Below are 91,678 nucleotides of genomic sequence, written 5' to 3'. Positions count from 1 at the left end.
AGTGGTTTAAGTCGCACGCCTGGAAAGCGTGTTTAGGGTAATACCCTAACGGGGGTTCGAATCCCCCCCTCTCCGCCAGAATCGACAAAAACTGCCCTGGCGGTTTTTTTATTGCTCCGGCCCGACCGGCGCAAACAAGCAAGACACCTCCGGAGAGGTGGATGAGTGGTTTAAGTCGCACGCCTGGAAAGCGTGTTTAGGGTAATACCCTAACGGGGGTTCGAATCCCCCCCTCTCCGCCAAAGCAAGCAAAAAAGCCCTGACTGCATAGTCAGGGCTTTTTCGCGTCCGGCATGCCTCAATCCAGCGCCTGGAAATCCTCGGTTCGCTCCGCCCAGGCGAAAATGGCGCTCAATTCCGGCGGCGGCGCGGTCAGCTTGCGCAGCGTCAGGTCTATCCAGGAGCCGCTGACTTCGTGACGCGCGGCCAGGCGGCCGTCCTCCTTGTAAATCTCGTGGCGGATGCAAAAGCGCTTGCCGTCCTGGCTCAGGCCGGCGATGGCCAGGCGCACGTGAATGCGCTCGCTCAGCCGCAGTTCCTTGAAATACTCGGTCCACTCCTTGAAAATGACCGGGCCGAACCCCAGCGCCTGAAATTGTTCAAAGCCAAAGCCTTGGCCGCGCAGCCATTCTATGCGGGCATGGGTACAGAAATCGGCGTAGGCGGTATGGCGGACGTGCTGGTTAGCGTCGCAGTCGGACCAGCGCACTTCCAGCGGATGGCAAAACGGTTCCAAACCAATCTCCTCGGGCGGCAGCGGTTAGCGTGAAGGCGGGGCGGTTCATGATCTTGGCATTGCCCGCGCGCGGGGGTCAAGCGCTTTGCCGCAAGCCTGCTTGGGCTCAAGCGGCGACGCGGAAAGCCGGCCGCTTGTTCTATGCGGCCCCGCGCATCGAGAAACCGCGCGATCCGCTTGAATGGCGCGCCCACGCCGCGTCGCCGTCCCGCGGCGTCGCACGGTTCCGAAGTCGGTTCCAGCCGCAGGCGAGGCGCCTTCATGCGCGGTTTGTAGTGTAAAGTTGTCGATATTAAGCATTGGCGCGCGCGGCGTTTGTCCATCTCCGGCTCGCGGCTTCTCGGCGGGAGGGTTCAGATGCAAGCGTGGTTTCGACGAGCCCTGTGCGCGGGCCTGCTGGCCGTTGCGGCGCAGGCGGCCGATGCGGCTCCGGCCCTGCTCATCGCCGTGGAGGACGATTGGCCGCCGTATTCGGCGCGCGGCGCCGACGGCGCCGCGCAGGGGCTGGCGCCGCAACTGGCGCGCGAGGCGTTCCGCCGCCGGGGCGTCGAGGTCCGCTTTGTGCTGGTGCCGTTTGCGCGCTGCCTGATGCTGGCGCGCGTCGGCCGCGCCGACGGCTGCCTCAGCGCCACCATTACCGATGATAATCGCGAGCAATTCTGGTGGCATCAAACGCCGATGTTCACCGAAGAACTGGCCATCTTCGCGCTCGCCGCCGGCGGAGCCGGGTTGGGCCTGCGCGATTTGGCCGGCCGCAGGGTGGGCATCACCCAGGATTACACCTATCCCAGCGTTTTCATGCGCGATCCCAAGATCGTCAAATCGGTGGCTCACTCGGATGAGGACCTGATTCGCATGCTGTTGGCCCGGCGCGTGGACTATGTGTTGATGAACGCGCGCCCCGGACAATTGCGCATCCGCGGCAACCCGTTCGCGGCCGGGCGGGTCCGGCAGGCGGGGCGGATCAGCCAGGATGGTTTCTGGCTGGCCTTCTCCAAGGCGCGGCCCAAGGGCAGGGCGTACGCGGACCAGTTCGAGGCCGGCCTGCGCGCCATGCGCGGCGACGGCAGTTACGAGCGCATGCTTCGCCGCTTTCAGCCTGCGCCGTCGGCGAAATGAGGGCGGCGCGGCGGGCAAGCCGGAGGCCGGCCGCGGCGGCGTCCACGCCGCGCATTTGATTCGCATTCACAACTCTTCACATCGTTTTCCCGCGAATTTACCCGCAATTTACAAAAACGCCGATTTTTAAAAAACACCCTTCACAAGCGGCTGTTTTAATAAGGCACTGCTAAGCCATCCCTAATAAGGCACGGCCCGCGCCTCGCGGGACCGTCCGCGTCTTTGTCGACAAGGCTGCTTGCTTGCGCCCTGGGTTTGCCCGCCATTCCCGAATACCCGCTCATATGGAGAAATAATAATGCGCTATCCGTCGCGGCAGCTATTGTCGCTTGCCCTGCTATTGTCTACGCCGGTCTGGCTGGCCGCTTGCGGCTCGCCGCAGCAAAAGGCCGCCGCCGTCCCGCAAGTCACCGTGGAAACCGCCGCGCCCGGCGATGTGCCGATGACCATGGAACTGGTGGGCGAAACCGCCGGTTACCGCGATATCGAGGTGCGCGCCCGCGTGGGGGGCATTCTGCTCAAGCGCACTTATGTGGAAGGCCAGCCGGTGAAGCAGGGACAGACGTTGTTCCAGATCGACCCCGCGCCGTATCAGGCGCAGCTGGAACAGGCCAAGGGCGCGCAGGCGGTGCAGTTGGCCGCGCTGCAAAAAGCCGACGCCGATCTGACGCGCATCCGCCCGCTGTACCAGGAGCAGGCGGTGTCCAAAATGGATTACGACAACGCGGTGGCGGCGCTGAACTCCGTCAAGGCGGCCAAGCAGTCCGCCGACGCCAAGGTCAAGGAAGCCCAGCTCAATCTGGACTACACCCGCGTCACCGCGCCGATTCCGGGCCTGACCAGCAAGCAGGTGCAATCCGAAGGCAGCCTGATCCGCGTGGACGCCGCCGAGCCGCTGACCACCATTTCCCAGCTCAATCCCATCTACGTCAATTTCTCCATTTCCGAGCAGGACAGCCTCAATTACGAACACAGCCTGTCCACCGGCAAAGTGAGCGCGGAAGACGGCAGCCGCCATCCGGTGCGGATCCGTCTGGCGGACGGCCGCGTCTTTCCGCAAAGCGGCAAGCTGGATTTCCGCGACAACCGCGTGGATCCCAAGACCGGCACCATCAGCGCGCGCGCGCAATTTCCCAATGAAGACGAGCGTCTGCTGCCCGGGCAATTCGTGCGCGTGATGCTGGATCTGGGCGTGCGCAAGAACGTGCTGACCGTGCCGGAACAGGCCGTTGTCCAGGCCCAGGCGGACAATCAGCTGATGGTGGTGGGCGCGGACAACAAGGTGCAGGCCAGAATGGTCAAGCTGGGCGCTCAGGTGGGCGGCCGGGTGGTGATCGAATCCGGCCTCAAGGCTGGAGAGAAGGTGATTGTGGACGGCCTGATGCAGGCCCGCCCCGGCGCCGTGGTCAAGCCGGTGGCCGCCGCGCCGGCCAAGGCGTGAGGAGCTAGCCATGTTTTCGCGTTTCTTCATCAACCGCCCCATTTTCGCCAGCGTACTGTCCATCGTCATCGTGCTGGCCGGCCTGGCGGCGATGCGCGCGCTGCCGGTGGAGCAGTACCCGCAGATCGTTCCAGCCGTGGTGTCGGTGTCGGCCAACTATCCGGGCGCCACGCCGGAAACCATCGCCCAGACCGTGGCCGCGCCCTTGGAGCAGCAGCTCAACGGCGTGGAAAACATGCTTTACATGCAATCCAGCGCCGCCTCCAACGGCCAGCTCAGCCTCAATGTCTATTTCGCCGTGGGCACGGATCCGGACCAGGCCACCATCGACGTCAACAACCGGGTGCAGGCGGCGATGAAGCAACTGCCGGACGAGGTGCAGCGCCAGGGCGTCACCGTGCGCAAGAAGTCCACCTCGGTGCTCAGCGTGATCTCCATCGGCTCGCCCACCGGCCAGTACGACCGCAACTATCTGTCCAATTTCGCCCTGCTCAATGTGATGGATGAGCTCAAGCGCATTCCCGGCGTGGGCGACGTGGCGATGATGGGCGGCACCGACTACGCGATGCGGCTGTGGCTGCGGCCGGACCGCATGGCCCAGCTGGGCCTGACCCCGTCCGACGTGGCCAAGGCGGTGCGCGAGCAGAACGCCCAGTTCGCCGCCGGCAAGATCGGCGCCCAGCCCACCAGCGCGCCCATCAGCTTCACCTACACCGTCAACGCCAAGGGCCGGCTCAGCGAACCCAAGGAGTTTGAGAACATCATCGTGCGCTCGATGCCGGACGGCTCCAAGATCCGCGTCAAGGATGTGGCGCGAGTGGAGATGGGCGGCAACGACTACGATGTGATCGGCACCCGCAACGGCAAGCCCAGCGTGGGCATCACCACCTATCTGCAACCCAGCGCCAACGCGCTCAAGGTGTCCGCCGCCATCGCCGCCAAGATGGAGGAGCTCAAGGTCCGCTTCCCGGCCGGCGTGGACTACACCATTCCCTTCGACACCACCAAATTCGTCAAAGTCTCCATCGACGGCGTGGTGGAAACCCTGCTGGAAGCCACCGTGCTGGTGTTTCTGGTGGTGTATTTGTTCCTGCAGAATTTCCGCGCCACGCTGATTCCCTGCATCGCGGTGCCGGTGTCGCTGGTCGGCACCTTCGCCGGCATGCTGCTCTTGGGCTTCTCCATCAATCTGCTGACCCTGTTCGGCATGGTGCTGGCCATCGGCATCGTGGTGGACGACGCCATCGTGGTGCTGGAAAACGTCGAACGCATCATGAGCGAACGCCGCTGCGGCGCCAAGGAAGCCGCGGTGCTGGCGATGGGCGAGGTGTCCGGCGCGCTGGTGGCCATCGTGCTGGTCTTGTGCGCGGTCTTCCTGCCGGTGGCCTTCATGGGCGGCATGACCGGGGTGATGTACAAGCAGTTCGCCGTCACCATCGCCATGTCGGTGATCATTTCCGGCATTGTCGCGCTGACGCTGACCCCGGCCTTGTGCGCCTTGCTGCTCAAGCCCGGCCATCACCAGCCGCCGCGCTTTTTCCAGTGGTTCAACCGCGCTTTCGAACGCCTGACCGGCCGCTACGTGCTGGGCGTGTTGTTTCTCAACCGCCGTGTCGGCGTCGCCTTCGGCCTGATCGCCGTCGTGCTGGCCGCCACCGTCGGCCTGTATCAGAAAGTGCCGGGCTCGCTGGTGCCCAATGAGGACATGGGCACGCTGTTCGCCAGCACCGCCTTGCCGGACGCGGCGGCGCTGACCCGCACCACCAAGGCCACGGCGGAGTTCGACCGGCTGATGATGGCCAACCCCAATGTGGAAAGCGTCACCACCTTCACCGGCTTCGACATCCTGTCCGGCTCCAAGCAGACCAACCGCGGCACCAGCTTCGTCACCCTCAAGGATTGGGACCAGCGCAAGGCCAAGGGCGAGGATTCCTTCTCCGTGGCCGCCGAGTTCAACCGCCTGGGCCGCACCGTGCAAGCCGGCGTGATGAGCGCCTTCAACCCGGCGCCCATCATCGGCATGTCCACCACCGGCGGCCTGGAAGCCTATCTGCAGGACCGCGGCGACCAGGGCGCGCAAAAGCTCAGCCAGGCGGCGGAGAAACTGCTGGCCGCGGCGCGGCAGCGTCCGGAGTTCGCCAGCGTGGCCACCACTTTCCGCGCCAATGTGCCGCAGAAATACCTGGACCTGGACCGTGAAAAGACCAAGGCGCTGGGCGTGGACATCAACCAGGTGTTCGACACCCTGCAAGCCACCTTTGGCCAGCTCTACGTCAACGACTTCAACAAGTTCGGCCGCACCTACAAGGTGCAGCTGCAGTCCGAGGCGGATTTCCGCGCACGCCCGGAGGACATCGCCAATATCTATGTGCGCTCCAACGAGGGCGTGATGGTGCCGCTGTCCAGCCTGGTGGAGGTCAAATCCAGCTACGGGCCGGAACTGGTGGACCGCTTCAACATCTTCAACGCCGCCAAGATCCTGGCCCAGCCTGCGCCCGGCATCAGCTCCGGCCAGGCGATCCAGGCGCTGGAAGAGGTGACCCGGCAAGTATTGGGCAACGATTACGCGCTGGCCTGGAGCGGCAGCGCCTATCAGGAGAAGCTGGCCGGCGGCACCGCCGCCACCGCTTTCTTGTTCGGCATCCTGATGGTGTTCCTGATCCTGGCGGCGCAATACGAGCGCTGGAGCCTGCCGCTGGCGGTGGTGACCTCGGTGCCTTTCGCGCTGTTCGGCGCCTTGCTCGCCGCCGTCATCGGCCAGCAGGACAATAACGTCTACTTCCAGATCGGCGTGGTCACCCTGGTGGGTTTGGCCGCCAAGAACGCGATTCTGATCGTGGAGTTCGCCGTCCAGCAGCGTCAGCAGGGCCTGCCGCTGATGGACGCCGCGCTGGAAGCGGCGCGGCTGCGTTTCCGCCCCATCGTGATGACCTCGCTGGCCTTCATCCTGGGGTGCGTGCCGCTGGTGATTTCCAGCGGCGCGGGCTCCGCCAGCCGCCGCGCGCTGGGCACCCCGGTGGTGGGCGGCATGCTGGCCGCCACCTTTATCGCCACTTTCTTCGTGCCGCTGTTTTTCCGGCTGATCATGCAGGCGTCGGAGCGGCGCAAAAAGCCGGTTGCGGCGGAGGAGGCCGACCATGTTTAAATGCGCGCTGATTCCCTCATTGGCGGCGCTGGCGCTGACCGCTTGCGCGGTCGGCCCCGACTACAGCCGCCCCAAACTGGAGCTGCCGGACAGCGCCCAGACCCAGAGCCCGGCCATCGCCATGGACTGGTGGAAGCAGTTCAACGACCCGGTGCTGGATCAGCTGATCGCCGAGGCCCTGGAACACAACCAGGACCTGGCCGCCGCCGCCGCCCGCGTCGACGAAGCCGCCGCCCAGGCCGGCATCGCCCGCGCCCAGTTGCTGCCGGCGCTGAACGCCAACGCCGGCTACCAGCGCGGCCGCACCTCGACCGCGACGACGACTCCGGGCGCGCCGCTGGTCAGCGACGCGCGCAACGCCAAGCTCACCGCGTCCTGGGAACTGGACCTGTGGGGCAAGCTGCGCCGCGGCAACGAGGCGGCGCGCGCCGACTTCGCCGCCAGCCGCTTCGCCCGCGACAGCTCCACGCTGGCGATCGCCGCGCAGACCGCGCAAACCTATTTCCAGCTGCGCGCCTACGACGCCCAGCTGGACATCGCCAAGCGCACGCTGCAAAGCCGCGAGGAGTCGCTGAAGCTGCAGACCAAGCGCTTCAAGGGCGGCCTGATCTCCGAGCTGGACCAGCAGCAGGCCGAGGCCGAAGCGGCCTCCGCCCGCGCCAAGGTGCCGCAGATCGCCAGCGCGCTGGAACAGACCGAAAGCGCGCTGGGCGTGCTGCTCGGCCACTCGCCCAAGCAGCTGGTGGCCGGCGGCATCCACCGCGGCCAAAGCCTGGACGCGCTGTCCGCGCCGCCGGAAGTGCCGGCCGGCCTGTCCTCCAGCCTGCTGGAGCGGCGGCCGGACATCGCCGCCAGCGAGCAGCAGTTGATCGCGGCCAACGCCCGCATCGGCGTGGCGCGCGCGGCCTACTTCCCCAGCATCAGCCTGAGCGGGGCGCTGGGTTCGCAAAGCCTGTCGCTGGACACCCTGTTCACCGGCCCGACGCGGACCTGGAGCTTTGTCGGCAACCTGGCGGCGCCGGTGTTCAACTTCGGCCAGACCGGCTACGCGGTGGACGCGGCCAGCGCGCGGCAGAAGCAGGCGCTGGCGCAGTATCAGAAGACGGTGCAGAGCGCGTTCAAGGACGCGCTGGACGCCTTGTCCGGCTACGGAGCGGCGCGGGAGATCCAGGCGGCGCAGACCACGCAGTTCCAGGCCTTGAACAAATCGCTGCGGCTGGCCAATCTGCGTTACGACAACGGCTACGCCAGCTATCTGGACGTGCTGGACGCGCAGCGCAACAGCTTCCAGGCGGAACTGGGCCTGGTCAGCGCCAAGCTGGACCAGCTGAATGCGGTGGTGGGCCTGTACAAGGCGCTGGGCGGCGGCTGGGAAGCCCCGGCCAGGTCCTGATCCGCAACGTGCAAAGACAAACCCCGCCTTGGCGGGGTTTTTTCATGCTTGGCCTGGGCGCTGGCCGGCGGTCTTGAGTGAATTAAAAACAACATTGGCATATCTGTCAGTGGTGATGTCCGGACCCGCTGCTTACCATGCGCTGCGTTTCGACGTCCCACCCCGCGCGAGGAGCCATGGGCACCATCACTCACTCAGACACCCTATATCCGCACTTGTTGACCATGGCCGGGCGCGAGCGCCTGGTGGATGAAGCCTATCAAGTGCACGACGCCGTTTTCAGCGGCATGGACCGGGCGGCCTTCCGCAAGATGGTGTTGCCGGAGTCCGAGCACAGCAGCATCCTGCTGCATCGCGGCGAACACGGTCAGGCGGTGGGCTATTGCGCCGTCCACCTGTTCCAGCGCCGCGCGGCGGGGCGCGAAGTCAAGGTTTTGCGCGGGCAGGCGGGGCTGCTCAAAGACTACCGCGGCCGCAACAGCAATATGCCTTTCCTGGCCGGCTGCATGTTGCGCTACTGGCTGCGCAGCCCGTGGCGGCCCATGTATTTCCTGGGCGCGATGATCCATCCGTCCAGCTTCATCCAGATGCACAAGTACGCCGCCGGCATGTGGCCCAGCCCGGAGCGGGGCATGGAGCAGCCGCTGGCGCGGCTGGCGGCGGAGTTGTGCGGCAGTTTCGGCATGGCGGCGCCCGCGGCGGAGCGCCCCTTTGTGGTGAAGCTGGGCATTTTGACCCGGGACAGCCAGACCGACCGCCAATTCTGGCTGCAGCACCCGCGCCCGGCGGCGCGCTATTTTGTCGAGCACAACCCGGACTACCATGAGGGCCACGGCTTGCTGGCCATGGCCGAGCTGTCGCCGACGGCCATTCTGAACGGCGTGTGGCGTTATCTGCGAGACAGGCGGCGCGCGGCCGCGGAGCGGTCGAGGCTCTAGGCCGGCTTGCTTTTGCCGCCGCCGGCATTGAGCGCGACGGCGGCCAGAATCAGCGCCTTGAACGCCTCCGCGTCCACTTCCTCGCCCTCGCGGATATCGATCGCCCGCCTGGCCTTGCCGCCTAGGCTGGCGTTGAACAATTGGGCCGGGTCCGGTAGCGCCGCGCCTTTGATGAAGGTCAGTTTAACGACGGAAGTGTAAGACTCGCCGGTGCAGAGGATGCCCCGCAAAGACCAGACCGGGGTGCCCATCCATTTCCATTCTTCGATCACGTCCGGGGCGGCTTCCCGGATCAGCCGCCGCATCCGCGCCAAGGCCGCGCCGCGCCAGTCGCCGAGTTCGGCGATTCTGCGGTCTATCAGGACGGAGGCCGGCGCGCGCTCGGCCGTGGAGGAGGGCTTCATGCCGGGCTCAGATCCGGACGCCGACAATCACGTGGGAGGCCTTGAAGAAGGCGACGATGGCTTTGCCGACGGCCAGGCCAAGGTCGTCCGCGCTCTCCTGGGTGACGATGGCCACCAGGGCGTCGCCGCCGTTGAGACGGATTTCGACCTCGGCATTGACCGCGCCCGGACGCAGCGCGGACACCCGGCCTTCCAGGCGGTTGCGGGTGGAGAGCTTGATGCCGGCTTCGGGATTGGCCAGGATCACCCAGGGGGCCTTGATGATGGCCAGCGCGTCGCAGCCCACGGTCAGGCCCAGGTTGGCGGTGCTGCGCTGGGTGATGACGGCGGTGATCACCTCGCCGCCCGGCAGGGTGAGGTCGATCTCGTCGTTGACCGCTCCGGGATGGATGGCGGTGACTTTGCCGGCGAACTGATTACGGGCGCTGGTGAGCATCGGATGTCCTTGATGTCGGATGGGTGGGGGCGTCATTGGCGATGTGCGGACAGTATATGCGGAAGCGGGCGGCGCGTTGGCAGCTATTTCGGCCTAAGGTTCGTTCAAGGTCTCGCCTGGGCCCGCAAGACCGCGAACGGCCCCTGCTCAGCGTCTATCGCCGGCCGGCGGCGTCCGCGAGCGCGAACTCAAGCGCGGCTTCGACATGAATCCGGGTGGTGTCGAACACCGGCACCGGCACGTCGGCCTGGCTCAACAGCAGCGGAAGCTCGGTGCAGCCGAAGACGATGCCTTCGGCGCCGCGTGCTATCAACTGCCGGATCACCTCCAGATAAGCGGCCTTGGTGGCCGGCGACGCCACGCCGCGGCCCAGCTCGTCGCGCAGGGTGCGCTGAATGAAATCGCGGGTGTGCTGAGCCTCCGGGATCAAGGTCTCAATGCCGTTTTGCCGCATCTTGTCCCGGAAAAACGGCAGCTCCATGGTGAATTGAGTGCCGAGCAGGCCGATGGTCCGCAGCCGCTGCTTGGCGACTTCCCGCGCCGTAGCGGCGGCGATATGGATGATGGGGAGGCCCGCTGCCGTTTCCAGGCTCTCGGCCACGACGTGCGCGGTATTGGCGCACAGCACGATGGCCTCGGCCCCGGCGGCTTTCAAATGCAGGCAGCCTTTGAGCAACAGCGCATGGGTGTGCTCCCAGTCGTTCCAGCCGCGTTGCTGGATATCGTTGAAATTCAGCGAGTAGACGACGCACTCGGCAAAATTGAGGCCGCCCAGTTCCGCGTTGACTCCTTCGTTCAGATAGCGATAGTAATCCAGCGTCGATACCCAACTGATGCCGCCCAGCAGGCCGAGTTTTTTCATATTGGCTCGTTTCGTAATTGGGAATGCGGAGTGAGGTCCTTTATGCCGCAGCACAGCCCATGATGCGCTTTGGCACCGATGAGCCTTGGGGGCACGCGATGCCTACTTAGCGAGTTTCAATCGACGATGAACAGCTTGGCCCCGGTTTCGGTATGGGACAGATGCGGCTCGGCGTCGTCGGCCACCTGGTAGCTGAGGCCGGGCTTCAGGGTGAAGCTGCGGCCGTCCGCCAGCGTGGTATGCAGCTCCCCCTCCAGACACAGCAGGATGTGGCCTTTGACGCACCAGTGGTCGGCGCGGTAGCCCGGCGTGTATTCCACCATGCGGACGCGGATGTCGCCGAAATGGCGGGTGCGCCAATAGGCGCAGCCGGTTTCGCCGGCATGCTGGGTGGGCTCCAGCGCGGACCAATCGCTGATTCCAAACGGGAGGTCGGATATATTCATGGGCGGCTCCTCTGCAAGGGCTCTAAGAACGTGTTTACGATCTCGCGAGCAAGAGCGAGACAAGGCGAAAACCGCTGAGAAAGCGGAATGTACGCGTGGTACATGAGCATTTCGAAGCGGGCACTCATCGCACAATGTCTCTACCGATGCGCAGCAGATCGTAAACAGCTTCTAAGCGTTTGACCATTGTCGCTCATGCCGCCCAGGCGGCGATAGCGCTTTCACGGTTGGGCCAATCGCGCATGCGCCAGCTCCGCCAGCTTGTCCAGCCGCATGCCGGTTTCCTCGCGTCGGCCGGCCTGGACCAACTGTTCAATTTCCGCGCACAACTGCGCCACCGGCGCTTGTCCCGCCATGGCGAAAGCCCCCTTGGTGGCGTGCAATTGCTGCATCAACACTTGCTGGTCCATCCGTTCCAGCGCCTGCCGCATCAGCTGGATGGAGTGGTCCAGCGCGCTCAATAGTTCTGCGCGCCGGGCGGCGGGCAAGGGCGCGGCGGGGCCGGCTGGCGGGCGAACGCTGGCCGGGCGCAGCGCCAGGTGTTTGCGGATCACGCCGTCCAGCTCCTCCAGGGTAAAGGGCTTGAGCATGAGCTCGTCTATGCCGGCCTGCGCGCAGAGCGGCAGTTCAGTGTTGCCGGCCTGCGCGGTGATGGCGACGATGGGCGCGGAGAAGCCGTTGTCGCGCAGGGCCTGGGCCAGACTGTAGCCGCTGATGTCCGGCATGCTCAGATCAGTCAGCACCAAGGCGTAATCCTGGCGGGTGGCCAGCGCCAAGGCGGCGGCCCCGTTGGCGGCGATGTCCGCCTGGTGGCCCAGTTCGCGGAGCTGGTCCTGGATCAGCGCCCTGATCGCCGGATGGTCGTCCACCACCAGGATGCGGGCCGCAGCCGCGGCCGGGACCGACGGGGCGGCTAGCGGCTTGGTCAGGGGTGCGGCGGCGCAGGGCGGCAAGGGCAGGGTGACGACGAAGGTGCTGCCCACTCCGGGGGTGGAGGTGAATTCGATGGTTCCCGCCTGCAACTCCGCCAACTTCTTGCATAGCGACAGGCCCAGGCCGGTGCCGCCGAAGCGGCGGGTGATGGAAGCGTCCGCCTGGGAGAATTCGGTGAACACCTGGTCGTGGTATTCGGCGGGGATGCCCACGCCGCTGTCGCTCACGCCGATGATCACCGGCGAGTCGGCGCGGCCGTCGTCATGCAGATAGATCTCCAGCTGCACCTCGCCGCTTATGGTGAATTTGATGGCGTTGCCGAGCAGGTTCAGCATGATTTGCCGGACGCGGCCCGGGTCGCCCAGATAAGCCGGCGCCAATTGCGCGTCTATCATGCAGGAGAATTCCAGGCCCTTGGCGCGGGCCAGCGGCTCCATGCTGGCCGTGGCCTCATGGCCGAGCGCGGCCAGATCGAAGGGGATGCTTTCCACGCTCATCAGCCCAGCCTCCACCTTGGACAGGTCCAGGATGTCGTTGATGATGGCCAGCAAGGCCTGGGACGAATGATTGGCTACCGCCAGGCGCTGTTGTTGCGGCGCGGCCAGCCGGGCGCGGCCGAGCAAATCCAGGCTGCTGACGATGGCGTGCAGCGGGGTGCGGATTTCATGGCTGACCATGGCCAGGAAGGACGACTTCGCCTGGCTGGCCGCTTCCGCGGTTTGGCGCGCGCTTTCCAGCTGGCGCTCCAGCGCCTTGCGCGCGGTGATGTCCACCACATTGCACAGCAGAACCCGGATGCCCTGGTAGCGCGTGGCTATCGTGGTGCTGTGCAGCTCCATGGCGTTGCCATCGGCCAGCGTAAACCGGATGTCCCGGTGGCAAGGCGTGGTGCCGAGCGGGGACGCGGTCTGGTGGGTGTCCAGCAATTGCAGGTGCAGCGGTGGGCGGGTGATGGAACCCCGTCGCGCCCACTGCCGCATCACTTCGTTTTCCAGCAGCACGGCGCCGTCGGCGATGGACAACAGCGTCAGGCCGGAGGGCGCGGTGTCCACCATGATGCGGTTCAGGTTCTCGCTTTCGAAAATGCGCTGGGCGCTGCTGAAGGCGGGTTTGAAGATCTTGCGATCCAGCAACAGAGTGAAGGTCCATAAGCAAGCCAAGGCAAGCAGTAGCGTGCTGAGATCAATGATCAGCGGCAGCCTTAGGTCTTTCAGCAAACCATACCAGGGGAATACCTGGATATGGTTCCAGTCCAGGGTGGGCAGGTGGGCGCGCAGGATGAACAGGCCGTCGCGGTACTGGAGATCAGACACCGCGTCGTTGATTGCGGGCAACTTCATGGCGCGGAGCCTTGCGATTAGCTTCGAGCCTTGCTGTGCTTGCTGGCCAAAGCTGATGTGAAGCGGCCCCATTGGACTGGCGAGCAAGGTGGTTTCATCGCGGAGGTCCGGCCGCCAGGTATTCAGCAAAGTGTCGATGCGGATATCTCTGACGAATACGGCGACAGGCGCGCCGCCAACCACGGCGACTTGCGCCAAGCGGATAGCGGGGCGGCGGGTTAACGGCGCGGCGGCGGCCAGCCAGGCTGACTGACGGCCGGCTTGGCCGTCGGCGGCCGTTGGATGGGGCATATTGGTGAAAGCCCTTTGCCAGAGTGTTTCTTTGCTGCCTAGCTGGGCTGGCTCCTCAGAGGAGAAGCTGGGGGAGATAATCGCCAGAAACCGCTGGTCCGGGCTATACAGATAAACGGTTACCGATTTCCTCAATTCACAATCGCCGCTGCACATCGCGCTGGTGACATGTTCTGTCAGAGCCAGATAGGGCTCGAAACGGGGGGCCGGGTAGGGGGTGGAGAGCTTGCCCAAGACCATTGTCGTAGGATGGGCTGGGGAGGCTTGCAGCCAAGCTTCACCGTTGTGCGAGGTGAATTGGCGCAGCAGCGCCGGGCTGGCTTTGGGCAGCGTCTTCCACGCCGCCTCGGCCTGGCTGACCTGATGGTGAAGATCGATTGCATGCCCTCGTAGCAGTACCTTCAGTGCTGTATTTTCTGCATCAAACATTCGGTGTCGGTCCGCCAGCATTTCCTTGCCGGCTAGCCAGAGCGACAACATGGTTAGGAGCAGCAGGATCAGCGACATGGCGACAGCCCCGCCAAACAAAGTGACGCGCTGGATGCGCCGCAAGCGGCTGAGCGGCTGGCTTTGAGGGGAGGGCGAGCTTGTGGTGAGCATGCGGTTTTCGGTGGGAGGTTTGGCTAGGTTGTTGACCATTTTCAGGATATTTGCTTAGCTATAAAAGTAGGTTATCTAGAAAAAATTATTTAGATTTCGTGAGAGCGACATGGTGACAGCGGAAATAAAAGTCTTCTTGGTGGATGACCATCCTTCGGTGCTCAGTGGCTTGGAGCACGCCTTGCAAGGACAGCGCTCCATCCAGGTGGCGGGTAAGGCCAATAGCGCCACCGCTCTGTGGGACATGCTGGCCAGCCAGCCTTGCGACGTGCTGGTGTCCGATTACTCCATGCCGGGCTGCGAGTCTAGCGACGGCGTGGCCATGTTCGAGCGCTTGCGCCGCCTATACCCGGAACTGGGCATCGTGGTGCTCACCATGATGGACAACGCGCTGGTGGTGCGCTCGCTGCGCGGCCTGGGCATTCACTGCATCCTGAGCAAATCGGACGCCACCGAACACCTGCTGCCGGCCTTGTACGCCGCCAGAGCCAAAACGCCGTACTTCTCACCTGCGGTGGAGCGCCTGCTGGAGGCCGACCACCTGGCCCAGCCCGCCGCCAAGCGCACGCTGACCGCGCGTGAAGCCGAAGTGGTGCGGCTCTTCGTCGCCGGCCTGACGGTGAACGACATCGCGGCCAAACTCAAGCGTAGCAAGCAAACCATCAGCACCCAGAAAGCCAGCGCCATGCGCAAACTGGGCGCGGAGCGCGACGCGGACCTGCTGCTGCTGCTCAAGTCCTAATACCTTCCTTTTCTCCCGGCGGCCCTTTCTTGGTGCCGCTCCCCCGCCGCGGGTTCCCGCGCATCCTGCGTGTCTGCTAACGCATAGGCCGGCCAGTATAGTCGTTTTAACGTGTGTTCCCCGCCGCGCGGCGTGCATTTCGTACTGGTCAAATATCCCCCCGCACCGAGCATGGCTAAGCTGCCGGATTGGATTTTGCCTGGGTCTGAAAGACGGCAGGCAGGCGAGCATGGCGCTTATATTGAACTGGGGGCACTGTTGATGGCGGGTGGCGTTTCAAAGTCTGGCGTGCGCATGGGCACGTTTAAAAAAATACTGGCCTTGTTGGCCGCCGTTTTGCTGGCGCTGAGCTTATGGGAAGTGGCGCAGCGATACTTCATCCTCAGCCCCTCGTATCAAACCGGCAAAACCCCGCAAGATTACGGGGTGACTTACCAGGAAACCTGGCTGCCGGTTGCCAAGGCGGAGGGCGGCGGCCTGGTGCATGCGTGGTGGCTGCCGGCCGAATCGCCCGCCGCGCCGGCGGTGCTGTTTCTGCACGGCAACGACAGCACCTTGCACACCGATATCGATTTGATTCTCAGCCTGCGCCGGCTGGGCCTGGCGGTGATGGCGATCGATTACCGCGGCTATGGCGGCGGCGCATGGTTCTTGCCATCCGAGCGTTCGGTCTACGCCGACGCCAGGGCCGCCTGGCAAGCGTTCAAGAAGCTGTCGCCGGAGGCGTCCAAGCATCTGGTGTACGGCCACTCCCTGGGCGGTGCCATCGCCATGGACATGGCCGCGGTGTCGCTGGGTGTGGACGGGGTGATTATCGACGGCGGTTTCTTGTCCGTCGCGGACATCGCCAAATCCTATATCGCCCCATGGTTGCCGTTTGACGCGCTGATCCGCCATAACTTCTCCTCCTATTCCAAATTGCCGGCCATTGCCGCGCCGAAACTATTCATCCATTGCTCCGGCGACGAAGTGGTACCGATGGCATTGGGTGAACGCCTTTATCAACTCAGTCCGCAGCCTAAATTCAAGTTGTTTATGCGGGGTGGTGATCATGATGCTTGTTATCGACGCGGTCGGTTTTTATGGGCGGAATCTATAAGATTTATGGTTGAAAATGATTGATTTTTTATTGTTTTTATTGGTGGGTGATGTCGTTTTCTTGTGTGGGTTTTAATGGGGTGCAATGGTGTTTTGGTGGATTGGGTTTGGGGGGGTGTGTTTGCTATTCTGAGCTGGTTTCGTACTGGTCATATGTTTTTATTGGTAATGTGTGATTACAATATGGTTTCCTAGTAACGGTTTTATTAATTTGGTGAACTGAGATGAGAGCAACTGTAAAATTAATTTTCTTAACTGGTGTGTTGTATTTTGGAGGGGTAACTGGCGCTTCTGGTGGTGCATTAGTTAATGGCCAGTTTAGCGTGAAAGGTTCTATTAAGCCAGTGGCGTGTAAGGTGGTGTTTGCAGCGGGAGGGGAATTTGACTATGAAGTAATTGATAGCCGAGCTGTGGCAGCGAGTACAAGTAAAGCTTACGTCACTACTCATAGTAAGAAGCAGCCATTTTCCATAGATTGTGGCAGTGCTACGAGAGTAAGCGTTAAATTTGTTGATGGTCAATCTTCAACTGTAAATTCTGTTCTCAATCCAGAGAGATTCAGCAGGGGTGAGTGTTTTGGGTTGGGGAAGACATCTAAGGGAGAAAATTTCGGATATCATCGTTTTACCTTGGTGGATGAATCGTTAAAGGTTTTTAATGAAAAAGATGGTGTGGTAGATGGTGTAAAGTATGGAGTGTCTGATGATGGAAAGAGTGGTTGGGGGGGTGAAAGGGATGGTGGCAGCAGTTATGTGAGTCAGAAATTATATTATACCCCACTGGACAAGAACAATGTTCCTGTTTCTTTTAAGAAATTTCAAGGCGCCATTAACAATACTATTTCGATTGATAAAAATTTGAAGATTGGCGATCAAGAAGATTTTTTTGGTTTGGTAACTATGGAGTTGAATTATATTTAATGGATGTGCTTGACTTTATGTTGAAGATTGTTTGAAGGGTGTGGGTTTGTATTTGGCGCCTGTTGCGCTAAATGTTTATGATCCCTCCTCATTAAGAGGAGGGATCTTGATTTTTGGGTGATTGCTATGCTTGTGAATGTAATGGGTTGGGGGGGGGTTCTGTTTTTTGGGATGTTAATGTCGATTGGTGCCAAGGCTGATGGGATGCTGCCAGAGACAACAATAGTGTCACTGAATGAAGCGGATGGAAGTGGCTCGATGTTGTTGAAAAACACGGAAGACCGACCGCTGCTCTTGTATTCAAAGATTGAAAACCTGTCGGAGGATGGCGATGAGGAAGCGCTGGTGATGCTAACGCCGCCGGTGACGAGGGTAGAGGCGGGTAAGTCCCAGCAGGTGCGTTTTATGTTGCTAAATAAGCACTCATTGCAAACTCAGCGTCTGAAGCGGGTGGTTTTTGAAGGCATTCCGCAGAAATCGGGGAGTGGTAGTTTGAAGGTGAGGGTTGCAGTTCGCCAAGTTTTGCCATTGCTGATCCACCCCAAGGGTTTGCCGGTAAATCGTGAGCCATGGAAATTGTTGAAGTGGTCCTTGAGCGATGGGCAACTGACATTGGCTAATGACAGCCCTTATGTGGTGCGGATGGCGCAAGTGGTGAATCTTCAGCCGCAGGGTACTGTAGTGCAGCTGGGGCGCAGTTATGTGTTGCCGGGGCAAACGCTGTCGTTCCCGGTTACGGATACCGAGGTCGAGGCAGTCAGGTTGTACCCGGCTACTCTGTACGGCTTTAGCGTGGACAGCTATGACGCGCCCTTGACGACCAAGGCCGGCTAAATGGCGGTTGGACAAGAACCCCTGGTGCAAAACAGGTGTGGAGAGGCGTGGGCTAATGTCCGGCTGCCGGCAAGATCCTGGAAACGCCGGCCGCTGGCGGCGGCCCTGCTGTTAGCGCTGGGCACGACGCTGGCGCTGGACGTTGAAGCGGCGGATGAGGCGATGTTCGACGCCGATGTCTTGCGCGCGCGCGGCCTGGACCCGGCCTTGGCCGAGTACTTTCGCGGCAAGCCGCGCTTTGCCGAGGGGCGTCAGCAAGTGAGCTTGTCGCTCAATGGCGAGGCGTTGGGCGAGGTGGAGGTGGAGTTCGACGCGCAAGGCCAGCTGTGCTTTAGCCCTGCATTGTTGGAGCGAGCGCGGCTGCAAGGTCCGCCGCCGGATGAGGCGGAGGGCGTCTCGGTGGCGCCGGGCTGTTACGACTTTGTCGGCGCTTGGCCGCGGACCCAGGTACAGCTAAACCCCAATCTGAACCGGGTGGCTTTGTTGGTGCCCACCGCGGCCATCCTGCCGCAGCCGCAAGAAGAGATCCAGCTGGAAAGCGGCGGCGTCGGCGGCATGCTGAACTACGACCTCAGCGCGAGCAGCTATCAGGGCCTGGGCGGCGGCAGCCGCAGCTTGTCGCTGGACACCGAGGCCGGCGTCAACGTCGGCGACTGGATTGTGCGCAGCCGCCAGTTCTACTACGCCAATAACGGCCAGGGGCAGTTCAGCGATCTGGGCGCTTACGCCCAACGCTCCTTCGTCTCCCAGCGCGCGCGCCTGCAGCTGGGGGTGATCAATGTCGACAGTCCGCTGTTTGCCGCCGGTCAGTTGCTGGGCGCGCAATGGACGCCGGAGAGCGGCCTGGAGCAGGGCGGCCCCGGCGCGCGGGTGGAGGGCATCGCCAATAGCGTGGCGCGGGTGGAAGTGCGGCAGGCGGGGGTGTTGATCCATGTCGCGCAAGTGCCGGCGGGGCCGTTCTCTTTTGACCATATCCGCCTCAACAACCGCCATGTCGATCTGGAAGTGACGGTGGTGGAAAGCGATGGCGGCGAGCGGCGCTTCACCGTGCCGGCGGCAAGCCTGGGCTTGGATGCGGCCGCGCCGCTGGGCTATTCGCTGGCCATGGGCCGTTTGCGCGACTATGCCGACGACGGCGAGGCCCCCTTGCTGTTGACCGGCTCCGGCAGTTGGGCGCTGGGACAACGGGCGCAAGGGACGCTGGGTGCGCTCGGCACGCCGCAATACCAGGCCCTGGGCCTGGGGGTGGATGTTGGCCTGAGCGCCGACACCAGCTTGAGTGCGCGCGGCGTGAGTTCCCATGCGCGGGAAGAGGGCGTGTTCGGCCATCAATCCAACTGGGCGATGAGCACGCGGATGAGCGAGGCGCTGAGCGCGTCCTTGTCGGCCTCGTTTCAATCCGAGGGCTACCGCGATCTGGGCGAGGCGACGACGGCTTATGGCCGAGAACAGGCCGGCGAAGCGCGCAAGCGCCGCACCCGTGCCCAGTATTCCGCCTCCCTGGGCTGGAGCCATCAGCGCGCCGGCAGCTTCCGGCTGTCCTATTCCACCAGTCATAGCTTTGACGGGCATGTCAGCAGCCGTTGGCTGGGCAGCTGGGGCCGCTCCTTCAAGCGGATGTCGCTGAATCTGAACGTGGAGAACGGCCGCAACTCCTTTGACGGCCGTCGCTATCAAGCCTGGTATCTGAATCTGAGCCTGCCGCTGGAAAAACGCCGCATCAACAGCACCGTGCGCAGCAGCGGCGGCGACACCAGCCTGAATACCTCGGTCAGTGAAACCGTCAACGAGTATTGGGGCTATCAGCTGAGCGCGGAACAGAGCCGCCGCGGCACTGGGGTGAGCGCCAATGTCAACGTGCAACCGCGTTACGTCAGCGCCCGGCTGGGCATGGGACAGAACTATGCCGGCCGCCATTTTTCCGCCGGGCTGAGCGGCGGCCTGGTGTTCCACCGCGACGGCGTTACCGCGTCACCGGCGCAGATCCAGGACAGTTTCGGCGTGTTGTCCACCGGCAAGGTGTCCGGGGTGCGGGTCAACACGCCGGGCGGCGCGGTGTGGACTGACGCCGGCGGCCGCGCGGTGATCCCCAACTTGACGGCTTACGACGTCAGCCGCTTGGAAGTGGACGTGAAGAGCTTGCCGCGCACGGTGGAGCTGAAAAACGGCTACAAGGAGCTGAAAGTCAGCCGCGGCGCGGTGCGTCATGTCGAATTCGACGTGTTCCAGACCCGCCGTGTGCTGCTGGAGGTCAAGGACGGCATGGGCCAGCCGCTGAGCGCCGGCGGGTCGGTGCTGACGGCGGACAATCGTTTCGTCACCAGCGTGGTGGAAGGCGGCAAGGTCTTCCTCGACAATGCCGAGCCGGGGCAGGCGCTAACCGTGACCACGGCCAACGGCAACCGTTGTCAGCTGGATTTCGCGCTGCCGGAAACGGTGGACGAGCAGGTGTTTTACGAGCAGCTGGACGCGGTTTGCCGGGCGGAAGAGTGAGAGAGGAGCAAGGAATGAAGTCGATGATTAAGCGGGCAACGGTCGGTCTGGCCGGCCTGCTCTTGTGCCAGGCCGTGTTGGCCGACAACTGCGTGATGCGCTTGAGCGGAGAGCAACTGGATTATGGCGTGTTGAACAAGGGCCCGTCTGAGCGGTCCCAAGCCGGGATGCTGGCCTTGGGCAAGCGGCGGATGACGTTGAGCATCCAATGCGAGGCGCCAAGCGCCATCCGGCTGCGGCTGGAGGCGGAGCCGGCCGCCAAGGGCATGGCGCTGTGGAACGGCAAGGGCCATTACCGGATGAGCATGGGCGCGGCGCAACTGGACGGCCAGCCGGTGCTGCTGGCCGCCGTGCGCACCGAGCAGGCGGCGCTGGAGCCTGCCGCGGCGGAGGTGGCCGTGGACGCCGAACATAGAATATGGGCGGTGGCGGACGGCAAGCCGGCGCGCGGCAAGCTGTTCTCCGCGCAAATCTGGGTGGACGCGCAGGTGGCGGCCGATGCGCTGCGCGCTCGCGATGTGGAGCATTTGAACAGCGGCGGGCGCTTGCTGCTGGAAGACGCCGGCTAAGGGTTGGAAGGACTCGCCGTATCCTCGGCGAGATTTCGCAGTTAAACCACCTACGATTGAGGCACTACATGAACATCTTGCTATTGTCGGCATTCCCCGCCGAATCCGCCCACCTGTCGCAACAGCTGTCCGCGACCTGGTCGCCGGACCCCATGCTCGGCGCCTTGTCCTGTCGCAGCCTTAGACACAATCTCCACCAGCTTTACCTGGCGGAAACCGGCGTGGGCACGGAAGACGCCGCCTTGACCACGCTGGCGGTGCTGCAGCAGCGCGAGATTGACCTGGTCTTGTTTTTGGGGACCTCGGGCGCGGTGGGGGATGGCTGGGAGATCGGCGATGTCGTCGCCGGCAGCAAGGTCGTGCAGATGGATCTTTACGGCATCGACAAGATCCTGAAAGGCACGCCGTTTGAATCCTGCCTGTTTAACAGCAATACGCATGCTCAGCTGGAAACGGAATGGGATGCTGCCCCCTATTGGTTGGCGAAGCTGACAGCCCTGCCTGGGGTGAAGCCGGGGCTGATCTTCAGCAGCAACCAGTTCCCGGTGCCCGCCGACAAGTTTCCCGCGATGCTGGAGCTGGGCCGCGGCGTGATTGAGATGGAGTCCTCCGGCGTGATGCGCGCCGCCCGCCGGCTAGGCTCCACGCCGGTGCTGGTGCTGCGGGCGGTCAGCAATATCATTGACGGCCAAGGGCGGGATAAGGGCACGCCCGAGCATGGCATTGCATTGTGTGCGGAGCGGCTGTCCGCCGCGGTGCTGAAGCTGCTGTCCGCCATTTGAATCCTTCCAAGAACCTGTTCAAAGTCCTGCTTTGGCTCGCCGGGCTTTGAACAGGCTCTTTAAAACACCCCATTCCGCTTCCCGTCTGTCCAGGCGGTCTTTGGCTTGACGCTCCGCCCCCGTCTCAGTACTCTTTGCCTCGCGCTGCGCCAAATAACGCCGCGCCGGGCAGGCAAGCCTATTAATTCCATTGTTCGCAGACCAGCAGAGTCCGCCAGGACCCCGTACGTCTGTTGCCACGCACTTGCATCTGAGCAGGGCGTGGCAGGGAGCTCCTCTGGAGCTGCCGGTCTTAACAATGGAACCGGTCTTGCCACCTTGTCACGCTCCTGCTCGTATCCGAGCAGGCTTCCAAAGCTGACTTGGAGACTGCAATGACTCCTCCTGATTTTTCCCCCACGTTTGCCAAACCACCCCCGGCCACTTGCCAAGAACGCCAGTACTTGCTGTCCCAAACCGCGTTTGCTTGCGCGCAGGCCCTGAATTGCTTCACTGTATTGCGTTCCGCGCTCATGGCGATCCAAGCCAAGCGCAGTGGCAGCGAACCGTCCCATCTGCAGTTGTTGGCGCGCCTCTCGCTTGAGGTGCTGGAAGATTGCGCCGCCCGCCTGCAAACCCTTTATATCGAAACCGATGAGGCGCTCAAGACCGCGCCGCCAGCGCCGGCCCATTCGGAGGCCGCCGCCGCGCCGTGCTTGAAGCCGGACGCCGCCCGGTAAACCGAGGCGGCCCGCGCCTGCGCGCGGGTTTCACATCTTCACGGAGAGTTCACTTTAGTCATCGTAATGTAGTCGGGAGATCGTCATGTCGGAACATCATGAGTTTGGGGCGCGCCGCAGCCGGGCGTCGGTGGAGAAACCGCAGGGGAGAGATGCCCGCCGCGTCAACGCCGGGGAGGGCGCGGAATGAAAGCGACCGTGATGCAGTTGCATCGGGATTTGCAATTGGGCAGAACCAGCAGCGTGGAGCTGACGGAGCAGGCGCTGACCGCCATCGCCGGCCATAGGGTGGCAGGAGGCGCGGCTTTTATCCATGTGGACGCCCAAGCCGCGTTGGCCGCCGCCCGGCAGATCGACGCCGTCGGTCTCTATCCCACGCCGCTGGCGGGCCTTCCCCTATCGGTCAAAGACCTATTCGACGTCCAGGGCCAGATCACCACCGCCGGCTCCGTGGTGCGGAAGCAAAATCCGCCGGTGCAGCAGGATGCAACTGTGGTGGCGAAGCTGCGCGCGGCCGGCGCGGTGCTGCTGGGACGCACCAATATGAGCGAGTTCGCTTGCTCCAGCCTGGGCTTGAATCCGCATTACGGCACCCCGCGCAATCCCGGCGATCCGGAACGCGTGGCGGGAGGGTCCAGTTCCGGCGCGGCCGTCAGCGTGGCCCTGGGCATGAGCGTTGCCGCGCTGGGCTCGGACACCGGCGGCTCGGCGCGCATTCCCGCGGCCTTTTGCGGCCTGGTCGGTTTCAAGGCCACGGCGAAGCGGGTGCCGATGCAGGGCTGTCTGCCTTTGTCGCCGTCGCTGGATTCCATCGGAACGCTGGGACGCTCGGTTTCTTGCTGCGCCATCCTGGACGCGGTGCTCAGCAGCGGCTGGACGCCCTCTCATGCGCGCGGCCAGCCCCCTGACGTGAAAAAACGCCGACTTTACGTGACCGAAGACTATCTTGCCGAGCATCTGGACCCCGCCGTGGCCCAGGCTTTTGACGAGGCTTTGGCGCGTTTGTCCCAGGCAGGCGCCCGCATCATACGTTTCGATTTCCCCGAGCTTGGCTGGATTGCGGACATGGACGCCCAGGGCGGGCTGGCGGCGGCCGAGGCCTGGCACGGGCATGGCGAGCGGCTGGAGAGCGAGGACGGCGCTTACTACGACCCGCGCGTGGTCCGACATCTGCGGCAGGGGGCCGGCCAGAGCGCGGTCAGGTATCTGGAGCTGCTGGAGCGTCGCCGCACGCTGCAAGCCGTCGCCGCGCATCGCCTGTCCATGGCCGACGCCTGGTTGATGCCCACGGTGGCGATTCTGCCGCCCAGGCTGGCGGAGCTGGACGACGACGAGGACTACGGCCGTTTGGACCGGCTGGCTCAGCGCAACAGCGCTGTGGCCAATTTGCTGGACGGCTGCGCGCTCAGCCTGCCGCTGACGGCTCAGATCGGTTTGAGCGTGTGCGGGCTGCATGGCCGCGATACCCATACCCTGAAAATCGCCGCCGGCATTGAGCGCGTGTTGGAGTGTTGAACCGGACCGGTTCAAGGTCTGGCGCGCGAGAGGGAGACAAGGCGAAAACGGCTGAAGAAGCGGAGTGCGCAAGTGGGGCATGAGCGTTCTGAAGCCGGCACTCATCATGCAATGTGGCAGACGTTGAACAGGTTCATTAAGGAGAACGGTGATGAAAGGCCAATTACCCATGATGGAGCAACTGAAGCTGTTGAACCAGGATTTGCTCGACGCCCAGCCGGATCAGCACGCGCTGTTTCATCTTGGCCGACAGATGGCTTTGCAGTGCGCGGAGATGGACGCCTGCCTGTTGCAGGGCTTGATGGAGATCCGCTCAGCCCATGTCGGTTTGCAAGCCATCCTGACCGTGCTGCAACGCCGCGACGAACCCTTGCTGTTCAGCAGCGAGGAGGCGGCGGCCTTGCTGGAGCCGGTGCAGCAGCGGCTGGGTCAGGGCTTGAACGTTCTTAACCGCCTGGTTTGAGCCCCGCCGCGGCGATGTGTGCGCAAAAGCGCGTCAGGGCCGGTTTTTCGTACTGGTCAGATATTTTTTGACGGCGGGCTTGCGCATACTTGCCTCATCTTGTGCGGCGCCCTGCCGCATAGGGTCTCACGCCGATCCCCCGGTGTTGAGCTGCCTAGTGTCTATTGCAAACCCATTATGTTTGCCTCCCTCTCCCTGCGTGGAGAGGGATATTTTTTTAACCGGAATCCCGCTCCGGCCTGTCGGCACGAGCTGATCGCGCCGTTTGCGAGCCATCTGCTAGGAGAAAGCATGAACTTCAATATGAATGTCGCCCAGTTCCAGCACAAATTGGCCGAAATGGAGGAGGAAAACCTCATGCTGCGCTTGCAGCTGGATGTTTTTCGCGATGAGTTGTTCAAGAAGTACGAGTCGTTCCTTGATGAAAGATTGACTACGGAAATGGAGAAAAAACTGAGCCTGGACGTGCGCAAGGCAGAGGCGGACATACGCCAAAAAATGCAGGAAGAGGTCAAGTTGTTGAAGGAAGAGTTGCAGCGTCTGCGCTCTCCAGAGACGACGAGTGTCACGCTGAATAAGGCGGAAAAGACAGCCGAGGTGCCGACTTTGCTGGTCACGGCCTGAGTCTGAACTGGTTGGCTGGTGACGGAGTCCATATGAGCGGAGTTTTCATGAGAACATTTTTGCTATTGTGCTGGTTTTTGTTGGCCTTGGGTGCGGCGCAAGCCCAGATCGTGGTGGGCAAGGATTATCTGGTGCTGCCTAAGCCGCATCCAGTGTCCAGCGGCGACAAGATCGAGGTGGCCGAGTTTTTCTCTTATCCATGTCGACATTGTTACGCTCAGGACACAACGGTATCCGCCTGGCTGAAGACCCAGCCGGCGGATGTGCGCGTGGTGCGCAAGCATGTGGTGTGGGGCAAGCCGATGGAAGGGTATGCGCGAGTGTTCGCCACTTTGAACGTGTCCGGCCTGACGGACCGTTTGCATGGCGCGGCGTTCCGCGCGGTGCAGCACGACAAGATCAATTTGGGCAGCGAGGCGGAGTTTGAGAAGTGGCTGCGCCGCCAGCCGGGCGTGGACGCGGCCAAGACCATGGCGGTGTATCGCTCCTTCGCGGTCAAGGCCCAGGTGGAGGCCATCGCCAAGTTTACCAAGGACTACCGGATTTTCAGCACGCCGATGCTGGTGGTGGACGGCAAGTACGCGATTGCCGCGGCTCCGCCGGAGCGGACCCGGGAAGTGTTGGACGCGCTGCTGGCCAAGGTGAGGGCGCAAAGAAACGGCCAGGTCTGAATGTTTCGACAAGCGGTTCATTGCCGCATCGCCACGCGCGGCGGGCATTGAGCCGCTTCTTGAGAACACGCCGCCGCCTTATCGGGCGGCCGCATCGTTTTTGCCCGCAGGTCCAAACGGGGTATGATGGCAGACCGTATCGTTTATAGCGTTTGCACACTCCGCCGCCCATGTCCCAGCATACTTTTTCCCCGGATGGGAACGCCCATCTCAGCCCCAAGGCCTGGTATCAGGCCGCCAGCGAAAAACCCGGCTTCATCCACGACGCGGCCCAGGCGGCGGCGATCGAGGAGCTGGACCTGCTGTGGCATCAGCTGGTGGAGTTCAAGAACAAGCGCAATCGCTTCCTCGGGCGCAGCCTGCGCAGCCCGGATGTGCCCAAAGGCCTGTATTTCTGGGGCGGGGTGGGGCGCGGCAAGAGCTTTCTGATGGACGCCTTCTACGCCTGCGTGCCTTACCGCCGCAAGCGCCGCATTCATTTCCACAATTTCATGGCCGAGGTGCACCGCGAGTTGCGCGCGCTGGCCGGCAGCAAGGATCCCTTGCTGGCCTATGCCGACAAGATCGCCCGCGACACCCGTCTGCTGTGCTTCGATGAATTCCACGTCAGCGACATCGCCGACGCGATGATGTTGGGCCGGCTGCTGTCGGCGCTTTTCGATCGCGGCGTGGTGCTGGTCACCACCTCCAACTACGCGCCGGACGGCCTCTATCCCAACGGCCTGCAAAGGCAGAACTTCCTGCCCACCATTGAACTGATCAAGCGCGAGCTGAAAGTGCTGAACGTGGACGGCGGCAACGATTACCGGCTGCGCGAGCTGACGCGCGAACCGCTGTTCATGGTGCCGGCGGACGCGGCCAGCGAGGAGAAGATGGAGCAGCTGTTCCAGCGCCTGAGCCACGGCGTGGAGCAGAAAAAGCGCTCCATCGAGGTGCTGGGCCGCGAGATTCCGGTCAAGCGCCTGGCCGCCGGGGCGATCTGGTTCGACTTCCCGGCCTTGTGCGACGGCCCGCGCGCGCAGACGGATTACCTGGAAATCGCCACCGAATACCATACCGTCTTCGTCAGCGGCATTCCCAAGATCACCGCGCGCGAGGCGTCCATCGCCCGCCGCTTCACCTGGCTGGTGGACGTGTTCTACGACAACCGCGTCAAGCTGGTGGCTTCCGCCGCCGCCGAGCCGGAACAGCTGTACACCGAGGGGGTGCAGGCCGGCGAATTCTTCCGCACCGCCAGCCGGCTGACCGAGATGCAGTCGCGCAGCTATCTGGAGCTGCCGCACCAGTCCGTCGGCCAGACCCACGACCAGCCGCCGGCCGGCGTGGTGCTGTAAGCGGCGACGCGCATGGACGCCGCCGGCCTGCTGCGGCAAGTGCGCGCCTGCCGGCTGTGCGCGGACAGCCTGCCGCATGGCCCGCGCCCGGTGCTGCAATGGCATCCGGACGCGCGGATCCTGATCGCCGGCCAGGCGCCGGGGCGGCGCGTGCACGCGTCCGGCCTGCCGTTCGACGACCCCAGCGGCGAGCGCCTGCGCGATTGGCTGGGCGTGGACAAGACGGTGTTTTACGACGAGACCCGCATCGCCATCCTGCCGATGGCTTTCTGTTATCCCGGCACCGGCAAGTCCGGCGACCTGCCGCCGCCGCCGCAATGCGCGGCCGCCTGGCGTCAGCCCTTGCTGGACGGCCTGCCGCATGTGCAATTGACGATTTTGCTGGGCCAGTACGCGCAGCGCTACCACCTGCCGGGCCGTTATCCGCGGCTGACCGAGGCGGTGGAGCGTTGGCGCGAACACTGGCCGGCGCTGCTGCCGCTGCCCCACCCCAGTCCGCGCAATCAGCTGTGGTTTCGCCGCCACCCCTGGTTCGAGGCCGAGTTGCTGCCGGCTTTGCGGCAACGGGTGGCGCAGGCGCTGCAGGGCTGAGCGCGGTTCATCATCGATTTCTCTCCAAGGAGGCCGCAATGTGGCGACGCTGGATCTGGAACGGCAAGCAATGGTTGTTTGACTGGGGCGTGCGCCAGCAACGGCGCTGGGCCGGGCTGAGGCCGCGGCGGCGGCGCCTGGAGCAGGGCGAGTTGAGCTGGCTGGAGCGTCCGGCGCCGGCCGGCGCGGCGGTGGTGGTGATGTTGCACGGCTTCGGCGCGGAGAAAGACCACTGGGCGATGCTGGCGCGCTGCCTGCCCAAGACCTTGCGCCTGATCGCGCCGGATCTGCCCGGTCACGGCGACAGCATGTCCGGCCTGGACATCAGTTACCGGGTGGAGGCGCAGGCGGACCGGCTGCATGCCTTTCTGAAGGTCTGGGGCGCGGAGCGCGTCCATCTGATCGGCAACTCCATGGGCGGCGCCATCGCCGCCAACTTCGCCGCGCGCTATCCGCAGTCGGCGGCCAGCCTGACCCTGCTCAACGCCGCCGGCGCCGGCGTCAGCGCCAGTGAAATGGCCGAGCTGTGGCAGCGCAGCGGGGAAAACCCAATGTTGGACATGAGCAGCGCGGACGGGGTGCGGGCGATGCTGGACTGGGCGATGTACCGGCCGCCGCGGGTGCCCGGTTTCGCCATTGAGGTGGCGGCGGCGCGCAAGGCGGAGCGAGCCGCGGTGGAGCGCAAGATTTTCGACGATCTGTTCGACAGCGTGGACCAGCGGCCGCTGCTGGCCGGCATCCAGGCGCCGACGCTGATCGTCTGGGGCCGCGAGGACCGCATCCTGCACGTGGAGGACGCGGATTGCTTCGCCGCCGCCATCGCCGGCAGCGAAAAGCGGGTGCTGGAGCGGGTGGGCCATCTGCCGATGATGGAACAGCCGCGCCAGGTGGCGGAGCTGTGGCTGGATTTTATGCGGCGGCGATCCGGCGTCTGAGAACCGGTTGACGAGCGCCGCGAGCGGCGCGCCTCCTCCTTGACGCCGGCCGGCCTCAGGCCGCCGGCCTGGCTTGCGCCTGAGCCGTCGCGACGGCGTCCCCGCGCAGCAAGGCCAGGCCGCAGGCGATCACCACCAGCTGGGTGCCTATCAGGCTGGCGAAGCCCATGGCGAAGCCGCCGCCGCTGTCGCCGCTCAGACCGATCAGCCAACCCATCAGCACCGGCATGAAGCCGGCCGTCAGCCCGCCCACGCCATTGGTGATGCCGAAGGCGCAAGCCACGTGCTCGGCCCGCGCGTAGTACTGGACGGTGCTGGGGATCGCCGGGCTTTGCAGGCCCCAGCACAGCCCGGCGGCGGTCAGGCAATAGGCGGCGGCGTAACGGTCCGTGCTGTTGATGGCCAGCAGCACCGCCAGCGCCACGCCCAGGCTGGCGAAGACGAAGATCAAAGGCACGCGGCGGCGCGGGGTGACGTCCAGCAGCAGGCCGCCCAGCAGCACGCCCAACACCACCGCGTATTGCGGCAGCGAGGCCAGCCAGCCCATTTCGCGCAGGGAGAAGCCGCGCGCCTGTTGCAGATAGGCCGGCAGCCAGTTGCTGCTGCCCCACAGATAGGCGAGAAAAGCGGCGGTGAGCAGGGTCATGGTCAGGATGTGGCGGGTGTGGAAGGCCCCCCGGAACAGATCGGCCACGGTGGCGAGCGCGGCGCGCGGGGACTCCGGCCGCGGCAAGGCGGCGTAAGAGAGGGGCATGCGCACGAAGGCCAGCACCAGCGGCACGCCCAGCAGCACATTGAGCAGACCCAGCAGGTGGAAGGACGATTCCCAGTCCAGCAGCGCCACGGTGTAGCCGATCAGCGGATAGCCGACGGCCAGCCCGAGGCCGGTGCCCATATTGAACAAGGCGTTGGGCTTGCCGCTTTCCCCGCTGTCGAAATGGGCCTTGATGTAGGAGGAGCCCAGCGCGAACAGCGGCCCTTCGGCGAAGCCGAGCAGCGCGCGCGACGTCAGCAACATGCCGTAGCTGTTGAACCAGGGCGAAACGAAGGTGATCAGCCCCCAAAGGCACAGCCCGTAGATCAGGCTGCGGCGCACGCCGAACAAAGCGGCGCAAAATGGGGTGAACAGGATGGCGGACAGGCCGTAACCGGCCATGAAGGCGGTGGCCAGCAATCCTTGCGCGCCGCGATCGTGCACGGTGATGCCCAGGTGGCGCAGAAAGTCGTTCTGGGTGATCAGCACCGCGATATTGATCCGGTCTACGTAGGAAATGGCGACCACCAGGAATAGCGTGGCCACGCCCAGCCAGCGTTGATTGCGTGTGTTCATTGCTCTTTCTCCTATTGCGTGGGGCGGTCTTGTTGCCGCTCGAGGCGCGCCGGCGGCGGGCGGGCGCAAAGGCTCCCCGCCGGCCCGCCTGGGGCTGGTTGTGGTGAAGGGGGAGACCGTCGCGCCCATCGCGGGCGCGCGTTTTACAGATCCAGGACCAGCTGCCGGCTCTTGCAGCCGGAGACGCAGATCATCATGGTGTTGCCGGCCCGGCGCTCGGCCGGGCTCAGCACCGAGTCGCGGTGCTCCGGCTCGCCGTCCAGCACCCGGGTTTCGCAAGCGCCGCAAATGCCTTCCCGGCAGCTGCAGTCAACCTTGACTCCGTGGGCCAGCAAGGCGTCGAGCAGGGATTGGCCGGCGGCCACATTGAGCTTGCGCCCGCTTTGGGCCAGCACCACTTCGTAGGGCGCGCGCTCGGCGGCGTCGGCCTGCGCGGCGGGCTTGGCGGCGAAGCGTTCGATGTGGACATGGGGCAGGGCCAGGTCCGCGCATATTTGCTCAAAGCTGTCCAGCATGGGGCCGGGGCCGCAGCAATAGAAATGGCTGTCGGCGGGGAAGCGTTCCAGAAAGCCGGCGAGCTTGGGCGGGCAGCCGGCTTCGGCGTCGATATGCCAGTCTATCGGCTGGCCGCCGCGGGCGATGTCGTCGGCCAGCGCCGCCTGTTCGCGCGCGCGGGCGCAGTAGAGCAGGCTGACCGGCCGGCCCAGTCCGCGCATCCGCGCGTACATGCTGTAGATGGGCGTGATGCCGATGCCGCCGGCGATCAGCACGGTTTGGCCGGCGCTTTCTTCCAGTCGGAAATGATTGCGGGGCGCGGAAGCCGGCAGTTCCGCGCCGACGCGCAGCTGCTGATGGATGTAGAGAGAGCCGCCGCGGCTGGCGCGGTCCAGCTGGACGGCCACCACGTAGGCGCGCGGCGCGCAGCGCGGCGTGACCAGCGAGTAGCTGCGCGCCATGCCGTTGGGCAGGTGCAGATCGATGTGGGCGCCGGCCTCGGCTTGCGGCAGCGGGCCGCCGTCCGGCCGGGCCAGCTCCAGGCTGAGCACGCCGTCGGCTTCGCGACGCATCGCCTCCAGGCGCAGGGTGAGCAGGGTTTGAGTCATGGCGGGATCTCGTTGCGGGCGTGGAGCGGCATGGCCGCTCCGACGCGGGGTTCAGCCTTGAGCGGCAGCCATCTGTTCGGCGGCGAGGCGGCGCAGATAGCGGCGCTGGCGCACGATGCCCATATCGTGCTGGTACAGGAACTCCCGGTCCCAAGCGTCCAGCTCCATGTTTTCCAAGGCCACCCGGTCTTGTTCCAGCACCTGCCAGTGACGCGCCTCCAGCCGGTTTTTATACAGAAAGCGCCAGGCATCGCGCTGCCAGCCGCTGACCTTGCGGCAACGCCAGAACACCACCGCGCACAGTTCGCGGCTGATCGGGGTGTACATGCCGATGATGGTGAAGTTGCCGCCGGGGCCGCCGGTCTTGGGGTAGGGGATTTCCAGCCGGTGCCACATCGCCGCGCCGTCGTCTATGAGCTCGGTCCAGTCAAAGTTGACGTTCTTCTGCCCGGTTTTCTCAAAGACGAAACCCTGTTCCAGATCCCGGATGGCGAATTCAGCCTGGCTGGCGCCCTCGGACATGGTGTGGGATTGCTTGTGCAGAAAGGCGCCGTGCATTGGGTCCATTACATTGTCGGCCGCGTAGCGGTAGTCGTTGCCCCATTCCACATAACAAGGGAAGTGGCTCCATTCCTCGGAGCTCAGATATTCCGGCAGCCGCAGCGGAGGCGGCGCGTCCACCTCTTGGCTGGCGTTGTAGATGAAGATCATGCCGGCCTGCTCCTCCACGTGAAAAGCGAGTGTGGCCTTGGCGCCTTCCAGTTTGCAGCCGGGGCTGCCCGGCACCCGGGTGACGGTGCCGCGGCAGTCGACTTCCACGCCGTGATAAGCGCAGCCCAGGCGGTCGCCCAGCACAAAGCCCATGGACAGCGGCGCGCCGCGGTGCGGGCAGTGGTCTTCCAGGCAGTGGACCTTGCCGCTGGCGGGCTCGCGCCACAGCGCCAGCTTGTAGCCAAGGCGGCGCAGGCTGACGGCGCGGTCGTTGACGAAACTGGACGGACAGACCATGTGCCAGCGGTCTTTGAGGCCCTTGGCCAGGTAGGCGTCGATCTGTTCCATGCTGAAATCGCTCATGATGTTCTCCTCGGTAGTTTTATTTGGCCAGACGCGCCATTTCGGCGCGGAACAGCGCTTCGTTCCAGCTGCCGCCGTTGGGCGCGGACGGGCCGTGCTGGTTCAGGTGGGCCACCAGGCTGCTCAGCTCGTGGACTTCCTGCGCGTAAGCCCGTTCGAGGGCGTCGCCCAGTAGGTCTTCGTAAGGCGTGGGGGCGGTTTGCTGCGCCTGGCGGGGCTCCAGATAGCGGGACGGGATGACTCGGCTCATGGGGTTCTCCTTGGGACGGGGTGCGGTTTAGCGGTCGGTTTCGCCGGTTTTGTCGGTGAGAAAGCCCCGACGCGGCGTCTCGGCGTGTTTGGGGCGGCGGGTATGGCCGTCCAGGCCGCCGGCCACCGCCCATTCCGCGAAGCGTTCCGGGCCGGGCTCGAAATCGCGCGGCTGCCAGGCTTCGGTCAGTTCGTCTTCGTCGCTGTAGTACTCGACCAGGCCGCCGGCCGGGTTTTCGAAGTACCAGAAGTAGGCCGAGGAGATGGGGTGGCGGCCCGGGCCCAGTTCGGTTTTCCAGCCGAGCCGGTCCATGGCCAGGCCGCCGCCTATCACTTCGTGTATGTCGCGCACGGCGAAAGCCACGTGGTTGAGGCCTTTCTTGCCACTGGGCAATTGCAGCAGGAACAGGTCGTGGTGGCCGCCGCGCGGCGCGCAGCGCAGGAAGCTGCCGCGTTGCGGGTATTGGTCGGACAGGGCGAAACCCAGCCGGTCGCAGTAAAAGCGCACCATGGCTTCGCGCTGGTCGACGAAGAGCACCACATGACCCACTTCTATCGGTTGGGCGCGTTCGTAAACCGGGGCGCGCTGATCCACGCGCGGCCGTTCGCTCCAGCTGTTGAAGCGGGCGCAGTCCAGTTGCAGCGGGCGCTTGCGGCTGACTTGCAGCGCGATGCTCAGGCCGCAAGGGTCCTGGCAGCGCAGCCGCTCCGCTTCGAGCCGGAAGCCGGGCAGATTGCGCAGCCGCGCGGCGTATTGATCCAGATCGCCGGCGCTTTCAACGCCCCAGACCACTTCCACCAAGGTGGGCCCTTCCTCCAGGCCGGCGGGCAGTCCGGGCAGGTCCGGATGGGAGACGCGCACCACGCAGTCGTTGAGGCTGCGGAACTCCAGTTGCTGATCGCTTTCCCGCTCCAGGCGCAGTCCCCAATCCAGGAAAAAGCGTTTGCAGGCGGCCAGATCGGCCGCGCGATAGTTCACTTCGTCTATGCCAAGCACCGCCATGGCGGATCCTCCTCTTGTTGTGAAGCCGGTGGAATGCGGTTTAGCGAGCCCAGGGCAACGGCTCGGGGTTCAGCCCCCAGTACACGCCTTTCTGTTCCATATACTGCAAGATGCCGTGGCGGCCTTTTTCGCGGCCCAGCCCGCTGTCACGCCAGCCGCCGAAGGGGGTGGCCGCCGAGAACTGCTTGTAGGTGTTGATCCATACGGTGCCGGCCTGCAGCGCGCGCGCCATCCGCCAGGCGCGTTGCGCGTCTCGGGTCCAGACGCCGGCCGCCAGCGCGTAGACGCTGTCGTTGGCCTGGGCGATCAGGTCGGCCTCGTCGTCGAAGGGCAGCGCCGCCAGCACCGGGCCGAACACCTCGTCCCGGCATAGCCGCGCCTGGTTGTCCAGGCCGTCGACGATGGTGGGCGGGTAGTAATGGCCGCGATCAAACAGGGCGCCGCGCGGACGCTCGCCGCCGCAGAGCAGGCGGCCGCCGTCTTCCAGCGCGCGCGCCACATGGGCTTCCACCTGCTCGCGGTGGGCGGCGCTGATCAGCGGCCCCATCTGGGTGGCGGGGTCGGCCGGGTCGCCCAGGCGCAAATGCCGGGCGCCGGCCGACAGCCGGGCGATGAAATCGGCGTACAGCGGGCGGGCGATGAAGAGCCGGGAGCCGGCGACACAGGATTCGCCGGAGGAGCTGAAGATGCCGTAGAGCACGCCGGCCACGGCGTGGTCGAGGTCGGCGTCGGCAAACACGATGGTCGGGGATTTGCCGCCCAGCTCCAGCGATACCGGCATCAGTTTTTGCGCCGCCAGCGCGGCGATGTGGCGGCCGGTGGCGGTGCCGCCGGTAAAGGCCACGCGCCGCACCAGCGGATGACGCGCGATGGCGTCGCCGATCAGCGAGCCCTTGCCTGGCAGCACGCTGAGCAGGCCCTTGGGCAGGCCGGCCTGTTCGCAGATTCTGGCCAACTCCAGCGCCAGCAGCGGCGTGGCCTCGGCCGGTTTCAGCACCACGGCGTTGCCGGCGGCCAGGGCCGGCGCCAGTTTTTGCGCCTCGCTGGCGATGGGGGAGTTCCAGGGGGTGATGGCGGCCACCACGCCCATGGGCTCGTGCAGGCTCAGGCTCAGATAATCGCCGCGCGAGGGGGTGACGCTGTCTTCCAGTGTTTCGCATGCGGCGGCGAAGAATTGAAAGGTGTCGGCGGCGCTGGCCACCAAGGCGCGGGTTTCCCGGATGGGTTTGCCGTTGTCCAGTCTTTGCAACTGGGCCAGTTCTTCGGCGCGCGCGCGGATGCCTTCGGCCACGCGGTAGAGCACCCGCGCGCGTTGGTGCGGCTTCCACTGCGGCCAGCCGCTGGCGTCGAAGGCGCGTTGCGCGCCCTGGACGGCTTCTTCCACATCGTCCAGGCTGGCGGCGTGCAGACAGGCCACGGCTTCGTCGGTGGCGGGGTAGCGGCTGTGATAGAGATCGCCGCGACCTGGCCGCCACGCGCCGGCGACGCAGATGGGCAGGGGGGAGGAGAGTGTGCTCATGATGGCTCCTAGATGGCGATGGCCCGGACATGGTTGAGCAAGGCTCGGACCACGCTGTAAACCGTGAGGGCGGAGGTTTTCGGGTTGCCGGGCAGCGCTTGGCCTTGCAGGCTGAGACTGAGCTCGCCGAAGCCGCCGCGGGCGTCTATGCAATGCTGGTTGCCGTGGACGGCCGGGTCGGCGTAGAGCCGGACCTGCACCCGGTCCAGGCCCAGGCTGGCCAGCGCCACGGTGGCGGCGACGTTGGCGTTCTTGGGAAAACGCCGCGCCGCTTCCCGCGCGCTGCCGGAGAAGATCAATTGCGCCTGGCTCAAGGCCGCCAGATCCCAATCCCGTTCCGCCGGCGTGCCGCGCCAGGCCAGCGGCGGCTTGCGGCCGGTGTAGCTCACCTGTTCCAGCTCCCCCAGACGAGCGGCGGCCAGCGCGTCGATGGCGCCGACGGCGCCGGAGAGCAACCGCGCTTGCGCGCCGCCGCGCCGGGCCGCCTGTTCCAGCCGTTCCGCCAAACCGTCTTCGGTCAAGGCGCCGGCGGAGACGATCAGGCAGTCGATGCCGCGCTCCAGCGCCGGCAGCACGTGTTGGGCGACGGCGGCGTGGCCGGCGCATTCCACCAGCAGATCCGGCGCGGGCGCGTTCGGGTCCAGCGCGCGCCGCGGCCTCGCCTGCGGGGCGAGGCGGGCCAGGGTGTCGCGGACGCGGGCGTCGTCCGGCGCGGGCACCAGCACCTGGTCGACGCGCAGGGCCGGCTCCGCAGCGATCCCCTCCAGCACGCCGGCGCCGACGGCGCCGCAGCCCACCAGGGCGATGTCCAGCACGGGTTTGGGATGAGAGCGGTTCATGGGCTCAGTCCTGTTGCTTGGTGGGCGGGCCGGCGAAGGCGCTTTTGAAGCGGCCTATCGCCAGCATGTCGATTTCCAGCAGGAAGGGGCCGCTGTGCTCCAGCGCCGAGGCCAGCGCCTGATCCAGTTCCTCCAGCCGGCTCACTTTGCGGTGCGGCAGCCGCAGCGAGGCGCACAGCTGGGCGTAGTCCGGAGTGTGCAGGTCCACATAGCAGCGGCGGCCGCCGTAGTGGGCGTCCTGGATGTTCTTGATCACGCCGTAGCCCTGGTCGTTCATCAGAATCATCACCAGATCCGCCTGTTCCTGAACCGCGGTGGCCAGCTCGCCCAGATTGAGGATGAAGCCGCCGTCGCCGGCCAGGCCCAGGGTTTTGCGGCCGCTGCCGTAGGCGGCCGCGCCGATGGCGGCGCCTATGCTCATCGCCAGCCCCTGGCCGATGCCGCCGCCCAGCGCGTGTACGCCGGTGGTGGCGGAGAACAGCCGCAGCTGGCGGTTGCCCCAGGTGCTGTTGGAGACGGTGACGTCGCGCACCCAGTTGAAGTCGCGGCCAATGCGGGCTTGCAAGGTTTCCACCAGGCGGCGATAGGGGCCCAGCCCGTCCAGCAGCGCGTCCACGGCGGCCTGGCGCGCGCGCCACAGGTCGGCGGGCAGGGCCGGGTCCACGCGCATCCGGCCTTCCAGCCGCCGCGCCAGCCCGTCCAGCGCCAACGCGGCGTCGCCGCAGACGAAGACGTCGTCGACGTAGCCGCGGCCTTCCGCCGCGGGGTCCGCGTCGATGCGGTACAAGGGGCGCGGCAGCTTGAGCTGGTATTTCAGGGTTTCATTGCCGCGCAGGCGGGAGCCGACCACCAGCATGGCGTCGCAACTTTGATAGAGGGTCTCCACCGGCGGGTGCAGGTTGTAAGCGCCCAGGCTGCGTTCATCGTCTTCCGGCACAATGCCGCGCCCCTGGGTGCTGCTGACCACGCCAAAACCCAGGCGCAGCAAGCGTTGAGCCGCGTCGGCCGCGCCGCGCGCGCCGCCGCCCAGCCACAGCAGCGGCCGGCGCGCCGCGGCCAGCCGGTCCGCCAGCGCGTCGAGCGCGGCCTCGGACGGGACGGCGATCAAGGGCGGCAGCGGCGCGAGATCGGCCGGCAGCGGGATGCGCTCGGCCTGGATGTCGATGGGGATTTCTATGCTGACCGGTCCGCAGGGCGCGCTCAGCGCGGCGCGCGCCGCCTGTTTGAACACGCCGACCGCGGTTTGCGCGTTGCGCACGCGGAAGGCGGCCTTGGACACGGCGCGCAGCATGCCGAGCTGCTCGGGCGCTTCATGGATGTAGGCCAGCTCCTGGTCCAGATAGGGCGTTTCGATCTGGCCGGTGATGTGCAGCAGCGACGTGCCGGCGGTCAGTGCCTCCACCATGCCGCCGGCGGCGTTGCCGGCGGCGGTGCCGGTGCTGGTCAGACAGACGCCCAGCCGCCCGGTGGTGCGGGCGCAGGCGTCGGCCATATTGGCGGCGCCGGCCTCTCCGCGCGCCGGCACGAAACGGATGCGGCCGCGTTGGTTCAGCGCGTCGAGTATGGGCATATTGTGGATGGAGATCACCCCGAAGGCGGCTTTGACGCCGCAGTTTTCGAGGAAGATCGCCAGCGCTTCGCCGACGGTGACAGTGTGTTTATCGGGCATGACGCGACAGGCCTCCAGAGATGTCGAGATGGCTTCCCGTGGTGTAGGAAGAGAGCGGGGATGCGAGGAAGAACACGGCTTGGGCGGCCTCTTGCGGCAGGCCCAGCCGGCCGAGCGGAATTTGTTTGCGCGCGGCGAGCGCGGCGCTCCATTGGTCCCAGTCCTGCGCCGGGTCCTCGCGCTCGGCAAAGCGCCGCCGCCATTGTCCGGAGTCGACCAGGCCGATCAGGATGCCGTTGACGCGCACGCCGCGCGGGGCGAACTCGGTGGCCAGCGAGCGAACCAGATTGAGCACGCCGGCGCGGGCGGCGGAGGTGGCGACCATATGCGGTTCCGGCTGCAGGGCCAGCAGCGAGTTGACGCAGACGATGGCGGCCGGCGCGCGGCGCTCCAGCTGGGGCAGGAAGCCGCGGGTGGGATGGATGACCGACAGGAATTTCAGCCGCAGCTCGTCCAGCCAGTCTTCATCGCTGGTGTCGGCGAAGGTGGACACGCGGCCCTGGCCGGCGTTGTTGACCAGGATGGACGCCGGGCCCAGCTCGGCCTCCGTTTCCGCGGCGAAGGCGTTCACCGCTTCGCGGTCGAGCACGTCGCAGGCGCGGGCCAGCAGCCGGGCGGCGGGGAAGCGTTGCCGCAGCAGCGCTTCGGCCTGAGCCAGCCGGGCGGGATCGCGGCCGCAAAAAGCCACCGCGGCGCCGGCGGCGAGAAATTGTTCGACGCAGGCGAGGCCGATGCCGGAGGAGCCGCCGGTGACGACGGCGACGGACTGATCAAGATCGCAAAAGCTCATCGGAGGCTCCGTTCACAGGTGGATGACTTTGCCCATGCCGCCGCCGGCGTGGCCCAGCGCGCGGGACAGTTCGGCGGCGGCGGCGCGGATGTGGCCGGCCAGCGCATCGGCTTGGCCGGGCTCCAGCCTGGGCATGGGGAGGGTGGCGCCGATGGCGGCGATGATGGCGCCGCCGTGGTTGCGCACCGGGGCCGCCACGGTGGAGATATTGGTTTCGAAGAAGCCTTCACCCACCAGGCAGGTGCGCTCCCGGTCTTGCTGCAGCAGGTGGAACAGCTCCAGCGTGTTGCGTGGGGTCTGGCTGGAATGGATGTCCAGATGCTCTTCCGGATACAGCTCGCGCAGTTTCTCCAGCGGCAGTTCCGACAGCAGGATGCGGCCGAACACGGTGGCGTGAGCGGGCAGCCGGGCGCCGATATTGATGTTGGAGGCGATCCAGGACGGCGGGTTGACCTTGGCGACGTAGACGATGGAGCGTCCGTCGCGCACCACCAGGCTGCAGGCGTGGCCGATCCGGTCGCGCAGCCGGCCCAGCACCGGCAGGCCCAGTTCGGTCAGTTCCAGCGAGGACAGGTATTCGAAACCCAGGCGCAGCACGGCGATGCCCAGCCGATAGTCGCGGCCGCCTTCCGCGCGTTCGATGAAGCCCAGCTGTTCCAGCGTGGCCAGCATGCGGAACACGGTGGAGCGCGGCAGCGCCAGCCGGCGCGCCAGCTCCGGCGCGCTCAGCGTGGGCTCGCCGCGGCTGAATTCGCCCAGCAGGCGCAGGCCGCGCTCCAGGGCCGGCACGGTATAGCGGGCGGCCGCGTCGTTGAGGTTCTGCTCATCCATGATGGGCTTCCTTGGTGTGGGGGTGGGACGGGGCGAGAGCGGCGCTGAGCAAGTCGGCGAGCGCCGCCGGCGCCTCCACGTGACAGGCGTGGCCGCAGCCGGGAATCAGATGGAAGGGCGCGTTGAAGGCGGCGGCCACGGCCTGGCAATCCGCCGGCGGCGTGGCCAGATCGCGCTCGCCGCAGAACACCGTCACCGGCAGCGGCGACGGCGCGTAGCGGGCGATGTCGTCGCCAGTCAGCAGTTCGACGGCTTGGCCGTAGCCGTCCTCCTTGAGTTGGGCCATATTCCAGCGCACCCAGGCGCGCGCGGCGGCGTCGGCGGAGGCGGAGAGCAGGCGGGCGGGCGCTTGCGCAGCCACTTGGGCAATGCCTTGGGTGTGCAGCGCGCGCAGCCGTTCGCCGCGGACGCGCGCGCCGTCGGCGCGCCGATCGGCCGCGCCGTAGCCTTGGGCCGGCGAGACCAGCAGCAGCCGTTCCAGCCGCTGCGGATGCCGGCGCGCATGGGCGGCGGCCATCAGTCCGCCCAGGGAATGGCCGACCAGGGCGCAGCGGGTGACGCCGGCGGCTTTGAGAAAGCCTTCCAGCGCCTGCGCGTAGTCGTCGGCCTTGGGGCGGGCCTGCGGCAAGGGGCTGGTGTCGCCGTAGCCGGGGGCGTCCCAGGCCAGCACGCGAGCGTACGGCGCCAGCGCGGCGGCCACCTCCATCCAGCTGGCCGAAGTGGAGCCTATGCCGTGCAGCAGCACGACGGTGGCGTCGCCGCCGCCGCATTCGCGGTAGGCGACGACGCGGTCGTTCACCTGGAGCCGGCGTTCCGGAAAACATTGGCGCAAGCGTCGGCGCAGCTTGAGGAGCAGGGTTTCATCGGCGTTAGCGGGCAGGTCCAGTGCGCTCATGGCGGTTTTCCTTCAGTGCATGACGAAACCGCCGTTGACCGCCAGCAATTGGCCGGTGACGAAGCGGGACAGGTCGGATAGACAGAACAGCACGGCGCCGCAGACGTCGTCCGGGGTTTGCGGCCGTTCCAGCGCGCGTTGCGACACATAGTGGCGGTGGCGCTCGGCCGCCACCTGCTCGGTGGCCTCGCCCAGAGTCAGCCCGGGCGCGACCGCGTTGACGGTGATGCCGGCCGGCCCCAGTTCGCGGGCCAGGCTGCGGCTCATGGCGATGACCGCGCCCTTGCTGGCGGCGTAGGCCAGCAGCCGCGGCGCGCCCCACAAGGCGGTGTCGGAAGCGAGGTTGACCACCGCGCCGCGCCCGGACGCGCCCAGCGCCTGGGAACAGGCCATGGTCATCAGCCAGACGCCGCGCACGTTCACCGCCATCACCCGGTCCCAGCACTCAATATCCAGCTCGGCGGCGGAGACGCCGCCGGAATCGGTGACCGCGCCGTTGTTGACCAGGCCGTCCAAGCCGCCCAGGCGCTGGACGGCGTCCTCGGCGCAGCGGCGGATGGCGTCCGGGTCGGCCAGATCCAGCGGCAGCGCCCAGGCTTGATGCCCGGCGGCGCGCAGTCGTTCGGCCTGGGCCTGCGCCTGTTCATGGCGCAGGTCCGCTATCGCCACCGCGGCGCCTTCGCGCGCCGCGCTCTCGGCGAAGGCGAGCCCCAGGCCGCGCGCGCCGCCGGTGATCAGAATGCGTCTGTCCTTGAGGTTGTCCGGCATGAAATCTCCTTGAAAGGGTTAGCGTGGGCGCGAGGCCGTTTGCGGATTAGAAATGCCATTCCAGATTCAGGCTGGGCGTATTGGTGTCGATGCCGGGACCGCCGCTGTTGCCGTAGGTGTTGCGGCGCAGCTCGTAACCCAGGCCAAGCCAGAGCGCGTTCTTGGCCTTGAAGGCCAGCAGGCCGATATCGGCCATCAGCGAGGGGCGGATCAGGTATTCGGCGGTGGTGTCCCGGTTCTGGTAATCCTTGCCCTTTTTGGCGTTGTAAAAGGCGTAGCCCTGGAATTTCAGCGGCAGCCCGGCCCACTGGAAAGGCAGGCCCCAGGCCAGTTCCAGGCGCGGAAAGGGATCGAAGGCGACGCTATTGCTGTTGCCCGCCTGGCGGCAGGGGTTCAGGCCGCATTCGCCCCATTCCCGCGCGTAGAGCAGGGCCAGATTGAGGTAGCCGGGCACGTCGAACTGCGCGGTGGGGCCGATGACCAGCATGCGTTTGGCCGGGGAAAAGGCGGAGTTCTTGGTTTCCACGTCGAAGCCGGCTTGCAGCGAGAAGTCGCGGATCGGGCCGAAGTCGGCGGTGCTGCCGCTGAGCTTTTTCCATTGCAGCTGATGACGGTAGGCGAGATAGAACTCGGTGGCGCCGTTGTCCGCGCCGGAGCTGGACGGGTCGGCGCCGTTGGAGCGCAGGTAATCCAGCACGAAGAAATTGCTGCCTAAGCGATAGGCGGAACTGTGGTTGAGGGTGAGGATCTGTTTGCGGATGTCCCGGTTGTTGCCGGGCTCCTGATAGGCGTTGCCGAAGCGGTAGCCGATGAAGGTGTCGGACCAGTCCGCGGCGTAGGCGGGCGCGGACAGGGCCAGGCAGAGCGCGGCCAGCGTCCGGGGGCGTCGGACGCGGGACGGTCGAGTACAGGGCAAGCGGATAGGGGGCATTGCTGTTTCTCCTCATAAACCTGGTCGTCATTGAATGCGCCGGTTTTTATTTTTGTTCCACCTATAAAACAAGGATTTATTTGTGGAACATGATCGACTTTATGAGGTGAAAACCGAGCAAAATATTAGGGTTTTCCCTAATGTTTGGCCTGGGTTCGGCTTGCCTAGGCTATAGAAGATTTCATTAATGAAATCATGTTTCATAGACGGAACAAATGGGGCGCCCAGCGCCGCGCCCTGCGTTCCGGTTTCGACATTCCAGCCTGCGAGCAGGCTGCCCGCCGTTGAAAGACCACCATGAACAATGATCGTTTGAATGAATTGGTGCGGGAGGCTCTGCCTTCCTTGGCCAGGCCGGCCGACAAGAGCTTTGCCGAGTGGATGGCGTCGCGTTGCGTGTTGCGTTCCACCCGCCGTTACGACTGGGACGCCTTGAAGTTTCAGGCGGATTTCAAGCCGGAGTACGGCCGCGCGCAGATGCGCTATGTCGGCACCGGCGCCACCGGGGTGGCCGCCGACGGCAATACCGTGCCGGCGGTGCACTTCACTTTTTCCACGATGAAGATTCCGCCCGGCCATATCGGCCCCCTGCATCTGCACACCGACGCGGAGGAGATCTTCTTTGTGTTGCAAGGCACGGTGAAGCTGTTTTGCGAATCTTTGGAAGGGGAGCGTTGGGAGGCGGTCGTCGGCCCGCGGGATCTGATCTCGATTCCGCCGGGGATCTACCGCGGCGAAGAGAATGTGGGCGACGACGACGCCTTGCTCTGTGTGATGGTGGGATCGCCGCGGCCGATGACGCCGACTTACCGGCCGGACGACCCCTTATCCAGGATCAAGCGCTGATGGCCTGTCGCTGACACGTTGCGCTCAAAACAAAAGCCGCCCGGCGCATGGCGCCGGGCGGCTTTGGGCACTGCGAAGCAAGAGGGCGCTTAGGCGCGCTTCTTGAATTCGTTGGTGCGGGTGTCGATTTCGATCTTTTCGCCGGTGTTGACGAAGGCCGGAACCTGAACTTCGAAGGTAGTGCCCACCAGGCGAGCCGGCTTCAGCACTTTGCCGGAGGTGTCGCCGCGTACGGCCGGTTCGGTGTATTCCACTTCGCGAACCACGGTGGTCGGCAGTTCAACCGAGATGGCCTTGCCGTCGTAGAAGGTCACTTGGCACACTTCTTCCATGCCGTCGACGATGAAGTTCAGCGTGTCGCCCAGGTTGTCGGCTTCCACTTCGTACTGATTGAATTCGGTGTCCATGAACACGTACATCGGATCGGCGAAGTAGGAGTAGGTGCAGTCCTTGCGGTCCAGCACGATGACGTCGAACTTGTCGTCGGCGCGGTATACGGCTTCGCTGCCGGCGCCGGTCAACAGGTTCTTCATCTTCATTTTCACAACGGAGGCGTTGCGGCCGGATTTGCTGAATTCAGCCTTCTGCACGACCATCGGGTCGCTGCCTACCATGAATACGTTGCCGGCGCGGAGTTCTTGTGCGGTTTTCATTACTAAAAGTCCCAAACTCTTGATTGAAGTCGGAAAAAAAGGTTTCCGAAAAACGGCGTATTCTAGCCGATTTCCCGGACAAAGTGCAGCAGTCTGTCGCCCAGATCGCCGTCCGCCAGCAATTTTTCCGGCCAGGCGGCGGCATGCTCGCGCCAGGCGGGCAGCCAGGCGGCCAGTTCCGTCCACGCGGCGGCCATGTCGGCGCCGTGGTTCCAGGCATGGCTGGCGGCGCTCAGCGCCTGCGCCGCGCCGGCGGGCAGCGCCGCGCCGTACTGTGACAAAAAGGCATCAAGCTTGGCCAGATGGGCGGCGGCGTCCTGCGGGTAGATGTGCCACAGAAACGGCCGGCCGGCCCATTGCGCGCGCACGAAGCTGTCTTCGCCGCGCACCAGATTGAGGTCGCAGGACCACAGCAGCAGGTCGTAGCTGTCCTGGTCGGTCATCGGCAGCACCTTGACCGTCAGCTGGCCCTGGCGCGCCAGCATGCCGGCGCGCAAGGGGTAGCCGAAGACGCGGGCGGCGTCCGGCAGCGCCTTGCCTTCCGGCAGCAGGCAGGTGATCGGACGCTCGCCCAGCGCCCAGGCGGCCAGCAGGCTGGTGACCGCCGGGTTTTCATAGGTGAACAGGCTGACCCGCCACTCGTCCGCGGCCGGCTCGGGCAGTTCCAGCAGCTGCCAGTAGGCGCGGCGCGCCAGCGCGTCGTCCTGCCATTGGCGGCGGACGTCGAGCAGGCCCTGTTCGCAGATCAGGCCGCCGGTGTCGGCCTCGAAGCCGGGGAAGAAGAAATGCTTGGTCAGCGGCAGCCGCGGATGCGGCGAGGGCTGGCGGTGGCAGCCGCGGGTCCAGTCTTCCGCCGACAGGTATTCCAGATTGATCCACACCGGCTTGACCGCCTTGGCGGCCATCGCCTGTTCAAAGTGCTCCGGCAGCCGGCAGCCGAAGGCCTCGATCACCACCTCGGCGGGCACAGTGTCCGCGGGCGGGCCGTCCGCCGGCCAGTGGCGGACGTCGATGTCGGCCAGACGCTGGGCGGGCAGGGCCGGGTCCAGATCGGGCGCGATGCGGGCGAAGCTGGCCAGGTCGTCCACCCATAGCCTCACCTCCAGGCCGAAGTCGTGGGCCAGCCGGCGCGCCAGCCGCCAGGCGACGCCGATGTCGCCGTAGTTGTCGACCACGGCGCAGAAAATATCCCAGTGTTTGCGTTCCATTGGCGGTGCCGCGCGTGAAAATGGCGGCAGCTTAGCACGCCGCCGCGGGTTCATGAAAAACCCCGCGCCGGAGCGCGGGGTTGCATGTTGCATAAAGATTAAGACGCCGCGGACAAAGGCCTGAGTTCGTAGCGTGGGCAAGTCCTTTGGGCTTGTCCACGCTACAACTAGATCAAAACGCGGTGATTGCTTTTAGAACTGGTTTACGATCTCGCGAGCTAAGGCGAGACAAGGCGAAAACGGCTGAGAAAGCGGAATGTACGCGTGGTACATGAGCATTTCGAAGCTGTTTTCAACGCCGTATCGCCGACGCGCAGCAGATCGTAAACAGGTTCTTAGAAAATGGACATCCACAGGCCGGCCGTGGTCGCGGTCATGAAACCCGCCATCACCGCGGCGGCCAGCGCGCGCATGCCGATCTGGGCCAGTTCCTTCTGCCGCGACGGCGCCAGCGCGCCGATGCCGGCGACGCAGATGCCCACCGAGCTGAAGTTGGAGAAGCTGGACAGCGCGAAGGTGGAAATCAGGATGGCTTGCGGCGACAGGGTGCCGGCGGCCTTCATCTTGGCCAGGTCCAGATAGGAGATGAACTCGTTGACCACGATCTTCTGGCCCAGCAGGCTGCCCACTTCCAGGGTTTCGTGCCAGCTCACGCCCATCATGAAGGCGAACACGCGGAAGGCCTGGCCAAACAGGTATTGCAGCGTCAGGCCGTCGAACACGCCGTTGGTGGAGGCCTTGATCATTTCGTTGACGCCCAGCGCGGCGCCGATGCCGTCCTTCACCACGAAGTTGGCCAGCGCGATCATGGACACGATGGCCAGGATGATGGTGGCCACCGCGGCGGCCATCTTCATGCCGGACATCGCGCCGTTGACGATGGCGTTGATGAAGCTGCCCTGATCGTCGTCCTGGCTGTAGTCCAGCTTGTCGCTGGAGGCGTGGTCGCGGTCGGTTTCCGGGTAGATGATCTTGGCGAACACCGCGGCCGCCGGCGCGTTCATGAAGGAGGCCATCAGCAGATAGGTGGCGAACTTGGCTTGCTCCGCCGGATTGCTGCCGCCGAGGAAGGCGACGTAGGCGGCCAGCACGCCGCCGGCCAGCGTGGACATGCCGGCGATCATCACGCAAGCCAGCTCGGAGCGGCTCATGTGCTGGATATAGGGGCGGATCAGCAGCGGGGCCTCGGTCTGGCCGAGGAAGATGTTGCCGGCCACGGTCAGGCTTTCCGGGCCGGACAGCTTCATGCTGCGCTTCATCACCCAGGCCATGCCGGCCACCACGCGTTGCAGGATGCCCAGATGGTAGAGCAGGGCGCTGAAGGCGGAGAAGAAGATGATGACCGGCAACACCATGAAGGCGAACAAAAAGCCCATGCTGCCGCTGGGTTTGGCCAGGTCGCCGAACACGAAGCTGGCGCCTTCGCCGGAGAAGGTCAGCACTTTGGCGAAGCCGGAGCCGAAGGCTTCGAACACCGCGCGCGCGGCGGGCACGTAGTTGATGACCAGGAACAGCGAGCTTTGCATGATCAGACCGATCAGCACGATGCGCCAATTGATGGCTTTGCGATTGGTGGACAGCGCATAGGCGGTGCCCAGCAGGAACAACATGCCGACGAGAGCTTGTAAGGTATTCACGAACAACCCTGAGATGATGGTGCGGAAGTTGACAAGCCGGCGCGCGGCGCCGGACAAGGCGGATCCAACGATTATTAGATGATGATTAGCTAATATTGCTCAAGGGGCGCGATTTTACAGCAAAAATCGGATAACGAAAGCGATTGCGACGCTTTGTCATTGATTTTATTCGATTTGGGTGAAGATTGGGCCGGCGGCGGGACATGCGGGCGCGCCGCGTCGGAGCAAAAAAATCCCGGCGCGGGGACGCGCCGGGAGGGGGTTGGGCGAGCGCGGGGCTTCAGTCGCGCCGCGGCGTCTCGTCCTTGGCGTCCTTGGGCTTGTCGTCGTCCATCAGGATGCGGTGGGCCGGGCCCTCCATGTCGTCGAACTGGCCGTTGCGGGTGGCCCACCAGAAAATGCCGCCGATGACGAAGGCCAGCACCAGGCTGAGCGGGATGAGCAGATACAGGCTTTCCATCAGGGTCTCCGTTTGACCAGTCGGAGGGCGTTGCCGACTACGATGAGGGAGCTGGACGCCATGCCCAGGCTGGCAATCCACGGCGTGACATGGCCGGCGATGGCCAAGGGCAGCGCCACGATATTGTAAGCGGCGGCCCACCACAGGTTTTGACGAATCACAGACAAGGTCTTGCGCGACAGCTCGAAAGCGCTGGCGATCAGCCCCAGCCGGTCGCCTATCAGCACCATGTCGCCGCTGGCGCGCGCCACGTCGGTGCCGCCGCCCATGGCGATGGACACGTCGGCCTTGGCCAGCACCGGCGCGTCGTTGATGCCGTCTCCCACCATCAGCACGCGCTTGCCGGCGGCTTGCAGCCGGCCGACATAGGCCAGCTTGTCCTCAGGCGCGGCGCGGGCGATGTGGGCGTCCATGTCCAGCTGGCGCGCCAGGCTGGCCACCGCGCCGGCGCCGTCGCCGCTGAGCAGGTGCACGCGCAGGCCGCGCTGTTTCAGCTGGCGCAACAGCGGCGCCGCGTCGGCGCGCACCGCGTCGCCGATGGCGAACAGCGCCACCAGTTCGGTTTCGTCCGCCAGCGCGATCAGGGTCTTGTCGCCGTGCCAGTCGGCGGCGGGCAGCGGGCAGTCGCCCAATTGGGCGGCGATGAATTCCGGCGAACCGATGCGCCAGGCGCGGCCATCCAGCTGGCCGGTCACGCCCTGGCCGGGGTGGTTGCGCAGCGCTTCCGCGGCCTGCTGCGGGCCGTCTCCGGCGGCGGCCAGCAAGGCGCGCGCCACCGGGTGTTCCGAGCCCTGTTCCAGCGCCGCCGCCGTGGCCAGCGCCGCCGCCGCGTCGCGGCCGGGCGCGGTCCAGCTGTCCAGCAGCCGCATATCGCCATGGGTCAGGGTGCCGGTTTTGTCGAACACCACGTCGCTGATCTTGGGCAGGGTTTCCAGTGCATGGCCGCGGGTGGTCAGCACGCCCAGCGCCGCCAGGTGGCCGGAGGCGGCGGTCAGCGCCGCCGGGGTGGCCAGCGACAGCGCGCAGGGACAGGAAATCACCAGCACCGCCACCATGATCCACAGCGCGCGGTCCGGCTCGATATAGTGCCAGCCGATGTAAGTGCCGGCGGCGGCCAGCAGCAGCAGCGCGACGAACCAGCTGGCGAAGCGGTCGGCGATCACCGCCAGCCGCGGCTTCTCCGCCAGCGCCTGGTCCAGCAGCCGCACGATGCCGGCCAGCCGGGTGTCCTGACCGGTCTGATCCACCCGCACCACCAGCGGGCTGGCGGCGTTGACGCTGCCGGCGATCACCGCGGCACCGACGTCTTTGCTCACCGGCCGGCTTTCGCCGGTCAGCAGCGCCTCGTTGCTGGCGCTGTGGCCATCCAGCACCACGCCGTCGGCGGGAATGGTCTCGCCGGGCTTGATCAGAATCACGTCGCCGGGACGCAGCTGCGTCACCGTGGTTTCCTCGCTTTGACGGCTGGCGGGCCAGCCGGCCAGGCGGTGGGCGAAGGCGGGGATCAGCTTGACCAGGCTTTCGGTGGCTTCGCCGGCCTTGCGCCGGGCGATGCCTTCCAGATAACGGCCGCCCAGCAGCAGGAACACGAACATGGACACCGAGTCGAAATAGACGCCGTGCTCCACCTTGTTGATCAAGGCCCAGAAGCTGGACAGGAAGGCGGTGAGAATGCCTATGGTCACCGGGGTGTCCATGCCCACGCGCCGGGTCTTGAGGTCGCGCCAGGTGGCGCGGTAGAAGGGCACGGCGGAGTAGAGCACCACCGGCAGCGTCAGGATGAAGCTGGACCAGTGCAGCAGCCACAGGAAGTCCGGCGAAATCTCGCCGTCCGGCGCCAGGTAGATGGGCACCGCGTACATCATCACCTGCATCATGGACAGGCCGGCCGCCCATAGGCGGTTGATCGCCTGCTTGCGCTCTTTCTGGTTCAGCGCTTCCTGGCGTTCGGCGTCGTAGGGGTGGGCGCGGTAGCCGATGGCGCTGACCGCCTCCAGGATGGCGGACAGCTGGACCCGGCTATTGTCCCAGCGCACGCGGGCGCGGTGATTGCTGTAATTGATGTCGACGCTGACGATGCCGGGCAGCTGGCGGATGTGCTGCTCGTTGAGCCAGACGCAGGCGGCGCAGGTGATGCCTTCCAGCATCAGCGAGGCCTCGCGCAGGTTTTCGGCCTCGAAGCGCACAAAGCTGCGCTGAAGCTCGTCGGAATCGTAGAGTTTGATCTGCTCCAGCAGTTCGAGCGGCACCGGCTCGGCCTGGCGCGCGCCCTCGGTGCGGTGCTGATAGTAATCGGACAGGCCGGACTGGATGATGGTGACGGCTACCGCCTGGCAGCCGGCGCAACAGGTGGGCTGATCGACTTCGCGGTATTTGACCGGGAACCGGACGTCGGGCGGCACCGGCAGGCCGCAGTGGAAGCAGTTTTCACTCATGATGGCCGATTGTAATCAATCCGGCCGCGTTTGGCTTGCGCTAGCGTGTTGGAATCAGCCGCGGCAGCCCCCATTTGCTGGGGGCGTCCGGCCCGGGCTTGGAGTCGTTTAAGCCGCGTGCAATTGAGCTTCCACACCGCGCAAACTGAGCTGCTTGAGGATGCGGTTCAGGATCACGCCGTACATGGGCAGGAAGAACAGCAGGCAGATCAGCAGCTTGAAGCTGTAGTCCACCAGCGCGATCTCCACCCAGTTGGCGGCCATGAAGGGATCGCTGCTCTTGTAGAAGGCGATGAAGAAGAAGGCCAGCGTGTCGCTGATATTGCCGAACAACATGGCCGAGGCGGGGGCGATCCACCAGGTTTTCAGCTGGCGCAGGCGGTTGAACACCTGCACGTCCAGCACCTGGCCCAGCGCGTAGGCGGCGAAGCTGGCGACGGCGATGCGGGCGACGAATACATTGAAGCTGGCCAGGGCCGACGCGCCTTGCCAGGCGCCCTGGTAGAACAGGGTGGAGATCAGGTAGGAGATCGCCAGGGCCGGCAGCATCGCCGCGAAAATGATGCGGCGGGCCAGCGGCGCGCCGAATACGCGCACGGTCAGATCGGTGGCCAGGAAAATAAAGGGAAAGGTGAACGCGCCCCAGGTGGTGTGGAAGCCGAACACGGTGATGGGCAATTGCACCAGGTAGTTGCTGGACGCGATGATGGCGATGTGGAACAAGGACAGCCACAGCAGCGCGGACAGCCGCTGTTGGCGGGTAAAGCTAAACATGATGTCGGCCTTTTTATTGGATTGGGGTGAGGGAACCCAATGCAGATTCGGTTGGCCCGGTCCGGCGAGGCTGGAACAGGGCAAGGGCGGAGATGATACGCGCCTGCGTCCGCCTTGGCAAAGGTATTTGACATTGCTAATCAGTCGCTTGAGAGCGAAAGGAGGGGGTATGTTGGCAGTTGTGCAGTCGGCTCCGGGCGGAGTCGACACCTTGCGTTTGGACGAGATCGCGCCGCCGGTTCGCGGCGCCGGCCAATTGCTGTTGCGAGTGATGGCGGCGGGCGTCAACCGCGCGGACCTGGCGCAACGCGCCGGGCAGTATCCGCCGCCGCCGGGCGCCAGCCCGATTCTGGGCCTGGAAGTGGCGGGCGTGGTGGAGGAGGCGGACGCGGATTCGCGTTTCCAGCCCGGCGATGCGGTGTTCGGCCTGATCGGCGGCGGAGCTTACGCCGAATACGCGCTGCTGGACGAGGCCTTGGCCATCGCCAAGCCGGACTGGCTGTCCTGGGTGGAGGCGGCCAGCCTGCCCGAGGCCTGGATGACGGCCTGGTTCAATCTGGTGGAAAAGGCCGGCTTGCAGGCCGGCGAGACCGTGCTGGTGCACGCCGGCGCCAGCGGCGTCGGCGCGGCGGCGATCCAGCTGGCCGGCCTGTTGGGCGCGCAGGCTTTCGCCAGCGCGGGCAGCGAGGAGAAGACCGGGTTCTGCCGCGAGCTGGGCGCGGCGCGGGTGTTCAACTACCGGCAAACGCCGGCCTTCGGTCCCATGGTCAAGGACTGGGGCGGCGTCGACGTGGTGCTGGACCCGGTGGGCGGGGCCTATCTGAACGACAATCTGTCGGCCTTGAAGCCGGATGGGCGGCTGGTCAATATCGGCCTGCTCGGCGGCGCCAAGGCGGAGTTGAACCTGGGCGCGCTGCTGATGAAGCGCATCGCCTTGATCGGCTCCACGCTGCGGCCGCAGCCGCTGGAGGTGAAGGCGCGCTTGGCGCGGGCTTTGGAAACCCGGATCTTGCCGGCGCTGGAGCAGGGCAGGCTGCGCCTGACGCTGGATTCCAGCTACCCCTTGGCCCAGGTGGCCGACGCGCATGCGTATGTCGAGGCCAATCGCAATCTGGGCAAGGTGGTGTTGACGCTGTTTCCGGTGCTGGCGGGGGCATAATCGGAGACGCTCGCGAGCGTCTCATGGCTGATTTTTTTTGGCGTGAGAGGGCATGACCTCAGTCCTCTTCCGCATCTTGCGGTCGCGGCGGCACCCACTCGCCGCCGCGCTGACCCACGCTGCGGTCGAACTTTTGCTGCCATTCCACCTTGCGGTCGTTCTCGATGTCGTAGCCCCAGCGCTTGAGGTAATTACCGTCCTTGTCGTAGCTGGTCCAGTTTTCGCCGGTGGTGACGAAGCTGATTAGCGTGGCGCGATAGACCTGGCCATCTTTTGCCCAGAGTTCGATATGGCGCTTGTCTTCCAGCGCATCCAGTTCCGGGCGCGGGAAGCCGGCGCTGCCGTCTGGCAGGACGCCGAGCAGATAGCGGCCATCGGTCTTGATGCCGAGGATTTTAAGGGGGATGTCGGCGGAGAAGGGTTCAAGCTTGGCCTGATAGTTGGCTTCGTGATCAGGTTTTTTTTTAACACCTTGCTCGGTGTAGATATCTAGCCAAGTACGCTTGCGGCCATCGGTTTTGACGTAGAAGCCGCGTAGCTCTTTGCGTTGGCCGTTGCTAGGCCAGTAGCTGTAGTAGGTTGCTCCAGTTCGTATCCGATGTACCCTCTCTGCGGAACGAATTCTGGCGACATGGATGTCGGCCTTGAGATAGGCTGGTTCACGTAAAGCCTGTTCTACCGTCAGCAGTCGGTTGATCTGACCGTCCGCATCCAGTCCGAAGAAATAGATGCCATTGACCTTGATGCCGAAGCGTGCGTAATCGATGGGGCCGGTATAAGGCTCACGCTTCCTGACATCCGCGCTACGGAGCGTGATCTTATGGTCACGATTGATCTTCATTATTGCTGCTGTACTATCACCTTCTTCGGTTTCGTTACCTACTTCAGCAGCTTCTGGAGTCAGTATTTCGCCTTTAAAGTAATCGCTGGAAAATATCCTCGGAGCGTGCCTGACGTAATACTCCGTGTCGGGCCTAATGGTTTTGCCATTGCTGTCGATGTTTTGTGGGATTGCCATGATGAATGCCTTAGTCAAAATGCCTTGCGAAGCGGGAAAACCGGCCAGAGCCGACACCACCAGCAGCGCGAGGCCAATGAGGAATGCCAGGAACAGATTCAAGCCGGAAGGCCGCCATCGCCTCATGGTGGACTCTTTGTTTGGCATGGGCCCTCAGTCCTCTTCCGCGTCTTGTGGCCGTGGCGGCACCCACTCGCCGCCGCGCTGACCCACGCTACGGTCGAACTTTTGCTGCCATTCCACCTCGCGGTCGTTCTCGATGTCGTAGCCCCAGCGCTTGAGGTAATTACCGTCCTTGTCGTAGCTGGTCCAGTTTTCGCCGGTGGTGACGAAGCTGATTAGCGTGGCGCGATAGACCTGGCCATCTTTTGCCCAGAGTTCGATATGGCGCTTGTCTTCCAGCGCATCCAGTTCTGGGCGCGGGAAACCGGCGCTGCCGTCTGGCAGGACGCTAAGCAGATAGCGGCCATCGGTCTTGATGCCGAGGATTTTAAGGGGGATGTCGGTGGGGAAGGTGGTGGTTAAAGCCTGAGATTTGATTTCATGGTCAGATTGGTAAACACCTTGCTCGGTATATGTGGCTAGCCAAGTATGTTTGTGACCATTTCCCTTTTGGCGAAACCCTGAAATTTCTTTAAGATTGCCACTGCTAGCCCAATAACTGAATCGGATTCGCCCTATTTGGGTGCGAGTAACCTTTTCTGCTGAACGGATTTCGGCAACAAAAATGTCCGCCTTGATATAGACCGGTTCCAATAGTGCCTGCTCTATAGTCAGCAGTCGGTTGATCTGGCCATCCGCATCTAGGCCGAAGAAATAGATGCCATTGACCTTGATGCCAAAGCGCTGATAGTCGATAGGGCCTGTATATGGCTCGCGCAGTCTGAGGCTAGGACTACGATAACTAATTTTATGATTGCGGTTAATCATTATTGACACGGTGCCGTCCTCACTATTTTCCGCAGCCTCTGGTGTTAGTATTTCTCCGTTGAAGTAGTCGCTGGAGAACACTCTTGGATATTGATGCCCGTAAAATTCGGTATTGGGGTGAATGATCTTGCCATTGCTGTCGATGTTTTGTGGGATTGCCATGATGAATGCCTTAGTCAAAATGCCTTGCGAAGCGGGAAAACCGGCCAGAGCCGACACCACCAGCAGCGTGAGGCCGATGAGGAATGCCAAAAACAGATTCAAGCCGGAAGGCCGCCATCGCCTCATGGCCGGATGCCTTGCTTGGCCAGCATGTCGAGGGCGCGCTGGGTATCCTGCTCCATCTTGGCGATGTAGTCGGGGCGGATCAGCCGGCGAACCGTATTGGGACCCGCTTGGGTCAGTGCGCCAGGACCACGGTTTAAGGCATCTTTGGCGGTGGCCAACGGATACTTGCCGTTGATCTTTTCAAAGTGGATGTCGGTATTGGGGTCGAGCAATTTGGCATCGACCAATTGGCAGTCATGCAATAGCCGCCAGATGAAGGTGTGACAGTTGTCCTCGTCGAAGCTGTCGAGGCGATAGCTCCAGCGGCCGCCATATTGTTTCTCGTAAGCGGCGGCGAAATCGCGGATTTGTTGGATGGTGGCTTCAACCGAGCGCTCATCGGAGGGGTAGAGCCGGAAATAGGGGTGGACGACACTGCGGGCTTTAGGGTTGCCATGGTTGGGGTCAGATGGAAAAGGTTGGCTGCCTATACCTTGTCCAGCCAGTTTTTCAAAATTTAGATTCCCGCGCCTTTTATCCGTAGCTCGCCTTTCATCTGAGTCGCCATTGATGCACCCTTCAACATCCCACATGGCCCCCAACATTTTGGGAGGAGACATGGCTTTGATATCTCTTGCCGGATACCAGCCGTAACTCTCCTTGATCTTGGGATCGTCGTGGGCGATCTCCACCCAGTAGTGGCCGGGGCCGAATTTGAAAATCTCTCCATCGTAGTTGTATGGACCTGGCTTCGACCACAGCGGGATGCGCTTGATCGTCACCCGGTCCAGCCGGGCTGGCGGCAGGCGCACTTCACTTTCGGCGATTGCCATCGCCTGGCTGGCGGCTTGGGTGATGCCATCGCCGCGAAACAGCGGGAATGATTGCCAATTGCTCATTGGGCGTCTCCTGAGTCGGTATCTAGCGTGATGTTGTGTAGCTGCTTGGCGTACCGCTCTTGATGGTGTCGCTGTAGCCATCCGCTTTGGTGACGCCGCGCAGCGGGCCGCCGTTGGGGGGAAGGTGGTGATGTCCGAGTGGGGCCGTGGATGGAGAGCCGCGGGTAGCGGTCCAGCAGGGAGGCGAGGTCGATGTCTTGCCGGGTGAAAGCGACGGGGATACCGGCGACGAAGGGCCGGCCCAGGGTTTCGTGCAGGGTGAAGGATTCGACCGACAGTAGTTCGGCCGACAGGTCAGCGATCTTCAGGTGGTAGTGCTGTTGTGGCGACATGGCGGCTTCTCCGGAGGATACGACGAAGAAGCTGAATACATTAACCCAGGGATCAATCCGGCCATATAGGATTTATCCTAAAATATGCCATCATGCTTTGTGGTTTAGAGATTCAAATCAAGACAATACGTAAGAGTGTATTCACGATCTTGCGAGCAAGAGAGACAAGGCGAAAGCCGTTGAGAAAGCGGAATCTACAAGGGGTGAATGAGCATTTAGAGAGAGGCGTCCATGCGAGCTCTCACAAAAAACGGCAGGGAATCCCCCGCCGTTTTTTAAGTCTGTTCAAAGCTCGCTGCGCGTTGTGAGCGCTACATGGTGAGCGCCGTTTCGAACTCCGACAAGCTTCAGCCGTGCATCCGGTTCAGCTGGCGCGCGATGATGTCATGGTTCAGCCACAGCACCGGGCCGGCGGGCGCGGCGGCTTCGTGGAACATCAGCGGACCGGTGGCGTCGATCACCAGGCTGCTCAGGTGGTCGGTGATCAAGGCCTTCTTGTCCTGATGCAGGTCCACGATGGCGTCGGAGGTGCCTATCATCACCTCGGCCAGTTCCGGGCTGTTCGGCATCGGCCAGGCTTCGAAATTGCGGAAGCCGCGCATCACCTCGCCGCTATTGAGCGTGTCTATCTTCTCCAGCACCTCTTCCAGTGTGTGGCCGTCCTGCAGCAGGGCGGCGCATGCCTGCCATTGCGCGTCGGCCCAGGCGCCGCCGTCCTCGCGCTTCAGCGCGCGCAGCAGCGCCAGCAGCGGCAGTTCCACGCCGACGAAGATGTCCGAGGAGTTGGTGCGGATTTCCGGGCAGTTGAACACCGTGGCCTTGACGCCTTGCTCCCAGGCGGCGCGGGCGACGTTTTCCAGGCGCATCTTGGCGTAGCCTTGGGTGTAGTTGGTATAGGTCTGCCACTGGTAGTCGCCGTCGATCAGGATCTCGGTGCCGTGGTAGCCGTAGGCGGTGTAGCGCACCTGGCCGCCGGCGGCTTCCAGCCGGCCGCGCAGCGCGGCGCTGCCGTCGATCAGGTGCTGGAAGGTGTTGGCGGTGACTTCGTCGAAGTTCTGCAGGATCAGCTTGCCCAGATCGCTGTCCAGCAGCGCCTGGGTGGACAGGAAGCGCTCGCCGCGGCCCTTGTAGACGCGGTTGGCGATGGCCAGGAACACCTTGGCCTTGGGAATGCCGCCGGCCATGGTGTGGGCGAAGAACACATTGCGGCCGTCGGCTATCATGCCGTCCAGCTGCGCCATCGCCTGGGCGACGCCGTCCTTGAAGCGCTGCACGCCGATTTGGCGGCATTGTTCGATGTGTTCCCAGTCCAGCTTGTCGTCCTGCCAGCTTTTCAGCGTCAGGGAGGCCAGCAGCTCGGTCGGCGTCGGCGCGCCGTCCTGGTCGAAGCCGGCCATCAGCGGCACATTGATCACGCGGCCGCCGAGGTTGGCTTCGGCCGCGGCCAGTTCTTCCTGGTTCAGCGGGCGCAACTGGTTGTTCTCGTCGCGGCGGCCCACGGTCATGCCGATGATGTCCATGCCGGCCTTGCGCGCTTCATTGATCAGGCCGTTGGCGTAGCCGCGGCCGAACAGTTCGCCGAACAGGACGAAGACGTCGCCGGGGCGGAACAGGGTGCTTTGCGGAAGCTGTCTCAGGGCGCTGGTTTGAGCCATGTCTTTATCTTTCTCGATGCGGACCGGCGCGGCGCGTGATGGCGGGGCCGGTCACTTGGATAGGTTTGGAGTGATTGCTCGGATCGGGGGCATTCTACCCGCGATCCGGTTTGGGGTGTTCAGTTGGACGGCAGCGGCGACAGCGCCTCTATCAAGGCCACTTCCTGCGCGTAGCTGAGCGCCTTCATCTTGGTCAGGAGTTTTTCGCCGTCCACTTTCCAGTGCTGGTCCAGTTCTTCCTCGATGATGCGCGCCTCCACCGCCAGCCACACGCCGCGGCAGGAGGCAGCGTCGTCGAAGCGCACGCCTTTTAGTACCTGGGCGATCAGGTGCAGTTCCGGATCGCTGAACTGGCGCGACAGCAGCGCTTGTTCGCGGCGCACGATCTCGGCGTAGCGGTCGCAGATCTGCTGTACCCGCGCGGCGTCGCCGTAATGGGCCGGCTCGTCGGCCGGAGCGCTCAGCGCGCCGTGCTGGAACCAGGCTTCCAGCGCCGGCTTCAACTGCGGCAGGTCTTCATGCCAGACCCGGGCCAGTTCTTCGCGGAAGCGGGCGTTGTCGGTGAAGGATAGTTCGTCGAAGGGCATGGCCGGAATCACGTTTTCGTCCAGCGCGCGCTTGCCCACCCAGATCTGGCCGTCTTCGTGGCGGCTGACCACGGCGCGCCAGACCGCCTGTTCCTCGGTGGCCAGGTTGTCGACGTGGATTTCGACATAGGGCGGGGCGATGTCCTGATCTTCTTCCTCGGTGACGAAGCGCAGCGTGATGTCGAACAGGCTGTGCTTGGCGATGTCCAGCAATTGCAGGCCGTCCTTGTGGCCAGCCAGCAGGTAGCGGTCGCCATCGTCGTAAACGGCCACGTCGTCTATGCCGGCGGCCGGCTTGATCAGTTGGGCGGACAGGGCGTCGGCCAGTTGGTTGGCATCGTTGTGCTGAACGGCGTAGCCGGTGCGGTAGGCTTCGTGTTCATGCCATAAGGCGTTCCAGTCGTACATGGAGCGTTTCCTCGTCGAAGTCGGTTTGCCGCGCAGTGTACGCAAAAGCCCAGCGCTTGTCGCCCGCTGGAATTTTTGGTATGGACAGTTTTTTGTGCTATTATCCAGCGATTTTTCTGTATCCATCCTCCTTCCTAAAATGACCCGACAAATTCGCAATATCGCCATCATCGCCCACGTCGACCATGGCAAGACCACGCTTGTAGACCAATTGCTGCGCCAATCCGGCACCTTCCGCGAGAACCAGCAAGTGGACGAGCGTGTAATGGACAGCAACGATCTTGAAAAAGAACGCGGCATTACCATTCTGGCCAAGAACACCGCCATCGAATACGAAGGCGTGCACATCAATATCGTCGACACTCCGGGACACGCCGACTTCGGCGGCGAAGTTGAGCGCGTGTTGGGCATGGTGGACGGCGTGCTGCTGCTGGTGGACGCCGTAGAAGGCCCGATGCCGCAAACCCGTTTCGTTACCAAGAAAGCGCTGGCGCTGGGTCTGCGCCCGATCGTGGTGATCAACAAGGTGGACCGTCCGGGCGCGCGTCCGGACTGGGTGGTGGATCAGACTTTCGACCTGTTCGACAAGCTGGGCGCGACTGACGAACAGCTGGACTTCCCGATCATCTACGCTTCCGGCCTGAACGGCTTCGCCAAGCTGGAGCTGGAGGAAGAGTCCGACAATATGCGCCCGCTGTTCGACACCGTGCTCAAGCACGTGCCGACCCCGCCGGGCAGCGCCGACGCGCCGCTGCAGCTGCAGATTTCCGCGCTGGATTACTCCACCTACACCGGCCGCCTGGGCGTGGGCCGCGTGCTGAACGGCCGCATCAAGCCGGGTCAGCAAGTGGTGGTGATGAACCACGACGATCAAGTGGCCACGGGCCGCATCAACCAGGTGCTGGGTTACCAGGGTCTGGACCGCGTGCCGGTTGAAGAAGCCGAAGCGGGCGACATCATCATCATCTCCGGCCTGGAAGACATCGGCATCGGCGTGACCATCTGCGACAAGGAGCAGCCGGTAGGCCTGCCCATGCTGTCCGTGGACGAGCCGACGCTGACCATGGACTTCATGGTGAACTCCTCGCCGCTGGCCGGCACCGAAGGCAAGTTCGTGACCTCGCGTCAAATCCGCGACCGTCTGACCAAGGAACTGCTGACCAATGTGGCGCTGCGCGTGGAAGACACCGGCGACTCCGACGTGTTCCGCGTATCCGGTCGTGGTGAATTGCACCTGACCATTCTGCTGGAAAACATGCGTCGCGAAGGCTTTGAAATGGCCGTGGCCAAGCCGCGCGTGGTGTTCAAGGAAATCGACGGCCAGAAGAGCGAGCCGTACGAGAACCTGACCATCGACCTGGAAGACGATCACCAGGGCGGCGTGATGGAAGAGATCGGTCGTCGCCGCGGCGAACTGACCAATATGGAATCCGACGGCAACGGCCGCACCCGCCTGGAATACCATATTCCGGCGCGCGGTCTGATCGGCTTCCAGTCCGACTTCATGACCATGACCCGCGGCACCGGCCTGATGAGCCATGTGTTCGACGACTACGCGCCGGTCAAGCCGGACATGCCGGGCCGTCACAACGGCGTGCTGATCTCGCAAGAGAATGGCGAGGCGGTGGCTTACGCGCTGTGGAAGCTGGAAGACCGCGGCCGCATGTTCGTGGCTCCGGGCGAGAAGCTGTACGAAGGCATGATCATCGGCATTCACAGCCGCGACAACGACCTGGTGGTGAACCCGGTCAAGGGCAAGCAGCTGACCAACGTGCGCGCCTCCGGCACCGATGAAGCCGTGCGTCTGACCACGCCGATCAAGCTGACGCTGGAATCCGCCGTTGAATTCATCGACGACGACGAGCTGGTGGAAATCACGCCGAAGTCCATCCGCATCCGCAAGCGTTACCTGAACGAATCGGATCGTCGCAAGATGGCCAAGGCCAACGCCGCGTCCTGATCGACGCCGGTCTGACAAAAACCGCCGTACCCTTGATGGGGCGGCGGTTTTTTTATGTCTTGGAGTGTGTGCTCGCCGTGCGGTGCTTCACGAGGCGCGGCGGGCATTGAGCGGGTTCTTAGAGCCTGTTCAAAGTCTCGCGAGCAAGAGCGAGACAAGGCGAAAACGAGCGAAAAAGCGGAATGTACACGTGGTACATGAGCACTGAGTTCGGTTTCAACGCCGTATCGCTGAAGCGCAGCGGACTTTGAGTAAGCTCTTAGTCGCTTAAGGCGTTCAGCCGTCGCCGACAGGCGTCCGCCTCGACCAGGATGCGTTCGAACAGCTCGGCCACGCTGGGCGCGTCGTCGATCAGGCCCTGAGCCTGGCCGATCAGCTGCACGCCCTTGTCGAGGTCGCCGTCCTCTATCGCCAGGCGGATGGACTCGGTGGCGGCGCCGAATTGCGCCAGCTGGCGCAGCGCTTGCGGCTGGCTCAGCAGGCCGCCCAGCACCACTTTGGCGATGGGCATGTCCAGCTTGCGCGCGGCGGCGCTGGCGCGCCAGGCGGCGGCGAGCAAGCTTAGCGGCTTGCGCGTGGCCTGGCGGGCGGCCGGGGTGTCCATCACCCGGCACCACAGGCCGTCGAAATTCTTGGAATACAAGGTGTCGGCCACGCCGCGTTGACGGATCATCTCCTTGGTGCGCTGGTGTACCGGGCTTTCCCGGCTCATCGCCAGTCGCGTGCCCATGGCCACGGCGTCGGCGCCCAGCGCCAGCGCGGCGATCAGGCCCCGGCCGTCGGCAAAGCCGCCTGCGGCGATGATGGGCAGTTCGCAGACCTTGCGGATGGCCGGAATCAGCGTCAGCGAGGTGACGGCGCCGCCGTGGGCGGCGGCCTCGTGGCCGGTGACCAGCAGGGCGTCGGCGCCGGACGTCTGCGCCGAGCGCGCGTGCTTCTCCGTCACCACGGTGGCGATGACCTTGCCGCCGTAGGCGTGGGCGCGTTCAATCAGCCAATCCCCCTTGCCCAGGGAAAAATTGATTACCGGCACGCGTTCTTCCAGCGCGACCATGGCGTTTTCCTTGGCGCCGGGCATCATCAGCGTGCAGCCGACGCCGAAGGGGGCGTCGCTCAGCTCGCGCACGCGGCGGATGGCTTGTCGCGTCAGCTCCGGCGTCAGCGGGCCGGTGGCGAGTATGCCCAGGCCGCCGGCGTTGCCGACGGCGGCCACCAGTTCCGGGGTGGCGATATAGCTCATGCCGGGGCAGATCAGCGGGCGCTGGATGCCGAGCAGGCGGGTGATGGCGGTTTGCATGGGGCGGGGCTCGCTTTACAATGTCTGTCGGTCTGGGGTTGGCGGGCGTAGCGGGTTTGACCCGGCGCTGTCATTGTTGTCGGCTTTGCCGGAAAATTCAAACGATTGTTTAAATATGTTGCTGATCGTGTTGCTGGGCTGGCTCTATGTGGTGCTGATGCTGGCGGTGGCGCAGCACAGCGTGCTGGCTTCGCTGTCCACCGTGTTCTTTCTGGGCGTGCTGCCCACCTTCTTTGTGGCGCGGATGACGCGGCGCAAGCTGCGCCGTCAGCGGGAAAAAGCCCGCGAGGCGCGCGAGGAGGCTTGAGCGCTCCGCCGTCCGGTGTTAGAATCCCGCGTCCCTTGCCATCCTGGCGGGGGAAAATCATCTATTACGCACATCCGCGCCAAAGGGTGCCTCGTTTCGGGGTTGTCTGCGCGGATGGAGGCTTAACCCTTTAAGGAGTTTTTGCATGTCCACCAACGTTACCATGCGTCAAATGCTTGAGGCCGGCGTTCACTTCGGCCACCAAACCCGCTTCTGGAACCCGAAGATGGCCAAGTACATCTTCGGCAGCCGCAACAAGATTCACATCATCAACCTGGAAAAGACTCTGCCGCTGTTCGTAGAAGCCCAGGACTATGTGCGTCGTCTGGCCGCCAACAAAGGTTCCATCATGTTCGTGGGCACCAAGCGTCAGGCTCGTGAGATCGTACGTGAAGAAGCTGCCCGTTGCGGCATGCCGTTTGTTGACCACCGCTGGCTGGGCGGCATGCTGACCAACTACAAGACCGTGAAGCAGTCGATCAAGCGTCTTGAAGAGAAGCGCGCCATTCTGGAATCCGCTGGCGATACCGGTTACAACAAGAAAGAACTGCTGGACCTGCAACGCGAAGTCGACAAGCTGGAGCGTTCGCTGGGCGGCATCAAGGATATGAAGGGCCTGCCGGACGCCATCTTCGTTATCGACACTGGTTACCAGAAGGGCACCATCGTGGAAGCCAAGAAACTGGGTATCCCGGTTATCGGCGTTGTTGACACCAACAACACCCCGGACGGCATCGATTACGTGATCCCGGGCAACGACGACTCCAGCCGCGCCATCCGCCTGTACGCTCGCGGCATGGCCGACGCGGTGCTGGAAGGCCGCGCCCAGTCTCTGCACGAGATCGTGGCTGCTGAATCGGCTCAAGCCGAGTAAGCAGACGAAAAGGGGCGTAAGCCCCTTTTTTTAGACCCACGTAATCAAAATCATTCAGGAGTACGAAGTATGGCGGACATTACCGCAAAAATGGTTTCGGATCTGCGCGCGGCCACCGGCCTCGGCATGATGGAATGCAAGAAAGCCCTGGTGGAAGCCGAAGGCGACGCCGCCAAGGCTGAAGAGATTCTGCGCATCAAGTCCGGCAACAAGGCTTCCAAGATGGCTGGCCGCGTGGCTGCCGAAGGCATCATCGGTTCCTTCGTTGAGGGCGGCGTTGGCGCCCTGGTGGAAGTCAACTGTGAAACCGACTTCGTTGCCAAGGACCCGACCTTCCTGGCCCTGGCCGCCGCCGCCGCCAAGGCTGTGGTCGTAGCCAACCCGGCCGACGTGGAAGCGCTGTCCGCCGTGGAAATCGACGGCCAGTCCGTTGAAGACATCCGCAAGGCCGCCATCGCCAAGCTGGGCGAGAACATGACCATCCGTCGTTTCGTTCGCTACCAGACCGAAGGCGCGATCGCCACCTACCTGCACGGCGCCAAGATCGGCGTGATCGTCGACTTCGCCGGCGAAGAGCAAGTGGGCAAGGACGTGGCCATGCACATCGCCGCTTCCAAGCCGATCTGCGTGTCCAAGGATCAGGTTTCCGCCGACATCCTGGAACAAGAGCGCAAGATCTACACCGCTCAGGCCGCCGAATCCGGCAAGCCGGCCGACATCGTCGCCAAGATGGTTGAAGGCCGCGTCAACAAGTTCCTGGCCGAAGTGACCCTGATGGGCCAACCCTTCGTCAAGAACCCGGACCAGACCGTGGAAAAACTGTTGGCCGAGAAGAAAGCCTCGGTCAAGGCGTTCGCCATGTTCGTAGTGGGCGAAGGCATTGAGAAGAAAGTAGTAGACTACGCCGCTGAAGTGGCTGCAGCCGCCAAGCTGTAAGCGCCCAGTCGCGAGACGTATTGACGGCACCCTGCCTGCAGGGTGCCGTTTTGCAAACTGAAAACCGAATATCCAGCCAAACCGAGGTTACCATGAGCCAAGTTCCTGCCTATAAACGCATCCTGCTGAAACTTTCAGGCGAGGCCCTGATGGGCGATGACAGCTATGGCATCAACCGTGCCACGATCGAGCAGATCGTCGGTCAGATCAAGGAAGTCGTGGAGCTTGGCGTGGAAGTGGGCGTGGTGATCGGCGGCGGCAACATCTTCCGCGGCGTTGCGCCGGCGGCCGCGGGCATGGATCGCGCCACCGCGGACTACATGGGCATGATGGCCACGGTGATGAACGCGCTGGCGTTGAAGGACGCGATGACCAAGGCTGGGTTGATCGCGCGCGTGCAGTCGGCGCTGACCATGCAGCAGATCGCCGAGCCCTATGTGCGCGGCAAGGCGATGCAATACCTGGAAGAGGGCAAGGTGGTGATCTTCGCCGCCGGCACCGGCAACCCCTTCTTCACCACGGACACCGCCGCGGCGCTGCGCGGCATGGAAATGAACGTGGACATCATGCTGAAAGCCACCAAGGTGGACGGAGTGTACACCGACGATCCGAAAAAGAACCCGGACGCGATACGTTACCAGACCCTGACCTTCGACGAGGCGATCTCGCGCAACCTGAAGGTGATGGACGCCACCGCCTTCGCGCTGTGCCGCGACCAGAACCTGAACATCAAGGTGTTCAGCATCTTCAAGAGCGGCGCGCTGACCCGGGTCGTGCTTGGCGAAGACGAAGGCACGCTGGTACACTGCTGAGTTTGAAAATTGCTGAAGGCGAAAGCGGCAATGGCCGTTTTCGCCTTGTCTTTTTAAGTTTCGATTTGGAGTGGACATGATTAACGACATCAAGAAATCGGCCGAGCAGAAAATGCAGAAGTCGCTGGACGCGTTCAAGACCGACCTGAGCAAGGTGCGCACCGGTCGCGCCCATACCGGCATTCTTGATCATGTCATGGTGGACTACTATGGCAGCGACGTGCCCATCAGCCAGGTGGCCAACGTGACCTTGGTGGACGCGCGCACTATCGGCGTGCAACCCTGGGAAAAGCCGATGCTGGCCAAGATCGAAAAAGCGATCCGCGACTCCGACCTGGGCCTGAACCCGGCTTCCATGGGCGAGATCATCCGCGTGCCGATGCCGATGCTGACCGAAGAGCGCCGCAAGGATCTGATCAAGGTCGTGCGCGGCGAGGCCGAGGGCGCGCGCGTGGCCGTGCGCAATATCCGCCGCGACGCCAACAACGAATTCAAGAACCTGCTTAAAGACAAGGCCATTACCGAGGACGACGAGCGTCGCGGCCAGGATGAGATCCAGAAGCTGACCGACAAGTACACCGTCGAAATCGACAAGGCCCTGGCCGCCAAGGAAGCCGACCTGATGGCCGTCTAAGGAGCGCCGTACCTTGTTTGCAAGCTCTACCAAGGATGTGCCGGAGGTGCGTTCCGTGCCTCGGCATATCGCCATCATCATGGATGGCAACGGCCGCTGGGCCAAAAAGCGTTTTCTGCCGCGGGTGGCCGGCCACAAGCGGGGCCTGGACACCGTGCGCGAGATCGTCGGAGCCTGCAAGGAACTGGGCGTCGAATGCCTGACCCTGTTCGCCTTCTCCACCGAGAACTGGCGGCGTCCGCAGGAGGAAGTGTCCTTTCTGATGGACCTGTTCATCCGCGCGCTGGAACACGAGGTCAGCAAGCTGCACAGCAATAATATCCGCTTGCGGGTATTGGGTTCGCGCGAGCGTTTCAGCGCGGACTTGCAGGAGCGCATCCTGCGCGCCGAGGAAAAGACCGCTGGCAACGACGGTCTGGCCTTGAACATCGCCGCCGACTACGGCGGCCGCTGGGACATCCTCAACGCGGTCAACGGCCTGATCGCCGAGGGCGCCACCCATATCGAGGAGGAGGCGCTGAGCCAGCGCCTGTCGATGCCGTGGGCGCCGGAGCCGGATTTGTTCATCCGCACCGGCGGCGAACAGCGCATCAGCAACTTTCTGCTGTGGCAGCTGGCTTATTCCGAGCTCTACTTCACCGAGACGCTGTGGCCGGACTTCGACCGCGCGGCGCTGGAAACCGCCATTGATTCTTACCAATGCCGCGAGCGCCGCTTCGGACGCACCAGCGAGCAACTGCCCGAGCATCTGCGTCGGGACGGGCGCTAAGCCATGCTGCTGACACGCGTTCTGACGGCTCTGGTCTTGCTGCCCCTGATGTTGGCGGCGCTGTTTCTGTTCCCGGCCGAGGCCTGGGCGGGCTTCTCCTGGCTGATCGTCGTTTTGGCCATGTGGGAGTTCAGCCGGATGGCCGGCATGACCGGCGCCGGCAAATGGCTGTATCTGGCGGCGAGCAGCGGCCTGGCCGCGGCCGCCTGGTTCGGCCATTACCGGCTGGGCCCGCTTGAGCACGTTCTGACGCTGGGTTTCTGGCTGCTGCTGGTGCCGTGCTGGCTGGCCAAGCGCTGGCGCATTCCCCCGGGCCCGTTGGCCTGGCTGCTGGGTTGGCTGCTGATGCTGCCGGCCTGGTTCGCCTTCCTGGAATGGCGGCCGCAGCCTGGCGCGGCGGACGCCTTCGCCCTGCTGGCGGTGATGGGCCTGGTGTGGGTGGCGGACATCGCCGCCTACTTTTCCGGCAAGGCTTTCGGCCGGCGCAAGCTGGCGCCGTCCATCAGCCCGGGCAAGAGCTGGGAGGGCGTCTACGGCGGCGTGATCTGCGTGGCGCTGTACGTGGCGCTGGTGGACCATCTGGGCTGGATAGACACCGGCTTGCCGGTGTGGGCGCTGCTGTTGCTGGCCTTGCCGCTGACCGCGGTCAGCGTGATGGGCGATCTGCTGGAATCCTGGTTCAAGCGCGCGTCGGGCATCAAGGACAGCAGCCGCTTGCTGCCCGGCCACGGCGGCGTGTACGACCGCATCGACAGTCTTATCGCCGTCCTCGCCGTCAGCAACGCGCTGCGCGTTCTGGGCGGCATGTAACCGCAGGAAACTCAAATGACGAAACCGCAAGGGATTGTCGTTCTCGGCGCCACCGGCAGCGTGGGCGTCAATACGCTGGACGTGGTGGCGCGCCACCCCGAGCATTACCGGGTGGTGGCGCTGACCGGCAACCGCCAGGTGGATCGCCTGTTCCAACAGGCTTTGCAATTCCGGCCTGCCTACGTGGTGACCGGCGACGCCGCGTCCGCCGACGCTCTGCGCGTCCGGCTGGCCGAGGCGGGGGTGAACGCCGAGGTGCTGCACGGCCCGGCCGCGCTGGTCCAGGTGGCGGCGTTGCCGGAGGCCGAGGTGGTGATGGCCGCCATCGTAGGCGCCGCCGGTCTGCCGTCCGCCATGGCGGCGGCGCGCGCCGGCAAGCGCATCTTGCTGGCCAACAAGGAATCCCTGGTGGTGGCCGGCCGTCTGTTCATGGACGCGGCGCGCCGCCACGGCGCGACCCTGCTGCCGGTGGACAGCGAGCACAGCGCCATCTTTCAATCGCTGCCCCACGACTACGCCGGCAATCTGGACGCCGCCGGCATCCGCAAAATCATTCTCACCGCTTCCGGCGGCCCCTTCCGTCAGTCCTCGGCCGAAGACTTGCTGCGCGTGACTCCGGACGACGCCTGCCGCCACCCCAATTGGGTGATGGGGCGCAAGATTTCCGTCGATTCCGCCTCGCTGATGAACAAGGGCCTGGAGGTGATCGAGGCGCACTGGCTGTTCTCCGCGCCGCCGGAGCGCATCGACGTGGTGGTGCATCCGCAAAGCGTGATTCATTCCATGGTGCAGTATCGCGATGGCTCGGTGATGGCCCAGCTGGGTTCGCCGGACATGCGCACGCCCATCGCCTGCGCGCTGGCCTGGCCGGAGCGCATCGAGGCGGGCGTGGGTTCGCTGGACTTTTTCTCGCTGTCCAACCTCACTTTCGAGGCGCCGGACCTGGAGCGCTTCCCCTGTCTGAAGCTGGCTTTCGACGTGCTGCGCCTGGGCGGCGACGCGCCGGCGGTGCTGAACGCGGCCAACGAGGTGGCGGTGGACGCCTTCCTGCATGGGCGGCTGCGTTTCGTCGACATCCCCGCCGTGGTGTCCGCCGCGCTGGACGGTGTCAGCCTGGCGGGCAGCGGCTCGGTCGAGGCCTTGCTGGCCAAGGATGAGGAAGCGCGCGCCTTCGCGCTGCAGCGGGTGGCCGCATGCTGACCCTGCTCGCCTTCCTGGTGGCCATCGGCGTGCTGGTGACCTTCCACGAACTGGGCCACTACTGGGTGGCCCGCTGGTGCGGCGTTAAGGTGCTGCGGTTTTCCATCGGCTTCGGCAAGCCGCTGTGGACTTACTGGCGCAAGGGCACCGAGTGGGTGATCTGTCCGATTCCGCTGGGCGGCTATGTGCGCATGCTGGACGAGCGCGAAGGCCCGGTGACGGAAGAACTGCGCCCGCAGGCCTTCAATAATCAGCATGTGTTGAAGCGCATCGCCATCGTCGCCGCCGGCCCGCTGGCCAATCTCTTGCTGGCGGTGCTGCTGTACTGGGTGGTGATGGGCCAGGGCGTGACCCAGGTCAAGCCTCTGGTCGGCACCGTGGTGGCGCAGACGCCGGCCGCGGCGGCCGGCTTCGCGCCCGGCGACCGCATCCTGAGCGTGGCCGGCCAGCCGGTGGCCAACTGGCAGCAGATCCGTCTCGCCCTGGTGGAGGCGGCGATGTCGCCGGATGCCACTGTGGTGCAAGTGGAAACCGCGGCCGGGGCCAAGGCCGATCGCCGCATCGACCCTGCCCGCTTCGGCGACAAGGCGGTGACCGCGATGCAACAGGGCAACACCGGCCTGACGCCGGGGCGTTTCCTGCCGGTGATAGGCGCGCTGGAGGAGGGCGGCGCCGCGCAAAGCGCCGGCCTCAAGCCGGGCGACAAGCTGCTGGCGCTCAACGGCCAGGCGCTGAACAGTTGGGAAGGCTGGGTGGCGCAGGTGCGCAACAGCCCGGGGCGCGATCTGGACGTGAAAGTCCAGCGCGGCGCGGAGACGCTGAACATCAAAGTGCGGCCGCAGGCGCACCAGCAGGACGGCGAAGTGGTGGGGCGCATCGGCGCCGCGCCGCAGCCGGACGCCGGCTGGGGTCGTCAGTTGCTGTACACCGAACACTATTCCGCGGTGCAGGCGGGTTTGGCCGCCTTGGCCAAGACCTGGGACACCAGCTGGATGAGCGTCAAGTTCATGGGACGCATGTTGATGGGCCAGGCCTCGCTGGATAATCTGTCCGGCCCGCTGACCATCGCCAACGTCGCCGGCCAGACCGCGCGCGAGGGCCTGACGCCTTATCTGGAGTTCCTGGCGCTGATCAGCATCAGCATAGGCGTGCTGAATCTGCTGCCGATTCCAGTTCTGGATGGCGGGCACTTAATGTATTATGTCGCGGAGTTGATCAGAGGCCGCCCCGTCAGTGAGCGGGCGCAATTGTTCGGACAAAAAATTGGCTTCATCTTGCTGGCGTCTTTGATGGCGTTCGCTTTGCTGAATGATTTCAGCCGCCTATTTGGGGGTTAAAACCGATCTATGAAATTGAAATTGCTTGCAGCAGCCGTACTGGGCCTGACTTCGGCCTCCATGGCCTGGGCTGCTGATCCTTTTGTCATCAAAGACATTCGCGTTGAAGGCTTGCAGCGCACCGAGCCCGGCACCGTATTCAACTATCTGCCGGTCAAGGTGGGCGACACCTTCAATGACCAGAAGGCCAACGAGGCGATCAAGGCCCTGTTCGCCACCGGCTTCTTCAACGATGTGCGCATCGAATCGCGCGACAGCGTGGTGATCGTGGCCGTGGCCGAGCGCCCGGTGGTCAGCCAGCTCAACATCAACGGCGCCAAGGAGTTCAGCAAGGACCAGCTGAAAAAGGCCTTGAAGGACAACGGCTTCGCCGAATCGCTGATCTTCGATCAGGCGCTGCTGGACGGCGCGGTGCAGGAACTCAAGCGCCAGTATTACAGCCGCGGCAAGTACTCGGTGGAAGTGACCCCGTCGGTGACCAAGCTGGAACGCAACCGCGTGGCGGTGACGCTGGACATCAACGAGGGCGTGACCGCGCGCATCAAGGAAATCCGCATCGTCGGCGCCAGCGCCTTCAAGCAGTCCGACCTGGTGGACCAGTTCAGCCTGACCACCGGCGGCTGGCTGTCCTGGGTGACCAAGGACGACCAGTACTCCAAGCAGAAACTGACCGGCGATCTGGAAAAGCTCAAGGCCTTCTATCAGAACCAGGGCTATCTGGAATTCAACATCGACTCTACCCAGGTGTCGATCAGCGCCGACAAGCAGGATATGTTCCTGACGGTGAATATTCACGAAGGCAAGAAATTCACCATCTCCGACATCAAGCTGGCCGGCGACCTCAAAGTGCCGGAAGCCGATCTGCGCAAGCTGATCCAGGCCAAGGCCGGGGACACTTTCAACAATGAAAGAATCACCGAGTCGGTGAAGTCGCTGAGCGACCGCCTGGGCCAGGCCGGCTACGCCTTCGCCAACGTCAACGTGCTGCCCGACATCGACCACGACAAACAGACCGTGGCCTTCACCTTCTTCGTGGATCCGGGCCGCAAGACCTATGTGCGCCGCGTCAACATCGCCGGCAACACCAAGACCCGTGACGAAGTGATCCGCCGCGAACTGCGCCAGCTGGAAGGCGCGCCTTACGGCGCCGACAAGATCAAGCGCAGCAAGGAGCGCGTGGAGCTGCTGGGTTATTTCGAGGACGTCAACATCGAAACCCCGGCGGTGCCGGACGCCGCCGACCAGGTGGATATGAACATCAGCCTGAAGGAACGCTCCACGGGCAGCGTGTCCGCCGGCATCGGCTTCGTGCAGGGCGAGGGCGTGCAATTGTCCGCCAACCTGTCGCAGAGCAATATTTTCGGCTCCGGCAAGTATATGTCGCTGGGCCTGTCCACCGGTAAGGTGAACAAGAACCTGTCGCTGTCCTTCACCGATCCGTACTTCACGCCGGACGGCGTCAGCCTGGGCTACGACCTGTACAACCGCGTCTACAACCCGGACGCCACCAATATTTCCGCGTACAAGACCAGCACCATCGGCGGCGCGGTGCGCTTCGGGGTGCCGGTGACCGAGTACGACCGCATCAACTTCAGCATCGGCGCGGAAAACACCAAGATCAGCACCTACGACAACAGTCCGCAGCGTTACAAGGACTTCGTCAACCAGTACGGCGCCAGCAACAACACGCTGCTGGGCACCATCAGCTGGGGCCGCGACACCCGCGACAGCGCGCTGTGGCCGACGCGCGGCGCGGTGATCAAGGTGGGCGCGGACGCCGGCCTGCCGGGCGGCGATCTGCAGTACTACCGCCTGACCCATCAGCAGACCTGGTTCTTCCCGCTGACCAAGACCTTCACGCTGATGCTGAACGGCGAGCTGGGCTATGCCGACGGCTACGGCAAGACTTCGCGTCTGCCGTTCTTCCAGAACTTCTACATGGGCGGTCTGGGCTCGGTGCGCGGTTACGACACCAGCAGTATCGGCCCGCGCGACACCAACGGCGACTACCTGGGCGGTACCCGCAAGGCGGTGGCCAACGCTGAAGTGCTGTTCCCCTTCCCGGGAATGAAGGACAATAAGTCGGTGCGCACCAGCCTGTTCTTCGACGCCGGCACCTTGTGGGATCCGTCGGTGGCCGGCAGTTCCGCCGGCGACGGCATGCGCTACTCCGCAGGCGTGGCGTTGACCTGGCTGTCTCCGATCGGACCGATGAAATTCAGTATCGCCAATCCGCTGAAGAAGAAGGACAACGACAAAGTCCAGCGCTTCCAATTCCAGCTGGGTACCGTGTTCTAAAATTGACGGGGTTGTTATATGAAAGCATTGCAATGGGCGGCCGTGCTCTTATCCATGGCCGCCATGTCGGCCCAGGCGGCCGATCTCAAAATGGGCTATGTCAACACCGAGCGCATCTATCGCGAAGCGGCGCCGGCGATCGCTATCCAGAAACGTCTGGACAAGGAGTTCTCCGAGCGGCGCAACGAGCTGAAGAAGATGGAGGCGCGCGCCAAGGAGCTGGAGTCCCAACTGGCCAAGAGCAGCTTGAATTCCGACGACCGCAAGCGCTACGAGCGTGAATACGCGGCCTTGGACCGGGATTACCGGGCCAAGGGCCGCGAGCTGTCCGAAGACTTCAATCAGCGCCGCAACGAGGAGTTCGCTTCGGTGCAGGAGCGGGCCAATCGCGCGCTCAAGCAGCTGGCCGAGCGCGAGCAGTACGACCTGATCCTGCAAGACGTGGTGTATGTGAACCCCAAGTACGACCTGACGCCCAAGGTTCTGAAAGAACTGGACCGCTGAAGGCAGGGCGGGGCGGCGCAAGGGCCGTTCCGAATGCGCGCGGCCATGGCCGCGCGCCAACTCACATTACGGGAGCAAGCCGACCCCAGGTCGGCTTTCGTTTTTGATGGCTTATACCCTCTCATTCATTACCGGGCAGCTGGGCGGCGAACTGGCCGGCCCGGACCTGACGGTGGGCCGCCTGGCGCCGCTGGAAGCGGCCGCGGCCGGCGACATCGCCTTTCTGGCCAATCCCAAGTATCGCAAGCAGCTGGACGATAGCGGCGCCAGCGCGGTGATCGTCGCGCCCAAGATGGCGGAAGAGCTGGCGCAGACCGAGGTCTGGAAGCAGCGCTCCTGGATCGTCGCCGCGGACCCTTATCTCTACTTCGCGCGGCTGGCCGCGCTATTCCACCCGCAGCCGCTGGCCCGCGCCGGCGTGCATCCCAGCGCGGTGCTGGGCGAGGGCGCGCGGGTGGCGGCCAGCGCGGAGGTGCGCGAGCACGTCAGCATCGGCCGCAACGCGGTCATCGGCGAGCGCTGCCGGCTGATGCCGGGCGTGGTGGTGGGCGACGACTGCGTGCTGGGCGACGACGTGGTCTTGTATCCCAACGTCACGCTTTATCACGGCTGCGTGCTGGGCCACCGCGTGGGCGTGCACTCCGGCAGCGTGATCGGCGCCGACGGCTTCGGCCTGGCCTGGGATAAGGATCACTGGTTCAAAATTCCGCAAACCGGCCGCGTCATCATTGAGGACGACGTGGAAATCGGCGCCAACACCACGGTGGACCGCGGCGCGATGGCGGACACCGTGATCCGCAAGGGCGCCAAGGTGGATAATCTGGTGCAGATCGCCCATAACGTGCAGATCGGCGAGCATTCCGCCATCGCCGGCTGCGTCGGCATCGCCGGCAGCGCCAAGATCGGCGCTTATTGCACCGTGGGCGGCGCGGCGATGTTTGTCGGCCACATCGAGATTACGGACAAAACCCATATCGGCGGCGGCACCCTGGTGTCGAAGTCGATCAAGACGCCGGGCACCTACGCCTCGTCTTACCCTTTGCAACCTATGAAAGAGTGGCTGGCCAACGCCGTGCACGTCCGTCATCTGGACGATATGGCCAAGCGGCTCAAGCAGCTCGAGCGCGAGCTCAAAGAAATGAAGAATCAGGAGGAATCCCCCAATGTCTGAACACGCCGTCACCATCGATGTCCGCGAGATCATGCGCTATCTGCCGCATCGCTATCCTTTCCTGCTGGTGGACCGTGTCACCGAGTTCGAGGAAAACAAGCGCATCAAGGCGCTGAAGAACGTCACCATCAACGAGCCGTTCTTCGTCGGCCACTTCGAGCAATACCCGGTGATGCCGGGCGTGCTGATCATCGAGGCGATGGCCCAGGCCGCCGGCATCCTGGCCATCCGCAGCCAGGGCGAGCGCGCCGAGAACGAGCTGTATTTCTTCGTCGGCATCGACAACGCCCGCTTCAAGCGCCAAGTGGTGCCGGGCGACCAGCTGACCTTCGAAGTGGAACTGATCACCAGCAAGCGCGGCATCGGCAAGTATTCCGCCCGCGCGCTGGTGGATGGCCAACTGGCTTGCGAAGCCGAAATCATGTGCGCCAAGCGCGAGGTGTGATCATGGCCATCCATCCAACCGCCATCGTCGACCCCAAGGCTCAGATCGCCGACGACGTGGAAATCGGCCCTTACACCATTATCGGCCCCAACGTCAGCATCGGCAGCGGCAGCTGGGTGGGCCCTCACGTGGTGATCGAGGGCCACACCGCCATCGGCAAGAACAACCGCATCTTCCAGTTCTGTTCGCTGGGCGCCCAGCCGCAGGACAAGAAGTACGCCGGCGAGCCGACCCGTCTGGAAATCGGCGACAACAACACCATTCGCGAATTCTGCACCTTCAACACCGGCACCGCCCAGGACGCGGGCGTGACCCGCGTCGGCAACGACAACTGGGTGATGGCCTATGTGCACGTCGCACATGACTGCCAGGTGGGCAATAACGTGATTCTGGCCAACAACGCCACGCTGGCCGGCCATGTGCAGCTGGGCGACTGGGTGATTCTGGGCGGCTTCACCAGCGTGCACCAGTTCGCCATCATCGGCGAGCACGCGATGACCGCCTTCGCCAGCGCCGTGGCCCAGGACGTGCCGCCTTTCGTCACCGCCCACGGCAACCGCGCGGTGCCCTCGGGCATCAACGCCGAAGGCATGAAGCGCCGCGGCTTCAGCGCCGAGCAGATCCGCCGCGTGCGGGGCGCCTACAAGACGCTGTACCGTCAGGGCCTGTCCTTCGAGGACGCCAAGGCCGCCATCCTGGCGGAAGCCGCCGCCGGCCACGATGAACTGGCTCCGTTCACCCGCTTTTTTGGCCAGTCCGCCAGAGGCATCATTCGCTGAGATCCATGCCCGACACTTTGTTTAAAAGCAAGCGGGCACTGAAGGTCGCCATGGTGGCTGGGGAAGCCTCTGGCGACCTTCTTGCCGCCCACCTGATGGACGCGCTGCTGGCGCGCTATCCCGACATCGAGTTCGCCGGCATCGGCGGCCCGCGGATGGAGGCCAGAGGTTTTGTCAGCCACGCGCCGCAAAGCCGGCTGGCGGTGATGGGCTATGCCGAAGTGCTCAAGCGCCTGCCGGAACTGCTGCGTATCCGCCGCACTCTGCGCGACCGCCTGATCGCGGAAAAGCCGGACGTTTTCATCGGCATCGACGCGCCGGACTTCAATCTGGACCTGGAGGCCGCGCTCAAGCGCGCCGGCATTCCCACCGTTCACTACGTCAGCCCCTCGGTCTGGGCCTGGCGGCCGGAGCGGGTGCAGAAGATAGGCCGCAGCGTCAGCCACATGCTGTGCCTGTTCCCGATGGAGCCGCCCTTATACCGTCAGGCCGGGGTGCCGGTCACCTATGTCGGCCACCCGCTGGCCAGCGAGATTCCGCTGCGCCCGGACCAGGGCGCGATGCGCGAGCAGCTGGGGCTGCCGCAGCGCGCGCCGGTGTTCACCCTGATGCCGGGCAGCCGCATCGGCGAACTGGAGCACATGGCGCCGCTGTACATCGAAACCGCCAAGCTGCTGCTGAAAAGCTATCCGGACGCCCAGTTCCTGGTGCCGCTGGCCACCCGCCCTACCATGGAGCTGTTCGACCGCATGTTGAGCCGCTGCAAGGGCTGGGATCTGCCCTTGCGCAAGCTGTTCGGCCACGCGCAGATGGCGATGATCGCCAGCGACGCGGTGCTGGTCACCAGCGGCACCGCCACGCTGGAAGTGGCGCTGACCAAGAAGCCGATGGTGATCAGCTACAAGCTGTCCCCGCTGACTTACCGCCTGGTCAAACGCAAGATCCGTCTGCCCTACGTCGGCCTGCCCAATATCCTGTGCGGCCGCTTCGTGGTGCCGGAACTGCTGCAGAAACAGGCCACGCCGGCCAAGCTGGCGGCGGAGATGCAAAGGCTGTACGAAGATCAGGATGCGCGCCGCGAGATGGTGCAGACCTTCACCGAGCTGCATCAGTCGCTGCGCCAGGACACCGCCGCGCTGGCAGCGGACGCGGTGTTGCAAGTGGCGGGGCGGCAATGAGCGGGCTGGATCTGGAGCGGATCGCCGGCGTCGACGAAGCCGGCCGCGGTCCGCTGGCCGGCGCGGTGTTCGCCGCCGCGGTGATTCTGGACCCGGCCAAGCCCATCGCCGGCCTGGCCGATTCCAAGGTGCTGAGCGAGGCCCGCCGCGATGAACTGGCGCCGCTGATCAAGCGCGACGCGCTGGCCTGGTGCATCGCCAGCGCCAGCGTCGAGGAAATCGACACGCTCAACATTCTGCACGCCACCATGCTGGCGATGACGCGGGCGGTGCAAGGCCTGCAGCCTCAGGCGACGCGCGCGCTGATCGACGGCAACCGCGTGCCCAAGGGCCTGCCGGTGCCGGGAGAAGCCATCGTCAAGGGCGACGCCAAGGTGGCGGCCATCTCCGCCGCCTCCATCCTGGCCAAGACCGCGCGCGACGCCGAACTGGTGGCGCTGGACGCTCTGCATCCGCAATACGGCTTCGCCCGCCACAAAGGCTACCCCACCGCCGAACACCTGGCCGCGCTGGAGCAGCACGGCGCCTTGCCGGCGCATCGCAAGAGCTTCGGCCCGGTCAAGGCCTGGCTGCTGCGTCAGCAGGGACAGCTGTTTTGAGCGGCGCGGCCGCCAAATCCTGTTTCCCGCCGGTGGCGCGGCCGGACGCCCGCGTCTTGGTGCTGGGCTCCTTGCCCGGCGACGCCTCCTTGCAGGCCGGCCAGTACTACGCTCATCCCCGCAATCAATTCTGGCCGCTGCTGCAGGCGATCACCGGCCGGCCGCTGGTCGAGCTGGCCTACGCCGAACGCCTGGACGCGCTGCAACAGGCCGGCGTGGCCTTGTGGGACGTGATCGCCAGCGCGCGGCGGCGCGGCAGCCTGGACGCCGACATCCGCGATCAGCAGGCCAACGATCTGCGCGAATTGGCGCAAAGCCTGCCGCGGTTGCGCGCGGTCGCCTTCAACGGCGCCACCGCCGCGCGCGCGGCCGGACAGCTGGACGGTCTGGGGCTGGACATCCTGGCCTTGCCTTCTTCCAGCCCGGCGCATACCCTGGCCTTTGACAGAAAACTTGAAGTTTGGCGGCAACTGGGACGATATTTGTAGTTGACGGCGGGACAATGCGTCGGCCGTCGCGATGAAACCACCTGGGGGAGCGAATATGGGCCATTACTGCATATGGTTTGTCACGCCGGACGACAGCGTGATGCGCCGGGCCGAAGTGGTGATCAACGGCGTGATCCATTGCCATCAGGTGCTGGAGGAGATCGAGGCGCAGCTGGCGGTGGACTGCGGCCTGACCCAGGTGATGATCGTGGACTGGAAACGTTTTGAGACGCCGGAACCCGCCAACAAGCTCGCTCACGCGGCTTAGGCGGCTAGCTCTTTGGTAGGAGTCAAGCCTACAGGCGGCCATGCTATCATGGCCGCCTGAATCTTTATGGGGGCGTCGGCGCTATGCATGTATTGGGTTTCGCCGGCTATTCCGGCAGCGGCAAGACCACCTTGCTGGAAAAACTGATTCCCCGTCTGACCGCCCGCGGCCTGCGCGTCGCCGTGGTCAAACATACCCACCACGACGTGGACTGGGACACGCCGGGCAAGGACAGCTGGCGGCATCGCCAGGCCGGCGCCGCGCAAGTGCTGTTGGCCTCGGCCCGCCGCCGCATGCTGGTGGAGGAACTGGCGGACAGCAACGATCTGCCGCTGGCCGCCCACCTGGCCATGCTGGGCCCTTGCGATCTGGTATTGGCCGAAGGCTTCAAGCACGAAGCCATTCCCAAGATAGAAGTGGTCAACAGCGCGCTGGCCGCACCGGCCTTGCATCCTGTCGATCCGCAAGTTCTGGCCGTGGTCGGCGATCTGCCGCAAACGCTGGACCTTCCCTGGTTTCACCGCGACGACGTCGACGCCGTCGCCGCCTTCCTGATTTCACGATTGGATCTGCCCCATGCTGAGCTTTGAACAAGCCCGTGACTGGCTGCTGGAGCGCGCCCAGCCGCTGAGCGCCACCGAACAAGTCGAATTGCTGGCCGCCGCCGGCCGCGTGCTGGCCGAGCCTGTGCTGGCCACGCTGGACGTGCCGCCGCACGACAATAGCGCGATGGACGGCTACGCCTTGCGCGCCGACGAACAAGCGGCGGCGATGCCGGTGTCGCAGCGGGTGCCAGCCGGCAGCGTGCCGCAGGCGCTGGCCGCCGGCAGCGTGGCGCGCATCTTCACCGGCGCGCCCATTCCGCCCGGCGCCGACGCCGTCATCATGCAGGAACAGGCGGAAACCGCCGCCGACGGCACGGTGAGCTTCAGCCAGCCGGCCAGCGCCGGCCAGAACATCCGCCGTCGCGGCGAGGACATCCGCGCCGGCCAGGAAATCCTGCCGGCTGGCAAAGTGCTGAACCCGGCCGACATCGGCCTGGCCGCGTCCATCGGCGTGGAAACGCTGACGGTGCGCCGCCCGCTGCGGGTGGCGGTGTTCTTCACCGGCGACGAACTGGTGGAGCCGGGCCGGCCGCTGGCCGCCGGCCAGATCTACAACTCCAACCGCTACTGGCTGACGCCGGCGCTGATGCGCCTGGGCTGCGAGGTGATCGATCTGGGCATTGTCCGCGATTCCCTGGGCGCCACCCGAGAGGCGCTGCGCGACGCCGCCGACGCCGCCGACGTGATCATGACCTGCGGCGGGGTGTCGGTGGGCGAGGAAGACCACGTCAAGGCCGCGGTGGAGGCCGAGGGCTCGCTGGACCTGTGGAAACTGGCGATCAAGCCGGGCAAGCCGCTGGCTTACGGCAAGGTGGGGCAGGCTGACTTCATCGGCCTGCCGGGCAATCCGGTGTCCGGCTTCGTCACCTTCCAGGTGCTGGCGCGCGCCTTCCTGGAACGGCGCGCCGGCCTGCCGGTCTCGGCGCTGGCGCCGGAAGGCCCGTATCCGGCGGCCTTCGACTGGACCCGGCCGGACGCGCGCCGCAGCGAGTTCATCCGCGTGCGGCGCGTGTGCGTCGACGGCCGCTGGCAGCTGGAGCTGTACCCGCAGCAAGGCTCCGGCGTGCTGATGTCCTGCGCCTGGGCCGACGGCCTGGTGCGGCTGGAGCCGGGCCAGGCGGTGGCGCGCGGCGACATGCTGGCCTATCTGCCGCTGGTGCAGTAAGCCGTGCCCACCATCCGCTTCGTCGATGACAAGGGCGCGCTGCTCGGCGAGCAGCAGGCCATGCCCGGAGACAATCTGCTGGACCTGGCGCGGCTGGCGGACGTGCCCCTGCATTGGCGTTGCGGCCAGGGCACTTGCGGCACCTGCAAGGTGAGGCTGGCGACGCCGGAGGCGGAGCAGCGGCCCAGCCGCAAGGAACGCAATGTGCTGCTGCGCGCCGGCGCCATAGACGCTGCCCAGGCCGCCAGCGAATGCTGGACCGAGGCGCGGCCTTGGCGGCTGGCCTGCCACCTGCATCTGAGCGAGGACGATTGGGAAGTGGAGTGTCCGGCGTTTTGAGCGCCAACAAAAAGGGCCCGTAGGGGCCCTTGTTTATGGCATTGGGCGCTCAAGCGCTCCTGCGGTACAGCGCGATCGACCCCGCCAAGGCCAGCAAGGCGCCGCCGCTGATCCGGTTCAGCCACTTCACGCCGTTTTCCCGCCACAGTTGCAGAGACTTCGCGCCCAGCAGCGCGTAGCCGCTCATCGCCAGCACGTCTATCGCCACGATCACGGCGGCCAAGGCCAGGTACTGGGGCAACTGGGCTTCGGCCGGCGAGACGAACTGAGGCAATAGCGCGGACATGAAGAAATAATACTTGGGGTTGCCCATGGCCACGGAAAAACTCTTGGCGACGGCGGCCCAGCGCGAAGGCTGGCGCGCGGCGTCTCGGATCAAGGCCGGCCCGCCTTTGGCGCGTAGCATCTGCAGGCCGACATAGGCGAGAAAGGCCACGCCCAGCCATTTGACGATCTGAAATAGCGTTTCGGACGCCGCCAGCAGCGCGCCGAAACCCAGACCCACCAACAGCACCAGCAGCAAGTCGGCCAAGACCGCGCCCAGCATGCCGTACAGCGCGTAGCGCAGGCCGAAGCGGGAACCGTTGCTCAGCGCGAGCAACACCGTCGGCCCCGGGGTGAGAATGCCGACGGACATGATGAAGGCGAAGGCGAGCAGGGTGGCGAAAGTCATGAACAAGTCTCCGTCCGGTATCGATCTCTTAATCCGCGGTCTGCCGCTCGCCGCGCGCTTCGGCCTCGCCGGCCTTGGGTTCCGGACATTCCGGGCGCAGCCAGTGGCGCAGCATGGTCAGGGCCACCGCCAGCAGGGTGGGGCCGATGAACAGGCCTATCACCCCCCAGGCGATCAGGCCGCCGATCACGCCCAGGAAGATCAGCGACAGCGGCATCTGCGCGCCCTGGCTGATCAGCAAGGGCTTCAGGATGTTGTCTATGGTGTTGATCAGCAAAAAGCCCCAGACCAGCAGAAAGATGCCCAGGCCGGTGTTGCCGATGTAAAACACCCAGGCGGCGGCCGGCAGCCAGACGATCAGCGTCGGCATCTGCGCCACCGCGACGATGAAGCAAAGGAAGCCCAGCACCAGCGCGCCGGGCACGCCGGCGATCAAGAGGCCGATCACGCACAGAATGGTCTGCGCCAGCGCGGTGCCCACCACCCCGGTGGTGACGCTGCGTATGGTGCGGGCGATCACGTCCGGCAGTTCGCCGGCCGGCGCGCCGCCCAGCTTGATCACGATCAGCTCCACCATGTCCCACAGCCGGTCGCCGTTGATCAACAGCAGGCCGGACACGATGATGGCCAGCACGATCTCCAGCAGGCTCAGGCTGAGATTGGCGCCGCCGGACAACAGCCACAGCGCGCCCTGGTTCACCGCCGGGCGGATCTTTTCGAAGAAGCCGGGCAAGTCGGCCTGCACACTGCCCCACAGCTTTTGCAGGCTTTCGCCCACCACCGGGATATTGGCGAGCCAAGCCGGCGCGTTGGGCAGGGTCAGCTGGGTCAGATCATGGGTGAGGCCGGACAGATGGGGCAGGGTGTCCGCCAGCGTCAGCGCCATCAGGCCGATGGGGATGGCCAGCGCCAGCGCCAGCGCCAACACGATGAGCAGGGCGGCCAGCTTGTGGCGCTCCCCCAGTTTTTGCCGCAGCCGGCAATGCAGCGGCCAGGCGGAAATGGCGATGATGGAGGCCCAGGTCAGGGCGCCGAGAAAGGGTTGGATCACGCGCAGGCAAGACATCACCAGCAGGGCGATGATGGCGATCTGGAACACGGCCAGAATGCTGACATTGGAGAACGCTTTATTGATGGCCATGGGGCTCTCGGAAAATGAAAACGGGCCGATCGGAAGATCGGCCCGCTGATTCTGCAATGCAATGGGCGTGAATGCAATTGGCGCTTGCGGCTATTGCGGATTCGCCGCCGCCAAGGTCTTGGCGAAGGCTTCCGCCGGGGTGAAGCCGATCACGCGGTCCGCCTCCTGGCCCAGCTTGTCGAACAGGATGATGCCCGGCGGGCCGAACAGGCCGAAGCGCTTGAGCAGCGCCTGGTGCTCGGCGTTGTTGGCGGTCACGTCGGCCTTGGCCAGCACATAGCCCTGCATCTGGCGGCTGACCGCGGCGTCCGGGAAGGTTTCCGCCTCCATCTCCTTGCAGGACACGCACCAGTCGGCGTAGAAGTCCAGCAGCAGCGGCTTGCCTTCCGTCTTGGCCCTGGCCAGCAGCGCGTCCAGCTGAGCGCTGTTCGCCACCGGCTGGAACACGGCGGCGGCCTTGGCTTCCGCCTGGCCCTGGCCCAGCCAGCGCAAGGGGTAGCGCGGGTTGTCGGCGCCGGCCAGCAGGCCGGCCAATTGGGCCGCGCCTATCAGCAGCAGCGCCACGCCGGCGGCCTTGCCCAGCCGCCGCGGCGCGCCGGCGTTGCCGGGCAGCGCTTCCAGCGCGCCCAGGGACACCGCGCTGCCTATCAGCAGCAAGGCCCACAGCAGCATCACCAGCGCGCCCGGCAGGAAGGGCGTGGCCAGCCAGATGGCCAGGCCCAGCATTACCACGCCGAAGCAGGCCTTGACGGTTTTCATCCAGCCGCCGGCGCGCGGCAGCACCTGGCCGCCGAAGGTGCCGATCAGGATCAGCGGCAGGCCCAGGCCCAGCGCCATCGCGTACAGCGCGGCCCCGCCCAGCGCGGCGTCGCCGGTGCTGCCGATATAGCCCAGCGCCAGCGCCAGCGGCGGCGCGACGCAGGGGCCGATGATCAGCGCGGACAGCGCGCCCATGATGAACACGGTGGCGAACTTGCCGCCGGACATGCGGTTGGAGGTGTCGGCCAGCCGCGACTGCAGCGCCGACGGCAGCTGGATGGTGAACAGGTCGAACATGGACAGCGCGAACACCACCATCAGCGCGCTGGCGCTCAGCACCACCGCCGGCTGTTGCAGCCACACGGTCAGCAGCGCGCCGGTGAGGCCGGCGACCACGCCGACCAGGGTATAGGTCAGCGCCAGGCCCTGCACATAGGTGAAGGACAACAGGAAACCGCGGCGGCGGGTCAGCGTTGCGCCCTGGCCGGCAATCAATGAGGAAACGATGGGCAGCAGCGGATACATGCAGGCGGTGAAGGCCATGCCTATGCCCGCCAGCAGAAAGGTGCCCAATGTGGTCAGCCAACCCTGGGCTGCCAGCTCATTGTTGCCGGCCGAGGACTTTCCCTGCGGGGAGGCCTCCGACAGCCATTCGCCCAGCTTGCCGCCGGCGGCCGGCGTGCCGCCCACCTTGAGCTTGTGGGTGTAGGGCGGGTAGCACACGCCGGCGTCGGCGCAGCCTTGCAGTTTGACCTGCAGTTCGAATTCGGCCGGCGCGTTGGGCTGCAGGGGCACGGTCACCACGTTCTTGCCGATGAACACGGTCTGCTTGCCGAAGTACTGGTCGTTCTTTTCCTTGCCGGCGGGGAACTGCGGCGCGCCCACCAGATTGGCCGGCTGGCTGCTGATCTGGGTGCGGTCGCGGTACAGGTAGTAGCCGGGGGCCACGTCCAGCGTCAGCTGAAGCTGGTCGCCGGCGCGCTCAACCTTGGCGGCGAAGGCTTGTTCGGCCGGCAGTAAGTCGTCCTGGTTGACGGCGTGCGCGGGCAGGCTCAAGCCCAGGCAGGCCAGCGTGACCGCGAGCAAGCCCACGATCCGGGATGAGAGTAGCGATAAGTTGATTGGCACGGGATGACTCTATGGTTTATGGTCGTTAGCGTTTGAATGACCGGCGCGCGCAGGCATTGGTTCCATGGCGGCCGGGCGGGGTGCGGAAGGCGGCGGACTTGGTCGCGGCCGCGTCTTGTTATGCGAAAACAATATGCATTAAATTCAAATAACGGGCAAACGGTAAGATAGAATATTTATATAAAAACTAGGGCGCAACACCAGACATCATGCGAGAAACGATTCACTTTGCTCATGCCAACAGTTTCCCGGCCTCGGTTTACCGCAAATTCCTGGACGCGCTGGGCGAGCGCTGCCAGGTGGGCTTCCTCGACGCCATCGGCCACGATCCGGCCTATCCGGTCACCGACTGCTGGCCGCATCTGGTGGAGGAAACCATCGCCCACATCGAAAGCCACTATCAGGGCCCTATCGTCGGCGTCGGCCACTCGCTGGGCGGCTTCCTGATGTTCTACGCCGCCTTGCACCGGCCGGAGCTGTTCAAACGCATCGTGATCCTGGATTCGCCGCTGATGGGGCCGTTCCGCTCGCGCGGCATCTGGCTGGCCAAGAAGCTGGGCTTCATCGATCGCATCACCCCGGGCGGCAACACCCTGAAGCGGCGCGACAACTGGGCGTCGGTGGCCATGGTTCACGACTACTTCGCCCGCAAGTCCATGTTCGCCCGCTTCGATCCGGACTGCCTGGCCGACTACGCCGAGCACGGCACGGTGGACGACGGCCAGGGCGGACGCAAGCTTAAATTCCGTCCGCGGATCGAACATGACATCTATTGTTCGCTGCCGCATGATTTTCCGCGTTATCGCGGCCAATTGAAAGTGCCGGCGGCTTTTATCGCCGGCGTCGGCTCCGACGTGTTGAAACCGGCGGACCTGCGCTTCATGCGCAAGCACTTCAATATCCAGGTGCAGATGCAGCAGGGCAGCCATCTGTTTCCGCTGGAACGGCCGGTGGAAACGGCGCGGCGCATCCTGGATCTGCTGGAGGCCTGAGCCGGGATCCGGCGGCGCAAAAAACGGAAGCCCGGGGGCTTCCGTTTTGACTGCGGCTTGCGTTTGAGCGGCGAAGCGCCGCCGCTTCCAGGCGGGCTAGATGGGGCGGATCTCTTGCGGGTAGAGCAGGGCGATATGGGCTCTGCCTTCGGAGCGGTCGGTCAAGAAGAGCTGGGCCAACAACAGATGCTGTTCCGGCAGGGAGTTCAGGTCGGTCTTGATCTTGTCGAACAGCTCGGCCTTGTAGGTGGCTTGGTCGCGGCCACCGGCTTTGCTGGAATAGGTTTTCAGCGCCCAAGCATGGCCGACATGGGCCAGCTCGGGGTTGCTCAGTCCCAGTTTGTTATAAATGACGCCTTTGGCGTCCGAGCCGTCCTCGTCGGAGTAAGCGAGCAGGGAGAAGCTAGGGCCGCTGAAATTCAGGGCGGAATTCAGCTTGTCGGCCACGTTTTCGATATAGGGCTCGAAGTAGCAGGTGTATAGCCAGGCAGGCAGCGGGATGGGCGGCTTGATGACGGGCAGTTTGATGTGGGTGGTGGGATAGAACAGGGTGATGGTGGCCTTGCCGCCCTTGCTGTCCGACAGCAAGAGCTTGGCGCCGAAAGCCTCGGCTGGCGACAAACTGTTCAGTTTGTTGCGAATCTTGTCGAATAATTCTGTATTGTAGGCGGCCTGATCGTCACCTTTGGGCTTGGCCTCGATATAGAGTTTCTGCCAGCCGGCATTGTTCTTCTGGATATTGCCCTGGTTGGCCGGCGCATAAAACACCACGCCCTTGGCCGGATTTTCTTTCTCGTCGGCCACGGCGGCGATAATGTGATGATTGGCCCGCGACAGTTCATCGGTGCGCTGCCTGATCTTCTCCAGCAGCTCATCAATATCATTCTTAAACTCGGCAATATAATCCCAATAGTTCGACATTGAATGACTCCATTGCAGTGAATGGCGCGGCGGTGTCGCGCTCTGAATGGATTGTATGTCGGTGGTAAATGTGCGCGGCTGACAAAAGCTGAACGCCGCTTCAGCGACGGCGGGCGGCATGGGCGCTTGGCGTGGGTTCTCAGGGGGCAAAGCAAAACGCCCGGCGGAGCCGGGCGTTGAAGTTGGACGACAAGTTTTACTTACAGCATCGCCAGCCGCTGGCGCACGCTGCGCTCGATGCCGGCGGCGTCCAGGCCGCAATCGGCCAGCATGCCGGCCGGGTCGCCGTGCTCCACGTAATCATCCGGCAGGCCCAGTTGCAATACCGGCTTGAGGCTGCCCATCGCCTGCATCGCCTCCAAACAGGCCGAGCCGGCGCCGCCCATCACCACGTTTTCCTCCACGGTGATGATCAGATCGTGGCTCTCCGCCAGCCGGCATACCAGTTCCGCGTCCAGCGGCTTGACGAAGCGCATATCGGCCACGGTGGCGTTCAGCGCCTCGGCGGCGGCCAGGGCCGGCGTCACCATGCTGCCGAAGGCGAGGAAGGCCACTTTTTCGCCCTGGCGGCGCAGCAGGCCCTTGCCCAGCGGCAGCGCCGTCATCTCGGCCTGGATCTCGGCGCCGGGGCCGGTGCCGCGCGGATAGCGCACCGCGGCCGGGCTGTTCATCTGGAAGCCGGTGTACAGCATCTGCCGGCATTCGTTCTCGTCCGAGGGCGCCATCACCGTCAGATTGGGAATGCAGCGCAGGAAGGACAGATCGAAGGCGCCCGCGTGGGTGGGGCCGTCCGCGCCCACCAGGCCGGCGCGGTCGATGGCGAACAGCACCGGCAGATTCTGCAGCGCCACGTCGTGGATCAGCTGGTCGTAAGCGCGCTGCAGGAAGGTGGAGTAGATCGCCACCACCGGTTTGACGCCGTCGCAGGCTAGGCCGGCGGCGAAGGTGACCGCGTGCTGTTCGGCGATGGCCACGTCGTAATAGCGGTCCGCGTGCTCCTGCTCGAAGCGCACCAGGCCGGAGCCCTCGCGCATCGCCGGGGTGATGCCCACCAGGCGCGGGTCGCGCTTGGCCATGTCGCAGATCCAGTCGCCGAACACCTGGGTGTATTGCGGCTTGCCGCCGCCCTTGCCGCTGGCCAGGCCGTTGCTGGGGTCGAACTTGGTGACGCCGTGGTATTTGACCGGGTCGCTCTCCGCCAGCTTGTAGCCGTGGCCCTTCTTGGTGACGATGTGCAGGAACTGCGGGCCTTTGAGGCTGCGGATATTGCTCAGGGTGTCCACCAGCACGTCCACGTCGTGACCGTCGATCGGGCCGATGTAGTTGAAGCCGAACTCCTCGAACAGGGTGCCGGGGGTGAAGAAGCCCTTGACGTGCTCCTCCACCTTGCTGGCGATCTCCTTCAGCGGCGGGGCGATGCCCAGCACCTTGCTGGAGCCTTCGCGCATCGCCGCGTAGAAGCGGCCGGACATCAGCTTGGCCAGGTAGTTGTTCAGCGCGCCGACATTGGGTGAGATCGACATCTCGTTGTCGTTGAGCACCACCAGCAGATCGGTGTCCATCGCGCCGGCGTTGTTGAGGGCCTCGAAGGCCTGGCCGGCGGTCATGGAGCCGTCGCCGATGATGGCCACGCACTTGCGCTCAATGCCCTGGGTCTTGGCGGCCACCGCCATGCCCAGCGCCGCGCCGATGGAGGTGGAGGAATGGCCGACGCCGAAGGTGTCGTACGGCGATTCGTCGCGCTTGGGAAAGCCGGCCAGGCCGCCTTTCTGGCGCATGCTGCCCATGCGCTCGCGGCGGCCGGTCAGAATCTTGTGCGGGTAGGTTTGATGGCCCACGTCCCACACCAGGCGGTCGTCCGGGGTGTTGAACACATAGTGCAGGGCGATGGTCAGCTCGATGCTGCCCAGGTTGGAGGCGAAGTGGCCGCCGGTCTTGCTGACGCTTTCCACCAGGAAGTCGCGCAGTTCCGTGGCCAGCGGCGCAAGCTGCTGGCGCGACAGCTTGCGCAGGTCGGTGGGGCTTTGAATGGTCTCGAGCAAGGGATACATAGTTTTCTGCTTCTCAGAACGAGCGCGCGACGATGTAGTCGGCCAGTTCCTTCAATCGTTGGGCGGAATCGCCAAATCCTTCCAGCGCGGCAAACGCCTCGTCGCGCAAGTCGCGGGCAAACTGCTTGGCTTCGGACAGCCCCATCAGGCTGACGTAGGTGGGCTTGTCGTGGGCGGCGTCCTTGCCGGCGGTCTTGCCCAGGGTGGCGGTGTCCGCTTCGCAGTCCAGCACGTCGTCCACCACCTGGAAGGCCAGGCCCATGCGCTTGGCGAACACGTCCAGGCGGGCGGTCTCGTTCTCGCTCAGCGGCCGGCCGGCCATGGCGCCCAGCAGCACCGACGCGCGGATCAGCGCGCCGGTTTTCAGCAAATGCATATACTCCAGCTCAGGCTGATTCAGCGCCTTGCCCACGCTGGCCAGATCGATGGCCTGGCCGCCGGCCATGCCGGCGTGGCCGGCGGCGCGCGCCAGCGTATGCGTCATCGCCAGCTGGGCGGAGGCCTCCACGCCGGCCATGGGCGCGGAGAGCACGTCGAAAGCCAGGGTTTGCAGCGCGTCGCCCACCAGGAGCGCGGTGGCCTCGTCGTAAGCCACGTGGCAAGTGGGCTTGCCGCGGCGCAGCACGTCGTCGTCCATACAGGGCATGTCGTCGTGCACCAGGGAATAGACGTGGACCATCTCCAGCGCGGAGCCGATGCGGGCCAGATTGTCGGCCGAGGCGCCTACCAGTTCGCCGGCGGCGAACACCAGCAGCGGGCGCACCCGCTTGCCGCCGCCCAGGCAGACGTAGCGCATCGCTTCGTGCAATTTTTGCGGCGTGTGCTGGGGGGAGGGCAGCAGGCGCTCCAGCGCGCCTTCCACTTGCTGCTGGATCTCGGTCATCCAGGCCATGAACGGTTTATTGTCCATTGGACAATTCCAGCGGTTTGAGTTCGTTGTTTTCCAGGATTTTCAGCTGCTGTTCCGCGTCGGCCAGTTTGGTCTGGCAGAACTTGATCAATTCTATGCCCTGCTTGTAGGAGCCGAGCGCCGTTTCCAGCGGCATGTCGCCGCTTTCCATCGCCTGGATGATGTCTTCCAGTTGGGCCAGTGCGGTTTCGAAACTGGCCGGCGCTTTGCTGGCTTTAGCCATGGCGTTTTCCTTATTGTGCTTTGTGGTGGCCGGGCCGTGCGTGTTCTATCGGTGTCGCGAGGGCGCGGGCGGCTCTTTAAGGCCGTCATTCTAGTCCAATTTCCCGGTGCGGCGACAGAGGCGATTGAGCGCTTTTGGCAAGCGCGAATGCCGTAGAGATACCGGCGGCGCGGAAAGTGAACGCGCCTAGCGGACAATTCCCCGCCGCCCGCATTTGCGGTAGGGTGTCGCCAATTGAAAACGACAGGGGCCAGCATGCATTCGCAACCATCCATTCTGATCACCGGCTGCTCCAGCGGCATCGGCTACCATACCGCCGTCATCCTGGCCCAGCGCGGCTGGCGCGTGATCGCCAGCTGCCGCGCCGCCGCCGACGTGGAGCGCCTGCGCAGCGAGGGCATGACTTGCATCCGGCTGGACGTGGACGACGCCGATTCCATCCGCGACGGCCTGGCCCAGGCGGTGGAACTGGCCGGCGGCCGCCTGGACGCCTTGTTCAACAACGCGGGCTTCGGCCAGCCGGGCGCGGTGGAGGACATCAGCCGCGCGGCGATGCGCGAGCAGTTCGAAACCAATCTGTTCGGCCCCTGGGAGCTGAGCAACGCCGCGCTCAAAGTGATGCGCGCCCAGGGTCATGGCCGCATCGTGTTCAACAGCTCCATTCTGGGCTTCGCCGCCATGCGCTGGCGCGGCGCTTACAACGCCAGCAAGTTCGCGATGGAAGGCCTGTGCGACACCCTGCGCCACGAGCTGCACGGCACCGACATCCATGTGTCCCTGGTGGAGCCGGGGCCGATAGAAAGCCGCTTCCGCCCCAATGCGCTGGCGCGTTTCCTGAAGAACGTGGACATCGACGCCAGTTTTCACCGCGAGGCCTATCAGCAGCAGCTGGCGCGGCTGAAGAAAGAGGGCCACGCCGCGCCGTTCACCCTGCCGGCCAGCGCGGTGGCGGAGGCGGTGCACCGCGCCATCACCGCGGCCAAGCCGGCGGCGCGCTACCGGGTGACTTTCCCCACCAAATTGTATTGGTGGCTGCGTCGCCTGCTGCCAACCCGTTGTTTTGACTGGGCATTGCGCGCGGCCACCTGAGACGGCGCCAAGTCCTTGGCTTAGCATGAGTTTTTCTATGCATAGACATGTATTTTCTTTGATGCCATTTTGATAGTTTCTTGTTGATCTAGCCCGCGGATTCGCTTTACAGTCACGGCACTTGCTCATGGCATTTCCTCATGCCGGAGCAGGCATAACAATAGAGACGCCGGGTTTCCCGGCTCCGTGACACAAAGGAGTAAGCGAGATGAATCGCTGGAAATGGCTGCCCCTGCTGCTGGCGGGGGCGGGCCTGCTCGCGTCCGCGCAAGCGGCCGATATGAGCAAGACGCTAAAGGTGTCCTTCCTGGCGCCCGAGACCGGATTCGACCCGGCCAAGATGAGCGATATTTATTCGCTGGGCGTGATCGAGAACATTTTCGACAACCTGCTCAGGTACGACTACCTGGCGCGGCCGCTCAAGCTCAAGCCGGGCACCGCCGTGGCCCTGCCGGAGATTTCGGCGGACGGCCAGGTGTTCACCTTCAAGGTCCGGCCCGGCATTTATTTTGCCGACGACCCGGCCTTCAAGGGCAAGAAGCGCGAGCTGACCGCGGCGGACTACGCCTACAGCATCAAGCGCTTCGCCGACCCCAAGGTCAGCTCGCCCAACGCCACTTCCTATACCGACTACGTGCTGGGATTGGCGGAGGCGGGCAGCGCCGCCAGCAAGAAAGGGCGCTTCGACTACGACAAGCCTATCGAAGGCATCAAGGCGCTGGACCGCTACACCCTGCAGCTGACGCTGAAAAAGCCCAATTACAACTTCCTCTACACCGTGGCCGCCAAATTCAGCGGCGCGGTGGCGCGCGAGGTGATTGAAACCTACGACAGCAACACCAACGCCCACCCGGTGGGCACCGGACCGTTTGTGCTGAAGGAATGGAAGCCGGGCAACCGCATCATCCTGGAGGCCAATCCCGGCTACCGCAAGGAAGTGTTCGCCGACGAGCCGGCCGCCGACGCGCCGCCGCAGGACCGCGAAATCGCCGAGCAACTGCGCGGCAAGACCCTGCCTGTCATCGGCCGCGTGGACATCAAGGTGATAGAAGAAGAACAGCCGCGCTGGCTGTCCTTCCTCAACAAGCAGATCGACTACATCGGCGTGCCCAAGTCCGCCATCCCGTCCACCGTGCACAGCAGCGAGGCCAACCCCTTCCAGGCCAGCCTCAACCCGACGCTGGCGCAGCGCGGCATCCGCCTGCACCACAATCTGGGCATGGACCTGACTTACGCCTTCTTCAATATGCGTGACCCGGTGGTGGGCGGCTACAGCAAGCAAAAGATCGCCTTGCGCCGCGCCATCGCCATGGCCTACCCCAGCAAGGAAGTGATCAAGCTCTTGTACAGCGGCCAGGCCATCCAGCTGCAAAACCTGGTGCCCTTGAACATGGTGGGCAACGATCCGCGCTTTCACGGCGCGGCGGACTTCGATCCGGCGCTGGCCAACGCGCTGCTGGACCAGGCCGGCTACAAGATCGGTCCGGACGGCTACCGCCGCCAGCCCAACGGCCAGCCGCTGCTGATCACCCAGGCCACCCAGGGCAGCGCTTTCGACAAGCAGTTCAACCAGATCTGGCAGAAGGCCTTTGACAGCATCAAGCTGCGCGTCACCTTCAAAGTGGCCAAATGGAACGAAAACCTCAAGGCCGCCTACGCCGGCAAGGTGCAGATGTGGTCCTTGGGCGGTTCCGCCGCCATTCCGGACGGCGACGACTTCGTCACCGGCCTGTGGACCAAGCAGATCGGCATCGGCAACCTGCCCTTCTTCAGCCGGCCGGAGTTCGACAAGGCCTATGAGGCGTCGCAAGTGCTGCCCAACGGGTCGGAACGCGACGCGCTGTTCGACCGCATGAACCGGGTGGTGGCCGCTTACCAGCCCTATGTGCTGGGCGTGACCCGCTTCGAAAACGTCGTCAGCCACGACTATCTCAAGGGTTACAAGCCGCATCCGCTGGCCACGATTGGGGTGTCCTGGCGTTATGTCGACATCGACCTGAGCAAGCGCCGCTAAGCGCCTTGATCCGGGGCGCAGCCGCGCCGCTATATTCTGGAGAAGCAGATGTTCAATTTCATCATCCGCCGAATCTGGCAGATGGTGCCGACGATGTTCGGCGTCATGCTGCTGGTGTTCGTGCTGTTCAACTGGGTGGGCGGAGACCCCACCTACATCCTGGCCGGCAAACGCCTGACGCCGGAAATCATGGCCAATATCCGCGCCCAGCTGGGCCTGGACCTGAGCCTGCCGCAGCAGTTCTGGCTCTTCGTCAAGCAAGTGGCCACCTTCGACTTCGGCACCTCCTGGTCCACCCAGCAGTCCGTCACCGCCACGCTGGCTTCGCGCATCGGCCCCTCGCTGACGCTGACCGGCACCTTGCTGGTGTTCGAACTGCTGACCGCGCTGCCCATCGCCATCGTCGTGGCTTACTACCGCGGCACGCTGACCGACCGCATGGTGACGCTGATCTGCACCGTGGCCATGTCCGTCAGCTCGCTGGCCTACATCATCGTCGGCCAATACCTGCTGGCCTTCAAACTGGACTGGTTCCCGGTGATGGGCTGGGACGACGACAGCCTGCTGCGCAGCTTGCTGATCTATGTGCCGCTGCCGCTGATCCTGGGCATGCTGGTGTCGCTGGCGCCCAATGTGCGCTTCTACCGCAGCTTCGTGGTGGAAGAACTGGGCCACGACTACGTGCGCACCGCGCGCGCCAAGGGTTTGTCGGAAAAAACCGTGCTGTTCAAGCATGTGCTGCGCAACGCGCTGATCCCGGTGGTCACCGCGGTGATGATGTCCTTGCCCTTCCTGGTGCTGGGCTCGATGCTGCTGGAGCGCTTTTTCGGCATTCCCGGCATGGGCAATGAACTGCTGATGGCGGTGGACAAGAGCGATTTCCCGGTGATCAAGGCCATTACCGTGACCATCGCCGCCGCCGCCATGGTGTTCAACCTGCTGGCCGACATCATCTACAAGTGGATCGATCCACGCGTGCAACTCAAGTGAGCGCGGAGCACAAGACATGACAACATTGCAAAACACTGCCGGCGCGCCGCCGGCCGCCCCCTCGCGCAGCCTGTGGGCGCTGGGCTGGCAACGCTTGAAGCGCGACCGCATCGGCTTCGTCTCCCTGTGGGTGGTGGCCGCCTTCATGTTGCTGGCCGCCGCCGGCTGGCTCAATCTGGCCGGCCGCGGCTGGAACGACGAAATCGCCGCCTCCTACGCGCCGCCCACTTTATTGCTGGAGAAATACCGCCAGCAGGAAACGCCGGCCGCGGCCGGCGGCCAGTCCACCGCCATCGTGCCCACCGAACGCTTGAAACCGTCGGAAGATCCCATTCACGACTGGCTGGAAGCCGCGCGCCCGCACGCCGCCCAGTACGCGGTGCCGGAAGTGAAGAAAGTGGCGTCGCTGACCTTTGGCGCGGACCAGCGCGGCCGCGACATCCTGGACAAGGTGATCAAGGGCACCGCCACTTCGCTGCTGGTGGGCTTCTTCGGCGCGCTGCTGTCCATCCTGATCGGCACCTCACTGGGCGCGATGGCCGGCTACTTCGGCCGCAAGGTGGACGACTTCCTGATGTGGTTCTACAGCGTGTTCACCTCGGTGCCGGACATGCTGTTGCTGCTCGCCTTCGCCGCCGTGGCCGGGCGCGGCATCGCCACCGTCATCCTGGTGCTGTCGCTGACCAGCTGGACCGGCACCTTCCGCCTGGTGCGGGCCGAGTTCATCAAGAACCGCTCGCGCGAGTACGTGCAGGCCGCCGACGCCATCGGCGCCAGCCACAGCCGCCGCATGTTCATCCACATCCTGCCCAATGTCTCCCACCTGCTGCTGGTGCAGTTCTCCCTCTTGATGGTGGGCCTGATCAAGTACGAAGTGATCCTGTCCTTCCTGGGCTTCGGCGTGGACGTGCGCCAAGTGAGCTGGGGCTCCATGCTGGCGGAAGTGCCGGAAGAGCTGTTGCAGGGTTATTGGTGGCAGCTGGCCATGGTGGTGGTGTTCATGTCCACCCTGGTGACCGCCTTCAGCATGTTGACCGATGCGCTGCGCGACGCGCTGGACCCGCGCGCGGCGGCGAAGTAAGCGGGGAGAACAGACTATGACTCAGAACCAGACCCTGCTGTCGGTGCGCAATCTCAAAGTGGCGTTCCGTCAGGAGAACGGCGGCGATTTCCAGGCGCTCAAGGGCGTCAGCTTCGACATCCCGGCCAAGCGCACCGTGGCCTTGGTGGGCGAATCCGGCTCCGGCAAATCGGTGACCTCCATGGCCATCATGCGCCTGCTGTCGCCGCAGCACGCCAGCATCCACCCGGACAGCCAGATCCTGCTGCAAGGGCGGGATCTGCTCAAGGCCGGCGGCGCCGAGATGCG

General features: G+C 64.5%; 89 protein-coding genes and 2 tRNA genes (1 of these 91 cut by a window edge). 52 read left to right on the top strand and 39 right to left on the bottom strand.

Annotation, left to right across the window (positions count from 1 at the left end):
* Together QUG03_RS20555 and QUG03_RS20550 are read left to right on the top strand one after the other, a co-directional pair.
* Positions 1–78, top strand: a tRNA-Ser gene (locus tag QUG03_RS20555) (it extends 113 nt beyond the left edge of the window).
* 73 nt (positions 79–151) lie between these two features.
* Positions 152–242 (top strand) — tRNA-Ser (locus QUG03_RS20550).
* 56 nt (positions 243–298) lie between these two features.
* Here QUG03_RS20550 and QUG03_RS20545 read toward each other — a convergent pair.
* A complete protein-coding gene (locus tag QUG03_RS20545; protein WP_158274317.1) occupies positions 299–736 on the bottom strand; it encodes an acyl-CoA thioesterase in 438 nt (145 codons plus the stop codon).
* 357 nt (positions 737–1,093) lie between these two features.
* On the opposite strand from QUG03_RS20545, the gene QUG03_RS20540 reads away from it, so the two are divergent.
* From QUG03_RS20540 to QUG03_RS20520, 5 genes are all read left to right on the top strand, one after another.
* On the top strand, positions 1,094–1,855 hold the full coding sequence (locus QUG03_RS20540) for a substrate-binding periplasmic protein (protein WP_107800167.1): 762 nt from the start codon (positions 1,094–1,096) through the stop codon (positions 1,853–1,855).
* Positions 1,856–2,153: 298 nt separating this feature from the next.
* A complete protein-coding gene (locus QUG03_RS20535; protein WP_107800166.1) occupies positions 2,154–3,296 on the top strand; it encodes an efflux RND transporter periplasmic adaptor subunit in 1,143 nt (380 codons plus the stop codon).
* Positions 3,297–3,306: 10 nt separating this feature from the next.
* The gene (locus QUG03_RS20530) at positions 3,307–6,441 is read left to right on the top strand and encodes an efflux RND transporter permease subunit (RefSeq protein WP_500820843.1); all 3,135 of its coding nucleotides are present in this window, start codon (positions 3,307–3,309) and stop codon (positions 6,439–6,441) included.
* Positions 6,434–7,834, top strand: a complete 1,401-nt coding sequence (locus QUG03_RS20525) for an efflux transporter outer membrane subunit (protein ID WP_500820842.1) — start codon at positions 6,434–6,436, stop codon at positions 7,832–7,834. The genes QUG03_RS20530 and QUG03_RS20525 overlap by 8 nt, the downstream gene beginning before the upstream one ends.
* Positions 7,835–8,010: 176 nt before the next feature.
* Positions 8,011–8,772 carry a hypothetical protein gene (locus QUG03_RS20520; RefSeq protein ID WP_227103939.1) on the top strand — a complete coding sequence of 254 codons (762 nt, stop codon included), beginning with the start codon at positions 8,011–8,013 and terminating at the stop codon, positions 8,770–8,772.
* Here QUG03_RS20520 and QUG03_RS20515 read toward each other — a convergent pair.
* From QUG03_RS20515 to QUG03_RS20495, 5 genes are all read right to left on the bottom strand, one after another.
* The gene (locus QUG03_RS20515; RefSeq protein ID WP_500820841.1) at positions 8,769–9,176 is read right to left on the bottom strand and encodes a DUF1801 domain-containing protein; all 408 of its coding nucleotides are present in this window, start codon (positions 9,174–9,176) and stop codon (positions 8,769–8,771) included. The two genes, QUG03_RS20520 and QUG03_RS20515, sit on opposite strands and share 4 nt — an antisense overlap.
* A 7-nt stretch (positions 9,177–9,183) precedes the next feature.
* Complete coding sequence (locus QUG03_RS20510; RefSeq protein WP_107799160.1) at positions 9,184–9,612, bottom strand: TOBE domain-containing protein; 429 nt, start codon at positions 9,610–9,612, stop codon at positions 9,184–9,186.
* A 154-nt stretch (positions 9,613–9,766) separates the two neighbouring features.
* Positions 9,767–10,474, bottom strand: a complete 708-nt coding sequence (locus tag QUG03_RS20505) for an aspartate/glutamate racemase family protein (protein ID WP_500820840.1) — start codon at positions 10,472–10,474, stop codon at positions 9,767–9,769.
* Positions 10,475–10,590: 116 nt separating this feature from the next.
* A complete protein-coding gene (locus QUG03_RS20500; RefSeq protein ID WP_205467638.1) occupies positions 10,591–10,920 on the bottom strand; it encodes a DHCW motif cupin fold protein in 330 nt (109 codons plus the stop codon).
* Positions 10,921–11,141: 221 nt separating this feature from the next.
* Positions 11,142–13,193: an ATP-binding protein gene (locus QUG03_RS20495; protein WP_500820839.1), complete on the bottom strand. Its 2,052-nt coding sequence runs from the start codon at positions 13,191–13,193 to the stop codon at positions 11,142–11,144.
* 1,030 nt (positions 13,194–14,223) lie between these two features.
* On the opposite strand from QUG03_RS20495, the gene QUG03_RS20490 reads away from it, so the two are divergent.
* The 15 genes from QUG03_RS20490 to QUG03_RS20420 all read left to right on the top strand — a co-directional run bounded on the left by QUG03_RS20490 (position 14,224) and on the right by QUG03_RS20420 (position 28,374).
* Positions 14,224–14,826, top strand: a complete 603-nt coding sequence (locus QUG03_RS20490) for a response regulator (RefSeq protein ID WP_474456145.1) — start codon at positions 14,224–14,226, stop codon at positions 14,824–14,826.
* Between the two features lie 171 nt (positions 14,827–14,997).
* Complete coding sequence (locus QUG03_RS20485; RefSeq protein WP_500820838.1) at positions 14,998–15,948, top strand: alpha/beta hydrolase; 951 nt, start codon at positions 14,998–15,000, stop codon at positions 15,946–15,948.
* Between the two features lie 200 nt (positions 15,949–16,148).
* Complete coding sequence (locus QUG03_RS20480; protein WP_500820837.1) at positions 16,149–16,844, top strand: DUF1120 domain-containing protein; 696 nt, start codon at positions 16,149–16,151, stop codon at positions 16,842–16,844.
* 126 nt (positions 16,845–16,970) lie between these two features.
* Positions 16,971–17,678, top strand: coding sequence for a fimbria/pilus chaperone family protein (locus QUG03_RS20475; protein WP_500820836.1), 708 nt, complete (start codon positions 16,971–16,973; stop codon positions 17,676–17,678).
* A gap of 24 nt (positions 17,679–17,702) precedes the next feature.
* Positions 17,703–20,171 (top strand): fimbria/pilus outer membrane usher protein, encoded by a 2,469-nt coding sequence (locus tag QUG03_RS20470; protein ID WP_500820835.1) that lies wholly within the window; start codon positions 17,703–17,705, stop codon positions 20,169–20,171.
* 14 nt (positions 20,172–20,185) lie between these two features.
* Positions 20,186–20,740, top strand: a complete 555-nt coding sequence (locus QUG03_RS20465; protein ID WP_500820834.1) for a DUF1120 domain-containing protein — start codon at positions 20,186–20,188, stop codon at positions 20,738–20,740.
* Between the two features lie 68 nt (positions 20,741–20,808).
* On the top strand, positions 20,809–21,522 hold the full coding sequence (locus QUG03_RS20460) for a 5'-methylthioadenosine/S-adenosylhomocysteine nucleosidase family protein (RefSeq protein WP_500820833.1): 714 nt from the start codon (positions 20,809–20,811) through the stop codon (positions 21,520–21,522).
* A gap of 512 nt (positions 21,523–22,034) precedes the next feature.
* Complete coding sequence (locus QUG03_RS20455; protein ID WP_500820832.1) at positions 22,035–22,241, top strand: hypothetical protein; 207 nt, start codon at positions 22,035–22,037, stop codon at positions 22,239–22,241.
* Positions 22,242–22,427: 186 nt separating this feature from the next.
* The gene (locus tag QUG03_RS20450) at positions 22,428–23,756 is read left to right on the top strand and encodes an amidase (protein WP_474456153.1); all 1,329 of its coding nucleotides are present in this window, start codon (positions 22,428–22,430) and stop codon (positions 23,754–23,756) included.
* A 151-nt stretch (positions 23,757–23,907) separates the two neighbouring features.
* A complete protein-coding gene (locus QUG03_RS20445; protein WP_474456154.1) occupies positions 23,908–24,219 on the top strand; it encodes a DUF1484 family protein in 312 nt (103 codons plus the stop codon).
* Between the two features lie 291 nt (positions 24,220–24,510).
* Positions 24,511–24,843, top strand: a complete 333-nt coding sequence (locus tag QUG03_RS20440) for a hypothetical protein (protein WP_500820831.1) — start codon at positions 24,511–24,513, stop codon at positions 24,841–24,843.
* A gap of 47 nt (positions 24,844–24,890) precedes the next feature.
* Positions 24,891–25,514 carry a thiol:disulfide interchange protein DsbA/DsbL gene (locus QUG03_RS20435; RefSeq protein WP_500820830.1) on the top strand — a complete coding sequence of 208 codons (624 nt, stop codon included), beginning with the start codon at positions 24,891–24,893 and terminating at the stop codon, positions 25,512–25,514.
* A gap of 170 nt (positions 25,515–25,684) precedes the next feature.
* Positions 25,685–26,848: a cell division protein ZapE gene (zapE, locus tag QUG03_RS20430; RefSeq protein ID WP_500820828.1), complete on the top strand. Its 1,164-nt coding sequence runs from the start codon at positions 25,685–25,687 to the stop codon at positions 26,846–26,848.
* A 12-nt stretch (positions 26,849–26,860) separates the two neighbouring features.
* Entirely contained in the window at positions 26,861–27,439 is a 579-nt protein-coding gene (locus QUG03_RS20425) for a uracil-DNA glycosylase family protein (protein WP_500820826.1), read from the top strand.
* Between the two features lie 38 nt (positions 27,440–27,477).
* Positions 27,478–28,374: an alpha/beta fold hydrolase gene (locus QUG03_RS20420; RefSeq protein WP_500820825.1), complete on the top strand. Its 897-nt coding sequence runs from the start codon at positions 27,478–27,480 to the stop codon at positions 28,372–28,374.
* 55 nt (positions 28,375–28,429) lie between these two features.
* Here QUG03_RS20420 and QUG03_RS20415 read toward each other — a convergent pair whose 3' ends face one another.
* The 13 genes from QUG03_RS20415 to QUG03_RS20355 all read right to left on the bottom strand — a co-directional run bounded on the left by QUG03_RS20415 (position 28,430) and on the right by QUG03_RS20355 (position 41,375).
* Positions 28,430–29,704, bottom strand: a complete 1,275-nt coding sequence (locus tag QUG03_RS20415; protein ID WP_500820824.1) for an MFS transporter — start codon at positions 29,702–29,704, stop codon at positions 28,430–28,432.
* Between the two features lie 143 nt (positions 29,705–29,847).
* Positions 29,848–30,807 (bottom strand): PDR/VanB family oxidoreductase, encoded by a 960-nt coding sequence (locus QUG03_RS20410; protein WP_474456160.1) that lies wholly within the window; start codon positions 30,805–30,807, stop codon positions 29,848–29,850.
* A gap of 51 nt (positions 30,808–30,858) precedes the next feature.
* The gene (locus QUG03_RS20405; RefSeq protein WP_500820822.1) at positions 30,859–31,881 is read right to left on the bottom strand and encodes a Rieske 2Fe-2S domain-containing protein; all 1,023 of its coding nucleotides are present in this window, start codon (positions 31,879–31,881) and stop codon (positions 30,859–30,861) included.
* Between the two features lie 19 nt (positions 31,882–31,900).
* Entirely contained in the window at positions 31,901–32,131 is a 231-nt protein-coding gene (locus tag QUG03_RS20400) for a recombinase-like helix-turn-helix domain-containing protein (RefSeq protein WP_500820821.1), read from the bottom strand.
* Positions 32,132–32,158: 27 nt separating this feature from the next.
* Positions 32,159–33,133, bottom strand: coding sequence for a VOC family protein (locus QUG03_RS20395; RefSeq protein ID WP_500820820.1), 975 nt, complete (start codon positions 33,131–33,133; stop codon positions 32,159–32,161).
* A 40-nt stretch (positions 33,134–33,173) separates the two neighbouring features.
* A complete protein-coding gene (locus tag QUG03_RS20390) occupies positions 33,174–34,652 on the bottom strand; it encodes an aldehyde dehydrogenase (RefSeq protein ID WP_500820819.1) in 1,479 nt (492 codons plus the stop codon).
* 8 nt (positions 34,653–34,660) lie between these two features.
* Positions 34,661–35,491 carry an aspartate dehydrogenase gene (locus QUG03_RS20385; protein ID WP_474456165.1) on the bottom strand — a complete coding sequence of 277 codons (831 nt, stop codon included), beginning with the start codon at positions 35,489–35,491 and terminating at the stop codon, positions 34,661–34,663.
* A gap of 4 nt (positions 35,492–35,495) precedes the next feature.
* Entirely contained in the window at positions 35,496–37,160 is a 1,665-nt protein-coding gene (locus QUG03_RS20380) for a thiamine pyrophosphate-binding protein (protein ID WP_500820818.1), read from the bottom strand.
* Positions 37,150–37,950 carry an SDR family oxidoreductase gene (locus tag QUG03_RS20375; RefSeq protein WP_253315403.1) on the bottom strand — a complete coding sequence of 267 codons (801 nt, stop codon included), beginning with the start codon at positions 37,948–37,950 and terminating at the stop codon, positions 37,150–37,152. The genes QUG03_RS20380 and QUG03_RS20375 overlap by 11 nt, the downstream gene beginning before the upstream one ends.
* Positions 37,951–37,962: 12 nt before the next feature.
* Positions 37,963–38,781, bottom strand: coding sequence for an IclR family transcriptional regulator (locus QUG03_RS20370; RefSeq protein WP_107799132.1), 819 nt, complete (start codon positions 38,779–38,781; stop codon positions 37,963–37,965).
* The gene (locus tag QUG03_RS20365) at positions 38,774–39,676 is read right to left on the bottom strand and encodes an alpha/beta fold hydrolase (protein WP_500820817.1); all 903 of its coding nucleotides are present in this window, start codon (positions 39,674–39,676) and stop codon (positions 38,774–38,776) included. Before QUG03_RS20365 ends, QUG03_RS20370 begins: the two co-directional genes overlap by 8 nt.
* A 12-nt stretch (positions 39,677–39,688) precedes the next feature.
* Positions 39,689–40,444 carry an SDR family oxidoreductase gene (locus tag QUG03_RS20360; protein ID WP_500820816.1) on the bottom strand — a complete coding sequence of 252 codons (756 nt, stop codon included), beginning with the start codon at positions 40,442–40,444 and terminating at the stop codon, positions 39,689–39,691.
* 46 nt (positions 40,445–40,490) lie between these two features.
* Complete coding sequence (locus tag QUG03_RS20355) at positions 40,491–41,375, bottom strand: hypothetical protein (protein WP_500820815.1); 885 nt, start codon at positions 41,373–41,375, stop codon at positions 40,491–40,493.
* A 297-nt stretch (positions 41,376–41,672) separates the two neighbouring features.
* Between QUG03_RS20355 and QUG03_RS20350 the strand changes: the two genes are divergently transcribed.
* Positions 41,673–42,221: a cupin domain-containing protein gene (locus QUG03_RS20350; protein WP_337881939.1), complete on the top strand. Its 549-nt coding sequence runs from the start codon at positions 41,673–41,675 to the stop codon at positions 42,219–42,221.
* An 89-nt stretch (positions 42,222–42,310) separates the two neighbouring features.
* On the opposite strand, the gene efp is transcribed toward QUG03_RS20350, so the two are convergent.
* The 6 genes from efp to QUG03_RS20320 all read right to left on the bottom strand — a co-directional run bounded on the left by efp (position 42,311) and on the right by QUG03_RS20320 (position 49,388).
* Entirely contained in the window at positions 42,311–42,874 is a 564-nt protein-coding gene (gene efp, locus QUG03_RS20345; protein WP_048412240.1) for an elongation factor P, read from the bottom strand.
* Between the two features lie 62 nt (positions 42,875–42,936).
* Positions 42,937–44,082, bottom strand: coding sequence for an elongation factor P maturation arginine rhamnosyltransferase EarP (gene earP, locus QUG03_RS20340; protein WP_500820814.1), 1,146 nt, complete (start codon positions 44,080–44,082; stop codon positions 42,937–42,939).
* A gap of 335 nt (positions 44,083–44,417) precedes the next feature.
* Entirely contained in the window at positions 44,418–45,719 is a 1,302-nt protein-coding gene (locus QUG03_RS20335; RefSeq protein WP_107801759.1) for a NupC/NupG family nucleoside CNT transporter, read from the bottom strand.
* Between the two features lie 280 nt (positions 45,720–45,999).
* Positions 46,000–46,179 (bottom strand): cbb3-type cytochrome oxidase assembly protein CcoS, encoded by a 180-nt coding sequence (gene ccoS, locus QUG03_RS20330; protein WP_019103031.1) that lies wholly within the window; start codon positions 46,177–46,179, stop codon positions 46,000–46,002.
* Positions 46,179–48,614 carry a heavy metal translocating P-type ATPase gene (locus QUG03_RS20325; RefSeq protein WP_486636920.1) on the bottom strand — a complete coding sequence of 812 codons (2,436 nt, stop codon included), beginning with the start codon at positions 48,612–48,614 and terminating at the stop codon, positions 46,179–46,181. The genes ccoS and QUG03_RS20325 overlap by 1 nt, the downstream gene beginning before the upstream one ends.
* Before the next feature lie 108 nt (positions 48,615–48,722).
* Positions 48,723–49,388: a 7-cyano-7-deazaguanine/7-aminomethyl-7-deazaguanine transporter gene (locus QUG03_RS20320; protein ID WP_107799126.1), complete on the bottom strand. Its 666-nt coding sequence runs from the start codon at positions 49,386–49,388 to the stop codon at positions 48,723–48,725.
* Positions 49,389–49,557: 169 nt separating this feature from the next.
* On the opposite strand from QUG03_RS20320, the gene QUG03_RS20315 reads away from it, so the two are divergent.
* Positions 49,558–50,547 (top strand): NAD(P)H-quinone oxidoreductase, encoded by a 990-nt coding sequence (locus tag QUG03_RS20315; protein ID WP_500820813.1) that lies wholly within the window; start codon positions 49,558–49,560, stop codon positions 50,545–50,547.
* 58 nt (positions 50,548–50,605) lie between these two features.
* On the opposite strand, the gene QUG03_RS20310 is transcribed toward QUG03_RS20315, so the two are convergent.
* From QUG03_RS20310 to QUG03_RS20285, 6 genes are all read right to left on the bottom strand, one after another.
* Positions 50,606–51,712: a hypothetical protein gene (locus tag QUG03_RS20310; RefSeq protein WP_500820812.1), complete on the bottom strand. Its 1,107-nt coding sequence runs from the start codon at positions 51,710–51,712 to the stop codon at positions 50,606–50,608.
* Between the two features lie 6 nt (positions 51,713–51,718).
* On the bottom strand, positions 51,719–52,759 hold the full coding sequence (locus QUG03_RS20305; protein WP_500820811.1) for a hypothetical protein: 1,041 nt from the start codon (positions 52,757–52,759) through the stop codon (positions 51,719–51,721).
* 20 nt (positions 52,760–52,779) lie between these two features.
* Positions 52,780–53,661 carry a hypothetical protein gene (locus QUG03_RS20300; protein WP_500820810.1) on the bottom strand — a complete coding sequence of 294 codons (882 nt, stop codon included), beginning with the start codon at positions 53,659–53,661 and terminating at the stop codon, positions 52,780–52,782.
* Positions 53,658–53,993: a hypothetical protein gene (locus tag QUG03_RS20295; protein ID WP_500820809.1), complete on the bottom strand. Its 336-nt coding sequence runs from the start codon at positions 53,991–53,993 to the stop codon at positions 53,658–53,660. Before QUG03_RS20295 ends, QUG03_RS20300 begins: the two co-directional genes overlap by 4 nt.
* A 347-nt stretch (positions 53,994–54,340) precedes the next feature.
* Positions 54,341–55,648 carry an enoyl ACP reductase FabMG family protein gene (locus tag QUG03_RS20290; protein ID WP_500820808.1) on the bottom strand — a complete coding sequence of 436 codons (1,308 nt, stop codon included), beginning with the start codon at positions 55,646–55,648 and terminating at the stop codon, positions 54,341–54,343.
* A gap of 119 nt (positions 55,649–55,767) precedes the next feature.
* Entirely contained in the window at positions 55,768–56,643 is an 876-nt protein-coding gene (locus QUG03_RS20285; RefSeq protein WP_500820807.1) for a hypothetical protein, read from the bottom strand.
* A 139-nt stretch (positions 56,644–56,782) separates the two neighbouring features.
* On the opposite strand from QUG03_RS20285, the gene typA reads away from it, so the two are divergent.
* Entirely contained in the window at positions 56,783–58,603 is a 1,821-nt protein-coding gene (gene typA / locus QUG03_RS20280; RefSeq protein WP_107799121.1) for a translational GTPase TypA, read from the top strand.
* Between the two features lie 259 nt (positions 58,604–58,862).
* Here the strand turns inward: typA and QUG03_RS20275 are convergent, their stop codons facing one another.
* Positions 58,863–59,900 (bottom strand): NAD(P)H-dependent flavin oxidoreductase, encoded by a 1,038-nt coding sequence (locus QUG03_RS20275; RefSeq protein ID WP_500820806.1) that lies wholly within the window; start codon positions 59,898–59,900, stop codon positions 58,863–58,865.
* A gap of 115 nt (positions 59,901–60,015) precedes the next feature.
* Here QUG03_RS20275 and QUG03_RS20270 point away from each other — a divergent pair, with 115 nt between their 5' ends.
* From QUG03_RS20270 to QUG03_RS20170, 21 genes are all read left to right on the top strand, one after another.
* Positions 60,016–60,207: a hypothetical protein gene (locus QUG03_RS20270; protein ID WP_107799119.1), complete on the top strand. Its 192-nt coding sequence runs from the start codon at positions 60,016–60,018 to the stop codon at positions 60,205–60,207.
* 145 nt (positions 60,208–60,352) lie between these two features.
* Entirely contained in the window at positions 60,353–61,081 is a 729-nt protein-coding gene (gene rpsB, locus QUG03_RS20265; protein ID WP_107799118.1) for a 30S ribosomal protein S2, read from the top strand.
* A 69-nt stretch (positions 61,082–61,150) separates the two neighbouring features.
* Positions 61,151–62,017, top strand: coding sequence for a translation elongation factor Ts (gene tsf / locus QUG03_RS20260; protein WP_107799117.1), 867 nt, complete (start codon positions 61,151–61,153; stop codon positions 62,015–62,017).
* Positions 62,018–62,109: 92 nt separating this feature from the next.
* Positions 62,110–62,829: a UMP kinase gene (gene pyrH, locus QUG03_RS20255; protein ID WP_048412252.1), complete on the top strand. Its 720-nt coding sequence runs from the start codon at positions 62,110–62,112 to the stop codon at positions 62,827–62,829.
* 76 nt (positions 62,830–62,905) lie between these two features.
* On the top strand, positions 62,906–63,463 hold the full coding sequence (gene frr, locus QUG03_RS20250; protein WP_107799116.1) for a ribosome recycling factor: 558 nt from the start codon (positions 62,906–62,908) through the stop codon (positions 63,461–63,463).
* A gap of 79 nt (positions 63,464–63,542) precedes the next feature.
* A complete protein-coding gene (gene uppS / locus QUG03_RS20245; RefSeq protein ID WP_233246784.1) occupies positions 63,543–64,232 on the top strand; it encodes a polyprenyl diphosphate synthase in 690 nt (229 codons plus the stop codon).
* A 3-nt stretch (positions 64,233–64,235) separates the two neighbouring features.
* Positions 64,236–65,042 carry a phosphatidate cytidylyltransferase gene (locus QUG03_RS20240; protein WP_107799114.1) on the top strand — a complete coding sequence of 269 codons (807 nt, stop codon included), beginning with the start codon at positions 64,236–64,238 and terminating at the stop codon, positions 65,040–65,042.
* 15 nt (positions 65,043–65,057) lie between these two features.
* Positions 65,058–66,242 (top strand): 1-deoxy-D-xylulose-5-phosphate reductoisomerase, encoded by a 1,185-nt coding sequence (gene ispC, locus QUG03_RS20235; RefSeq protein ID WP_500820805.1) that lies wholly within the window; start codon positions 65,058–65,060, stop codon positions 66,240–66,242.
* Positions 66,236–67,579, top strand: coding sequence for an RIP metalloprotease RseP (rseP, locus tag QUG03_RS20230; RefSeq protein ID WP_500820804.1), 1,344 nt, complete (start codon positions 66,236–66,238; stop codon positions 67,577–67,579). The genes ispC and rseP overlap by 7 nt, the downstream gene beginning before the upstream one ends.
* Before the next feature lie 9 nt (positions 67,580–67,588).
* On the top strand, positions 67,589–69,877 hold the full coding sequence (bamA, locus tag QUG03_RS20225) for an outer membrane protein assembly factor BamA (RefSeq protein WP_107799111.1): 2,289 nt from the start codon (positions 67,589–67,591) through the stop codon (positions 69,875–69,877).
* An 18-nt stretch (positions 69,878–69,895) separates the two neighbouring features.
* A complete protein-coding gene (locus QUG03_RS20220; RefSeq protein ID WP_107799110.1) occupies positions 69,896–70,381 on the top strand; it encodes an OmpH/Skp family outer membrane protein in 486 nt (161 codons plus the stop codon).
* A gap of 106 nt (positions 70,382–70,487) precedes the next feature.
* A complete protein-coding gene (gene lpxD, locus QUG03_RS20215; RefSeq protein ID WP_253315392.1) occupies positions 70,488–71,552 on the top strand; it encodes a UDP-3-O-(3-hydroxymyristoyl)glucosamine N-acyltransferase in 1,065 nt (354 codons plus the stop codon).
* Positions 71,545–71,997, top strand: a complete 453-nt coding sequence (fabZ, locus tag QUG03_RS20210; RefSeq protein WP_019100286.1) for a 3-hydroxyacyl-ACP dehydratase FabZ — start codon at positions 71,545–71,547, stop codon at positions 71,995–71,997. Before lpxD ends, fabZ begins: the two co-directional genes overlap by 8 nt.
* A gap of 2 nt (positions 71,998–71,999) precedes the next feature.
* The gene (lpxA, locus tag QUG03_RS20205) at positions 72,000–72,776 is read left to right on the top strand and encodes an acyl-ACP--UDP-N-acetylglucosamine O-acyltransferase (protein WP_235089212.1); all 777 of its coding nucleotides are present in this window, start codon (positions 72,000–72,002) and stop codon (positions 72,774–72,776) included.
* A 5-nt stretch (positions 72,777–72,781) separates the two neighbouring features.
* Positions 72,782–73,954, top strand: a complete 1,173-nt coding sequence (gene lpxB / locus QUG03_RS20200) for a lipid-A-disaccharide synthase (RefSeq protein WP_107799108.1) — start codon at positions 72,782–72,784, stop codon at positions 73,952–73,954.
* Positions 73,951–74,553 (top strand): ribonuclease HII, encoded by a 603-nt coding sequence (gene rnhB / locus QUG03_RS20195; RefSeq protein WP_107799107.1) that lies wholly within the window; start codon positions 73,951–73,953, stop codon positions 74,551–74,553. The genes lpxB and rnhB overlap by 4 nt, the downstream gene beginning before the upstream one ends.
* Entirely contained in the window at positions 74,550–75,041 is a 492-nt protein-coding gene (locus QUG03_RS20190) for a DNA-deoxyinosine glycosylase (protein ID WP_253315389.1), read from the top strand. Before rnhB ends, QUG03_RS20190 begins: the two co-directional genes overlap by 4 nt.
* A 55-nt stretch (positions 75,042–75,096) precedes the next feature.
* Positions 75,097–75,309: a hypothetical protein gene (locus tag QUG03_RS20185; RefSeq protein WP_166453119.1), complete on the top strand. Its 213-nt coding sequence runs from the start codon at positions 75,097–75,099 to the stop codon at positions 75,307–75,309.
* An 83-nt stretch (positions 75,310–75,392) separates the two neighbouring features.
* The gene (mobB, locus tag QUG03_RS20180; RefSeq protein WP_227103859.1) at positions 75,393–75,899 is read left to right on the top strand and encodes a molybdopterin-guanine dinucleotide biosynthesis protein B; all 507 of its coding nucleotides are present in this window, start codon (positions 75,393–75,395) and stop codon (positions 75,897–75,899) included.
* Positions 75,886–77,079 (top strand): molybdopterin molybdotransferase MoeA, encoded by a 1,194-nt coding sequence (locus tag QUG03_RS20175; protein ID WP_488877732.1) that lies wholly within the window; start codon positions 75,886–75,888, stop codon positions 77,077–77,079. Before mobB ends, QUG03_RS20175 begins: the two co-directional genes overlap by 14 nt.
* Before the next feature lie 3 nt (positions 77,080–77,082).
* Entirely contained in the window at positions 77,083–77,418 is a 336-nt protein-coding gene (locus tag QUG03_RS20170) for a 2Fe-2S iron-sulfur cluster-binding protein (RefSeq protein WP_107799103.1), read from the top strand.
* A 49-nt stretch (positions 77,419–77,467) separates the two neighbouring features.
* Here QUG03_RS20170 and QUG03_RS20165 read toward each other — a convergent pair whose 3' ends face one another.
* The 3 genes from QUG03_RS20165 to dsbD all read right to left on the bottom strand — a co-directional run bounded on the left by QUG03_RS20165 (position 77,468) and on the right by dsbD (position 81,077).
* Entirely contained in the window at positions 77,468–78,091 is a 624-nt protein-coding gene (locus tag QUG03_RS20165) for a LysE family translocator (protein ID WP_107799102.1), read from the bottom strand.
* A gap of 28 nt (positions 78,092–78,119) precedes the next feature.
* A complete protein-coding gene (locus tag QUG03_RS20160; RefSeq protein WP_107799101.1) occupies positions 78,120–79,232 on the bottom strand; it encodes an AI-2E family transporter in 1,113 nt (370 codons plus the stop codon).
* A gap of 90 nt (positions 79,233–79,322) precedes the next feature.
* On the bottom strand, positions 79,323–81,077 hold the full coding sequence (gene dsbD / locus QUG03_RS20155; RefSeq protein ID WP_256477518.1) for a protein-disulfide reductase DsbD: 1,755 nt from the start codon (positions 81,075–81,077) through the stop codon (positions 79,323–79,325).
* 251 nt (positions 81,078–81,328) lie between these two features.
* Here dsbD and QUG03_RS20150 point away from each other — a divergent pair, with 251 nt between their 5' ends.
* A complete protein-coding gene (locus tag QUG03_RS20150) occupies positions 81,329–82,111 on the top strand; it encodes an alpha/beta fold hydrolase (RefSeq protein WP_500820803.1) in 783 nt (260 codons plus the stop codon).
* Between the two features lie 96 nt (positions 82,112–82,207).
* Here the strand turns inward: QUG03_RS20150 and QUG03_RS20145 are convergent, their stop codons facing one another.
* From QUG03_RS20145 to QUG03_RS20130, 4 genes are all read right to left on the bottom strand, one after another.
* The gene (locus QUG03_RS20145; protein ID WP_500820802.1) at positions 82,208–83,152 is read right to left on the bottom strand and encodes a hypothetical protein; all 945 of its coding nucleotides are present in this window, start codon (positions 83,150–83,152) and stop codon (positions 82,208–82,210) included.
* 80 nt (positions 83,153–83,232) lie between these two features.
* The gene (gene dxs / locus QUG03_RS20140; protein ID WP_500820801.1) at positions 83,233–85,083 is read right to left on the bottom strand and encodes a 1-deoxy-D-xylulose-5-phosphate synthase; all 1,851 of its coding nucleotides are present in this window, start codon (positions 85,081–85,083) and stop codon (positions 83,233–83,235) included.
* Positions 85,084–85,096: 13 nt separating this feature from the next.
* Positions 85,097–85,993: a polyprenyl synthetase family protein gene (locus QUG03_RS20135; protein ID WP_488906585.1), complete on the bottom strand. Its 897-nt coding sequence runs from the start codon at positions 85,991–85,993 to the stop codon at positions 85,097–85,099.
* Entirely contained in the window at positions 85,983–86,216 is a 234-nt protein-coding gene (locus QUG03_RS20130) for an exodeoxyribonuclease VII small subunit (RefSeq protein WP_048412271.1), read from the bottom strand. Before QUG03_RS20130 ends, QUG03_RS20135 begins: the two co-directional genes overlap by 11 nt.
* 255 nt (positions 86,217–86,471) lie before the next feature.
* On the opposite strand from QUG03_RS20130, the gene QUG03_RS20125 reads away from it, so the two are divergent.
* From QUG03_RS20125 to QUG03_RS20105, 5 genes are all read left to right on the top strand, one after another.
* Complete coding sequence (locus QUG03_RS20125) at positions 86,472–87,305, top strand: SDR family NAD(P)-dependent oxidoreductase (protein ID WP_107799095.1); 834 nt, start codon at positions 86,472–86,474, stop codon at positions 87,303–87,305.
* Positions 87,306–87,513: 208 nt separating this feature from the next.
* Positions 87,514–89,319, top strand: a complete 1,806-nt coding sequence (locus tag QUG03_RS20120) for an ABC transporter substrate-binding protein (protein WP_500820800.1) — start codon at positions 87,514–87,516, stop codon at positions 89,317–89,319.
* Positions 89,320–89,367: 48 nt separating this feature from the next.
* Positions 89,368–90,309 (top strand): ABC transporter permease, encoded by a 942-nt coding sequence (locus QUG03_RS20115; RefSeq protein WP_107799093.1) that lies wholly within the window; start codon positions 89,368–89,370, stop codon positions 90,307–90,309.
* A 16-nt stretch (positions 90,310–90,325) separates the two neighbouring features.
* A complete protein-coding gene (locus tag QUG03_RS20110; protein ID WP_253315383.1) occupies positions 90,326–91,390 on the top strand; it encodes an ABC transporter permease in 1,065 nt (354 codons plus the stop codon).
* Positions 91,391–91,406: 16 nt separating this feature from the next.
* Positions 91,407–91,678 (top strand): ATP-binding cassette domain-containing protein (locus QUG03_RS20105; RefSeq protein WP_500820799.1); only part of this gene is annotated, 272 nt, incomplete at its 3' end.

This window comes from Chromobacterium sp. CCUG 30098 (assembly GCF_059916605.1).
This window is presented reverse-complemented; position numbering and strand designations above follow the sequence as displayed.

Bases quoted from the DNA above. Each gene is read 5' to 3' on its own strand.
- QUG03_RS20405 (WP_500820822.1), bottom strand. From the start codon at position 31,881: ATGAGCGATTTCAGCATGGAACAGATCGACGCCTACCTGGCCAAGGGC.
- QUG03_RS20455 (WP_500820832.1), top strand. From the start codon at position 22,035: ATGGCGATCCAAGCCAAGCGCAGTGGCAGCGAACCGTCCCATCTGCAG.
- QUG03_RS20110 (WP_253315383.1), top strand. From the start codon at position 90,326: ATGACAACATTGCAAAACACTGCCGGCGCGCCGCCGGCCGCCCCCTCG.
- QUG03_RS20495 (WP_500820839.1), bottom strand. From the start codon at position 13,193: ATGAAGTTGCCCGCAATCAACGACGCGGTGTCTGATCTCCAGTACCGC.
- QUG03_RS20420 (WP_500820825.1), top strand. From the start codon at position 27,478: ATGTGGCGACGCTGGATCTGGAACGGCAAGCAATGGTTGTTTGACTGG.
- QUG03_RS20460 (WP_500820833.1), top strand. From the start codon at position 20,809: ATGAACATCTTGCTATTGTCGGCATTCCCCGCCGAATCCGCCCACCTG.
- dxs (WP_500820801.1), bottom strand. From the start codon at position 85,083: ATGTATCCCTTGCTCGAGACCATTCAAAGCCCCACCGACCTGCGCAAG.
- uppS (WP_233246784.1), top strand. From the start codon at position 63,543: ATGGATGGCAACGGCCGCTGGGCCAAAAAGCGTTTTCTGCCGCGGGTG.
- lpxD (WP_253315392.1), top strand. From the start codon at position 70,488: ATGGCTTATACCCTCTCATTCATTACCGGGCAGCTGGGCGGCGAACTG.
- QUG03_RS20290 (WP_500820808.1), bottom strand. From the start codon at position 55,648: ATGGCTCAAACCAGCGCCCTGAGACAGCTTCCGCAAAGCACCCTGTTC.
- ccoS (WP_019103031.1), bottom strand. From the start codon at position 46,179: ATGGAAAGCCTGTATCTGCTCATCCCGCTCAGCCTGGTGCTGGCCTTC.
- bamA (WP_107799111.1), top strand. From the start codon at position 67,589: ATGAAATTGAAATTGCTTGCAGCAGCCGTACTGGGCCTGACTTCGGCC.
- QUG03_RS20425 (WP_500820826.1), top strand. From the start codon at position 26,861: ATGGACGCCGCCGGCCTGCTGCGGCAAGTGCGCGCCTGCCGGCTGTGC.
- frr (WP_107799116.1), top strand. From the start codon at position 62,906: ATGATTAACGACATCAAGAAATCGGCCGAGCAGAAAATGCAGAAGTCG.
- QUG03_RS20415 (WP_500820824.1), bottom strand. From the start codon at position 29,704: ATGAACACACGCAATCAACGCTGGCTGGGCGTGGCCACGCTATTCCTG.
- efp (WP_048412240.1), bottom strand. From the start codon at position 42,874: ATGAAAACCGCACAAGAACTCCGCGCCGGCAACGTATTCATGGTAGGC.
- rnhB (WP_107799107.1), top strand. From the start codon at position 73,951: ATGAGCGGGCTGGATCTGGAGCGGATCGCCGGCGTCGACGAAGCCGGC.
- QUG03_RS20505 (WP_500820840.1), bottom strand. From the start codon at position 10,474: ATGAAAAAACTCGGCCTGCTGGGCGGCATCAGTTGGGTATCGACGCTG.
- QUG03_RS20300 (WP_500820810.1), bottom strand. From the start codon at position 53,661: ATGAGCAATTGGCAATCATTCCCGCTGTTTCGCGGCGATGGCATCACC.
- QUG03_RS20130 (WP_048412271.1), bottom strand. From the start codon at position 86,216: ATGGCTAAAGCCAGCAAAGCGCCGGCCAGTTTCGAAACCGCACTGGCC.
- QUG03_RS20295 (WP_500820809.1), bottom strand. From the start codon at position 53,993: ATGTCGCCACAACAGCACTACCACCTGAAGATCGCTGACCTGTCGGCC.
- QUG03_RS20150 (WP_500820803.1), top strand. From the start codon at position 81,329: ATGCGAGAAACGATTCACTTTGCTCATGCCAACAGTTTCCCGGCCTCG.
- QUG03_RS20350 (WP_337881939.1), top strand. From the start codon at position 41,673: ATGAACAATGATCGTTTGAATGAATTGGTGCGGGAGGCTCTGCCTTCC.
- QUG03_RS20270 (WP_107799119.1), top strand. From the start codon at position 60,016: ATGTTGCTGATCGTGTTGCTGGGCTGGCTCTATGTGGTGCTGATGCTG.
- QUG03_RS20365 (WP_500820817.1), bottom strand. From the start codon at position 39,676: ATGAGCGCACTGGACCTGCCCGCTAACGCCGATGAAACCCTGCTCCTC.
- QUG03_RS20480 (WP_500820837.1), top strand. From the start codon at position 16,149: ATGAGAGCAACTGTAAAATTAATTTTCTTAACTGGTGTGTTGTATTTT.
- QUG03_RS20320 (WP_107799126.1), bottom strand. From the start codon at position 49,388: ATGTTTAGCTTTACCCGCCAACAGCGGCTGTCCGCGCTGCTGTGGCTG.
- QUG03_RS20220 (WP_107799110.1), top strand. From the start codon at position 69,896: ATGAAAGCATTGCAATGGGCGGCCGTGCTCTTATCCATGGCCGCCATG.
- rpsB (WP_107799118.1), top strand. From the start codon at position 60,353: ATGTCCACCAACGTTACCATGCGTCAAATGCTTGAGGCCGGCGTTCAC.
- QUG03_RS20310 (WP_500820812.1), bottom strand. From the start codon at position 51,712: ATGCCAAACAAAGAGTCCACCATGAGGCGATGGCGGCCTTCCGGCTTG.
- QUG03_RS20380 (WP_500820818.1), bottom strand. From the start codon at position 37,160: ATGCCCGATAAACACACTGTCACCGTCGGCGAAGCGCTGGCGATCTTC.
- QUG03_RS20510 (WP_107799160.1), bottom strand. From the start codon at position 9,612: ATGCTCACCAGCGCCCGTAATCAGTTCGCCGGCAAAGTCACCGCCATC.
- QUG03_RS20540 (WP_107800167.1), top strand. From the start codon at position 1,094: ATGCAAGCGTGGTTTCGACGAGCCCTGTGCGCGGGCCTGCTGGCCGTT.
- earP (WP_500820814.1), bottom strand. From the start codon at position 44,082: ATGGAACGCAAACACTGGGATATTTTCTGCGCCGTGGTCGACAACTAC.
- QUG03_RS20115 (WP_107799093.1), top strand. From the start codon at position 89,368: ATGTTCAATTTCATCATCCGCCGAATCTGGCAGATGGTGCCGACGATG.
- pyrH (WP_048412252.1), top strand. From the start codon at position 62,110: ATGAGCCAAGTTCCTGCCTATAAACGCATCCTGCTGAAACTTTCAGGC.
- QUG03_RS20275 (WP_500820806.1), bottom strand. From the start codon at position 59,900: ATGCAAACCGCCATCACCCGCCTGCTCGGCATCCAGCGCCCGCTGATC.
- QUG03_RS20390 (WP_500820819.1), bottom strand. From the start codon at position 34,652: ATGAGCACACTCTCCTCCCCCCTGCCCATCTGCGTCGCCGGCGCGTGG.
- QUG03_RS20410 (WP_474456160.1), bottom strand. From the start codon at position 30,807: ATGACTCAAACCCTGCTCACCCTGCGCCTGGAGGCGATGCGTCGCGAA.
- QUG03_RS20240 (WP_107799114.1), top strand. From the start codon at position 64,236: ATGCTGCTGACACGCGTTCTGACGGCTCTGGTCTTGCTGCCCCTGATG.
- rseP (WP_500820804.1), top strand. From the start codon at position 66,236: ATGCTGACCCTGCTCGCCTTCCTGGTGGCCATCGGCGTGCTGGTGACC.
- fabZ (WP_019100286.1), top strand. From the start codon at position 71,545: ATGTCTGAACACGCCGTCACCATCGATGTCCGCGAGATCATGCGCTAT.
- QUG03_RS20375 (WP_253315403.1), bottom strand. From the start codon at position 37,950: ATGAGCTTTTGCGATCTTGATCAGTCCGTCGCCGTCGTCACCGGCGGC.
- QUG03_RS20125 (WP_107799095.1), top strand. From the start codon at position 86,472: ATGCATTCGCAACCATCCATTCTGATCACCGGCTGCTCCAGCGGCATC.
- QUG03_RS20535 (WP_107800166.1), top strand. From the start codon at position 2,154: ATGCGCTATCCGTCGCGGCAGCTATTGTCGCTTGCCCTGCTATTGTCT.
- typA (WP_107799121.1), top strand. From the start codon at position 56,783: ATGACCCGACAAATTCGCAATATCGCCATCATCGCCCACGTCGACCAT.
- QUG03_RS20315 (WP_500820813.1), top strand. From the start codon at position 49,558: ATGTTGGCAGTTGTGCAGTCGGCTCCGGGCGGAGTCGACACCTTGCGT.
- QUG03_RS20445 (WP_474456154.1), top strand. From the start codon at position 23,908: ATGAAAGGCCAATTACCCATGATGGAGCAACTGAAGCTGTTGAACCAG.
- ispC (WP_500820805.1), top strand. From the start codon at position 65,058: ATGACGAAACCGCAAGGGATTGTCGTTCTCGGCGCCACCGGCAGCGTG.
- QUG03_RS20145 (WP_500820802.1), bottom strand. From the start codon at position 83,152: ATGCCGCCCGCCGTCGCTGAAGCGGCGTTCAGCTTTTGTCAGCCGCGC.
- QUG03_RS20165 (WP_107799102.1), bottom strand. From the start codon at position 78,091: ATGACTTTCGCCACCCTGCTCGCCTTCGCCTTCATCATGTCCGTCGGC.
- QUG03_RS20160 (WP_107799101.1), bottom strand. From the start codon at position 79,232: ATGGCCATCAATAAAGCGTTCTCCAATGTCAGCATTCTGGCCGTGTTC.
- QUG03_RS20435 (WP_500820830.1), top strand. From the start codon at position 24,891: ATGAGAACATTTTTGCTATTGTGCTGGTTTTTGTTGGCCTTGGGTGCG.
- QUG03_RS20485 (WP_500820838.1), top strand. From the start codon at position 14,998: ATGGCTAAGCTGCCGGATTGGATTTTGCCTGGGTCTGAAAGACGGCAG.
- QUG03_RS20285 (WP_500820807.1), bottom strand. From the start codon at position 56,643: ATGTACGACTGGAACGCCTTATGGCATGAACACGAAGCCTACCGCACC.
- QUG03_RS20450 (WP_474456153.1), top strand. From the start codon at position 22,428: ATGAAAGCGACCGTGATGCAGTTGCATCGGGATTTGCAATTGGGCAGA.
- QUG03_RS20515 (WP_500820841.1), bottom strand. From the start codon at position 9,176: ATGAAGCCCTCCTCCACGGCCGAGCGCGCGCCGGCCTCCGTCCTGATA.
- QUG03_RS20520 (WP_227103939.1), top strand. From the start codon at position 8,011: ATGGGCACCATCACTCACTCAGACACCCTATATCCGCACTTGTTGACC.
- QUG03_RS20175 (WP_488877732.1), top strand. From the start codon at position 75,886: ATGCTGAGCTTTGAACAAGCCCGTGACTGGCTGCTGGAGCGCGCCCAG.
- QUG03_RS20370 (WP_107799132.1), bottom strand. From the start codon at position 38,781: ATGGATGAGCAGAACCTCAACGACGCGGCCGCCCGCTATACCGTGCCG.
- lpxB (WP_107799108.1), top strand. From the start codon at position 72,782: ATGCCCGACACTTTGTTTAAAAGCAAGCGGGCACTGAAGGTCGCCATG.
- QUG03_RS20185 (WP_166453119.1), top strand. From the start codon at position 75,097: ATGGGCCATTACTGCATATGGTTTGTCACGCCGGACGACAGCGTGATG.
- QUG03_RS20360 (WP_500820816.1), bottom strand. From the start codon at position 40,444: ATGCCGGACAACCTCAAGGACAGACGCATTCTGATCACCGGCGGCGCG.
- zapE (WP_500820828.1), top strand. From the start codon at position 25,685: ATGTCCCAGCATACTTTTTCCCCGGATGGGAACGCCCATCTCAGCCCC.
- lpxA (WP_235089212.1), top strand. From the start codon at position 72,000: ATGGCCATCCATCCAACCGCCATCGTCGACCCCAAGGCTCAGATCGCC.
- QUG03_RS20120 (WP_500820800.1), top strand. From the start codon at position 87,514: ATGAATCGCTGGAAATGGCTGCCCCTGCTGCTGGCGGGGGCGGGCCTG.
- tsf (WP_107799117.1), top strand. From the start codon at position 61,151: ATGGCGGACATTACCGCAAAAATGGTTTCGGATCTGCGCGCGGCCACC.
- QUG03_RS20440 (WP_500820831.1), top strand. From the start codon at position 24,511: ATGAACTTCAATATGAATGTCGCCCAGTTCCAGCACAAATTGGCCGAA.
- mobB (WP_227103859.1), top strand. From the start codon at position 75,393: ATGCATGTATTGGGTTTCGCCGGCTATTCCGGCAGCGGCAAGACCACC.
- QUG03_RS20395 (WP_500820820.1), bottom strand. From the start codon at position 33,133: ATGGCGGTGCTTGGCATAGACGAAGTGAACTATCGCGCGGCCGATCTG.
- QUG03_RS20525 (WP_500820842.1), top strand. From the start codon at position 6,434: ATGTTTAAATGCGCGCTGATTCCCTCATTGGCGGCGCTGGCGCTGACC.
- QUG03_RS20325 (WP_486636920.1), bottom strand. From the start codon at position 48,614: ATGAGTGAAAACTGCTTCCACTGCGGCCTGCCGGTGCCGCCCGACGTC.
- QUG03_RS20530 (WP_500820843.1), top strand. From the start codon at position 3,307: ATGTTTTCGCGTTTCTTCATCAACCGCCCCATTTTCGCCAGCGTACTG.
- QUG03_RS20135 (WP_488906585.1), bottom strand. From the start codon at position 85,993: ATGGACAATAAACCGTTCATGGCCTGGATGACCGAGATCCAGCAGCAA.
- QUG03_RS20400 (WP_500820821.1), bottom strand. From the start codon at position 32,131: ATGAGCCGAGTCATCCCGTCCCGCTATCTGGAGCCCCGCCAGGCGCAG.
- QUG03_RS20475 (WP_500820836.1), top strand. From the start codon at position 16,971: ATGCTTGTGAATGTAATGGGTTGGGGGGGGGTTCTGTTTTTTGGGATG.
- QUG03_RS20385 (WP_474456165.1), bottom strand. From the start codon at position 35,491: ATGAACCGCTCTCATCCCAAACCCGTGCTGGACATCGCCCTGGTGGGC.
- QUG03_RS20500 (WP_205467638.1), bottom strand. From the start codon at position 10,920: ATGAATATATCCGACCTCCCGTTTGGAATCAGCGATTGGTCCGCGCTG.
- QUG03_RS20355 (WP_500820815.1), bottom strand. From the start codon at position 41,375: ATGCCCCCTATCCGCTTGCCCTGTACTCGACCGTCCCGCGTCCGACGC.
- QUG03_RS20465 (WP_500820834.1), top strand. From the start codon at position 20,186: ATGAAGTCGATGATTAAGCGGGCAACGGTCGGTCTGGCCGGCCTGCTC.